At 71.4% G+C, this 115343-nt stretch carries 94 protein-coding genes and 2 pseudogenes (2 of these 96 only partly in view); 52 read left to right on the top strand and 44 right to left on the bottom strand.

Annotated elements, in window-relative coordinates:
* Positions 1–176: pseudogene (locus OIE47_RS24775) on the top strand (MFS transporter); its annotated part reaches 1081 nt to the left of the window's first position; the annotation flags it as partial.
* 99 nt (positions 177–275) lie between these two features.
* Here OIE47_RS24775 and OIE47_RS24780 read toward each other — a convergent pair.
* Complete coding sequence (locus OIE47_RS24780) at positions 276–1385, bottom strand: NAD(P)/FAD-dependent oxidoreductase (RefSeq protein ID WP_326556915.1); 1110 nt, start codon at positions 1383–1385, stop codon at positions 276–278.
* Between the two features lie 188 nt (positions 1386–1573).
* Between OIE47_RS24780 and OIE47_RS24785 the strand changes: the two genes are divergently transcribed.
* The gene (locus tag OIE47_RS24785) at positions 1574–2215 is read left to right on the top strand and encodes a DedA family protein (RefSeq protein ID WP_326556916.1); all 642 of its coding nucleotides are present in this window, start codon (positions 1574–1576) and stop codon (positions 2213–2215) included.
* Here OIE47_RS24785 and OIE47_RS24790 read toward each other — a convergent pair.
* Complete coding sequence (locus OIE47_RS24790; protein WP_326556917.1) at positions 2166–2369, bottom strand: cold-shock protein; 204 nt, start codon at positions 2367–2369, stop codon at positions 2166–2168. The genes OIE47_RS24785 and OIE47_RS24790 overlap by 50 nt on opposite strands.
* A gap of 164 nt (positions 2370–2533) precedes the next feature.
* Between OIE47_RS24790 and OIE47_RS24795 the strand changes: the two genes are divergently transcribed.
* Complete coding sequence (locus OIE47_RS24795) at positions 2534–3211, top strand: class I SAM-dependent methyltransferase (protein ID WP_326563233.1); 678 nt, start codon at positions 2534–2536, stop codon at positions 3209–3211.
* On the opposite strand, the gene OIE47_RS24800 is transcribed toward OIE47_RS24795, so the two are convergent.
* On the bottom strand, positions 3177–3830 hold the full coding sequence (locus OIE47_RS24800) for a YgjV family protein (protein WP_326556918.1): 654 nt from the start codon (positions 3828–3830) through the stop codon (positions 3177–3179). The two genes, OIE47_RS24795 and OIE47_RS24800, sit on opposite strands and share 35 nt — an antisense overlap.
* 172 nt (positions 3831–4002) lie before the next feature.
* Here OIE47_RS24800 and OIE47_RS24805 point away from each other — a divergent pair, with 172 nt between their 5' ends.
* On the top strand, positions 4003–4254 hold the full coding sequence (locus OIE47_RS24805; protein WP_326556919.1) for a hypothetical protein: 252 nt from the start codon (positions 4003–4005) through the stop codon (positions 4252–4254).
* On the top strand, positions 4251–4565 hold the full coding sequence (locus tag OIE47_RS24810) for a type II toxin-antitoxin system PemK/MazF family toxin (protein WP_326556920.1): 315 nt from the start codon (positions 4251–4253) through the stop codon (positions 4563–4565). Before OIE47_RS24805 ends, OIE47_RS24810 begins: the two co-directional genes overlap by 4 nt.
* Positions 4566–4811: 246 nt before the next feature.
* On the opposite strand, the gene OIE47_RS24815 is transcribed toward OIE47_RS24810, so the two are convergent.
* Both OIE47_RS24815 and OIE47_RS24820 read right to left on the bottom strand, forming a co-directional pair.
* Positions 4812–5462: an MBL fold metallo-hydrolase gene (locus OIE47_RS24815; protein ID WP_326556921.1), complete on the bottom strand. Its 651-nt coding sequence runs from the start codon at positions 5460–5462 to the stop codon at positions 4812–4814.
* Positions 5463–5471: 9 nt separating this feature from the next.
* Entirely contained in the window at positions 5472–6188 is a 717-nt protein-coding gene (locus OIE47_RS24820) for a maleylpyruvate isomerase family mycothiol-dependent enzyme (RefSeq protein ID WP_326556922.1), read from the bottom strand.
* A gap of 195 nt (positions 6189–6383) precedes the next feature.
* Between OIE47_RS24820 and rsgA the strand changes: the two genes are divergently transcribed.
* The 7 genes and pseudogenes from rsgA (at position 6384) to OIE47_RS24855 (ending at position 16653) form a co-directional block, all read left to right on the top strand.
* Entirely contained in the window at positions 6384–7439 is a 1056-nt protein-coding gene (gene rsgA / locus OIE47_RS24825; protein WP_326556923.1) for a ribosome small subunit-dependent GTPase A, read from the top strand.
* Positions 7440–7709: 270 nt separating this feature from the next.
* Positions 7710–10694: pseudogene (gene uvrA, locus OIE47_RS24830) on the top strand (excinuclease ABC subunit UvrA); the annotation flags it as partial.
* Between the two features lie 201 nt (positions 10695–10895).
* On the top strand, positions 10896–11381 hold the full coding sequence (locus tag OIE47_RS24835; protein WP_326556924.1) for a Rieske (2Fe-2S) protein: 486 nt from the start codon (positions 10896–10898) through the stop codon (positions 11379–11381).
* A 63-nt stretch (positions 11382–11444) separates the two neighbouring features.
* On the top strand, positions 11445–12188 hold the full coding sequence (locus OIE47_RS24840) for an MBL fold metallo-hydrolase (RefSeq protein WP_326556925.1): 744 nt from the start codon (positions 11445–11447) through the stop codon (positions 12186–12188).
* A 63-nt stretch (positions 12189–12251) separates the two neighbouring features.
* The gene (gene uvrC, locus OIE47_RS24845; RefSeq protein WP_326556926.1) at positions 12252–14192 is read left to right on the top strand and encodes an excinuclease ABC subunit UvrC; all 1941 of its coding nucleotides are present in this window, start codon (positions 12252–12254) and stop codon (positions 14190–14192) included.
* Between the two features lie 230 nt (positions 14193–14422).
* Positions 14423–16267, top strand: a complete 1845-nt coding sequence (locus OIE47_RS24850) for a carbohydrate binding domain-containing protein (RefSeq protein ID WP_326556927.1) — start codon at positions 14423–14425, stop codon at positions 16265–16267.
* Positions 16268–16467: 200 nt separating this feature from the next.
* Positions 16468–16653 (top strand): hypothetical protein, encoded by a 186-nt coding sequence (locus tag OIE47_RS24855; RefSeq protein WP_326556928.1) that lies wholly within the window; start codon positions 16468–16470, stop codon positions 16651–16653.
* A 62-nt stretch (positions 16654–16715) separates the two neighbouring features.
* On the opposite strand, the gene OIE47_RS24860 is transcribed toward OIE47_RS24855, so the two are convergent.
* Complete coding sequence (locus OIE47_RS24860; protein WP_326556929.1) at positions 16716–17315, bottom strand: YdeI/OmpD-associated family protein; 600 nt, start codon at positions 17313–17315, stop codon at positions 16716–16718.
* Complete coding sequence (locus OIE47_RS24865; protein WP_326556930.1) at positions 17305–17832, bottom strand: MarR family winged helix-turn-helix transcriptional regulator; 528 nt, start codon at positions 17830–17832, stop codon at positions 17305–17307. Before OIE47_RS24865 ends, OIE47_RS24860 begins: the two co-directional genes overlap by 11 nt.
* Positions 17833–17901: 69 nt before the next feature.
* On the opposite strand from OIE47_RS24865, the gene OIE47_RS24870 reads away from it, so the two are divergent.
* Entirely contained in the window at positions 17902–19170 is a 1269-nt protein-coding gene (locus OIE47_RS24870; RefSeq protein WP_326556931.1) for an MFS transporter, read from the top strand.
* 148 nt (positions 19171–19318) lie between these two features.
* Here OIE47_RS24870 and OIE47_RS24875 read toward each other — a convergent pair whose 3' ends face one another.
* Together OIE47_RS24875 and OIE47_RS24880 are read right to left on the bottom strand one after the other, a co-directional pair.
* Complete coding sequence (locus tag OIE47_RS24875) at positions 19319–20026, bottom strand: class I SAM-dependent methyltransferase (RefSeq protein ID WP_326556932.1); 708 nt, start codon at positions 20024–20026, stop codon at positions 19319–19321.
* A gap of 30 nt (positions 20027–20056) precedes the next feature.
* Positions 20057–20578 (bottom strand): GNAT family N-acetyltransferase, encoded by a 522-nt coding sequence (locus OIE47_RS24880; protein ID WP_326556933.1) that lies wholly within the window; start codon positions 20576–20578, stop codon positions 20057–20059.
* Between the two features lie 58 nt (positions 20579–20636).
* Here OIE47_RS24880 and OIE47_RS24885 point away from each other — a divergent pair, with 58 nt between their 5' ends.
* Entirely contained in the window at positions 20637–21140 is a 504-nt protein-coding gene (locus tag OIE47_RS24885; RefSeq protein ID WP_326556934.1) for a GNAT family N-acetyltransferase, read from the top strand.
* 44 nt (positions 21141–21184) lie between these two features.
* Positions 21185–21778 (top strand): GNAT family N-acetyltransferase, encoded by a 594-nt coding sequence (locus tag OIE47_RS24890; RefSeq protein WP_326556935.1) that lies wholly within the window; start codon positions 21185–21187, stop codon positions 21776–21778.
* On the opposite strand, the gene OIE47_RS24895 is transcribed toward OIE47_RS24890, so the two are convergent.
* The 9 genes from OIE47_RS24895 to OIE47_RS24935 form a co-directional block, all read right to left on the bottom strand.
* Positions 21779–22831: a methyltransferase gene (locus tag OIE47_RS24895; RefSeq protein WP_326556936.1), complete on the bottom strand. Its 1053-nt coding sequence runs from the start codon at positions 22829–22831 to the stop codon at positions 21779–21781.
* Positions 22832–22874: 43 nt separating this feature from the next.
* Positions 22875–24215: an MFS transporter gene (locus tag OIE47_RS24900; RefSeq protein ID WP_326556937.1), complete on the bottom strand. Its 1341-nt coding sequence runs from the start codon at positions 24213–24215 to the stop codon at positions 22875–22877.
* Positions 24208–28665, bottom strand: coding sequence for a non-ribosomal peptide synthetase (locus OIE47_RS24905; protein ID WP_326556938.1), 4458 nt, complete (start codon positions 28663–28665; stop codon positions 24208–24210). The genes OIE47_RS24900 and OIE47_RS24905 overlap by 8 nt, the downstream gene beginning before the upstream one ends.
* Positions 28662–31976, bottom strand: a complete 3315-nt coding sequence (locus OIE47_RS24910; RefSeq protein ID WP_326556939.1) for an amino acid adenylation domain-containing protein — start codon at positions 31974–31976, stop codon at positions 28662–28664. Before OIE47_RS24910 ends, OIE47_RS24905 begins: the two co-directional genes overlap by 4 nt.
* Complete coding sequence (locus tag OIE47_RS24915) at positions 31973–32722, bottom strand: DUF6875 domain-containing protein (protein ID WP_326556940.1); 750 nt, start codon at positions 32720–32722, stop codon at positions 31973–31975. The genes OIE47_RS24910 and OIE47_RS24915 overlap by 4 nt, the downstream gene beginning before the upstream one ends.
* 7 nt (positions 32723–32729) lie before the next feature.
* On the bottom strand, positions 32730–34112 hold the full coding sequence (locus OIE47_RS24920; RefSeq protein ID WP_326556941.1) for an FAD-dependent oxidoreductase: 1383 nt from the start codon (positions 34110–34112) through the stop codon (positions 32730–32732).
* The gene (locus OIE47_RS24925) at positions 34109–37396 is read right to left on the bottom strand and encodes an amino acid adenylation domain-containing protein (protein ID WP_326556942.1); all 3288 of its coding nucleotides are present in this window, start codon (positions 37394–37396) and stop codon (positions 34109–34111) included. Before OIE47_RS24925 ends, OIE47_RS24920 begins: the two co-directional genes overlap by 4 nt.
* A gap of 48 nt (positions 37397–37444) precedes the next feature.
* Positions 37445–43435: a non-ribosomal peptide synthetase gene (locus tag OIE47_RS24930; RefSeq protein ID WP_326556943.1), complete on the bottom strand. Its 5991-nt coding sequence runs from the start codon at positions 43433–43435 to the stop codon at positions 37445–37447.
* Positions 43436–43946: 511 nt separating this feature from the next.
* Positions 43947–44156, bottom strand: coding sequence for an MbtH family protein (locus tag OIE47_RS24935; RefSeq protein WP_326556944.1), 210 nt, complete (start codon positions 44154–44156; stop codon positions 43947–43949).
* A 184-nt stretch (positions 44157–44340) separates the two neighbouring features.
* Here OIE47_RS24935 and rapZ point away from each other — a divergent pair, with 184 nt between their 5' ends.
* The 8 genes from rapZ to OIE47_RS24975 all read left to right on the top strand — a co-directional run bounded on the left by rapZ (position 44341) and on the right by OIE47_RS24975 (position 51295).
* Positions 44341–45213 carry an RNase adapter RapZ gene (gene rapZ / locus OIE47_RS24940; protein ID WP_326563234.1) on the top strand — a complete coding sequence of 291 codons (873 nt, stop codon included), beginning with the start codon at positions 44341–44343 and terminating at the stop codon, positions 45211–45213.
* Complete coding sequence (locus tag OIE47_RS24945) at positions 45210–46187, top strand: gluconeogenesis factor YvcK family protein (protein ID WP_326556945.1); 978 nt, start codon at positions 45210–45212, stop codon at positions 46185–46187. Before rapZ ends, OIE47_RS24945 begins: the two co-directional genes overlap by 4 nt.
* A 51-nt stretch (positions 46188–46238) precedes the next feature.
* Positions 46239–47219, top strand: a complete 981-nt coding sequence (gene whiA, locus OIE47_RS24950; protein WP_326556946.1) for a DNA-binding protein WhiA — start codon at positions 46239–46241, stop codon at positions 47217–47219.
* 304 nt (positions 47220–47523) lie between these two features.
* Entirely contained in the window at positions 47524–48528 is a 1005-nt protein-coding gene (gene gap, locus OIE47_RS24955) for a type I glyceraldehyde-3-phosphate dehydrogenase (protein WP_326556947.1), read from the top strand.
* Positions 48525–49724 (top strand): phosphoglycerate kinase, encoded by a 1200-nt coding sequence (locus OIE47_RS24960; RefSeq protein WP_326556948.1) that lies wholly within the window; start codon positions 48525–48527, stop codon positions 49722–49724. The genes gap and OIE47_RS24960 overlap by 4 nt, the downstream gene beginning before the upstream one ends.
* The gene (gene tpiA, locus OIE47_RS24965; RefSeq protein WP_326556949.1) at positions 49724–50515 is read left to right on the top strand and encodes a triose-phosphate isomerase; all 792 of its coding nucleotides are present in this window, start codon (positions 49724–49726) and stop codon (positions 50513–50515) included. The genes OIE47_RS24960 and tpiA overlap by 1 nt, the downstream gene beginning before the upstream one ends.
* 48 nt (positions 50516–50563) lie before the next feature.
* Positions 50564–50821: a preprotein translocase subunit SecG gene (gene secG / locus OIE47_RS24970; protein ID WP_326556950.1), complete on the top strand. Its 258-nt coding sequence runs from the start codon at positions 50564–50566 to the stop codon at positions 50819–50821.
* A 135-nt stretch (positions 50822–50956) separates the two neighbouring features.
* Positions 50957–51295 (top strand): RNA polymerase-binding protein RbpA, encoded by a 339-nt coding sequence (locus OIE47_RS24975; RefSeq protein WP_326556951.1) that lies wholly within the window; start codon positions 50957–50959, stop codon positions 51293–51295.
* 52 nt (positions 51296–51347) lie between these two features.
* On the opposite strand, the gene pgl is transcribed toward OIE47_RS24975, so the two are convergent.
* From pgl to tkt, 6 genes are read right to left on the bottom strand one after another with little or no spacing between them, the layout of a single operon-like run.
* Positions 51348–52118 (bottom strand): 6-phosphogluconolactonase, encoded by a 771-nt coding sequence (gene pgl, locus OIE47_RS24980; RefSeq protein WP_326556952.1) that lies wholly within the window; start codon positions 52116–52118, stop codon positions 51348–51350.
* On the bottom strand, positions 52115–53152 hold the full coding sequence (locus tag OIE47_RS24985; protein WP_326556953.1) for a glucose-6-phosphate dehydrogenase assembly protein OpcA: 1038 nt from the start codon (positions 53150–53152) through the stop codon (positions 52115–52117). The genes pgl and OIE47_RS24985 overlap by 4 nt, the downstream gene beginning before the upstream one ends.
* Positions 53153–53195: 43 nt before the next feature.
* Positions 53196–54743, bottom strand: a complete 1548-nt coding sequence (gene zwf, locus OIE47_RS24990; RefSeq protein WP_326556954.1) for a glucose-6-phosphate dehydrogenase — start codon at positions 54741–54743, stop codon at positions 53196–53198.
* 1 nt (position 54744) lies between these two features.
* Positions 54745–56391, bottom strand: a complete 1647-nt coding sequence (locus OIE47_RS24995) for a glucose-6-phosphate isomerase (RefSeq protein WP_326563235.1) — start codon at positions 56389–56391, stop codon at positions 54745–54747.
* Positions 56392–56393: 2 nt separating this feature from the next.
* Positions 56394–57572 carry a transaldolase gene (gene tal, locus OIE47_RS25000; protein ID WP_326556955.1) on the bottom strand — a complete coding sequence of 393 codons (1179 nt, stop codon included), beginning with the start codon at positions 57570–57572 and terminating at the stop codon, positions 56394–56396.
* Positions 57573–57586: 14 nt separating this feature from the next.
* Complete coding sequence (gene tkt, locus OIE47_RS25005; protein WP_326556956.1) at positions 57587–59725, bottom strand: transketolase; 2139 nt, start codon at positions 59723–59725, stop codon at positions 57587–57589.
* Between the two features lie 269 nt (positions 59726–59994).
* On the opposite strand from tkt, the gene OIE47_RS25010 reads away from it, so the two are divergent.
* From OIE47_RS25010 to OIE47_RS25020, 3 genes are all read left to right on the top strand, one after another.
* Positions 59995–60960, top strand: a complete 966-nt coding sequence (locus tag OIE47_RS25010) for a heme o synthase (protein ID WP_326556957.1) — start codon at positions 59995–59997, stop codon at positions 60958–60960.
* A gap of 298 nt (positions 60961–61258) precedes the next feature.
* Positions 61259–61594, top strand: a complete 336-nt coding sequence (locus tag OIE47_RS25015; RefSeq protein WP_326556958.1) for a hypothetical protein — start codon at positions 61259–61261, stop codon at positions 61592–61594.
* Between the two features lie 5 nt (positions 61595–61599).
* Entirely contained in the window at positions 61600–62508 is a 909-nt protein-coding gene (locus OIE47_RS25020; RefSeq protein WP_326556959.1) for an ATP-grasp domain-containing protein, read from the top strand.
* A 192-nt stretch (positions 62509–62700) separates the two neighbouring features.
* Here the strand turns inward: OIE47_RS25020 and OIE47_RS25025 are convergent, their stop codons facing one another.
* A complete protein-coding gene (locus OIE47_RS25025) occupies positions 62701–63660 on the bottom strand; it encodes a COX15/CtaA family protein (RefSeq protein ID WP_326556960.1) in 960 nt (319 codons plus the stop codon).
* A gap of 201 nt (positions 63661–63861) precedes the next feature.
* On the opposite strand from OIE47_RS25025, the gene OIE47_RS25030 reads away from it, so the two are divergent.
* The 8 genes from OIE47_RS25030 to OIE47_RS25065 are packed head-to-tail and all read left to right on the top strand — an operon-like array spanning position 63862 to position 70531.
* Complete coding sequence (locus OIE47_RS25030) at positions 63862–64551, top strand: helix-turn-helix transcriptional regulator (protein ID WP_442791988.1); 690 nt, start codon at positions 63862–63864, stop codon at positions 64549–64551.
* Entirely contained in the window at positions 64548–65978 is a 1431-nt protein-coding gene (gene sufB, locus OIE47_RS25035) for a Fe-S cluster assembly protein SufB (protein ID WP_326556961.1), read from the top strand. The genes OIE47_RS25030 and sufB overlap by 4 nt, the downstream gene beginning before the upstream one ends.
* A gap of 52 nt (positions 65979–66030) precedes the next feature.
* Positions 66031–67173, top strand: coding sequence for a Fe-S cluster assembly protein SufD (gene sufD / locus OIE47_RS25040; protein WP_326556962.1), 1143 nt, complete (start codon positions 66031–66033; stop codon positions 67171–67173).
* On the top strand, positions 67173–67499 hold the full coding sequence (locus OIE47_RS25045; RefSeq protein WP_326556963.1) for a non-heme iron oxygenase ferredoxin subunit: 327 nt from the start codon (positions 67173–67175) through the stop codon (positions 67497–67499). Before sufD ends, OIE47_RS25045 begins: the two co-directional genes overlap by 1 nt.
* Positions 67496–68269 carry a Fe-S cluster assembly ATPase SufC gene (gene sufC / locus OIE47_RS25050; RefSeq protein ID WP_326556964.1) on the top strand — a complete coding sequence of 258 codons (774 nt, stop codon included), beginning with the start codon at positions 67496–67498 and terminating at the stop codon, positions 68267–68269. The genes OIE47_RS25045 and sufC overlap by 4 nt, the downstream gene beginning before the upstream one ends.
* Before the next feature lie 20 nt (positions 68270–68289).
* The gene (locus OIE47_RS25055) at positions 68290–69594 is read left to right on the top strand and encodes a cysteine desulfurase (RefSeq protein WP_326556965.1); all 1305 of its coding nucleotides are present in this window, start codon (positions 68290–68292) and stop codon (positions 69592–69594) included.
* The gene (sufU, locus tag OIE47_RS25060) at positions 69594–70067 is read left to right on the top strand and encodes a Fe-S cluster assembly sulfur transfer protein SufU (RefSeq protein ID WP_326556966.1); all 474 of its coding nucleotides are present in this window, start codon (positions 69594–69596) and stop codon (positions 70065–70067) included. Before OIE47_RS25055 ends, sufU begins: the two co-directional genes overlap by 1 nt.
* 23 nt (positions 70068–70090) lie before the next feature.
* On the top strand, positions 70091–70531 hold the full coding sequence (locus OIE47_RS25065) for a metal-sulfur cluster assembly factor (protein ID WP_326563237.1): 441 nt from the start codon (positions 70091–70093) through the stop codon (positions 70529–70531).
* Positions 70532–70616: 85 nt separating this feature from the next.
* Here the strand turns inward: OIE47_RS25065 and OIE47_RS25070 are convergent, their stop codons facing one another.
* Entirely contained in the window at positions 70617–73877 is a 3261-nt protein-coding gene (locus tag OIE47_RS25070) for a penicillin acylase family protein (protein ID WP_326556967.1), read from the bottom strand.
* A gap of 251 nt (positions 73878–74128) precedes the next feature.
* Positions 74129–77440, bottom strand: a complete 3312-nt coding sequence (locus OIE47_RS25075) for a S8 family serine peptidase (protein ID WP_326556968.1) — start codon at positions 77438–77440, stop codon at positions 74129–74131.
* Between the two features lie 134 nt (positions 77441–77574).
* Between OIE47_RS25075 and OIE47_RS25080 the strand changes: the two genes are divergently transcribed.
* From OIE47_RS25080 to OIE47_RS25110, 7 genes are all read left to right on the top strand, one after another.
* Positions 77575–78213, top strand: a complete 639-nt coding sequence (locus OIE47_RS25080; RefSeq protein WP_326556969.1) for a LysE family transporter — start codon at positions 77575–77577, stop codon at positions 78211–78213.
* A gap of 129 nt (positions 78214–78342) precedes the next feature.
* The gene (locus tag OIE47_RS25085) at positions 78343–79008 is read left to right on the top strand and encodes an acVLRF1 family peptidyl-tRNA hydrolase (protein ID WP_326556970.1); all 666 of its coding nucleotides are present in this window, start codon (positions 78343–78345) and stop codon (positions 79006–79008) included.
* Positions 79009–79164: 156 nt separating this feature from the next.
* A complete protein-coding gene (locus tag OIE47_RS25090) occupies positions 79165–79635 on the top strand; it encodes an Rv0361 family membrane protein (protein WP_326556971.1) in 471 nt (156 codons plus the stop codon).
* A gap of 185 nt (positions 79636–79820) precedes the next feature.
* Positions 79821–81425 carry an ABC-F family ATP-binding cassette domain-containing protein gene (locus tag OIE47_RS25095; protein ID WP_326556972.1) on the top strand — a complete coding sequence of 535 codons (1605 nt, stop codon included), beginning with the start codon at positions 79821–79823 and terminating at the stop codon, positions 81423–81425.
* Positions 81426–82108: 683 nt separating this feature from the next.
* Positions 82109–82336 carry a helix-turn-helix domain-containing protein gene (locus OIE47_RS25100; RefSeq protein ID WP_007462679.1) on the top strand — a complete coding sequence of 76 codons (228 nt, stop codon included), beginning with the start codon at positions 82109–82111 and terminating at the stop codon, positions 82334–82336.
* A gap of 45 nt (positions 82337–82381) precedes the next feature.
* Positions 82382–83146, top strand: a complete 765-nt coding sequence (locus OIE47_RS25105; protein ID WP_326556973.1) for an enoyl-CoA hydratase/isomerase family protein — start codon at positions 82382–82384, stop codon at positions 83144–83146.
* 127 nt (positions 83147–83273) lie between these two features.
* Positions 83274–85226: an ABC transporter ATP-binding protein gene (locus OIE47_RS25110; RefSeq protein WP_326563238.1), complete on the top strand. Its 1953-nt coding sequence runs from the start codon at positions 83274–83276 to the stop codon at positions 85224–85226.
* Here the strand turns inward: OIE47_RS25110 and mug are convergent.
* From mug to OIE47_RS25145, 7 genes are read right to left on the bottom strand one after another with little or no spacing between them, the layout of a single operon-like run.
* Positions 85160–85822 carry a G/U mismatch-specific DNA glycosylase gene (gene mug / locus OIE47_RS25115; protein WP_326556974.1) on the bottom strand — a complete coding sequence of 221 codons (663 nt, stop codon included), beginning with the start codon at positions 85820–85822 and terminating at the stop codon, positions 85160–85162. The two genes, OIE47_RS25110 and mug, sit on opposite strands and share 67 nt — an antisense overlap.
* A 2-nt stretch (positions 85823–85824) precedes the next feature.
* The gene (locus OIE47_RS25120; RefSeq protein WP_326556975.1) at positions 85825–86586 is read right to left on the bottom strand and encodes an SDR family oxidoreductase; all 762 of its coding nucleotides are present in this window, start codon (positions 86584–86586) and stop codon (positions 85825–85827) included.
* Between the two features lie 32 nt (positions 86587–86618).
* On the bottom strand, positions 86619–87086 hold the full coding sequence (locus OIE47_RS25125; RefSeq protein ID WP_326556976.1) for a hypothetical protein: 468 nt from the start codon (positions 87084–87086) through the stop codon (positions 86619–86621).
* Entirely contained in the window at positions 87083–87904 is an 822-nt protein-coding gene (locus tag OIE47_RS25130) for a DUF692 domain-containing protein (RefSeq protein ID WP_326556977.1), read from the bottom strand. The genes OIE47_RS25125 and OIE47_RS25130 overlap by 4 nt, the downstream gene beginning before the upstream one ends.
* Positions 87901–88827 (bottom strand): TIGR04222 domain-containing membrane protein, encoded by a 927-nt coding sequence (locus OIE47_RS25135; RefSeq protein ID WP_326556978.1) that lies wholly within the window; start codon positions 88825–88827, stop codon positions 87901–87903. The genes OIE47_RS25130 and OIE47_RS25135 overlap by 4 nt, the downstream gene beginning before the upstream one ends.
* Positions 88828–88869: 42 nt before the next feature.
* Entirely contained in the window at positions 88870–89757 is an 888-nt protein-coding gene (locus OIE47_RS25140) for a TIGR04222 domain-containing membrane protein (protein WP_326556979.1), read from the bottom strand.
* A gap of 39 nt (positions 89758–89796) precedes the next feature.
* Positions 89797–90390 carry a TetR/AcrR family transcriptional regulator gene (locus tag OIE47_RS25145; protein ID WP_326556980.1) on the bottom strand — a complete coding sequence of 198 codons (594 nt, stop codon included), beginning with the start codon at positions 90388–90390 and terminating at the stop codon, positions 89797–89799.
* A gap of 82 nt (positions 90391–90472) precedes the next feature.
* Here OIE47_RS25145 and OIE47_RS25150 point away from each other — a divergent pair, with 82 nt between their 5' ends.
* The 3 genes from OIE47_RS25150 to OIE47_RS25160 all read left to right on the top strand — a co-directional run bounded on the left by OIE47_RS25150 (position 90473) and on the right by OIE47_RS25160 (position 93173).
* Positions 90473–91321, top strand: coding sequence for a carbon-nitrogen hydrolase family protein (locus OIE47_RS25150; RefSeq protein ID WP_326556981.1), 849 nt, complete (start codon positions 90473–90475; stop codon positions 91319–91321).
* Positions 91322–91399: 78 nt separating this feature from the next.
* Positions 91400–92044, top strand: a complete 645-nt coding sequence (locus tag OIE47_RS25155; RefSeq protein WP_326556982.1) for an HAD family hydrolase — start codon at positions 91400–91402, stop codon at positions 92042–92044.
* 190 nt (positions 92045–92234) lie between these two features.
* The gene (locus OIE47_RS25160) at positions 92235–93173 is read left to right on the top strand and encodes a serine protein kinase RIO (RefSeq protein WP_326556983.1); all 939 of its coding nucleotides are present in this window, start codon (positions 92235–92237) and stop codon (positions 93171–93173) included.
* 97 nt (positions 93174–93270) lie between these two features.
* On the opposite strand, the gene OIE47_RS25165 is transcribed toward OIE47_RS25160, so the two are convergent.
* Complete coding sequence (locus tag OIE47_RS25165; RefSeq protein ID WP_326556984.1) at positions 93271–93516, bottom strand: DUF2630 family protein; 246 nt, start codon at positions 93514–93516, stop codon at positions 93271–93273.
* A gap of 181 nt (positions 93517–93697) precedes the next feature.
* Between OIE47_RS25165 and OIE47_RS25170 the strand changes: the two genes are divergently transcribed.
* The 5 genes from OIE47_RS25170 to OIE47_RS25190 all read left to right on the top strand — a co-directional run bounded on the left by OIE47_RS25170 (position 93698) and on the right by OIE47_RS25190 (position 101976).
* A complete protein-coding gene (locus tag OIE47_RS25170) occupies positions 93698–95926 on the top strand; it encodes a transglycosylase domain-containing protein (RefSeq protein WP_326556985.1) in 2229 nt (742 codons plus the stop codon).
* A 405-nt stretch (positions 95927–96331) separates the two neighbouring features.
* A complete protein-coding gene (locus OIE47_RS25175) occupies positions 96332–98026 on the top strand; it encodes a pectate lyase family protein (RefSeq protein WP_326556986.1) in 1695 nt (564 codons plus the stop codon).
* A gap of 4 nt (positions 98027–98030) precedes the next feature.
* On the top strand, positions 98031–99677 hold the full coding sequence (locus tag OIE47_RS25180) for a pectate lyase family protein (RefSeq protein WP_326556987.1): 1647 nt from the start codon (positions 98031–98033) through the stop codon (positions 99675–99677).
* A gap of 124 nt (positions 99678–99801) precedes the next feature.
* On the top strand, positions 99802–101019 hold the full coding sequence (locus OIE47_RS25185) for a cytochrome P450 family protein (RefSeq protein ID WP_326556988.1): 1218 nt from the start codon (positions 99802–99804) through the stop codon (positions 101017–101019).
* A gap of 90 nt (positions 101020–101109) precedes the next feature.
* On the top strand, positions 101110–101976 hold the full coding sequence (locus OIE47_RS25190; RefSeq protein ID WP_326556989.1) for a S1 family peptidase: 867 nt from the start codon (positions 101110–101112) through the stop codon (positions 101974–101976).
* Between the two features lie 109 nt (positions 101977–102085).
* On the opposite strand, the gene OIE47_RS25195 is transcribed toward OIE47_RS25190, so the two are convergent.
* Positions 102086–104890, bottom strand: coding sequence for an aconitate hydratase (locus OIE47_RS25195; protein WP_326556990.1), 2805 nt, complete (start codon positions 104888–104890; stop codon positions 102086–102088).
* Positions 104891–105137: 247 nt separating this feature from the next.
* Between OIE47_RS25195 and OIE47_RS25200 the strand changes: the two genes are divergently transcribed.
* Positions 105138–105704: a hypothetical protein gene (locus tag OIE47_RS25200; protein ID WP_326556991.1), complete on the top strand. Its 567-nt coding sequence runs from the start codon at positions 105138–105140 to the stop codon at positions 105702–105704.
* Between the two features lie 99 nt (positions 105705–105803).
* Here OIE47_RS25200 and OIE47_RS25205 read toward each other — a convergent pair whose 3' ends face one another.
* Positions 105804–106583 carry a C39 family peptidase gene (locus tag OIE47_RS25205; RefSeq protein WP_326556992.1) on the bottom strand — a complete coding sequence of 260 codons (780 nt, stop codon included), beginning with the start codon at positions 106581–106583 and terminating at the stop codon, positions 105804–105806.
* 410 nt (positions 106584–106993) lie between these two features.
* Positions 106994–107164 (bottom strand): hypothetical protein, encoded by a 171-nt coding sequence (locus tag OIE47_RS25210; protein ID WP_326556993.1) that lies wholly within the window; start codon positions 107162–107164, stop codon positions 106994–106996.
* A gap of 17 nt (positions 107165–107181) precedes the next feature.
* Between OIE47_RS25210 and OIE47_RS25215 the strand changes: the two genes are divergently transcribed.
* Complete coding sequence (locus OIE47_RS25215; RefSeq protein ID WP_326556994.1) at positions 107182–107892, top strand: hypothetical protein; 711 nt, start codon at positions 107182–107184, stop codon at positions 107890–107892.
* Positions 107893–107909: 17 nt separating this feature from the next.
* Here OIE47_RS25215 and OIE47_RS25220 read toward each other — a convergent pair whose 3' ends face one another.
* From OIE47_RS25220 to OIE47_RS25240, 5 genes are all read right to left on the bottom strand, one after another.
* Complete coding sequence (locus tag OIE47_RS25220; RefSeq protein WP_326556995.1) at positions 107910–108572, bottom strand: hypothetical protein; 663 nt, start codon at positions 108570–108572, stop codon at positions 107910–107912.
* 4 nt (positions 108573–108576) lie between these two features.
* Positions 108577–108954, bottom strand: a complete 378-nt coding sequence (locus OIE47_RS25225; protein ID WP_326556996.1) for a PadR family transcriptional regulator — start codon at positions 108952–108954, stop codon at positions 108577–108579.
* Between the two features lie 82 nt (positions 108955–109036).
* Positions 109037–109519 (bottom strand): hypothetical protein, encoded by a 483-nt coding sequence (locus OIE47_RS25230; protein WP_326556997.1) that lies wholly within the window; start codon positions 109517–109519, stop codon positions 109037–109039.
* A 20-nt stretch (positions 109520–109539) separates the two neighbouring features.
* The gene (locus OIE47_RS25235) at positions 109540–111267 is read right to left on the bottom strand and encodes a RyR domain-containing protein (RefSeq protein ID WP_326556998.1); all 1728 of its coding nucleotides are present in this window, start codon (positions 111265–111267) and stop codon (positions 109540–109542) included.
* Between the two features lie 91 nt (positions 111268–111358).
* Positions 111359–112858, bottom strand: a complete 1500-nt coding sequence (locus OIE47_RS25240; RefSeq protein ID WP_326556999.1) for an aminopeptidase P family protein — start codon at positions 112856–112858, stop codon at positions 111359–111361.
* 111 nt (positions 112859–112969) lie between these two features.
* Here OIE47_RS25240 and asnB point away from each other — a divergent pair, with 111 nt between their 5' ends.
* Positions 112970–114931 carry an asparagine synthase (glutamine-hydrolyzing) gene (gene asnB / locus OIE47_RS25245; protein ID WP_326557000.1) on the top strand — a complete coding sequence of 654 codons (1962 nt, stop codon included), beginning with the start codon at positions 112970–112972 and terminating at the stop codon, positions 114929–114931.
* Positions 114932–115047: 116 nt separating this feature from the next.
* On the opposite strand, the gene OIE47_RS25250 is transcribed toward asnB, so the two are convergent.
* Positions 115048–115343 carry the 3' portion of a lytic polysaccharide monooxygenase auxiliary activity family 9 protein gene (locus tag OIE47_RS25250; protein ID WP_326563239.1) on the bottom strand. It continues 796 nt past the right edge of the window, so only the last 296 of its 1092 coding nucleotides appear in the window; its start codon lies beyond the right edge, outside the window; it ends in the stop codon at positions 115048–115050.

Genomic DNA, 115343 nt, shown 5'->3' on the forward strand with positions numbered 1-115343 from the left:
CCGTCAGCATGCAGTTGCTCAACTTCGGCTCGATCCCGTTCGGTGCGCTGCTCGCCGGTGCGCTCGGCAGCACAATGGGGATCCGGCCGACGATGTGGATCATGACGGCGCTCCTGCCGCTGAGCAGCCTGATCCTGCTCCTCGGCCCGCTGCGGCAACGCCGCGACCTGCCGACCCGCCCGGCGGGTGACGACCGCGACCAAGCGGTGGGCGAGGTCGGGTCAGTGGAAGCGGCCGGGCCAGTGGAAGCGGCCGGGGCGGTGAGAGCGGTCGCTTCAGTGGAAGCGGTCGGGGGTGACGTGGGCGGGGTCGATCCCCGGCTCGGGCGGCGTGACCCCGGTGACCAGCGTCGCCAGCAGACGACCGAGACTCGGCGCGACCTGCATGCCGTACCCGCTCAGGCCGGCCAGCCAGAGAAAACCCTCCGCGTCCGCGGACCGGCCGACCACCGGCACGTCGTCGGCGGCCGAGGTCCGCAGCCCGGCCCAGGCGTGGTGCACCCGGCGGATGGTGAGGGTGGTGGCCTCCTCGACCCGGGCGGCCCCGATCGCGATGTCGAGGTCGTCGGGGCGTACGTCACCGGGCGGGGTCGGGGTGGCGTCGGCGGGTGAGATCAGCAGTCGCCCCGACTCGGGTTTGAAGTAGAACGTCTCCGCCACGTCCGACACCATCGGCCACCGCTCCGCGCTGACCCCGTCCGGCAGGTCCACCAGGAACGCGGTACGCCGCAGCGGGGTCAGGCCGACCGGCCGTACCCCGGCGAGTTCCGCCACCTCGTCGGCCCAGGCACCCGCGGCGTTGACCACCAGCCCACCGGTGAAGTGCCCGGCGTCGGTCTCCGCCCGCCAACCGCCGACGACCCGGGTCAACGACCGGACCCGGGCGGACCGGACCACCCGACCACCGCCCGCCCGGATGCCCCGCAGGAACCCCTGGTGCAACGCGTCCACGTCGATGTCCTGCGCCGCCGGGCGGACCATCGCCCGGTGGTAGCGGCCCGGACGGACGATCGGGCAGTAGCGCTGCACCTCGTCCAGGTCGATCTCGCGGGCGGGGGTCGGGGCGGCGAGTTCGTCGGCCAGCGCCGCGTCGAAGCTCGCGTCCTCACCGGCCGGGGAGAGCGCCAGCACCCCCCTCGGGGTGAGCAGAGGCGCGGCGCTGAAACCCGGCGGCGGGTCATCCAGAAAGGCGCGGCTGGCCGACGTCAACGCCCGCACCACCGGCCCGCCGTAATACTCCGAGAACAGTGCGGCCGAACGGCCGGTGGCGTGGTAGCCGGCGACCTTCTCCATCTCCAGCAGGACCACCCGCCCGTACGCGGCCAGGTGGTAGCCCGCGCTGGCGCCGGCTATCCCACCGCCGATGATGAGGAAGTCAGCGTCCACGGCCGCTGACCGTAGTCGGTCAAGGCGGAGACGGCAATCAATGGCGAGACAGTTTCGGGTCCAAACGGGAAATCGGGGACGACCCTGAGTGGGATCAGGGGTTTCGGACCCGATCGAGGGGACTGTCCCGGAGGGAAAAGTTGGCCGGCCCGCCTACGGTGTAGCCATGGGGCAGCGGGGGTGTGGGCGTGGCTGACTGGCTGGCGCAACTGGGGGAGCTCCCGAGCGCCCTGTACCTGGCGGGGCTCGGCGTGGTCATGCTGCTCGACGCGATCCCGTTGGTAGGCGTGCTGGTACCCGGCGACATCGCGGTGCTTGCCGTGGTGGGCACCGGCCGACCGGGCGGACCCGCCGGTGCCTACCTCAGCGTGATAGCCGGTTGCGTGGTCGGCTGGTCGTTGAGCTTCCTCGCCGGTCGGCTTTTCGGCGACCGGATCCGGCAGGGTCGGATCGGAGCCTGGATCGGCGAGGCCCGGTGGGCCGCCGCCGAGGGCATCCTGAACCGCGGTGGCGGCCGGATGGTGATGGTGGCCCCGTTCCTGCCCGTGTTCAACGCGTTGCTACCACTGGCCGCCGGCGGCCTACGAATGTCCTACCGCCGCTTCGTCTCCTGCGCGGCACTCGGTGCCGCGCTCTGGGCCGGGCTGTACGTGCTGCTGGGCACAGCGGCGAACTCACTGGGTGGACTATTGCCCGGAGAGTCGTTCACGATGGTGGCCACGGTCGGCATCGGCCTGACCGTCGGCTGGGTCGTGCTGCTGGGTGCCCGGCGCAGCTGGCTCAGATCGGCCGGACATTCGCCGCCTGCGGGCCCTTCTGCCCCTGAGTGACCTCGAACTCGACCTTCTGGCCCTCGTTGAGCTCGCGGTAACCCTGGCTGTCGATGGCGGAGTAGTGGACGAAGACGTCCGGTCCTCCGCCGTCCTGCTCGATGAAGCCGAAGCCCTTTTCTGAGTTGAACCACTTCACGGTGCCGGTTGCCATTCAAATCTCCTTAACAGGTGTGCGACGGTGGTCGTCCCACACGTCACCGACACTAGCGTTCCGACCCGGATGATGCGCGCCGAAGTCGCGGCTCGGCGACAGTCAGGGCGATAACCGGGGCCGGAAGGGCCGTTCTACGGCATGCTTGACCCGTGACGAGACGGATGGCGGGCCCGCTAGCCGACCTCGAAACCAAGATCTCCGCGACCGACACCGGGGGACTGGACCGGCTCCGGCTCGTCGAGGTGCCGTTCGTGCCCGAGGTACGCCTGCATCTGGCCGAGGACGCCATCGTCTGGTGGGCCAGGATGGAGGCCGAGGCCGGGGCGGTGCTGGCGCCACCGTACTGGGCGTCGGCGTGGCCGGGAGGGCAGGCACTCGCCCGGTACGTGCTCGACCATCCCGAGGCGGTCGCCGGTCTGCGCGTACTCGACCTGGCCGCGGGCTCCGGGTTGGCCGCGATCGCCGCCGCGCTGGCCGGGGCGGCCACGGTGACCGCGAACGACATCGACCCGTACGCCCTGGCGGTGATCGGGATGAACGCGCGGGCGAACCGGATCGACGTACGCCAGGCCGACGGTGACCTGCTCGACGGCGACGGGCTGGACGCGGACCTGATCCTGGCCGGTGACGTCTTCTACCGCCGGGCACTGGCGGACAGGATGCTGCCGTTCCTGGAGCGGGCGGCGGCACGCGGTGCGCGGGTGCTGGTCGGCGACCCCGGGCGGGTGTTCCTACCGGCCGACCGGTTCCGGGTGGTGGCCAGTTACCACGGTTCGGCCAGCGACTCGGTCGAGGACGCGGAGATCAGTCGGATGGACGTGCTCCAGCTCCTGAGCTGACCACCGGGAGGTCGAGGACGTACGAGTCGCCCTCGCGCCGGAAACCGAGCCGGTCGTAGTACGGCGCGACCATGCCCGGTGGGGTGACCACCCGGCGGAAGCCCCGGTCGGTGAAGAGACTGCTGCGCCGGTAGACGAACTCGCCGGGGGTGAAGTCCCGGAACCGCTGGGTCACGTAGTCCAGTTCCACCCGGGCCACCTCCCCGCCGCTGCCGTCGACCAGTACCACCCCGACCACCTCGTCGGCGCGTACGACGAGGAAGGCCGTCCGGTCCGGGTCGGCGCCGTGCCACTCGAACCCCGGGTTGAACCGGGCGATGTCCGCCCCGTGTACGCGCAGCGTGTGGGCCAGGAACCCGTCGTCGGTGCCGACCTCGACGACCTCGTAGGTCCGCTCGTCGTGCCGGGTGGCGAGCATCCGGCGCAGGTACCAGACGTTGATGATCGCGATCACCACGTTCAGCCCGACCCCCGGCCAGACCCCCAGGGCGGTGTTGAAACCGATCAGGATCAGGGAGCCGACCAGGTTCAGCGCGCGCAGCCGCAGTACGCGGGTCTGCAGCAGGGACCAGACCAGTACCGCGGAGCCGATCCAACCGATGATGTCCAGCCAGTTCACCCGCCGAGGTTAGCCCCTGCCCGCTGACCTGCCCAAAATCGGACGCAGGTGGTGAAGCGCGCGGACCGGGCGTGGTTGTCGTCGCCGTGCCGGGCGCAGGGGTGACACGCGGGGGTACCGGCATGGTGTGAGACGTACCACCGGCCGTACCACCACGAGTATGGTGGCCCGTATGGCAGACAAGGTCACGTTGAGTCTGAACCCGGACACACTCGCCCGGGCGCGTGCCGCCGCCGGCCAGGCCGGCATGTCCCTGTCCGCCTGGATCGACCGGGCCGCCCGTCGGGAGGCGATGCGCGACGCCGCCCGCCGGCAGGACGAGTGGCTGGCCGCCAACCCGGACGTACGCGACGAGCTCGACGGATTCGACCGGCTCGCCGACAATCTCGAAGCGGGTTGGAATGACCTGGTCGAGGCGGCGTGAACCGCGGTGAGATCTGGACTGTCGGCGATCCCAGCAAGGTGCGTTACCGCGTCATCGTGCTCTCCGGCGACGCGCACAACGACCGGCCGAGCGCGTCGCCGTACTGCGCGCCGATCGTCCGCCAGCGCGGTAGCGCGGAACTGCCGCCGTTTGTCGTACCGCTGGCCGAGACCGACCCGATGACCGGGGTGGTGGTGGTCAACCGGATGCGCCGGGTCCCGGCCGCCGCCGGTGTGGAGCGGGTCGGCATGGCCACCGGGGCGAGCATGTCCCGGATCGTCGAGGCCCTCAAGGACCTCTTCGAACTCTGACCCGTCGCCCGTCGCCCGTCGCCCGTCGCCCGTCGCCCGTCGGCCCGCCCATCGGCGCGGGAGCCGGCCACCCGCGAAGGTGGCCGGCTCCCGTGCACCTCCGACCTGAATCAGTTCCACTCGAAGCCGCGCATCTCAACCTCCCCGTCCGGCGTCGTTGATACCGGTATTACGGGTGGGGGCGGCATTGGGTTGCAGTGATTACGGCTTTCTCTCGCCGATGATGCCCGAGCGGGTCGTGCCGTGTTACCAGCCGCGGGCCCGCCACTCTTCGAGGGAGGGGCGTTCGACACCGAGGGTGGAGTCCCGCCCGTGGCCGGGGTAGAACCAGGTCTCGTCCGGCAGCCGCCCGAAGATCTTGGTCTCCAGGTCGTTCATGATGCTGTCGAAGTGAGCGGGATCGGTCGTCTTCCCCGGGCCACCGGGGAACAGGCTGTCGCCGGTGAACAGGTGCGGGATCCCGGCCGGGTCGCTGTAGAGCAGGGCGATCGAGCCGGGGGTGTGCCCGACCAGGTGGATCACCTCCAGCGCGCAGCCGCCGACCCGTACGGTGTCCCCGTCGACCAGGGTCTCCGAGTCGATCGGCAGCCCGTCGGCGTCGGCGGTGTGGGCGAGGCTGATCGCCCCGGTGGCCGCCACCACCTCTTCCAGTGCCACCCAGTGGTCCATGTGCCGATGGGTGGTGATCACGTGGCTCAGGCCGGTCTCGCCGGCAAGTTCCAGCAGCCGGGGCGCCTCGTTGGCCGCGTCGATCAACACCTGGTCGCCGGTGGAGCGGCAGCGGACCAGGTAGGCGTTGTTCTCCATCGGCCCGACCGACACCTTGGTGATGGTCAGGTCGTCCAGGTCCCGTACGTCTGGCGCCCCGCCGGGCGAGACATCTCCGCGGTAACTCATCTCGTACCTCTAGATCCAGTCCGGTGGGGTGGGCAAGGGGCCGTTCGGGGTGACGGTGAGTCCGGTGCCGGTGGACCGACCGATCAGCCAGCCGGCGAGCAGGTGCACCGGTCCGGCGACGGTCGGTCCGGCTCCGGCCGGGCCGATGGTCAGGGTGCGGCCGGCGTCGGTCGGGCGCAGCGTCAGCGCGGGTACGTCCTCGCGGGTGGCCAGGTCACCGGCGGCCTCGTTCAGCAGCCGCTGGGCGAACCCCTCGGGCCAGTCGACCGGGTCGTAACCGGCGCCGAGGTCGACGTGGTGCACCTCGAGTTCACGCAGGCGGGTCCAGACCAGCACCGCCGCCACCCGATCGCCGCGGTGCGACCTGACCACCGCCGCCCAGGCCTCCGGCGGCATCGCGGCGCACGCCTCGGCGAACCGTTTCGCCCCGCCCCGCAGGTCGTCCAGGTGGGCGTCGAGGGGGCGGTCGGCACCGGCGGCGATGTCCGCGTCCCGGGCGGCGACGCTCGCGTACGCCGGGACGTGCTGGCCGGTCCGGGCCCCGGTGAGCAGATTGACCAGCGCGTCGGCGCTGCGCGCGAGGTGGGTCAGCACATGTCCGCGGCTCCAGCCGGGCAGTCGGGACGGTTCGGCGAGGGTGGACCGGTCGAGGGTGCCGGCGGTACGGAGCAGCCGCTCCGTGGCGCGGTCCACCTCGGCGATCAGAACCAATGGGTCAACGGTCACGTTTCGACCCTAGTCGTCCGCACCCCGCCGGTGGTCGTCGGCGGGCCGGACCCGGAAATGGCTTTCGGTGGATCGTCGGCAGCCCTTACCGTTCGAGTTGAACGCGTCACCCGGGAGTTGGAGGGAGGTGGGGATCATGCCGGTCGCCGTGCGCGTCTCCCGCATCCCGGTTCACCAATTCTGACGAGGGTTGACATGAGGTTTGATCTCGCGTCCCTGGGCTGGGACGCCGCGCTTCACAGCGCGTACTCCAGGCACGATGACCTGCGGCCGGGCCGGGTGGTTCGGGTGGACCGCGGGGTGTGCACCGTACTGTGCGCGGACGGGACGTACCGGGCGAGTCTGGCCGGGGCGGTCCTGGCCGGGGCCGTCGCCGATCCGGCCCGCCTGCCGTGCGCCGGGGACTGGCTACTGGTCCGGGTCTGGCCGGACGACCGGGTCACCGCCGAGGCGGTGCTGCCCCGGCGTACGGCGATCGTGCGTCGGACCGCAGGCAAGGCCGCGACCGGACAGGTCCTGGCCGCGAACCTCGACGCCGCGGCGGTGGTCGAGCCGATGCATCCGACGCCGGACATGGCGCGGATCGAGCGTCTGCTCGCCCTGGCCTGGGCATCCGGGGCGGAGCCGATGGTGGTGCTGACGAAGTGTGATCTGGTCCCCGATCCGGCGGCGGTGGCCGCCCAGGTGGCCGAGGTGGCGCCCGGGGTACGGGTGCTGGCGGTGAGCGCGCAGACCGGCGCCGGCCTGTCCGACCTGCGCCCGCAGGTCGCGTACGGCCGTACCCTGGCGCTGCTCGGCCCGTCCGGTGCGGGCAAGTCGACGCTGGTCAACGCGCTGGCGGGGACGACCGTGATGGTCACCCAGGGGATCCGGGGGGTGGACGGCAAGGGCCGGCACACCACCACGCACCGGGCGTTGATCCCGATTCCCGGTGGGGGAGCGGTGCTGGACACCCCGGGGATCCGGGCGGTCGGGCTGCTCGACGCGGCCGGTGGCCTGGACCACGCCTTCGCCGATGTGGCGGAGTTGGCCGCGGCCTGCCGGTTCGACGACTGCGCGCACCAGGTGGAGCCCGGTTGCGCGGTCCGGGCCGCGCTGGAGGACGGCGGGCTCACCCCGCGCCGGTGGGAGAGTTGGTGCAAGCTGCAACGTGAGGTGGCGTTCGAGACCCGACGCCGGGACGCCCGGCTGGCGGCCGAGGCGCGGGCCGGGCGGCGGCGGGCCCGGTCGGACCGGCGGATCCGTCCTTAGGCTGGGGAACCGTTCGGCGGTGCCACGGCGTTGACCAGGGGGAACGTACGGGTGGGAGAAAGTGTCGTACCTCGGGGCTAAAGTTGCCGAGGCGCATTCTTGGCGTCTGCAAGACCAGTGACTTCGGTGGCAAGATCACCGAAACGGGGCGAAACCCGGAAGCTGGACATAACCGCAGAAGCTCGACCTAACCGCAGAACGTCTTTCAAGCCGCAGTAGCTTGTCCGAACGGACGAGTTCTCGCTTTCTTCTCCCGGGAGTACACGGACAGTGGCCGACCGCATGATCATCCGCGGCGCGCGCGAGCACAACCTGCGTGACGTCAGTCTCGACCTGCCGCGGGACGCAATGATCGTCTTCACCGGGCTTTCCGGCTCGGGCAAGTCGAGCCTGGCCTTCGATACGATCTTCGCCGAGGGCCAGCGGCGCTACGTGGAGTCGCTGTCGTCGTACGCTCGGCAGTTCCTCGGCCAGATGGACAAACCGGACGTCGACTTCATCGAGGGCCTCAGCCCGGCGGTGTCGATCGACCAGAAGTCCACCTCGCGCAACCCCCGGTCGACCGTGGGCACGATCACCGAGGTCTACGACTACCTGCGCCTGCTCTACGCCCGGGTCGGCGAGCCGCACTGCCCGGTCTGCGGCGAGCGGATCTCCAAGCAGAGCCCGCAGCAGATCGTCGACCGGGTGCTGGCGATGAAGGAGGGCACCAAGTTCATGGTGCTCGCGCCGGTGATCCGTGGCCGCAAGGGCGAGTACCTGGACCTGTTCGCCGAGCTCCAGGGCAAGGGCTACGCCCGGGCCCGGGTCGACGGCGTGGTCCAGCCGCTCACCGAGTTCATCGGCGAGGCACCGGCGACCAAGCTGAAGAAGCAGGAGAAGCACACCATCGAGGTGGTGGTCGACCGGCTCACCGTCAAGGCCTCCGCCAAGCAGCGGCTGACCGACTCGGTGGAGTCCGCGCTGACCCTCTCCGGCGGGCTGGTCCTGCTCGACTTCGTCGACCTGGCCGAGGACGACCCGGACCGGGAGCGGCGCTACTCCGAGCACCTGGCCTGCCCGAACGACCACCCCCTCGCGATCGAGGACCTGGAACCGCGGGTCTTCTCCTTCAACGCCCCGTACGGCGCCTGCCCCGAGTGCACCGGTCTGGGCACCAAGAAGGAGGTCGACCCGGAGCTGATCGTGCCGGACCCGGAGCGGACCCTGCGCGAGGGCGCGATCCAGCCCTGGTCCTCCGGACAGACCCTCGAATACTTCCTGCACCTGCTCGAGGCGCTGGGCGAGGCGGAGCACTTCGACCTCGACACCCCGTGGCGCAAGCTCCCCTCGCGGGCGCAGAAGACGATCCTGCACGGCTCCGGTGACCAGGTCCACGTGCGCTACCGCAACAAGTACGGCCGCGAGCGCTCCTACTACACCGGCTTCGAGGGCGTGGTGCAGTGGATCCAGCGCCGGCACTCCGACACCGAGTCGGACTGGTCGCGGGACAAGTACGAGGGCTACATGCGCGACGTGCCCTGTGCCGCCTGCGGTGGTGCCCGGCTCAAGCCGGAGGTGCTCGCGGTCACCCTGGGCGGCCGGAGCATCGCCGAGGTCTGCGCCCTGTCGGTGGGTGAGTGCGCCGAGCTGCTGGGCGTACTGACGTTGACGGACCGGCAGAAGATGATCGCCGAGCGGGTGCTCAAGGAGATCAACGCCCGGCTCCGCTTCCTGGTCGACGTCGGGCTGGACTACATCTCCCTGGACCGCCCGGCCGGCACCCTCTCCGGCGGCGAGGCGCAGCGCATCCGGCTCGCCACCCAGATCGGCTCCGGCCTGGTCGGGGTGCTCTACGTGCTGGACGAGCCGTCGATCGGCCTGCACCAGCGGGACAACCACCGGCTGATCGAGACCCTGGTCCGGCTCAAGAAGCTGGGCAACACCCTGATCGTGGTCGAGCACGACGAGGACACCATCCGGGTCGCCGACTGGATCGTCGACATCGGTCCGGGTGCGGGCGAGCACGGCGGCCGGATCGTGCACAGCGGTTCGGTGAAGGACCTGCTGGGCAACCAGGAGTCGGTCACCGGCGCCTACCTGTCCGGGCGGCGCAGGATCCCGACCCCGAAGCAGCGCCGGCCGCAGACGCCGGGCCGGGAACTGGTCGTACACGGTGCCCGTGAGCACAACCTGCGCAACCTGACCGTGCCGTTCCCGCTGGGCCAGTTCACCGCCGTCACCGGGGTCAGCGGCTCGGGCAAGTCGACCCTGGTCAACGACATCCTGTACGCGGTCCTGGCGAACCAGATCAACGGGGCACGGATGGTGCCGGGGCGGCACACCCGGGTCGCCGGCCTGGAGCACGTGGACAAGGTCGTCGGGGTGGACCAGTCGCCGATCGGGCGTACGCCCCGGTCGAACCCGGCGACGTACACCGGGGTCTGGGACCACGTCCGCAAGCTGTTCGCCGAGACCACCGAGGCGAAGGTGCGCGGGTACGGCCCTGGCCGGTTCTCGTTCAACGTCAAGGGCGGACGCTGCGAGGCGTGCAGCGGTGACGGCACGATCAAGATCGAGATGAACTTCCTGCCCGACGTGTACGTGCCGTGCGAGGTCTGCAAGGGCGCCCGGTACAACCGGGAGACCCTGGACGTGCACTACAAGGGACGTACGGTCGCCGACGTGCTGCAGATGCCGATCGAGGAGGCGGCCGACTTCTTCTCGGCCATCCCGGCGATCCACCGGCACCTCAGGACGCTGGTCGACGTCGGCCTCGGCTACGTCCGGCTGGGCCAGTCGGCGCCGACCCTGTCCGGTGGCGAGGCGCAGCGCGTCAAGCTCGCCTCCGAGCTGCAGAAACGCTCGACCGGCCGGACCGTTTACGTGCTCGACGAGCCGACCACGGGCCTACACTTCGAGGACATCCGCAAGCTGCTCGGTGTGCTGGAGAGCCTGGTCGACAAGGGCAACACGGTGATCGTGATCGAACACAACCTGGACGTGATCAAGACCGCCGACTGGCTCATCGACATGGGCCCGGAGGGTGGCCACCGGGGCGGCCTGGTGCTCGCCGCCGGCTCCCCCGAGGAACTGGCCGAGGTGCCGACGAGCCACACCGGGCAGTTCCTGCGGCCGGTGCTCGGGCTCAAGGGTGCGGCGAAGGGCTCCGAGGCGGCGACCGCGCGAGCGGAGAAGGCCAACGGTGCCGCCGCGAAGTCGAAGACGGCCCCGGCCAAGACCACCACGGCAGCCAAGACCACCACGGCGGCGAAGAGCACCGGGGCCAAGAGCGGTACGCCCACGGGCAAGACCGCCGCGGCCAAGTCCGCCACACCGGCGGCTCGGGGGCGGCGGGCCGCGTCCGCGGTCTGATTCGTGCCCAACTGAACCATTGCCGGCGATCTTGCGTGTCTACTGTCGTGGCCGCAGTACCAGTCCGGGCGCGGCCGCCACAGTCGAGAGGAAAGGCTAGGCATGAGTGACGACCAGATCGTGACCGGTCAGGTGCAGACCCGCCGCGCCCTGCTGTTGGGTGCGAGCGCCGTCGGCGCGACCGTGGTACTCGCCGCCTGCGGCACCGACAACTCCACCGACGGTTCCAACGACGCGGGCGCGCCCGCCGGGAGCGACCCGGCGGGCGACCCCAACGCCGGTGGGGACAACACCGGCGGCGCGGACGTCCTGACCAAGACCGCCGAGGTGCCGGTCGGTGGCGGGTTGATCTTCGCGGCCAAGGACGTCGTGGTGACCCAGCCGACCAAGGGCGAGTTCAAGGCGTTCAGCGCGATCTGCACCCACCAGAACTGCCCGGTGACCAACGTCGACGGGGGCACGATCAACTGCTCCTGCCACGGTAGCAAGTTCTCGATCACGGACGGTTCGGTGAAGAACGGACCGGCCACCCGGCCGCTGGGGGCCAAGGACGTCAAGGTCGACGGCGAGAACATCACCCTCGCCTGATCCACGGGCCGGCCTGGCGCGGAGAACCCCGCGCCAGGCCCGGGTCCGGCTTAGGATCCGGGGATGCGGCTGACCGTACTCGGGGCGTGCGGCGCGTGGCCGGAGCCGGGGCAGGCGTGCAGCGGTTACCTGGTCGAACACGACGGGTTCCGCCTCCTGCTCGACCTCGGGTACGCGACCCTGCCGCGCCTGCTGGAGCGGATCGGCCCCGAGCAGGTCGACGCGGTTTTCGTCACGCACGGCCACCCGGACCACTGCGCCGACCTCAACCCGCTGCTGCGCGCCCGCCATCTCCGGGCCGACAAACCCCCACCCCTTCCCGTGTACGCCCTGCCCGGCGCCCTCGACCCGGTGCTCGCCCTGGACCGGCCCGGCATGCTGGACGACGCGTACGTGCTGCACGAGTTCACCGCCGGTGACCGGCTGCGGATCGGCCCGTACGAGGCGCGGACGCGGCTGCTGCCGCACTGGGTGCCGAACGCCGGGGTACGCCTGACCGCCGGCGGGCGGGTGCTCGCGTACACGGGTGACACCGGGCCGAGTCCGGAGGTGGTGGAGTTGGCCCGCGATGCCGACCTGCTGGTGGCCGAGGCGAGTCACGTCGACGAGGTGCCGCAGGACTCCGTACGCGACCTGACCAGCGCCCGCCACGCCGGACGGCAGGCGGCCGAGGCGGGCGTCGGGATGCTCCTGCTGACCCACTTCTGGCCCGGCACCGACCGGACCGCCGCCCAGGTCGCGGCCGGTGACGCGTACGCCGGGGAGGTTGCCGCCGCCGTGCCCGGCCTGGTCGTGGATCTCGGGTGACCCCCGTCCCGGCCCGGACGGGCTCGGCCGGGAATGACAGGGGTGCGGACTAGGCTTGCTGACGTGGCTGACCCCTCGACCTACCGTCCCGCCCCGGGCACGATCCCGGAGGCTCCGGGGGTTTACCGCTTCCGCGACCCGACCGGCCGGGTGATCTACGTCGGCAAGGCGAAGAACCTGCGCAGCCGGCTCAACTCCTACTTCGGCGACACCTGGAACCTGCACCAGCGCACCCAGCAGATGGTCACCACCGCCGCCTCGGTGGACTGGGTCACCGTCGGCACCGAGGTCGAGGCGCTCCAGCTCGAATACTCCTGGATCAAGCAGTACGACCCCCGGTTCAACGTCCGCTACCGGGACGACAAGTCGTACCCGTACCTGGCGGTGACGCTGGACGAGGAGTACCCGAGGTTGCAGGTGATGCGGGGGGCCAAGCGCAAGGGGGTGCGCTACTTCGGCCCGTACTCGCACGCCTGGGCGATCCGCGAGACGCTCGACCTGCTGCTGCGCGTCTTCCCGTCGCGTACGTGTTCCTCCGGGGTGTTCAAACGGGCCGGGCAGATCGGGCGGCCGTGCCTGCTCGGCGACATCGGCAAATGCTCCGCGCCCTGCGTCGGCCGGGTCTCCGCCGACGAGCACCGGCAGATCGTGGACAACTTCTGCGACTTCATGGCCGGCAAGACCGACGGCATGGTCCGCCGGCTCGAACGGGAGATGCTCGACGCCAGCGAGCAGCTCGAGTTCGAGCTGGCCGCGCGGCTGCGCGACGACGTCGCCGCCCTGCGCCGGGCGATGGAGAAGCAGACCGTGGTGCTCGGCGACGGCACCGACGCCGACGTGGTCGCGTTCTCCGAGGACCCCCTGGAGGCGGCGGTCCAGGTCTTCCACGTCCGCGACGGCCGGGTACGCGGCCAGCGTGGCTGGGTGGTGGAGAAGGTCGAGGACCTGACCACCGGCGACCTGGTGCACCACTTCTGCACCCAGGTCTACGGCGGTGAGCAGGGGGAGTCCGACGTGCCCCGCGAGCTGCTGGTGCCGGCCCTCCCGCCGGACGCGGACGCGCTCGCCGACTGGCTCTCCGACAAGCGGGGGAGCCGGGTCAGCCTGCGGGTGCCGCAGCGCGGCGACAAGCGGTCGCTGCTGGAGACGGTCGGGCGTAACGCCGGTGAGGCGTTGACCCGGCACAAGCTGCGCCGCTCCGGTGACCTGACCACCCGGAGCAAGGCCCTCGACGAGATCACCGAGTCGCTCGGACTGCGTACGTCACCGCTGCGGATCGAGTGTTACGACATCTCCCAGATCCAGGGCACCGACGTGGTCGCCAGCATGGTCGTCTTCGAGGACGGGCTGCCGCGCAAGAGCGAATACCGCCGGTTCATCGTGCGCGGCGCCACCGACGACCTCTCCGCCATGTCCGAGGTGCTGCGCCGACGGTTCGCCCGCTACCTGGAGACCCGGGCGGAAACCGGTGAGCTGGGCGAGGAGACCACCACCGACCCGGACCGGCCGGGCATCGACCCGACCACCGGGCGCCCGCGCAAGTTCGCGTACCCGCCGCAGTTGGTGGTGGTCGACGGTGGTCAGCCCCAGGTGGCGGCGGCGTCGGCGGCACTGGCCGAGTTGGGCATCGACGACATCGCGCTCTGCAGCCTGGCCAAGCGGCTGGAGGAGGTGTGGCTGCCCGACGACGAGTTCCCGGTCATCCTGCCGCGTACGTCGGAGGGGCTCTACCTGCTGCAACGCGTACGGGACGAGGCGCACCGGTTCGCCATCACCTTCCACCGGGAACGGCGGTCGAAGCGGATGACCGTCTCCGGCCTGGACAACGTCCCCGGCCTCGGTGAGGTACGCCGCAAGGCTCTGCTGCGGCACTTCGGTTCGGTCAAGCGGCTCGCCGCCGCCGAGGTGGACGAGATCGTGGAGGTGCCCGGCATCGGCCGCCGTACCGCCGAGGCGATCATCTCCGCCCTCAACCCGGACCGGGCCGCGGCCCCGCCCGCCTAGCCTGAGCCGGACGCGGCGCCGCTGGGCCGAAGCCCGGCGGCGCTGTGGCATCTGCGCGCTGACCTGCCGATTCCAGATGTCCACAAGGTTTGCTTAGGGATCGACACCCACAGTGGGCACCACGGCACCCTAGGTGGTTGCCGGATTCCCGCGACCACCCGTCCGCCACTGCCGTCGGACGTCGGGTGGTACGCGTCGTGTCGCCTTCAGCACTGTGGAAAGGGCCAGGCATGGACCAACCGATCGGCGTACCCATTCGCCGACCTGTCATCCGCCACCGTTTCGGTGGCCTGCTACGAGCGTTGCTCGCGACGGTGGTCGCGGCCACCCCGCTGGTCGTGGCGGTGGGGCCGCAACCGGCCTCGGCCGCGCCGGCGAACGGCAACCTGATCATCAACGGGACCTTCGACAACGGCAGTACCCAGCCCTGGTGGACCCGGCTCAGCGAGACCAGGACCGACGTCCAGGCCGGACAGTTGCGGATCAGGACCCTCGGCGAGCGGCCGAACACCTGGGACGACCTGGTCGGCCACTTCGAGTTCGGGGTCGAGGCCGGGCGTCGCTACCGGTTGCAGTTCGACGCGAACACCGACGTCGGCCGCACCCTGCGGGTGTCGGTGTCCCGGGCGAACACCCCGTTCACCTCGGCGTTCGACCGGAACATCACGCTGGGCAGCGCGATGACCCGTTTCACCTTCGACTTCACCTCCCCGTTCGCCGACGCGCAGGCGGTGCTCTTCTTCCACCTCGGCGACAGCGTGGCCTCGACCGTACGGCTGGACAACATCAGCCTCACCCCGCTGCCCGCCGACGCGGCGACCGACCCGGTGCTCTTCTGGAACGACCAACTCCTCGCGGCGTACCGGGTCGCCCGCGACGGTGTACCTCCGACCAGCGGTTCCCGGATCGGCGCCATCATGCACGCGGCGATGTGGGACGCGGCGGTTTCGGTGACCGGCACCGGGCAGCCGTACCGGGCACGGGTTCCGGTGCACTATCCGGGCACCCTGGACGACGTGGTCGCCCCCTCGCTGGAGGCGGCGATCAACCAGGCGGCACGCGACACCCTGGTCGCGCTGTTCGCCAACAACGCCCACCCGGGTGTGGATCCGGCCCGGTTCGACGCCGCGTTGACCCAGGCCAACGCGCAGCTCCCGGCCGGGGTCAACGGATCCGAGGTCGCCCGTGGCACCTCGGTCGGTGCCCAGGCCGCCACCGCGATCCTCCAGGCCCGCGCAGGAGACGGCTCGGGTGTCAACACGCCGTACACGCTGGACGGGGTGCGGGGCTCGTGGCGGCCGACCGAGCCCGGCACGTCGGCGGTCACCCCGAACTGGGGTCGGGTCACCCCGTTCGCGATGACCCGGAGCAACCAGTTCCGCCCGGGTCCGCCGGCCGGTGCGGCCAACTACGCCGACCTGCTGGGCAAGCAGGAGTACCTGGACCGGGTGGACGAGGTCCGGCGGCTCGGCGGGCGGCAGAGTACCGAGCGGACCGCCGACCAGACGCAGATCGCGTTCTTCTGGGCCAATGACGTACCCGGCACGTACAAGCCGCCGGGGCAGTTGTACGCGCACACCCGCATCGTGGCCGAGCCGCGGGGGCTCGGCATACTCGGGAACGCGCGGCTGTTCGGGCTGGTCTCGCTGGCCATGGCGGACGCGGCCATCGCCGCCTGGGACGCCAAGTACGAGACCGGGATCGACCTGTGGCGACCGGAGACCGCGATCCAGGAGATCGAGCCGGGCTGGAAACCGCTGTCGCAGCGCCCGAACGGGGTCTCGTTCTCCCCGGCCTTCCCGGCGTACATCTCCGGGCACGCCACCTTCGCCGGGGCGTGGGCCGGGGTGATGCGGGCCTACTTCGGCACGGACGCGATCCCGTTCACCGGCACCACGGAGGACCCGAGCGCGATCGGGGTCCGACGCTCGTTCGCCACCTTCACCCAGGCGGCACAGGAGAACGCGCGGAGCCGGATCTATCTCGGCGTGCACTACCAGTGGGACGCGGACGCCGGTATCGCCACCGGCACCTCCGTCGCCGCCCGGGTGTTCAGCACCCAGCTTCGACCGTGACCGGCCGGCCCGCGTACGGATCGACCGTGGGATGACCCGTACGCGGGACCGGAGGGTCGGATAGTACGGTCCGGCGGTAGGCCGGTCGCCTGCGCGGCGACCGGCCGATCCGGCCGTGCCGGCGCTCCTCTGTGGCTGGGCCGGCATCGGCCGCCGTGCCGGTGCGGTTGGTGACGAGGTCGACGGGGCAGGAGAAGCTCATGGATGACTTCAAGCGACCGACGATCGCGGCGGCGATCGCACTCCTGCCGGTGTCCCTGGTCCTGGTGGCCGCCAACGACGGGCCGCTGTGGGCCGGGATCGTGGGCTGGGCAGTCGGTGCCGCGGTGATAGTGGTGCTCGGGCTCGGACTCGGTTGGCTGCGCTCGCGCACCGGCTCCCGCTGACGGCGGCCCACGCCCGGCGTCGAGGCCCACTCCGCGGTGCCGGCCGGCTTCCGGCGCCGCGTTCAGTCTTCGAGGCGGCGTTTCTGCGGGTAGACCGTTTCGCCACGGGCGAGCATCTCGACGAACTGGGCGATCCGGCGAGCCCGCGTCTCGGCCCGTTTGGCGCTGTCGACCCGGTAGATCACGGAGAACCGGTTCTGCTTGGTGAGGATGTCGAACATCGCCCGCGCCCGGGGCTCGGCGTCCAGCGCGGCGGCCAGGTCGGCCGGGACCTCGGCGGTGGCCGGTCCGGCGTACGCGGCGTCCCAGCGACCGTCGGCCTTGGCCCGCTCGATCTCGGCGTGTCCGCCCGGACGCATCCGGCCCGTCGCGATTAGGTCGGCGACGAGGGTGACGTTCCGGGCCGACCAGGGGCTGGTCGACCGGCGCGGAGTGAAGCGCTGCCGGTACGTGGTCTCGTCGCGGCTGCGTGCCTGGCTGTCGATCCAGCCGTGGCAGAGCGCCTCCTCCAGCGCCTGGGCGTAGGTGAGGCTGGTGGGGTCGGTGCTGCCCTGCTTGGCCAGCAGCAGCCAGACCCCGTCCGAGTCGCCGTGGTGCGCGTCGAGCCATTCCCGCCACGCGTCCTGGTCGGCGACGGTCAGTTCGGGCTGGTCAGCGCTCATGGTCGGCTCCTCGGTCAGGGGTCGGGTGAGGTTGTTCGGCGACGATCATGACTCGGCGCAGCAGGTCCGCCAGGGTCCGGCGCTCGGCCGGGTCGAGGGCGTCGAGCAGCCGGTGGTCCTCGTGGCCGAGCACCTCCATCGCTTCGAGCCAGGCGGCGTTGCCGGCTTCGGTGAGTTCGATGTCGACCCGGCGGCGGTCGGTGGTGGACGGGATGCGGCGGACGAAACCGCGTCGCTCCAGCGCGTCGAGGCGGGCGGTCACCGAGGGCGGTGCCATGTCGAGGTCGGCGGCGAGTTCGGTGGGGGTGGCCCGGCCCCGGCGGCCGGCGAGCACGTGCAGGGTGTCGAACTCGTGCCGCTGGAAGTCGAAGGCGACCAGGTAACGCTCCTTCATCCGGAGCAGGTGCCGGGCCAACCGCGCCGCGCGGGTGACCACACCCTCGACGTCCGGATCGAGGCCGGGCAGGACCGGTAGCCACCGGTCCACATGGTCGTCGGTCCCGTCGCGCTGCTCCACAGCACTACTCTACGTCACCGTCGAATTATTCGTTGACGAAAGGTTCGACATCGAACTAAATTCTGGTCCATGGACCATCCCCTCCGGCTCCGTGCCTTCCGGCTGCTCTTCGTCGGCCGTACGCTCTCCGCGCTCGGCGACGCCGTCGTGCCCGCGGCGCTCGCGCTCGCCGTACTCCGGGTCACCGGCTCGACCTCGGCGCTGGCCCTCGTCCTCGGCTGCGCCCTGGTCCCCAAGCTGCTGTTCCTGCCGCTCGGCGGCGTGGTCGCCGACCGGTTCGACGCCCGCCGGGTCGCGCTCGTCACCGACCTGATCCGTGGCGCCGCCCAGGTCTTCGTCGGCGTCGAACTGCTCGGCGCGGACCCGACGCTGACCCACGTCGCCGCCGCCTCGGCGGTCACCGGCGCCGCGTCCGCGTTCGCCATGCCGACCGCCTCACCGCTGGTCGCCGGCACCGTCGACGGTCCCGCCCGGCAGCAGGCCAACGCCCTGATGGGAGTCGCCTCCAGCGCCACCCGTCTCGGCGGGCCGGCGCTCGCCGGGCTGCTGATCTGGACCGCCGGACCGGGCTGGGCGTTCATCCTCGACGGCGCGTCGTTCGCCGCCAGCGCCGCGATGCTGGCGATCATCCGGGTACGCCGCACCCCGATCGAACGCCGGTCACTCCGCGCCGACCTGGTGGAGGGCTGGACCGAGGTACGCACCCGCGACTGGTACTGGACCAGCCTGCTCGCCCACGCGGCATGGAACGGCGGTGCCGCGGTCCTGGTCACCCTCGGCCCTGCGGTGGCGGTCGACCGACTCGGCGGCGAGGGTGTCTGGGTGCTGATGCTCCAGGCCGGAGCGGTCGGGCTGCTGCTCGGCTCGCTACTGGCCGGACGCGCCCGCCTGCGCCGGCCGATCCTGGTGGGAAACCTCGGCCTGGCGACGTACGCGGTCCCGCTGGTGCTGCTCGGGGTCGCCGCGCCCGCCCCAGCCGTGATCGTTTCGTACGGCCTCGCGCTGACCGCGCTCGGCTTCCTCAACCCGGTCTGGGAGACGGTTGTCCAGACCGAGATTCCGCCGCACGCCCTGGCCCGCGTCACCTCCTACGACTGGCTGCTCTCGCTGGCCGCCACACCGATCGGTTACGCCCTCGCCCCCCTGGGAGCGAGCCTCGGGTCGGCGAAGACGCCCCTGCTCGCCGCTGCTGTCATCGTCGCGCTCGCCTGCCTCGGCACCGCCGCCGTCCCCGGCGTACGCCGCATCGGCACCCCACCCGCCCACGCGGTCAGCGCGCCAACCGAAGCGGTCCCGGCTGACCAACGACCTCGGTCAGCGACCGCCGGAGGCGTATGACGCGTCGAGGTCTTACATCAAATTCGATGTACGTACGCGCCTGGGTATGTACGACCTGACGAAGTCACCGCCGGTCCACGTACCGTCTTGATCCACGGCTGTTCAGACCTGTAACGCGCCGTCCAGGACAGGGCTCAGCAGCCGGCGATCAAGCACCGACCACCGGCGGGAGGCGCCTTGCGGTGAACCACTGGCGGCCGTCGTCGAGCCACTGGTGCTGATCGAGGCCGGCGCTGCTGAGTTCCTCGGTGAGCTGGCGGTCGGTGAGCCGGCGTGCGGTGAACCGCTGGATCCACACGTCTTCGCGGATCTGGTACGAGGTCTCGGCGGTGAGCAGCCCGTCGGCCATGTCCAGGACGTCCAGGCAGCCGACGACGGGGCCGAGAACGCCCTCGCGGCTGGTCCCGACCCGAAGGCTGTCGAACCATTCCGGCGGGTGCCACTGCGCCACCAGTTGGCCACCCGGTCCGAGGTGGCGCCGACAGGTTCGCAGGAACAGTCGACGTTGCTCGTCGCTCGCAGTATTGATCAAGTGGCTGGCCAGCAGGACGACGTCGAACTGCTCGTTCAGTCGCAGATCTTCGATCCGGGCCGCCACTGGCTCGACACCACGGAGGTGAGCGAGCATGGTTGCCGACTCGTCAACACCAACCACCCGGTGGCCGAGTTCGGCGAGCGGGTTGCTCAGCCGTCCGGTTCCGCAGCCGAGTTCCAGGATCCGCGCACCGGGCGGTACCGCGCGGTGAATGATTTCGGGTTCACCGTTCGGCGGCAGTTGAGCGTAGACGTCGACGGCGCAGCCATCAGGAGTGATCGGCCCAGGCCCGGCCCCGTAGCTGGTCCGTTCGGTCGGCATCAGCGAAATGCTGCCAGAACCTGTCGAGGATCAGGCGGGGGAGGAAGTCAGCAACTGGTAGATCGCGTGGTCCTGCCACTGTCCGGCGATCTTCAGGTAGTTCGGGGCGACGCCGAAGCGGACGAATCCACTGCGCTCCAGCACGCGCTGAGAGGCGGCGTTGTGCAGCAGGACGGAGGCCTCGATCCGGTGCAGCCCCAACTCCTCGAACGCCACCGCGATGATGGCGCGTACGGCGGCGCTCGCGACGCCCCGACCGTTGTCGTCGGCGTTCACCCAGTAGCCGAGGCTGCACGACTGGAACGGGCCACGCACGATCGTCTGGAGGTTGATCCGGCCGACCACCCGTCCCGAGTCGAGGATCACGTGCGGGTGCCCGGTGCCTCGCTGATGTTGTTCGAGCGCGGTCTCGACAACAACCCGGTGGCCCTCGACCGTGAAGTAGTTCTCGTCCCGGACCGGCTCCCACGGGGCGAGGAAGTCACGGTTGACCCGCGCCAGTTCGGCCAGGACCGGAACATCGTCGAGCTGGAGCAGCCGGGTGGTGATCATCCAAAGATGATCTCAGACCGGCCCGGTGCTCGGCGGCCCCACCGGTAGGCTGCGCCGCGTGGCACTGAATGTGACGCTGGACGAGTTGACCGCGCAGAACCGCGACGCCGTACTCGCGTTGCGGGTCGGACCGGGGCAGGGACGGTTCGTCGGGACCGTACGGGAAGCGCTGGCGGAGGCGGCGGAGTACCCGTACGCGAAGCCCTGGTACCGGGCGGTGTACGCGGGTGCCGAACCAGTCGGCTTCGTGATGCTGAGCTGGGACGCGGAGCCGCAACCGCCGGAGATCATCGGACCGTGGTTCCTGTGGAAGCTGCTCATCGACGAGCGACACCAGGGCCTCGGCTACGGGCGTGAGGTGGTCCGGCAGGTCGCGGACCTGGTACGGGCCGAGGGCGCCACCGAACTGCTGACCAGCTACGTCCCGGAGGACGGCGGCCCGGCCGGCTTCTACCGACGACTCGGCTTCGAGCCCTCCGGTGACCTGGACGCCAGCGGCGAGGTGATCGTGCGCCTCACCCTGGCCCCGCCGCCGAGCGCTGACCGGACGTCGACCGCCTGACGCGGACGCAGGCCGGCTCAACCGTGAACTGGCAGGATGGCTGGGTGCCGACCCCCTCGCAGTCCGCCCTGCACCCCGCCTATCCCGTCCGCACCCCACGATTGTTGCTGCGTCCGCTCACCACGAGCGACGTTGACGCGCTGCTCGCGTACCGGAGCCTGCCCGACGTCTGCCGTTACGTGCCGTTCGAGCCGATGACCCGCGAGGTGATCAACGACCGGCTCGCCTCGGTCTGGGCGAACCACGGGCTCACCCACGAGGGCCAGGCACTCACCCTCGGCATCGAACTGGCCGGCACCAATCAACTCATCGGCGACGCGGTGCTCTTCTGGCACAGCCGAGAGCACGGTGGCGGCGAGATCGGGTACGTCCTGCACCCCGACCACGCCGGCCACGGTTACGCCACCGAGGCGGCGTACGCACTGCTGCGCCTGGGCTTCGACGACCTCGGCCTGCACCGCATCGTCGCCCGGGTCGACGAACGCAACGAACCATCGGCCCGGGTCGCCCGACGGTTGGGGATGCGCCAGGAGGCGCGACTCGTACAGAACGAGTTTTTCAAGGGCGAGTGGAGCAGCGAACTCGACTTCGCGATGCTCGCCGACGAGTGGCCCGCGCACCGGACCGTCCAAAACTGATCAGGTACGGGTGGCGATGACGAGGTGGTCGGCGTCGGAGCGGGTCAGCATCCGCTCCTCCGGTTCGCCGAAACCGGCCGCGGTGAGCAGCTTCGCCAGTTCGTCGAAGGCGTACGCCCTGCCCCCCTGGGTGTGGAACAGGTTGAGGCTGAAGGCGCGTACGAACGCGTCGGCGACGCCCGGCGGGCGCTCGGGGACCTCGGCGAGCGGCTCCAGCAGGACCACCCGGCCACCGGGGTTGAGCGCTGCGGCGACCCGGTCGAGCAGTGCGGCGACCTGGCTGTCGTCGTACCCGTGGACGATGTTGAAGAGCAGGACCAGGTCGTAGCCGGCGCCGAGGTCGGCGGTGAGCAGGTCGCCGGGTCGCAGCTCGACCCGGTCGGTGAGCCCGGCGGACTCGACCACCGCCCGGCCCTGGGACAGGGCGCCGGGCAGGTCCACCACCGTGGCGCGCAGTTCCGGGTACGCCTGGCAGAACGCGGCGGTGTAGCCGGCGTGCCCGCCACCGAGGTCCAGCAGTCGACCACCGGACGGGGGAGCGGGGACCAGGGTGATGACCTCTTCGGACAGCCAACCGGCGAGCCGGCGGAGCATGGTCTGGAAGTCGGCCAGCGTCTCCGGGCGCCGCTCCAGCCAGGCGTAGAAGTCACCGGTCGGCCCGCCCTGGCGGACCGAGGTCTCCAGGTCGCCCCAGAGTTCGGTCACCACGGTCGTCCAGAACGACAGTACCGGGGCGAAACTGTCCGGGGTGGACCGCAGCAGCCAGCGGCTGGTGTTCTCGCTGTTCGCGTACGCGTCGCCGGGCTGGACCAGGTAGCCGAACCCGACCAGGGCGTCGAGCAGCAGGCGCAGCCCGAGCGGGTCCGCGCCGATCCGTTCGGCCAGTGACGCGACCGGTAGCGGCCCGTTGGCCAGTTCCTCGAAGACCCCGAGCCGCAGACCGGCTCCGGCGGTACGGAACGAGATCGCGTTCAGCATGTCGAGGTGGGCCGAGGGGGCTTCGTCGGTCTCCATGAACGCGCGGGCGACCTCGGGCGGCAACGGCACCGGCATGCTGTTTCTCCTTGTACTCGGTGGGCTACGACGGGGGAGGGAGTCAGCCGCGTACGGGCTCGGCCGTGGCGGTCGGTGCCGGAGCGGCCGGCTCCAGGGCGTCGGGCAGGTCGTCGACGTCCCGCAGTGAGCGGCGGGACCAGGCGAACGCCACCAGCAGCACCATGAGGGTGCCGACCACCGCGAAGACCAGGGCGGTTCCCCGGCCGTCGCCGGTGCCGACGATCGTGCCGACGCTGCCGGCCAGCGCACCGTCGGGGCGCATCAGGGGTTCGAAGACCTGGTCGGCCAGGGGACCGGCGAGCAGGTACGACACCGGGATGCTGGCGTCACCGACGACCCGCGCGGCGGCGAGCACCCGGCCCAGGACCTTCGGCTCGGTCTTGGTCTGGATCAGGGTCATGGTGGAGCTGTTCACGATCGGCAGGGTGAACAGGAACAGCGGCGCCACCACGGCGATCAGCCAGGCCGACGGGCTCAGCGAGTGCAGCACCAGGGCGACCCCGCCGAGGGCCAGCCCGCCGAAGACGGCGTGGATCCGCCGGGTCGGTCCGCCCCAGGCGGTCATCACCAGGCTCCCGGCGAAGAGTCCGGCGCCACCGGCGAACATCAGCACCCCGAGGGTGTCCGGCGAGGCGAACGACAGGATCAGCGGCTGGACCAGCACACCGGCGAACCCGAACAGGAAGTTGTACGCCCCGAAGAGCACCATGAGCTGCCACAACCCCGTGTGGGCGCGCAGGTAGTGCCAGCCGGCGGCGGCCTCCCGCAGCACCGGTTCGCGGGTACGTTCGGCGGCCGGGCGGGTCGCCTCGACCGGCAGCCGGACCAGCAGCAGGGTCAGCGACGCGACCGCGAAGGTGACCAGGTCGATGGTGAGGACCCCGTCGATTCCGATGCTCACCACCAGGACCCCGGCGATCAGCGGGGCGGCGATCTGGGCCGCCCTGGTCACCTGCATCAGCCCGTTGAACCGGGCCAGGTGCGCCTTGCCGACCAGGGCCGGTGTCATCGCCTGGTAGCTGACCTGGTGCACGGTGGACGAGGCGGCGCTGAGTGCGCTGGCCAGGTAGATGTGCCAGACCTCGAGACTGTCGGTCGCCACCAGCAGGGCGAGCGCGGCCGTGCCGATCGCCGCGCCGAGGTCGCTGAGCAGCATCACCCTGCGGCGGTCGAACCGGTCGGCGATCACCCCGGCGAACGGGGCGACCAGGACCGCCGGCAGGCTGCTGGCCAGGAAGATCAGCGAGAACTGGGTGACCGAGCCGGTCTGCTGGTACACCCAGACGCCGAGCACGAAACCGGTCAGGCTGGAGCCGACCAGGGAGACGAGCTGACCGACCCAGACCGCGATCAGCAGGCGGGCGCGGACTCGTTCAGCCATGCGTACTCCCGGAATCGGTGGAGCCTGGCGGCGGGGCGAGGAACCCGGTGCGGACGTACCAGGCCAGGTAGGTGTGGACCAGCGCCGGGTCCGCGGGCGGGCAGGTGATGCCGGCCGGCGCCAGCGCCGTCTCGGTCCGGGTGCAGTCGAAATTCGGCTGGGTACGCCGGGGCGCCTGCTCGCCGAAGAGCGGGGTGAACGGTGCCAGGGCCACGTCCGGCCGGGCCAGCAGAGCGGCCCGCCACCGGTCGTACGGCACCAGGTCGACCGGGTAGCCGAAACCGCTCAGCGCACCGGCCAGGTCGGCGAAGGAGATGGTGTGGTTGTTGTAGTAGTGGAAGTCGTCGTTCCGGCTGCCCGGCTGCCGGGACAGGTGCCCGATCGCCCGCCCCACGTAGTCGACCGGGGCCAGGTCGGCGTGGTCGTCGGGGATCTCCGGCACCGCGCCGAGCTGCACGAACGTCTTCAACAACCGGCTGAAGTAGTCGTCGGCGTTGCCGACCCCGGTCCCGGCGTGGCCGGTGATCCTGGCCGGCCGGTGCACGCTCACCGACAGTCCACGCGCCCGCGCCGCCCGGACCAGCGCGTCCGCCGCCCACTTGGTGGAGTTGTAACCGTCGCCGAGCCCGGTGCAGTCGTCCGGTGCGTCCCGCTCGTCGACCACCCCACCGACCCGGTCCGGGGTGAGGAACACCCCGAGGGTCGAGACGAGCTGCACGGCGGTCGGGCGCCCGGCGGCGGCCAGCCGGAGCACCTCCAGGGTGCCGTTCACGTTCGCCGGCCGGAGCCGCTCGTACGGCATCAGGAAGTTGACCAGCCCACCGTTGTGCAGGACCAGGTCGGTACGGTCGGCCAGGGCGTCGAAGTCCCCCCGGTCCAGCCCGAGCCCCGGTTCACCGAGATCCCCCGGTACGCCGACCAGACGACCGTGGTACTCGTCGCGCCAGAGGCCGTAGCGGAGCAGGTTGTCGCGTACCCGGTCGGTGGCGGCCTGTGGGGTGCCGGCCCGGACCAGACAGTGCAGCTCCGCCCGGCTGTGGTCGAGCCAGTCCGCGAGCAGGTGCGCGCCGAGGAATCCGGTGGCCCCGGTGACCAGGACCGTCTCCGGTACCGCCGCCGGTTGTCCTCCCGGCAGGCGGTCGGCGACGTCGTCGGGGAGGACGGCGTCTCGGCGTACCCGATCGGGGTCGAGCCGGTGGCCGGCGTGCCCGGCGCGGGCCCGGTCGATCCGCTCGGCGAGACCGGCCAGGTCGGCGGTTTCGAACAGTGCCCGCAGCGGTAGGTCCACGCCGAGGTCGGCGGTGATCCGGGCGGCCAGGGGGCCGGCGAGCAGCGAGTGTCCACCGAGGTCGAAGAAGTTGTCCCGGGCGCCGACCCGGTTCCGGTCGAGCAGCCCGGCCCAGATGCCGGCGAGGGCGCGTTCGGTCGGGGTCCGGGGCGGCACGTGGTCATCGTCGAGCGGCTGGTCGGCCGGGGCGGGCAGGGCCGCCAGGTCGAGTTTGCCGTGCGAGTTCAGCGGCAGCTCGGGCAGGAACACCACGTGCGCGGGCACCAGGTAGTCGGGCAGCCGTTCCCGCAACCCGGCCCGGATCACGGCCGTCGTCGGCGCCGGCACGCCCGCCGGCACCAGGTACGCGACCAGGCGCGGCCCGGTCCCGTCGTCGCGGACCGTCACCGCCGCCCGCGCCACCCCCGGTTGCGCCGCGCAGGCGACCTCCACCTCGCCCAGGTCGATCCGGTGCCCACGGATCTTCACCTGCCGGTCGGTGCGGCCGAGGAACTCCAGCGTCCCGTCCGGCCGGTGCCGGGCCAGGTCACCGGTCCGGTAGAGCCGCGCACCAGGGGGCCCGTACGGGTCGGCGACAAAACGCAGCGCGGTGAGCCCCGGCGCGCCGAGGTAACCACGGGCCGGTGCGGTGCCGCCGACGTACACCTCGCCGGTGAAGCCGATCGGCACCGGGCGCAGCCGGGCGTCGAGCAGGTGCACCCGGACCCCGGCCAGCGGGCGCCCGATCGGCAACTGGCCGAGACCGGGCAGCTCGGCGGCGTCCACGGTCTCGTACGTGGTGGCGCAGACGGTCGCCTCGGTCGGGCCGTAGTGGTTGTGGATCCGTACGGTGCCGCCGGTGGCTTCCGCCCAGCCGCGTACCGCCCCGGTCTGGGCCGCCTCGCCGCCGATCATCAGCGCCCGCAACCCGGTGTCCGTACGCGGAGCCGCGCCGGCCAGGTCCGCCACCCACCGGGCCCAGAGCGGGGCGGCGGTGTCGACCAGGGTGATGCCCCGCTCGGCGCAGAGGCGGAGCAGGTCCGGCCCGGTCAGTTCCGCCGGTCGCCGGTGCACGACCAGGGCCGCCCCGGCGACCAGGGCCGGGAACAGGTCGCCGACCGAGGCGTCGAAGCTGAGCGGCGGCAGCATCAACAGCCGGTCGCCGGGTCCGATCGCGTGCAGGTCGACGAAGGCGCGGGTCAGGTTGACCGCGGTCCGGTGGGTGACCATCACGCCCTTGGGCGTACCGGTGGAACCGGAGGTGTAGATGACGTACGCGAGCTGGTCCGGCCGGGTCACCGGCAACGGCGTGGTGTCGTCGCCCGCGTCGGGGTCGTCCACGGACAGGACCGGGCCGGGGTGGGCGGCGAAGCGGTGCGCGTCGGCCGGGTCGGCCAGGAGCACCGGTGCCTGCGCGTCGGCGAGCAGCCCGAGCAGCCGCGCGGGCGGGTGACCCGGATCCAGCGGCAGGTACGCCCCGCCGGCCCGGAGGATGCCGAGGATGCCGACGACCGCCGCCGTACCGGCGGGCAGGACCAGTCCGACCGGGACCTCCGGGCCCACCCCGGCGCGGCGCAGCCGCCGGGCCAGCCGGTCGGCCCGCCGGTCGAGTTCGCCGTAGCTGAGCACCCGGTCGCCGTCGACCACCGCCGGTGCGTCCGGCGCCGCTACCGCCCGCGCACGGATCAGCTCCGCCAACCCGTGCGGTGGTTCCGCCGCGTCCCCGGTGTCGTTCCACCCGGTCAGGGTCTGCCGGTCGTCGGGGCCGAGCAGATCCAGTTCGGACAGTCGCCGGTCCGGGTCGCCGACGAGCGCCCGGAGTACGAGTTGCAGCCGGTCGGCGAACCGGCCGATGGTCGAGGGGTCGAACAGGTCGGTGTTGTAGTCGAGCACCCCGGACAGGGTCGGGTGGGTCTCGTAGAACAGCACGGTGAGGTCCATCCGCGAGGTCTCCCGGCCGAAGCCCACCGGCCGCACCTCGAGTCCCGGCGACTGCCGCCCCTCGACCGGGGGGTTGACCACGCACATCACCTGGAACAGCGGGTTGCGACTCGGGTCGCGGGGCAGGTCGGCCAGCTCCACCACCTGGTTCAGCGGAAGGTCGGCGTGGTCGAGCGAGTCGACGCAGGTACGCCGTACCCGCTGCAACGCGTCGCCGAGGCTCGGATCCCCCGACAGGTCGGTACGCAGCGCCAGGCTGTTCACCATCAGCCCGACCACGGACTGCAGTTCCGGGGTGGACCGGGTGGAGACCGGTGAGCCGACGCAGATGTCCTCCTCGCCGGTCCACCGGTGCAGCAGCACCTGCAACGCGGTCAGGACCAGCATGAACCGGGTACACCCGGTGGACCGGGCCAGCCCGTCGAGGGCACCGGTCAGTTCCGCCGGCACCTCGAACCGGTGGGTCGCCCCGGCGAACGTCTGCACCGGCGGACGCGACCGGTCGGTGGGCAACTCCAACGCGCCCGACGCCCCCGCGAGCTGCCCGGCCCAGAAGTCCCGCTGTCGCTGCGTCAGCCCCGCGTCGAGCGCCTGCTGCCGCCAGAGCACGTAGTCCGGGTACTGCACCGAAGGCGGTGGCGCGGTGGTGCCGCCGAGCAGCCCGTCCAGTACCTCGCCGAAGACCGTCGACAGCGACCGCTCGTCGGCGATGATGTGGTGCAGGCTCAGGACGAGCAGGTGCTCGTCCGGCTCGATCCGGGTCAGCTGGATCCGTACCAGCGGCCCTTGTTCCAGGTCGAAGCCGGTCTCGATGCAGGCGCGGGCGAGCCGGTCGGCGTGCGCCTCCCGGTCACCCGGTTCGTCGCGGAGATCGTTGACCTCGATCGGAATCCGGATCCGCGGATCACCGGGCGCCAGCACCACCTGCTCGGTCCGGCCGTCGTCGAGGTGGAACACCGTACGCAGGGCCTCGTGCCGGTCCTGGACGGCGTCGACCGCCGAACGCAGGGCGGCGGGGTCCAGGGTGCCGGTGACCGTCACCGCGACGGACAGCGCGTACGCGCCGTTGCCGGGGTCGAGCCGGTCGAGGAACCAGAGCCCCTCCTGTAGTGGGGAGAGCGGGATCCGGGTGCCGGGTGCCCGTACCGGGACGCTGGTCGAACGGCGGGCGGAGGTCACCCCCCGCCGGGCGAGCAGCTCCCGGATGAGCTGCTCGCGGGCGGCGGAGTCGACCTCGGTCACGACGGCTCACCCAGCAGGCTGCGGAGCTGCTCGGTCGACATCCCGTCCAGGTCCCGGCGAAGCTCCGCGACGGTCACCACATGCCCCGGTACGGGTTCCCGGGCAACCAGCGCGTCGGTCATCGTGGCCACGGTCGGCGCCTCGAACAGCACCCGGATCGGCACGTCCATCTCGAACGCGGTCCCGATCCGGCTCAACGCCTGCGCGGCGAGCAGGGAGTGGCCGCCGAGTTGGAAGAAGTCGTCGTGTACGCCGACCCGCTCCACCCCCAGCACCTGCTGCCAGATGTCCGCCAGGGTCTGCTCGACCGGGTTGCGCGGGGCGACCCGCTCGACGGTCACCGCGTCCCGCCAGTCCGGCTGCGGGAGTGCGCCCCGGTCGGTCTTGCCGTTCGCGTTGACCGGCAACGCGGACAGGGTGACCAGGGTCGCCGGCACCATGTAACCGGGCAGCCGGGTGGCCAGCCACGGGCGCAGCACCGACCAGAGGTCCGCGGTGCCGGCCGCGGACGGCACCACGTACGCGACCAGCCGGGTGTCGTCCGAGCCGGCCGCCCAGGTGGTGACCACCGCGTCGGTGACCAGGTCGTGGGCCCGCAACTGCTCCTCGATTTCCCCCAGCTCGATCCGGAAACCACGGATCTTCACCTGGTGGTCGGTCCGGCCGAGGAACTCGAGCCGCCCGTCGGCGCGCTGCCGGGCCAGGTCACCGGTGGCGTAGAGCCTGGCGCCCGGCCGATTGGTGAACGGGTCCGGGACGAACCGGGACGCGGTCAGCCCCGGCCGGCCCGGGTAACCCCGGACCACTCCCAGGCCGCCGATGTGCACCTCGCCGACCACGCCGACCGGGACCGGCTGGCCGATCCGGTCCAGCACGTACAGCTCGGTGTTGGCGATCGGCGTACCCAGGTCGATGGCGGCCGGCGACGGCGCCACCGGTGTCGCGGCCGACCAGACCGTGGTCTCGGTCGGGCCGTAGCAGTTCCAGAGCGTCGCCCCGTCCGCGATCAGCGCGTCCGCGAGGTCCCGGGGCAGGGCCTCCCCGCCGCAGAGCCGCAGCCGGAGCCGTTCCGGCACCCCACCGGTGGCCAGGAGCAGCCGCCAGGTCGCCGGGGTCGCCTGCATCGCGGTGATCCCGTCCGCGACCAGCCGTTGCCGCAGGGCGGTGCCGTCACCGGTGACGGCGGTGTCCACGATGGTCAGCGGGGTGCCGCTGAGCAGCGGGACCAGCAGTTCGAGCACGGAGATGTCGAAGGAGAGGGTGGTGACGGCCGCGAACCGGTCGGCCGGGGTGAGTCCGAGGTCGTCGTGGAACGAGGCGACCAGGTTCAGCACCGCCCGGTGCGGGACCGCGACGCCCTTCGGCCTGCCGGTCGAACCCGAGGTGTAGATCAGGTAGGCGAGCCCGTCCGGGTGCGCCGGGACCGGGTCCGCGTCGGCCGGGGCCGCCGCCAGCTCGGCGGCATCGTCGTCCAGGCAGATCACCACGGGTACGTCAGCCAGCAGGTCGGCCAGCTTCTCCCGGACCGACCGCTGGGTCACCACCACCGTGGCCCCGGAGTCGTCGAGCAGGTAACGCAACCGGTCGGCGGGCAGGCTCGGGTCCAGCGGCAGGTAACCCGCACCGGCCTGCCAGGCACCGAGCACCCCGACCAGCATCCCGACCCCGCGTTCGAGGCAGATCCCGACCGGGCTGTCCGGCGCCACCCCACGGGCCCGCAGCACGTACGCCAACCTGGCCGCCCGCTGGTGCAGCTCGGCCGGGTCGACCGCGCCGTCCGGGCCGCTGACCGCCGGAACCCCGCCCGCCTCCGAGTCGTCGGTCGGCAGCAGCTCCAGCACCGAGGCGACCGGTGGCAGGCCCCGGGCGGTGTTGTTCCAGTCGACCACCGAACGCCAACGCTCCACCCCGGCGAGCAGCGGGATCTCCGCCACCGACCGGTCCGGGTCGGCGAGCGCCACGTCGAGCAGGGTGGTGAGCTGGCGGGCCAGCCGGGCCACCGTGTCGGCGTCGAACAGGGCGGTGTCGTACTCGACGGCCATGTGCATGACCCCGTCCGGGGTCATCTCGCCGACCAGGGAGAGGTCGAACTTGGCGGTGCCGCTGTCGACCAGCAGCGAGGTGGCGGTCACCTCGCCCAACGCGAGGATGGCCGGCGGGGTGTTCTGCACGATCAGCTGGGTCTGGAAGACCGGGGCGTGGCCCAGGCTGCGTTCCGGCGCCAACTCCTCGACCAGCTTCTCGAACGGGACGTCGCCGTTGGCCAACCCGCCGAGGGTGGCCTCGCGGACCCGGTCGACCAGCTCCCGGAAGCTCGGTAGACCGGCAACCGACACCCGCAGCGGCAGCGTGTTGACGAAGAAGCCGATCAGCGGTTCCAGGTCGGCGTGGTTGCGCCCGGCGACCGGGGTGCCGACGACCAGCTCGTCCTGCCCGCTGGACCGGGACAGCAGCGCGGTGAAGGCGGCCATCAGGGTCATGAACATGGTGGCGCCGCTGGACTGGTTGAACTCCTGGATCCGGCGCAGCAGCGGGGCGGAGAAGTCCCAGTAGTGCACCGCGCCCCGGTAGGACTGGGCCGCCGGGCGGGGCCGGTCCGTGGGGAGGGTGAGCAGGGCCGGTGCGCCGCGCAACTGGTCCAGCCAGTAGTCGAGCTGGTCCCGCAGTGCCGGGCCGGCGAGCTTCTCCCGCTGCCAGAGCGCGTAGTCGGCGTACTGGGCCGGGAGGTCGGGCAGCTGTGGCGACCGCCCGGCGCACAGGGCCCCGTACGCGGTGTTCAGCTCGGTGAACAGCACCCCCAGCGACCAGGCGTCGGAGACGATGTGGTGCAGGCAGAGCGACAGGTGGTGGTCGTCGTCGGCGGTCCGGACCAGCCGGGCCCGGAACAGGGGTCCGTGGGCCAGGTCGAACGGGCGACGGGCCTCCTGCCAGAGCAGCCGTGCGGCGTCGTCGGCCGACGCCCCGGTCAGGTCGGTGATCTCCAGCACCGGGCCGGCGTCGGCGCGTACGACCTGCACCGGTTCGCCGCCCGAGTCGGCGAAGGTGGTACGCAGGGCGCCGTGCCGCCGGACGATCAGCTCCAGGGCGGCCCGCAGCGCGTCGACGTCGATCAGGCCGCGCAGCCGGAACGCGACCGGGATGTTGTAGACCGGGTCGCCGGGCTGGAACCGGTCGAGGAACCACAGCCGCTGCTGCCCGAACGACACCGGGTACGTGCGGGGGGCGTTCGCCCGCTCGGTCAGCATGCGTGCCAGCAGGGCCCGCTTGTTCGGCGTGGTACCGGTGTGACCCGTCCCGTTTCCTTCGCTCATGATGCTGCTGCTCCTTGCTGGTCGGCCAGTTGGGGCACCGGCGGTCGCGGGATCACCGGTGCCGGATGGGGCGCAGGGAGGCCGAACTCGTTCGCCGCGGCGGTGACCCGGCTGCGCAGGGCCGGCGGCGTGTTGGCGCCGAACAGGCGCAGGTACGTGGCGACCGAGCCGGGATCGTCGGCCAGGAACGGGAAGTCCGACGAGACCATGTGCCGGATCGCGAGCAGCGGCACCGGGCTGTACAGCGGCCGGAAGTCGAGGTTCCACAGCCCCGCCTTGTCCGGCGGACCACTGTGGAACTCGCCGATCATCAGGCCCTCGGCGACGTACTGCGGTTTCAGGCGTTCCTGGGTGGCGTCGACGATGGCGTTCGCCTCGGCCTGCGGCACGTCCGGCAGGGTCAGCAGGATGGTCTTGAACTGGGCGGCCGGGCCGGTGGTGGGCGGTAGCTGGCGGAACCAGTCGCGGTAGGTCATCAGCAGCTCGTCGAGGGCACCCGGTTCGACCGTCTCGCCCCGGTGCACCGCCAGGTAGAACATGCCCCGGTCCAGGGACGCCTGCGCGAACGGGCAGACCGGTCCCTTGCGTCCCAGCTCCGGATGGGGTCGGCAGAGGTACTCGCGGGCCCACCGGAGCACGCTGAGGAGTTTGTCCTCGACGCCCGCCAGCAGCGGGTGGACCGCCTCGGTGGTCAGGTCGAACTGTTCCACCAGCACGCAGGCCGGTTGTTCGGGATGGATCAGCACTTTTTCCTCACCGCCCCGGGGTCCGGCGGGCGCGTACCGACCGGGTCACGGCGTGCAGCAGCCCGGCGCCGAGTGCCAGGGCACCGCCGGTCGCGGCGGCGCGGAGCAGCCGGTCCTGCCGGCCGGACCGGGCCAGTGCCTCGGCGTACGGAGTGGTGGTGTGCGCGACCATCGTGTAAAGCGGCGTCCAGTACGCCGGCAGCAGGCGGCTGAGCACCCGGTCCGCGCCGGCCCGCAGCGCGTACGCCGGGCGGTGCACCCGGTCGCGCAGCTCGACGAAGTTGCGGGTGGACAGCTCGGCGAGCACGTCGGTGTGCGGCCGGCGGGCCGCCTCGTACGCGGCCAGTGCCGCCCCCCGGTCGGCGTGCCGGTCCAGACACTGGTCGAGCACCAGGCAGTCCTCGAAGGAGGCGTTCATGCCCTGCCCGTAGAACGGGTAGACGGCGTGCGCGGCGTCACCGACCAGGACCACCCGGTCGCCGTGCCGCCACGGGCTGGTCCGTACGGTCACCATCTGACCGGTCGGGTGTTCGAGCACCTCCTCGACCAGGCGGGGCATCAACTCCTGCGCGTCGGGGAAGTTCTGCCGGAAGAAGGCGCGGACGGTGTCCGGGGTGGTGAGGGTGGCGAAGCTTCGGGGGCCCTCGAAGGGGAGGAACAGGGTGCAGGTCAGCGAGCCGTCCACGTTGGGGTGGGCCACCATCAGGCCGTGCTCGCCGGGCCAGACGTGCAGCGCCTCCAGGCGTACCCGGGGTTGGCCGTTGTCGTCGGCCGGGATGGTCAGCTCCTTGTAGCCCCAGTCCAGGAACTCCTGGCTGTGGTTGGCCCGCTGACCGTGGTGCAGTTGCTGGCGTACGGCGGAGAACGCCCCGTCGGCGCCGACCACCAGGTCCGCGGTCACCTCCTCGGTGGTGCCGTCGGCGAGCCGGGTCACGGCGACGGTCGACACCTCCCGGTCCAGCCCGTGCAGCCGCCAGCCGAAGTGGAAACGCACACCGGGCTGGGCCTCGGCCGCGTCGACCAGTACGGCGATCAGCTCGTCGCGCAGCACCGAGTGCAGGATCTGGTGGCCGTGCACCCCGTACGGCTGGAAGCTCACCGTCCCGTCGGGTGAGTGGACCACCCGCCCGCGCATCGGCACGCTCCGTTTGAGTACGTCGGCGAGCAGCCCCACCTCCTGCAGGGCGCGCATGCCACGGGCGGAGAGCCCCAGGTTGATCGAGCGTCCGGCGGCACCGGCCGGGGTCAGCCGGGGGTCGTCGCGCCGTTCGTAGACGTCCACCGCCCAGCCCCGTCGGGCCAGGTAGACGGCGGCGAGTGAGCCGGCCAGGCCGGCACCGATGATCACGGCACGGTCCCGGCGGTCGGTCGGGGACGGCGTGGCCGTCATGAGCCCTCCTCGGCGATAAGCGTGTCCAACAGCTCGTCGATCTCCCGGTCGGAGAGGTCGTCGAGCGAGGCGAGCAGGTCCTGGGCGCTCGGCCCACCGGCCGCGACCCGGTCGGCCGTACCGGTCGCTTCGCCCTCGGCGGTGGCCGGGTCGGCGACCAGCGGCGCGAGTTCGGCGATGGTCGGTGCGGCGAAGAGCAGGCGCAGCGGCAGGTCGACCCCGAAGGTGGCGCGGATCCGGGCGATCAGCCGGGTCGCGGTGAGCGAGTGCCCACCGAGGGCGAAGAAGTTGTCGTGCACCCCGACGTCGGCCAGCCCGAGGACCTCGCGCCAGAGCACCGCCAACCCCTCCTCGGCCGGGGTACGCGGTGCCACCTGCCCGGCGCCGCTGGTCTCCCGCCACACCGGCTCCGGCAGGGCCCGACGGTCGATCTTGCCGCTGCCGGTACGCGGGAACCGGTCCACCGGAACCAGCGTCGCCGGCAGCATGTACTCGGGGAGCTGGCCGGCGAGCGCGGGGCGCAGCCGGGACCAGAGCGCCGCCGGGTCGGCTTCGGCTTCGGTCGGCACCACGTACCCGACCAGCCGGACGTCCTCGGCGCTGGCCCGCCAGGTGACCACGACCGCGTCCCGGATCGCGTCCTGGGCCCGCAGGGCGGCCTCGATCTCACCGAGTTCGATCCGGTAGCCACGGAGTTTGACCTGCTGGTCGGCCCGGCCGAGGTACTCCAGCCGGCCGCCCGGCAACCAGCGGGCGAGGTCGCCGGTGGCGTAGAGGCGGGCACCGGGTCGGCCGCCCCACGGGTCGGGGCGGAAGCTGGTGGCGGTGCGGGCGGCGCTGCCGTGGTAGCCCCGGGCCACCCCGAGCCCGCCCAGGTGCAGTTCGCCGACCGCACCGACCGGCACCGGAAGACCGGCCGGGTCGAGCAGGTAGAGGCGGGTGTTGGCGACCGGGTCGCCGAGGTCGACCGGGCCGTGCGTACCGACCGGACCGGCGGTGGAGTAGATGCTCGTCTCCGACGGGCCGTACCCGTTGACCAGGGTGGCGCCGTCGGTCAGCAGGGCGTCGGCGAGGTCGCGGGTGAGTGCCTCGCCGCCGCTGATCCGCAGCCGTACGCCGGACGGCACCCCGCCGGCGGCGAGCAGCATCCGCCAGCTCGCCGGGGTGGCCTGTACGACGGTGACGGCCCGGTTGGCGATCTCGGTGCGGAGCGCGGCGGCGTCGACCGCGAGCCGGCTGTCGAACAGTTCGATCCGGGCGCCGGCGAGCAGCGGCAGGATCAGCTCGACGACGGAGATGTCGAAGGCGATGGTGGTGATCGCGGCGACCCGGTCGTCGGGGGTGAGCCGGAGCAGCCGTTCGAAGCCGACCAGCAGGTTGACCACCGAGCCGTGGGTGACCGCCACGCCCTTCGGGACACCGGTCGAGCCGGAGGTGTAGAGCAGGTAGGCGAGGCTGTCCGGGTGCCCGGTCTGCTCCGGCGCGGTCGACGGCAGGGTCCGCAGCCGGGCGGTCACCTCGTGGTCGTCGAGCTGGATCACCCGGGTCCCGGCCGGCCAGCACTTACCGGTACGCGCGACGCTGGCCCGGTCGGTGAGCACCACCGGGGTGCCGGCGGCGGTCGCCATTCCGATCAGCCGGGCGACCGGGAGTTCCGGGTCCAGTGGCAGGTAACCGCCGCCGGCCTGCCAGACCGCGAGCATCGCGGTGAGCACGCCGGTGCCCCGGGACAGGCAGAGGCCGACCGGTACGTCGGTGCCGACGCCGTACTCGCGCAGCAGGTGGGCGAGGCGGTTGCGGTCGGTGGTGAGCTGCCGGTACGTCAACGTGGCGTCCAGCGCGGCCACCGCGACCGTGTCCGGGTCGGCCGGCGGGTGCTGGGCGAACAGTTCCGCGACCGAGGCGTACGGCGGCGCCACCGCCTCCTGTGCCCGCCACCCGGCGACGATCTCGTCCCGGGCCTCCGGGCCGAGCAGCGGCAGCTCGGCGATCGGGGTCGCGGGTTGGGCGACCGCCGCCTCCAGCAGTGCCAGGTACGCGCTCGCGAACCGGTCGATCCTGTCCGGATCGAACAGCTCGGTCCGGTACGTCAGCCGCCCCCGCAGCCGGTCCGGCCGCTGCTCGATGGTGAGCGTGAGGTCGAACTTGACGTTTCCGTTCTCGTGCAGTTCCGGGGCGATCCGCAGCCCCGCCACCTCGACCGGCGCGGGTGTCTCCTCCAGCGCGAACATCACCTGCACGACGGGGGAGAAGGCCAGGCTGCGCTGCGGGGAGAGCAGGTCGACCAGTTCCTCGAACGGCACGTCCTGGTGGGACTGGGCGGCGATCGCGCTGCTCCGGGCGCCGCGCAGCAGCTCGGTGAAGGTGGTCCGTTCCTCGAACCGGCCGCGCAGCGCCAGGGTGTTGGCGAAGAACCCGACGACCCCCTGCGTCTCCGGCCTGCTCCGCCCCGCGACCGGTACGGCGACCAGTAGGTCCTGCTGGCCGCTGAGCCGGTGCAGGAGTGCCTGGAACCCGCCGAGCAGGACCGCGAACTCGGTGGCGTCGGCGTCCCGGGCGAGTCCGCGTACGCCGGTGGACAGGGTTGCCGGGATCTCGAACGTGACCAGGCCACCGGCCGGTGACTGCTCCGGCGGGCGGGGCCGGTCGGCGGGCAGGTCGAGCAGGGTCGGCGCACCGGCCAGCTCGTCGTGCCAGAAGGCGAGGTCGTCGGCGAACGCGGAGCTTCCGGCCTGTTCGCGTTGCCAGACGGCGAAGTCGGCGTACTGGATCGGTGGTGGTGGCAGGTCCGGTTCCACCCCGGCGACCGCGGCCCGGTAGCCGTGCGCCAGCTCGGCGAAGACGGTCTCGAACGACCAGCCGTCGGCGATGATGTGGTGCACCACCAGCACGAGCAGGTGGTCGTCCGGAGCCAGCCGGACCACCCGGGCCCGCAGCAGCGGGCCCTCGGTCAGGTCGAACGGTTCCCGGCTCTCCGCGTCGAGCACCTCGGCCGCCCCGGTCGGGGCGTCGCCGGCCGGTTCGGTGACCGGCAGCCGTACCGGCCACGGTGGGCTGACGAGCTGCGCCGGTTCGCCGTCGACCGAGGTGAAGGTCGTACGCAGCACCTCGTGCCGTTCGACCAGCCAGCTCAGCGCCGATTCCAGCGCGTCCACCCGCAGCTCGCCGGTCAGCCGTACGGACCAGGCGATGTTGTACTCCGCCGAGCCCGGATTCAGCTGGTCCAGCATCCACAGCCGACGCTGGGTCGACGAGGCGGGCAGGACGAAGGTCTCACCGGTCATCAGCTCTCCTTGGTGCCTGTGGTCGGGAGGTGGTCACCCGTGCTCACGTCACGCTCCCGGTCCGGGTTCCGTCGCATCGGGCCGGCGGGTGTCGACCGCGACCAGCCGGAACTCGGCGGTCCGGCGACCGCCGGTCGGGTCGGTCAGCCAGAGCTGCTCGGGTGTCGGCAGCATCTCGCTCAGCCGCAGGGACGCGTCCGGGCCGGCGCCCTCGACGGTGCGGCGCACCGCGCGGGCGAAGCCGTCGACCGAGGCGAGGCTGGCGAAGTCGAGGAAGAACGGCTTCTTCTCCACCGGGGTCTTGACGAAGACGTACCGGGGCAGGCCGCGGTCGCGCTGCCAGCGGCGTACCTCGCGGAACCGCTCAGCCTCGTCGGCAGTACGGGCGAAGTCGAGTCCGGCGGCGGCGAAGCGCCAGTTCTCCCGGGCGATCACCACCCGGTCGACGGTGATCCGGGGCCGGTGGTCGGCCGGCGGGAGCAGGTCGAAACGCTGGATCAGTTGCAGCATCAGGGCTTCGCCGACAACCTCGGTGAGCGGGAGGGCGTACTTGCCGTCCCGGGTCCGTACGGTCAGCGTCCCGTCCCGCGACTCCAGTACGCAGTCCGCCACCGCGACCGCCGTACGCGGATCCAGTCCGCAGCTGTCGTGCCCGAAGACCAGGCGCAGGTCCCGGTCGGTGATCAGCTTGTCGGTCAGCCGGGACGGTGCCCCGCCCTCCTCGCCGGTCGCGGCCAGCACGACCCGGGCGCCGGGCAGGTCCGCCCGCATCGCGGCGACCAGCTCCTCCGGCTGCGGGTGCTGGGCCATGAACAGGGCGGAGCGCAGTGTGTTCACCCCGGGGTGGACCTCGCCCACCACCCACTGGAAGTCGCCCCGGCCGATCGCCTCGGTGCCGTCGGCGACCAGCATCACGTCCGGCGAGTGCTGGTACGCGCCGATCCAGCCCGGTCGGGGTGCGGCGAACGCGGCGGCCACCCGGTCGGCGATGCTCGCCGAGTCGAGCTGGATCCGCCGTTGCCCGTCGAGGTCCGGCAGCAGCCGGCTCCACCGGTCCTGCAACCCCCGGATCACCGGTGCGATCAGCCGTTCCGGCAGGTCGAACAGGAGGTCGTTGGCCCAGAGCCAGAAGTCGGCGAACGGCACCGTGGTCTGCGCGGTCCGGCCGACCAGTTCGGTGTACCGCTCCCGGCAGGCGCGGCCGAACAGGGCGGTCCCGGCGAAGGTGAACCAGCGGGCACTCTCCAGCAGCAGGCTCAGCGCCGGCCAGAGGGTGCCCATCAGGTCGGTGGAGAGGGTCACCCGGTCCCCGGCCCGGCAGTCCTCGTAGACGAGGGTGCGGCCGGCGTACACCCTGCCGGCCCGGCGGGTCGCGGCGGCGCCGGTCAGCTCGGTGAACGTGGTGTCGAGTCCGGCCAGGGCGGCGCCGAGCCGGTCGGCGTCGCCGGCCGCCGCGGCGACCGCGTCCCGGGCCCGGACCAGGTCGTCGAGGGCGTGCAGCGCCGGTTCGCGTACGGCGGGGTCGGTGACCGCGTCGAGCCGTTTCCGGACCGCCCGCTCGGGGAAGAGGTCCTCCTTCGGCACCTCCAGCGACCAGGTCACCCGGTGTGCGTCGCGCAGCTCGGCCAGCAGCCGGTACACCTCGTCCGGCGAGGTCAGCCCGGTGCTCGGGTCGGCGACCAGCTCGGCCGCGATCTCCAACGCGGTACGCGTCCCGTCGGCGGCGGCGAGCAGCCGGGCGGTCACCGGGGGCAGCGGTGCCGGTGGGGTGAGCGGCAGCAGCAGGTGGTCGTCGAGCACGCTCAGGAACGGCAGCCGGCGCGGGATCAGCCACGGGGCGAGCCGTGGGTCGCGTTCGGTGAGCGCGTCCGCGAGCCCGCTCATCGCCCAGTTCTCGAAGTAGACCGTACGGGCGGCCAGCGGCTTCGGGCCGTGTTCGATCCGCAGCCCGGTCCCGCCCGGAGCGACGGTGGCCCAGCCGACCGGGCCGAAGAAGCCGATGGTGTCGTTCTTGACGCAGTACCGCTGGAGGTAGGTGGCGACCAGTGCCTCGTGCTGCCGGTGCTTGGAGTCCCGGGCGGCCGGTGGTTCGCCGTCGACCGGCCCGGTCCGGTGCAGCAGCGGGTCCAGGCCGGTACGCAGGGCGTGCCGGTTCTGCCAGGTGACTGCCTCGCGCAGGAGCGGGTCGGCGGCGGCGGCGCGCAGTCCGGCGCTCCGCCGGGCACTGGCCCGCTCATGTGACCGGGCGAAGGCCAGCCGGTCGGTGCGTACCCGGTCGACGGCGTCGGCGAGCGCGGCCCGGTTCTCGGCCAGCAGGGCGGCCAGCGCCGGATCGGCCACCGGTGGCAGCTCGTCCGGGACCACCCCCTGGCGGACCTGCCGATCGGCCCGGTTCCAGCGGGACCGTTGCTCGGTCGGGGCGGCCCGGCGGGCCCGGTGCAGGTTGTCGGCGAGGGCCCGGCGCACTTCCGCCAACCGGTCCTCGCCGGCCAGTACGGCATCGGTCTGCTGTACGTGTTCGGGGTCGCCGAGTCCGGTGAGCGGCCCGACCGGGAAGCCGGCGGCGCGCAGCCCGACCCACCGCCACATCGCCCACGGCCCGGCGCCGGGCCGGACCAGGTGCGCCGGACCGGGGACGGTTTCCGCGACCGGCTCGGTCACCGGCGCCGGTTGTCCGTCGCCGGTCGACGCCGGCAGCGGATCGTTGACCGGTGCCGGTCGCGGGGTGGTGAGGGTGGCGGTGCCGGTGCGGTAGGCGCCCCGGTCGCGGGCGGTGATGCGTACCGGCGGGGGTTCGGGGGTGGCCCGCCGGCGGTCGATCTCGGCGGCGAGCGAGGCCAGGTTGTGCTGGTCGTACACGGCGCGCACCGGCAGGTCGACACCGAAGCGCTCGGCGGCGAGGAAGGCCAGCCGGGTGGCGAGCAGCGAGTTCCCGCCGAGGGCGAAGAAGTCGTCCTCGGCCCGGCCCACCTCGGCCCCGAGCAGGTCGCCCCAGAGGGCGGCGAGCAGGACCTGGGTCGGGTCGGTCAACGGCCGCTCCGGAGCCGGCCGAGCAGTCAGGGTCGGGGCGGGCAGCGCGTTCCGGTCCACCTTGCCGTTGCGGTTGAGCGGCAGCTTCGGCAGCAGGACGTACCCGGCCGGGCGGAGGTAGACGGGCAGGTGCGCGACCGCGTACGCGTCGAGTTGCGGTTCGTCCAGCGTCGCCGTACCGACCGAGCCGGGGCTGACGTACGCGACCAGCCGGCGGCGCTCGCCGTCACCGTGCACCACCACGGCGACCTCACCGACTAGCGGGTGGGCCCGCAGGACCGCCTCCGCCTCGGCCGGCTCCACCCGGAAGCCTCTGATCTTGACCTGGCGGTCGATCCGGCCGAGGAACTCCAGCGTGCCGTCCGGACTCCACCGGACCCGGTCCCCGGTGCGGTACATCCTGGCGCCGGGGCGGGGGTCGAACGGGTCGGGCAGGAACCGCTCGGCGGTACGGCCGGGTTCGCCCAGGTAACCCCGGGCCAGGCCGTCGCCGCCCGTGTACAGCTCACCGGGCACCCCGACCGGGACCGGCCGGAGCAGTCCGTCGAGGACGTAGACCGTGCTGCGGGGCACCGGCCGCCCGATCGGCACCGGTGCCGGTACGGCGGCCGGGTCGGTCATCGGGTGGCAGCAGGTGAAGGTGGTGTTCTCGGTCGGCCCGTACCCGTTGACCAGGGGTCGACCGGCGCGGACCCGCAGTGCGGCGCGGACCGCGCCGGGGTCGAGCACGTCGCCGCCGGCCAGCAGTTGGTCCACTCCGGCCAGCGCGCCGGGGTCCTGCTCGACGACCTGGTGGAACAGCCCGGCGGTCAGCCAGAGCACGCTGATCCGCTCGGCCCGCAGCAGCCGGGCGATCTCCGCCGGCCCGAGCGGGTCGGGCGGGGCGACCACCAGACGACCGCCGTTGAGCAGGCTGCCCCAGAGTTCCAGGGTGGCGGCGTCGAAGGCGGCCGAGGCGAGGTGCAGGACCGTCTGGTCGGGGCCGAGGCGCAGGTAGCCCGGCTCGTGCACCAGGCGCAGCACGGCCCGGTGCGGCACGCCCACACCCTTGGGTGTCCCGGTGGAGCCCGAGGTGTAGTTGACGTAGGCCAGGCTCTCCGGCCGGGTGGGGCGCTCGGGGGCGGTGGTCGGAAGTCCGGCCAGTTCGGCGTCGATCCGGTCGAGGTCGATCGTCCGGGCGCCGTCGGGCAGCGGGGGAGCGCCCCCGATCGCGGCCGGGCCGACGCCGGTCGCGGTCAGCACCACCGGGTCGCCGGCCGCGGCCAGCAGATCCCCGGTCCGGGCCGGCGGGTTCGCCGGGTCGAGCGGCAGGTACGCCGCGCCGGCCCTGACCACGGCCAGCAGGGTGAGGACCAGCCGTACGGACCGGGGCAGGGCGACCGCCACCTGCTGGTCCGGGGTGACCCCGCGCCGGATCAGCAGGTGGGCGAGCTGGTTGGCGCGTGCGTCGAGTTCGGCATAGGTGAGGGTGCCGTCCACTCCGGTCACCGCGACCGCGTCGGGTCGTTCCCGCACCCGTTCGGCGAAGCGGTCACCGATGGTGCCGGTCGCCTCGGTGGCGGTGTCGGCGAGCCGGTCGTGGCCGGCCCATTCGCGGGTGAGCCGGTGTTCCTCGGTCGGGTCGAACAGCGGCAGCGCGGCCACCGGTGTGTCCAGCCCGGAGGCGAGGCCGACCAGCAGGTTGGTGAAGTGGCGCAGCATCGCGTCGGCGGCGGCGTCGGTGCACCGGCGCCGGTCGTGGTAGAGCAGCACCCGCAGTACCGGTTCGCCGAAGACGCAGACGGTCACCGGCGGACCGGGGTGCCGGAGCACCCGGGCGGTACGCCCGTTCCAGTCCGGGACCGAGCCGCGCAGCGCGGTCTGCAGGTCGCGGTGCTCGTACATGAGCAGGCTCTCGAAGAGCGGTTCGCTCGGCGGCAGTTCGCTCCAGCGCTGTACGGCGGTGAGCGGGGCGACCTGGTGGGACCGGACGGCGTCGATCTGGGCCCGTACCTCGACCAGCCAGTCCCGTACCGTCCGCCGGGGGTGCACGTCGATCCGCAGCGGCACCGTGTTGATCAACATGCCGATGATCGTGTCGGCCTGTTCGATGCTGCCCCGGCGGCAGCTCCGGACCGCGCCGAACACCACGTCCTGCTCGCCGCTGTACCGGTGCAGCAGCACCGCCCAGGCGGCGTTCACCAGGGTGCTCAGCGGTACGCCGACCGCCTGCGCGGTCCGCTCCAGGGCGGCGCTGTCGGCGGGGTCGAGCGTACGGGTGAGTTCCCGTACCGAGTCCGGTTCGCGCGGCGGGATGTCGGCGGCCGGTCGCAGTGGCAGCGGTGTCGGCACCGTGACCCCGCTCAGCCGGGTACGCCAGAACCGCTGGTCGGCGGCGAGCGGCCGTTCTCCGGCCCAGACCGCGAAGTCCTGGAACGGCCGGCGGGCCACGGGTACGGGGGTGTTCCCGGCGACGATCGCGGCGTACTCGTTGAACACCTCGGTCAGCAGCAGGTGCACCGAGCGGCCGTCGAGGATCACATGGTGCAGGCTGAAGACGATGGTGTGCCGGTCGGCCGCGTGCTCGATCAGGCCGACCCGGACCAGGGGGGCGGTCGCCGGGTCGAACTCGCGGGACCGGTCGACGGCGAGGAACCGGTCCAGTCGCGCCTGCCGGTCCGGAGGGCCGTCGGTGCTCTCGTCGCGCCAGTCGTACCGGTGCACCGGAATGGTGACCTCGGGGTGCACCCGCTGGGTGGCCCGGTCCTGGGCGAGCCAACTGAACGTGGTCCGCAGGGCCGGGTGACGCCGGGTCGCGGCCTGCCAGGCGGCGGTCATGACGACCTGGTCGAGCGGTTCCGGCCAGTCGATCACGACCTGGAGGATGTCGACGCCCGAGCCGGGCTCGAAGCGGTTGTGGAACAGCAGTCCCTGCTGCAAAGCCAGTACGTCGTAGCACTCACCGTCTGGTTGCGCGGCGTTCGGTTGGTCGTCATCGACCTCGGTTGCGCTACTGCTGGTCGACCGCACGGTCTGCTTTCCTCCTTTAGTGATGCGGCCTGCTTTGTCGGCGCACCATGAAATGTCGCCGGTTAATGCACGCCGGTGCTCGGTCGGGCACACGAGGGCATCGCGAGGCGGTCGGAAAGGTGGAAGATTTCGCGCTGGTATCGGGGGTGCCCAAAAAAATACGAGAGCCATTCAGATCTGTCAACACTGGGGCGCGACCGGGCCAGCGTGGCGTCAGGTAGGGAGATAGGAGCCGATTTGACCACATTCTCTATGACAAAAAGCCACGAAGTTGTCGTTACCCGGCCCTGTCCGTGTTGGGGGTACCCATTCAAGAATGCCGGACCCGGTGGGGTCCATCGTGGTTGCCGGTCGGCCCGGGTGGCCGCCATTCGTTGCAAAAAACAAAAGAAGATTAATGATTCCGTACGGATCCAAGGTGCATTCGCGGGCGCGCTGCTCATTCCCGTCTTGGCATACAAAAACGGGCGCCTCGAACAATCGAGACGCCCGCTCGCGGTTGCGAACCGGATCACACCCTGGCGGTCAGCCACTCCCGCAGGCCCCGCGGACGCAGATCGGTCCACACCTCGTCTATGTGGGCCAGGCAGGTCGCCCGGTCACCCTCGACCCCGGCCCGCTGCCAACCCGGTGGCGGCTCGGACCCGACCGGCCAGATAGAGTACTGCTCTTCGTCGTTGACAACTACGTGGTAGCGACGCTGATCCTCGGCTTCTTCCACGGGCACACTCCACACATGGGGGGCTCGGCGGCCTGGGACAGTGACTGGTGACTATACATCGATCCCGCGAGCACGGTGCCGATCGACGATCGGCGTTCGTCGTACGCGCGCGGCTTGGGGGTAACAGGTGAGCGAGCGCGGCGGCGCGCACGGATCACGCTCGGAGGACACCGCGGCCGACGCGGTGCCGAGCCGGTCCGAGACCGATCTCGTCGTGGTCACCGGGGTCTCCGGCGGCGGTCGCAGCACGGTGGCCCGGGCCCTGGAGAACGTCGGCTTCTACGTGGTGGACAACCTGCCGCAGGCGCTGATGCTGGACATGGCCGAGCTGGCCTTCCAGGCCGGCGGGACCACCCGGCAGACGGCGATGGTGCTGGACGTACGCAGTCGCGCCTTCTCCACCGACCTGTCCGGGGCCATCCGGGCGCTCAAGGAGCGCGGCTTCCAGCCCCGGGTGGTCTTCGTCGACGCCGACGACGAGGTGCTGATCCGCCGCTTCGAGAGCGTCCGGCGCTCGCACCCGCTCCAGGGTGACGGGCGGCTCGCCGACGGCATCGCGGTCGAGCGCGGCCTGCTCGAGGAGGCCCGCGAGCAGGCCGACGTGATCATCGACACCAGCCATCTCAACGTCAACCAGCTCCGCAGCCGGATCGAGGAGCTCTTCGGCGGTGAGGACGCCCGGCGGCTCAAGGTCACCGTGCTCTCCTTCGGCTTCAAGTACGGGCTGCCCCCGGACGCCGACTTCGTGCTCGACGCCCGGTTCCTGCCGAACCCGTACTGGGTACCGGAGCTGCGCGAGCACAACGGGCGGGAGGAAGCGGTGAGCCGGTACGTGCTGGGCCAGCATGGTGCGACGACCTTCGTCGAGACGTACGCCCGCCTGATCAACGCGACCGCGCCCGGCTTCGAGCGTGAGGGCAAGCGGTACCTGACCGTCGCGGTCGGCTGCACCGGCGGCAAGCACCGCAGCGTGGCGATCGCGGAGGAACTCGCCAGCCGGCTGCGCCAGGCCCGGCTGGCCGCCAACGCCCAGCACCGCGACCTGGGCCGCGAGTGACGGCGATCAAGGTCGTCGCGTTCGGTGGCGGCCACGGCCTGTCGGCGTCCCTGCGGGCCCTGCGCCGGTGCGCGCCCGACCTCGAACTGGACATCACCGCGGTGGTGACCGTCGGTGACGACGGCGGCTCCAGTGGCCGGCTGCGCGCCGAGCGGGGCGCGCTCCCCCCGGGTGACCTGCGCCAGGCGCTGGTCGCCCTGGCCGCCGAGCACCCGGCCACCCGGCGCAGCGCGGAGCTGTTCCAGCACCGGTTCACCGCCGGGGGCAACCGGCCGCCCGACGAGGACCCGCTGGCCGGGCACGCCGTCGGCAACCTGGTCCTGCTCGGCCTGATGGAGCAGCTCGGCGACCCGGTCGCCGCGCTCGACCACGCCGGGGCGATGCTCGGCGCGATCGGGCGGGTGCTGCCCATGTCCTGCCAGCAGATCGGGATCGAGGCGCGGGTACGCGGCACCGACCCGACCCGGCCGGAGGCGGTGCAGACCGTACGCGGCCAGCACGCGGTGGCGGTGACCCCGGGACGGGTGGAGTCGGTGCGGCTGACCCCGTCCGGACCGAGGGCCTGCCGGGAGGCGGTCGTCGCGGTCGGCGAGGCGGACTGGTTGATCTTCGGTCCGGGTAGCTGGTACACCAGCGTGATCCCGCACCTGCTGGTGCCGGAGCTGGCCGCCGCGATCGTGGCGAGCCCGGCCCGCCGGCTGGTCACCCTGAACCTGGCGAGCGAGCAGGAGACGCTCGGCCTGTCGGTGGCGGACCACCTGGCCGCGCTGCGCTGGTACCTGCCGGAACTGCGGGTCGATCTGGTTCTTGCCGACGGGAAAGCCGTAGGTGACCCCGAACCGGTCGATCGTGCGGCAGAATCGCTGGGTGCGCGGCTGGTGCTCGCTCCGGTGGCTGTCCAGGACGGCAGCCCACGACACGATCCCGATGCATTGGGAGCCGCGCTGGTGCCTGTCCTGGGCGCCGATCGTTAAGCACGTACGAATCACCGGCATCATGCCGGAACCGGCCACGAGGTGACGACAATGGCGATGACAGCTGCGGTCAAGGACGAGCTGAGCCGGGTCGACGTGCCCAAACCCTGCTGCCGCAGAGCGGAGATGGCCGCCCTGCTGCGGTTCGCGGGCGGCCTGCACATCGTCTCCGGGCGGGTGGTGGTGGAGGCGGAACTGGACACCGGCTCGGTCGCCCGGCGACTGCGCCGCGAGGTGGCCGAGGTGTACGGCTACCCGAGCGAGATTCACGTACTCGCCTCCGGTGGGCTGCGCAAGGGCAGCCACTACATCGTCCGGGTGGTCAAGGACGGGGAGGCGCTGGCCCGGCAGACCGGGCTGCTCGACGTCCGGGGTCGGCCCGTACGCGGTCTGCCGCCGCACGTGGTGGCGGCGAACGTCTGCTGCGCGGTCGCGGCCTGGCGGGGTGCGTTCATGGCGCACGGCTCGCTGACCGAGCCTGGCCGCTCCTGCGCGCTCGAGATCACCTGCCCCGGCCCGGAGTCGGCGCTGGCCCTGGTCGGCGCGGCCCGCCGGATCGGGATCACCGCCAAGGCCCGCGAGGTACGCGGCGTCGACCGGGTGGTGGTCAAGGACGGTGACGCGATCGCCGCCCTGCTGACCCGGATCGGTGCCCACGCCAGCGTGCTCGCCTGGGAGGAACGCCGGGTCCGGCGCGAGGTACGGGCCACCGCCAACCGGTTGGCCAACTTCGACGACGCGAACCTGCGCCGCTCGGCGCGGGCCGCGGTGGCCGCCGCCGCCCGGGTGACCAGGGCGCTGGAGATCCTCGCCGAGGAGGCGCCCAACCACCTGACCTCGGCCGGGCAGTTGCGGCTGGAGCACCGTCAGGCGTCGTTGGAGGAGCTGGGCGCGCTGGCCGACCCGCCGCTGACCAAGGACGCGATCGCGGGGCGGATCCGGCGGCTGCTGGCGTTGGCCGACAAGCGGGCGCGGGACCTGGGCATCCCGGACACCGAGGCGGCGGTCACGCCGGACATGTTGGCCGTCTGAGGGTTCGGCCGCGGGTGGGTCGGCGCAGGCCGTCCCACCTCGACAGTGCCCGAAAAATCCCCCGACGGGGGTGGGTTTACGCCCCGACGCAACGAGGCGACCCCCGCTCCGATAAGGTACCGAGCGTACGGCGACGGGGCCGGAACCGGTTACTCGCGCCGTATTCACCGCCTCGGGCGGTCAGGTCCTCGGACCGCGGCGGGGTGGCCGATTACTATCGGCGGCCGACTCCTGCGGTCGGCGCGCACACTTCCGACGGCGATCGGGCTGAACGCCGTCGGACCAGACTGCGAGGAGATGGCCTGTGACCATCCGGGTTGGCATCAACGGCTTTGGCCGAATCGGCCGTAACTTCTTCCGTGCGGTGCTCGCCTCGGGCGCCGACATCGAGCTGGTCGGCGCGAACGACCTGACCGACAACGCCACGCTGGCGCACCTGCTGAAGTACGACAGCATCCTCGGCCGCCTGCCGCACGAGGCGAAGGCGACCGCCGACGAGATCACCGTCGGTGGCCAGACCTTCAAGGCGTTCGCCGAGAAGGACCCGAGCAAGCTGCCGTGGGGCGACCTGGGCGCGGACGTCGTGATCGAGTCGACCGGCTTCTTCACCGACGCCACCAAGGCGAAGGCGCACATCGACGGCGGCGCCAAGAAGGTCATCATCTCCGCTCCGGCGAAGAACGAGGACTTCACGGTCGTCATGGGCGTCAACCACGACCTGTACGACCCGGCGAAGCACAACATCATCTCGAACGCGTCGTGCACCACGAACTGCCTCGCGCCGATGGCGAAGGTGCTCAACGACACGGTGGGCATCGAAAAGGGTCTGATGACCACGATCCACGCCTACACCCAGGACCAGAACCTCCAGGACGGTCCGCACAAGGACCTCCGCCGGGCCCGCGCCGCCGCGCTGAACATCGTGCCGACCTCGACCGGTGCCGCGAAGGCCATCGGCCTGGTCCTGCCGGAGCTGAAGGGCAAGCTCGACGGCTTCGCCCTGCGGGTGCCGATCCCGACCGGCTCGGCCACCGACCTGACCATCACCGCCCGCCGCGAGACCTCGGTCGAAGAGGTCAACGCCGCGCTCAAGGCCGCCGCCGAGGGCCCGCTCAAGGGCATCCTGGTCTACACCGAGGACGAGATCGTCTCCAGCGACATCGTCACCGACCCGGCCTCCTGCATCTTCGACGCCGGCCTCACCAAGGTGATCGGCAACCAGGTGAAGGTCGTCGGCTGGTACGACAACGAGTGGGGTTACTCGAACCGGCTCGTCGACCTGGTCAAGCTGGTGGGTTCCTCGCTGTGAGCATCGGTACCCTCGACGATCTGCTGGCCGAGGGGGTGTCGGGTCGGCGGGTGCTCGTACGCGCCGACCTGAACGTCCCCCTCGACAAGGCCAGCGGGGCGATCACCGACGACGGGCGGATCAGGGCGGTACTGCCGACCCTGACCGCCCTGCGGGACGCGGGCGCGGCGATCATCGTCTGTTCGCACCTGGGGCGGCCGAAGGGCGCGCCGGACCCGCAGTACAGCCTCGCCCCGGTCGGTGACCGCCTGGCCGAGCTGCTCGGTTCGCCGGTGACCTTCGCGACCGACACCGTGGGCGAGTCGGCCCGCGCCGCCGTCGACACGATCGCCTCCGGTGAACTGGTGCTGCTGGAGAACCTGCGGTTCAACCCGGGCGAGACCAGCAAGGACGAGGCCGAACGGGGTGCCTTCGCCGACCAGCTCGCCGGGTTCGCCGAGGCGTACGTCGACGACGCGTTCGGCGCGGTCCACCGCAAGCACGCCAGCGTGTTCGACGTACCGGCGCGGTTGCCGCACGTCGCCGGCCGGCTGGTGCTGCGCGAGGTGGAGGTGCTCTCCCGGTTGACCGGTGAGCCCGACCGCCCGTACGTGGTCGTGCTCGGTGGGTCGAAGGTCTCCGACAAGCTGGCGGTGATCGAGGCGTTGCTGCCGACGGTCGACCGGCTGCTCATCGGTGGCGGGATGTGCTTCACCTTCCTCAAGGCCCAGGGCCACGGGGTCGGCACCTCGCTGCTGGAGGAGGAGATGGTCGGCACCTGCCGGGACCTGCTGGCCCGCGCCGACGGCAAGATCGTGTTGCCGCTGGACGTGGTGGCCGCGACGGCGTTCGCGCCGGACGCAGAGCACGAGACGGTGCCGGCGGAGTCGATCCCGCAGAACCGGCTCGGGCTGGACGTCGGCCCGCGTACGGTGGCCGCCTTCGCCGAGGTGATCAGCGGCGCCAAGACGGTCTTCTGGAACGGCCCGATGGGCGTGTTCGAGATGCCGGCGTTCGCGGCCGGCACCCGGGGCGTCGCCGAGGCGATCACCGCGGTGAACGGGTTCACGGTGGTCGGTGGCGGCGACTCGGCCGCCGCGGTACGCGCACTCGGCCTGGACGAGTCGTCGTTCGGTCACATCTCGACCGGCGGGGGTGCCTCGCTGGAGTACCTGGAGGGCAAGACCCTCCCCGGTATCGCCGCCCTGGAGCAATGATGGCTACTCCCGTACGCCGGCCGCTGATGGCCGGCAACTGGAAGATGAACCTGAACCACTTCGAGGCCAACAAGCTGGTCCAGGACCTGGCGTTCCGGCTGAACGCCCAGCAGCTCACCGACGTCGAGGCGGTGGTCCTGCCGCCGTTCACCTCGCTGCGCAGCGTGCAGACCGCGATCGAGGGCGACAAGCTGCTGATCGGGTACGGCGCGCAGGACCTGTCGCCGTACCCGCCGGGGGCCTACACCGGGGACATCTCCGGACCGATGCTGAGCAAGCTCGGCTGCCAGTACGTGGTGGTCGGGCACTCCGAGCGTCGGGCGTACCACCACGAGGACGACGTCGTGGTGAACGCCAAGGTCGTGGCGGCGCTCGGCAGCGAGATCACGCCGATCCTCTGCATCGGGGAGGGGCTGGACGTCCGCGAGGAGTCCCGCCACGTGGTGCACTGCTGCGACCAGCTCGACGCCGCCCTGCGGGGGCTCACCCCGGAGCAGGTGGCGCAGGTCGTGGTCGCGTACGAGCCGGTCTGGGCGATCGGCACGGGCAAGACGGCGACCCCGGAGAACGCCCAGGAGGTCTGTGGGGCCGTCCGCGAGCGGATCGCGGAGTCGTTCGGCCGGGCCACCGCGGACCAGGTTCGGGTCCTCTACGGGGGCTCGGTGAAGTCCTCCAACATCGCGTCGATCATGGCTCAGCCGGACGTCGACGGCGCTCTGATCGGCGGCGCGAGCCTGGACGCCGAGGAGTTCGCGAAAATCTGCCGGTTCCCGGAGCACATCACCGCATAGCCGGCCGCTATTGTTGACGGGCCCGTCACGAGAGGACTGACCCTTACCATGCTTCCGATCCAGTTCGCATACACGTTGATCGTGTTGCTGGTCATCACGAGCGTGCTGCTCACCATGCTCATCCTGCTGCACCGCGGCAAGGGTGGCGGGTTGTCGAGCATGTTCGGCGGCGGGGTGAGCTCCAGCCTGGCCGGTTCGTCGGTGGCGGAGAAGAACCTCGACCGTTACACGGTTCTGGTGGGCGTTGTCTGGTTTGCCTGTATTGTCGGCCTGGGCCTCTGGCTCAAGCTCGCCATGTCCAGCTGACTGCCTGCCGCAACTCGCAACAACTGCGCGCGGTCCGTACCAACGGGCCGCGCGCAGCCGTTTTGTCGCACCGCGTCGCAACACGCCGCCACCGGCACCGGTGGTGGTCCCCCTCCGACGACAGGAGCGAGCAGCGTGAGCAGCGCAATCCGTGGTACCAGGGTCGGCGCCGGGCCCGCCCGTCCGACCGGCCGGTCCGAACCGGCACCCCGCCGCCCGGTCACCTACTGGTGTGCCAACGAGCACATGGTGGAAATCCTGCTGGCGGCCGAGGTGGCACCGCCCGAGACCTGGGACTGCCCGCACTGCGGCCAGCCGGCCGGGCAGGACGTGCACAACCCGCCGGGTCGGCTCCGCGCCGAGCCGCACAAGTCACACCTGGCCTACGTGAAGGAACGACGCAGCGACGCCGACGGCGCGGCCCTGCTCGACGAGGCGCTCGCCGCGCTGCGTCGCCGCCGCGGCGAGCACTGACCCATCACGGCCGGGCCCCCGGTCACACCGTCGGGCCCGGCCGCGGGTCGGCTCAGCGCAGGCTGCGGAAGGTCGGCTTGACCTCGGTCGCCGCCGCCCGGTCCAGCAGCCACCGGGTGCGCTCCACCCCGTGTACGCCGGCCGCCGGCAACTGCAGCGCGCCGGCGCCGGCCAGAGCCATTCCGACCGCCCGTGCCTTGTCGGCGCCGCCCGCCACCAACCAGACCTCCTCGGCCGTGTTGATCGCCGGCAGGGTCAGCGTGATCCGGATCGGGGGCGGCTTCGGGCTGCCCCGTACGGCGCTGACCGGGCGGGTCTCGTAACCCACCGGGTGCTCCGGGAACACCGAGGCCACATGGCCGTCCTCGCCCACCCCGAGCATCAGTACGTCGAAGTGGGGCAGGGAGGCCGTACCGGGCCGTGCCGCGGCCTCCAGGGTCGCCGCGTACCGGGCCGCCGCCGCCTCCGGATCGGGCCCGTCCGGCCCGTCCGACGGTGGCATCGCGTGCACCCGGTTCGGATCCAGCGGCAGTACGTCGAGCAACGCGGCCCGTGCCTGGGTCTCGTTGCGCTCCGGGTGACCGGACGGCAGGAACCGCTCGTCACCCCACCAGACGTCGACCCGCGACCAGTCGATGGCGTCCCGGGCCGGCAGGTCCCGTACCGCGAGGAGAACCGCGGCGGCGACCCGACCACCGGTCAGCACCACCCCGGCCTCGCCCCGGTCCGCCTGCGCGTCGATCAGCTTGACCACCAACCGGGCCGCCACCACCTGGGCGAGTACGGCCGCGTCGGCATGTACCTCAACACTGGTCTCGCTCACGTCGCGGATCCACCGGGTCCGGCCGGTGCCGCAGTGCTGCCCTGCGCACCCGCGGGTACGGCGGGCCGACGCGGCGGCGTCGGGTCCTTCCAGATGTGCACCCGCTGCCCCGGTCGCGCGTCCAGGCCGGTCAGGCCCGTGCTCGCGCTGAGCGCCTCGGCGTAGATCTGGTCGGCGTCGAGGCGCCGCAGCTCCTCGGCCAGCTCGTCACCGAGCGGGCGACGGGTCAGCGGCAGGTGACGGTCCGCCTGCCCGGTCCGCTCGAAGGTCGCGGTGTTGTTCTCCCGGGTGAGTACCAGCCGGTCGCCGTTGGCGCAGTCGAGCTCGACCGAGCGCATCCGGGCGTACTCGTTGGTGTCCTGCCACTGCGGCGCGACGCCGAGCCGGGCGGTCAGCCAGCCGATCATCAGGGCCGCCGTCGGGTCGGTGCTCGGCGCCACCACGGTGGCGTCGGTGACCCTGGCCGCGGTGGTGTCGAACGCGCCGGCCACCAGGGTGCGCCACGGGGTGATCCGGGTCCAGGCCAGGTCGGTGTCACCGGGGGCGTAGTCGACCGCCCGCTGACGCAGCGCGTCGACCGGGTTGATCGCCTGTGCCGCGTCGGTGATCCGCCGGTCGGCGACCACACCGAGGAAGTCGTTCGCGATCTGCGGCGGCGGCTCGCTGTGCCACCAGGTGACCACCGGTACGTCCGGGACCAGCAGCGGCATCACCACCGACTCGGCGTGCAGCGCGAGCCGGCCGTACATCCGCATCACGACGGCCTCGCACGGACCGAGCCGGCCGCCCACGACGATCTCCGCGTCCAGCCGGCTCTGCTCCCGCTCGACGTCCGAGCGGACCACGACCAGCAGCCGGCACGGGTGCGCCGCCGCGGCGATGGTGGCCGCCGCCTCGGCCTCGCGGACCCGCTTCTCGTCCACCACCACGATGAGCGTGAGCGCCATCCCGCTGGCCACCCCGCCCGCGCTGCGCCGCTCCGCGGCCAACGCCTTCACCACCTCGTTGCCGGTGGTGTCCCATAGGCCGATCAAAGGAGCCTCCTGGTCTGCTCGCCGAGCCCGGCGGTACGCACGCTCACGCCCGCCGCCATGCCCGGCCCTCTCGTGCCAGCAGCTCGTCGGCGGCCCGGGGCCCCCACTCGCCGGCCCGGTACGGCTCCGGCCGGGTGCCCCGCCAGGCGGCTTCGAGCGGGTCGATGACCTGCCAGCTCTGTTCCACCTCGGCCGCGTCCGGAAAGAGCGTCCGGTCCCCGATGAGCACGTCGAGCACCAGCCGCTCGTACGCCTCGGGGCTGGACTCGGTGAACGCCTCGCCGTACTGGAAGTCCATCGCGATGTCGCGGACCTCCATGGTGGTGCCGGGCACCTTCGCGCCGAACTTCAGCACCACGCCCTCGTCCGGCTGCACCCGCACGACGAGCTGGTTGTTGCCCAGCATCTCCATGTCGGTGGCGTTGAACGGCAGGTGCGGTGCCCGCTTGAAGATGATTGCCACCTCGGTGACCCGGCGGGGCAGCCGCTTGCCGGCCCGGATGTAGAACGGCACCTCGGCCCACCGCCGGTTCTGGATGCCCAGCCGGACCGCGACGTACGACTCGGTGGTCGAGTCCGGCGGGATGTCCTTCTCCTCCAGGTAACCGACCGCCCGTTGTCCGGCCACCCACCCGGGCAGGTACTGCCCGCGTACGGTCCCGGTGGCGACGTCCTTGGGGATGGTGATCGCCCGCAGCACCTTGAGCTTCTCGGCCCGGATCTCGGCGGCGTCGAAGCTGGTCGGCTCCTCCATCGCCACCAGGGCGAGCAACTGCAACAGGTGGTTCTGGAGTACGTCGCGGGCGGCGCCGGCCGAGTCGTAGAAACCGGCCCGGGAGCCGATCCCGACGTCCTCGGCCATGGTGATCTGGACCGAGTCGACGTACTTGGAGTTCCAGAGCGGCTCGAACAGGTTGTTCGCGAACCGCAGCGCCATGATGTTCTGGACGGTTTCCTTGCCCAGGTAGTGGTCGATGCGGAACACGTCCTCGCGGGTGAAGACGTCGTCGACCAGGTCGTTGAGCGCCTTCGCCGACGGCAGGTCGGAGCCGAACGGCTTCTCGACCACGACCCGCCGCCAGCCGCCGGACTTGGCGTTGTCCGCCATCCCGGTCCGGGCGAGCTGCTTGAGCACGATCGGGAACGCGGCCGGCGGGATGGAGAAGTAGAACGCCGCGTTGCCGGCGATCCCGTGCGTGGTGCGCAAGTCGTCCAGGGTCTCGGCGAGGTGGTCGAACGCCTCGTCGTCGTCGAACGAGCCGCCGACAAACTTGATGTTGCCGGCCAGCCGAGCCCAGACCTCGTCCCGCCAGGGCGTACGGGCACCCTTGCGCGCGGCCTGGTAGGCCAGCGACTCGAAGTCGCCGTCCCCCCAGTCCCGCCGGGCGAACCCGAGCACCACGAAGCCCGGGGGCAGCAGCCCCCGGTTCGCCAGGTCGTACACGGCCGGCAGCAGCTTCTTCTGGGCCAGGTCACCCGTCACGCCGAAAATCACCAGAGCCACCGGCTCCGGGATGCGAGGTAGCCGCCGGTCCTGCGGATCGCGTAGCGGGTTCACGGCGTCTCCTTCCTTGCTCAGCCCTGGGCTCATCTCAGCTCCGCAGCTCTCGTACCGCGTCGAGGAGTTGGCTCACGCCCGCCGCCCGGTCGGTCAGGTGCAGGTGCAGCACCGGACGGTTGCGGCCGGCCAGCGCCTGCCGGTCGCCGGCCGCCTGCGCCGCCTGCAGCTCACCGAAGGTGTACGGCTTGCCCGGCACCGGCAGGTCCTCGGCGACCGCCCCGGTGATCTGCAGGTACGAGCCGACCTGCGGGCCACCCTTGTGGTACTGGCCGGTCGAGTGCAGGAACCGAGGTCCCCAGCCGAAGGTCACCGGGCGACCGCTCGCACCGGCGAGCAGTGGGCGTACCTGACCCGCGTCGGCGTCGCCGAACCGGTCGAGGTACGCCATCACGGCCAGGTAGCCGTCCGAGCCGAGGCCGTCGAGCAGCCAGCGGAGCACACCGGGCAGGTCGCCCGGGGCACCGGCGGGGGCGTACACCTCGATCGCACCGGCGGTGAACGACGGCGTCTCGGCCGGCAGTCCGCCGTCCAGGATCCGGTTGGTGTTCTCCTTGGACTCGGTGACGTTCGGCTGGTCGAACGGGTCGATGCCGAGCACCACCCCGGCCAGCGCGGTGGCGTACTCCCAGGCGAGGAACTGGGCCCCGAGCGGGCCGTTCACGGCCAGGTCGGGGGAGATTCCGGCGCCCGGCGAGGTGCCCGGGGTGAGCGCACCGCCGTAGGTGACGGTGAGTACGTCCGACCCGGTCGCGCCGGGTACCTGCGGCGACTCCACCACCACCGGCAGGATGCCCACGCCGCCCTTGCCGGTCGATTCGGCGATGAGCTGCTCGGCCCAGTCGCCGAGCCCCTCGATGCCGGTGCCGTCCGAGATCAGGGCGATCTTGTCCCGGCCCACGGTGGCGGCGGTGCCGAGCGCGGCGCCGAGTGCGAGGCCGGGGTTGTCCTTGTCCCCGGCGAGCGACCCGGCCAGTTCCTCGGCCTGGTCCAGCAGTTCGACCACCTCGACCCCGGCCAGTGCCGAGGGGACCAGGCCGAACGCGGTCAGCGCCGAGTACCGGCCGCCCACGTTCGGGTCGGCGAGGACAACGAAGGCCCCCATCTGGGCGGCGGTGTCGGCCAGCGGGGAGCCGGGGTCGGTGACGATCACGAAGTGCCGTCCGGCCTCGGCCTCGGTCAGCCCGGCGTCCAGGAACGCCTGCCAGTACGCCCGCCGGTGGCTGTCGGTCTCCACCGTGGAGCCGGACTTGCTGGCGACCACCACGACGGTGTTCAGCAGCCGGTCCCCGAGGGCGGCCCGGACCTGGCCCGGGTCGGTGGTGTCGAGCACGGTCAGCGGTCGGCCCAGGGTGCGGGCGATGACCTCGGGGGCGAGCGACGAGCCACCCATCCCGGCCAGTACGACGTGGTCGAGGTCGGCCAGTTCGGCCTTGAGTTCGGCGAGCTGGGGGAGGAGTTCGCGGCTGCGCTGGTGGGTGTCCACCCAGCCGAGCCGCTTCGACGCCTCGGCCTGCGCGTCCGGCCCCCAGAGGGTGGCGTCCTTGGTCGCGAGCCGGCGCGGGGCGTCGTCGGCGACCAGGGCGGCGCGGGTGGAGCCGGGCGCGGAGGCGTCGATCGCCTCCGCGCCGTGGACCGTCAGTCCGGCCGCCGCCTCCGCGCTCCCCAGGTCCTGGGTCACGGTCACGCGTTGCCCCCCGCCTGCTGGGCTGCCTGGGCGTTGTCCTGGGCCGCCGCGTTGGGCTGGCTGGCACCCTTGGCCGCTGCCTCGAGCGACTTGCGTACGCCGTCGAGCAGTTCCTCCCAGCTCGCCTCGAACTTCTCCACGCCCTCGCGCTCCAGCGTTTCGATCACGTCGTCGAAGTCGATGCCGACCTTGCCGAGGTCGGCGAAGACCTTGCGGGCGGCGTCGAACGAGCCGGTGATGGTGTCACCCCGGGTCTCGCCGTGGTCGGCGTACGCGTGGATGACCGCTTCCGGCATGGTGTTGACCGTACCGGGCGCGACCAGTTCCTCGACGTAGATCACGTCGCGGTAGTCCGGGTTCTTCGTGGAGGTGGAGGCCCAGAGCGGGCGCTGCGGGTGCGCACCGGCGTCGGCGAGCGCCTGCCAGCGGTCGGAGGAGAAGACCTCGGTGTAGCGCTCGTAGGCGAGCTGGGCGTTGGCGACAGCGGCCTTGCCCTTGAGTGCCTTCGCCTCGGCCGAGCCGATCTTCTCCAGCCGCTTGTCGACCTCGGAGTCGACGCGGGAGACGAAGAACGAGGCGACCGAACCGATCTTGGTCAGGTCGTGCCCGTTCGCCTTCGCCTGCTCCAGGCCGGCCAGGAAGGCCTCCATCACCTGCGAGTAGCGGTCCAGCCCGAAGATCAGCGTGACGTTGACGCTGATCCCCTCGGCCAGGGTCGCGGTGATCGCCGGCAGGCCGGCCTCGGTCGCCGGGATCTTGATGTAGAGGTTCGGCCGGTCGACCAGCCACCAGAGCGACTTCGCCTCGGCGACGGTCTTCTCGGTCTCGTACGCGAGCCGCGGGTCGACCTCGATCGACACCCGCCCGTCCACCCCGGCCGAGCTGTCGTACGCCGGGCGCATCACGTCGGTGGCCCACCGGACGTCGTACGTGGTCAGCATGCGTACGGCCTCTTCCACGGAAACACCGCGGACGGCCAGGTCACGCAACTGCCAGTTGTACTCGTCGGCGTCGCTGAGCGCCTTGGCGAAGATCGTCGGGTTCGTGGTGACCCCGACCATGTGCTTCTCGCGTCGCAGCTGATCCAGCCCGCCGGAGCTGAGCCGCACCCTTGAAAGATCATCGAGCCAGACCGCGACACCCGCCGCGCTGAGCTCACCCAACCTGTCCGTCATGTGCTGACCTTCTCTCAGTTACCGGTGGTGGAACCAGTGATCTCGCCGACCTTCGCCAGCGACGCGTGTGCGGCGGCGACGATGTGGTCGGGAGTGAAGCCGAACTGCTCGAACAGGACCGTGTGCGGTGCGCTCGCACCGTAGTGTTCCAGGCTCACGCTCTCGCCGAGGTCGCCGACCAGGTGACGCCAGGACATGGCGATGCCGGCCTCGACGCTGACCCGGGCCTTGACGGCGCGCGGGAGGACCGACTCGCGGTACGCCGAGTCCTGCTCCTGGAACCACTCCTGGCACGGCATCGACACGACCCGGGTCGGGGTGCCGGCCGCCTCCAGGCGGTCCCGGGCGGTGAGGCAGAGCTGCACCTCGGAGCCGGTCCCGATGAGGATCACGTCGGGCTGCGCGGTGGACGCCTCGGCCAGCACGTAACCGCCCTTGGCCGTGCCCTCGGCGGGGGCGAGGGTCTCCCGGTCGAGGGTCGGCAACGGCTGCCGGCTCAGCGCCAGCGCGGCCGGACGGTCGGTGTTGGTCAGCGCCTGCCGCCAGGCCCACGCGGTCTCGTTGGCGTCGGCCGGCCGGATCACGTCCAGGCCGGGGATGGCGCGCAGCGTGGAGAGGTGCTCGACCGGCTGGTGGGTCGGGCCGTCCTCGCCGAGGCCGATCGAGTCGTGCGTCCAGACGTAGGCGACCGGCAGCTTCATCAGCGCGGCGAGCCGTACCGATGGGCGCATGTAGTCGCTGAAGACCAGGAACGTGCCGCCGTAGGGGCGGGTGCCGCCGTGCAGCGCGATGCCGTTGAGGATCGCGCCCATGGCGTGCTCACGGATGCCGAAGTGCAGGGTGCGGCCGTACTCGTGACCGGGGAAGTCCTTGGTCGCGTACTCGGCCGGGATGAACGACGGCTCGCCCTTCATCGTGGTGTTGTTGCTCTCGGCCAGGTCGGCCGAGCCGCCCCAGAGTTCGGGCAGCACCGGGGCGAGCGCCTCCAGTACCTTGCCCGAGGCGGCCCGGGTGGCGACGCCCTTGGCGTCCGCCGGCCACGTCGGCAGCGCGTCGGTCCAGCCGTCGGGCAGCGTACGGGTGGAGAGGCGGTCGTGCAGCGCCTTGCGCTCGGGGTTCGCCTTCGCCCACGCCTCGTACGCCTTGTTCCACTCGGCGTGCTCGGCCTGGCCCCGCTCGACGGTGCCCCGGGCGTGCGCGAGCACCTCGTCGGCGACGGCGAAGTTCTGCGCCGGGTCGAAGCCGAGGATCTTCTTGGTGGCGGCGACCTCGTCGGCACCGAGCGCCGAACCGTGGATCTTGCCGGTGTTCTGCTTGTTCGGCGCGGGCCACCCGATGATGGTGCGCAGCGCGATGAACGAGGGCCGGTCGGTGTTCTCCTTGGCGGCGTTCAGCGCGGCGTAGAGCGCCTCGACGTCCTCGTGGTAGTCGCCCTTGTCGGCGTCACCGGCGCGCCAGTCGACGGTCTGCACGTGCCAGCCGTACGCGGCGTACCGCGCGGTGACGTCCTCGCTCTTGGCGATCCGGGTGTCGTCCTCGATCGAGATCTCGTTGTCGTCGTAGATCAGTACGAGGTTGCCGAGCTTCTGGTGCGCGGCGAGGGAGCTGGCCTCGTGGCTGATGCCCTCCTCGATGTCGCCGTCCGAGGCGATGCACCAGATGTGGTGGTCGAAGACGGACTGGCCGGGCTCGGCATCCGGGTCCAGCAGGCCGCGTTCGCGGCGGGCCGCCATCGCCATCCCGACCGCGTTGCCGATTCCCTGGCCGAGCGGGCCGGTGGTGGTCTCGACGCCGACGGTGTGACCGTGCTCGGGGTGGGCCGGGGTGAGCGAACCCCACTGGCGCAACGACTTCAGGTCATCCAGGCCGAGCCCGTACCCGCTCAGATAGAGCTGGATGTAGAGGGTGAGGCTGGAGTGGCCGGCGGAGAGGACGAACCGGTCCCGACCCGGCCAGGCCGCGTCGGTGGGGTCGTGCTTCAGCAGCCGGTTGAAAATCAGGTACGCGGCCGGCGCCAGGCTCATCGCCGTGCCGGGGTGGCCGTTGCCGGCTTTCTCCACGGCATCCATGGCCAGCACACGAACGGTATCGACGGCCCGACGATCGAGGTCGGACCAGTTCAGCGGAGATTGCGCGGGTCGTTTGGCAGCCACGATCGTTTGTGCTCCTAGGCAGTGGTCGGAACCCTCTGGGATGACCCTAGCGACCCGGGCTAAACGTGCGCCCGGGGATCCAGATGCCGATACTCTCGACCCGGCCGATTCGCTTGCGCGGGCGCGTCGCGAGATGTGACCGCCCGCACCCTTGACGGGTCGCCCGGTCAGCCAAAAGGGCGACGCGTAGGCTGTCGCTCGGCGTGCTGACCTTGCCAGGTCGCCGTCGAAATCCGATCTCCCGCCTCGATGCCGGAAGGTGGCAATCCGTGAGCACGATCACCGAGCGACCGGTCGCCACCAGCCCTGCGGGGGAGCCGGAGGCCGAAACGCCGGCCGGCTCGGTCACCGGGGGTCGTGACCTCGGCGCGGTGGTCCGGTCGTACGTCTCGCTCACCAAGCCCCGGATCGTCGAGCTGCTGCTGGTGACGACGGTGCCGGCGATGATGCTGGCGGCGCGCGGGCTGGGGTCGATCTGGCTGATCGTGGTGGTGCTGGTCGGCGGGTCGCTGGCCGCGGGTGCCGCCAACGCGTTGAACTGCTACATCGACCGTGACATCGACCAGTTGATGCGGCGTACCAAGCGGCGTCCGCTGCCGACGCACACGGTGGCGCCGCGCAGCGCGCTGATTTTCGGTCTGACCCTGGCCGTGGTGTCGGTGGTCCTGATGGCGGTCTTCACCAACTGGCTCGCCACCGCGCTGACCCTGGGCGCGATCGTCTACTACGACCTCGTCTACACCATGTGGCTCAAGCGCACCACGCCGCAGAACACGTTCTGGGGCGGGATCTGCGGTGCGGCACCGGTGCTGATCGGCTGGGCCGCGGTGACCGGTTCGCTGTCGCCGGCCGCATGGGCGCTGTTCGCGCTGGTCTTCTTCTGGCAGATGCCGCACTTCTACGCCCTGGCCATCAAGTACAAGGACGACTACGCGCGGGCGGGCATCCCGATGCTGCCTGTGGTGGCGTCGATCCGGCGGGTCGGCATCGAGATCGTCGCCTTCTCCTGGCTGACCGTGGCCGCCTCGCTGGCGGCCTGGCCGGTGAGCCCGGAGCTGGGCCCGATCTACGGCGGTACGGCCGTGGTGGTCGGGGCGATCTTCCTGCTGGAGGCGCACCGGTTGCAGAGCCGGGGCCGCCGGGGTGAGCCGCTCAAGCCGATGCGGCTGTTCCACTGGTCGACCACGTACCTGACGATCCTGTTCGTCGCGGTCGCGCTCGACGCCCTCGTCTGAGCGCGCCCACGGCGCCCGGATTCTTCGGCGCAACTGATCGACCATGATAAATCGCGCTGATCGACCTGATTAAATCTGATCCGCCCGGTATGCCGAGAGCCGCCCTATTGGCGAGCTGAGTCGAGTCGACTCAAGGGCGACAGTGATTTGCCCTGGTTCATCCCATAATGATGAACCCCTATAACGGATAAATGGGCATAAACCACCTGTGCTTCTCCTTAAACTGATAGGTAATTGGCATCACATATTCCTGACAACCGACCAGCATGTGAGGCGACCTCTGCTTAGGCTTCGGCTCATGGCAGATGGTTCCGATACGACGCTGACGAGTGAAGAGACCGTCGCGACCCCGGCTCCGAGCGGTCTGGTAGCCGGCATCAAGACGTTCGCCGCCGGACACGGCGGCGCGAAGGCGGTCATCGAATACGTCGGCAAGCGGGGAGCGCGCATCGTCCTGGTCGGCGAGGACGGCGTGTGGGCGGACCAGTTCGCGGACGGCACCGATGTCGCCCGACTGGCCTGCGAGAAGGCGGGCGTGACGGTGGAGAACGAATGGGAGCGGGAACTGATGGACCAGATGCGGCCGAGCAACGACCTGTGGCGGTCGATGGCCCGGCGCGTGATGGCCCGTTGACAACCTTGTCCGATATCCACGGCGCGACCCGGGGGGAGCCCCGGGTCGCTCTTGTTACCTGTGCCGAGCTGGGCGACCTGGATCCGGACGACCGGCTGGTGCTCGGGCCGCTGACCGCCCGGGGCGTACGGGCGCAACCGGCGGTCTGGGACGACCCCGGTGTCGACTGGGCCGCGTACGACCTCGTGGTGCTCCGCTCGCCCTGGGACTACGCCCCACGCCGGGACGAGTTCGTCGGCTGGGCGGCCACCGTGCCGCACCTGGCCAACCCGGCCGAGGTGGTCCGCTGGAACACCGACAAGCGGTACCTGTCCGAGCTGAGCGACGCGGGCGTCCCGGTGGTGCCGACCGTCTGGGTCGAGCCGGGCGGGCCCTGGGAGCCGCCGTCGACCGGCGAGTACGTGATCAAACCCGCGATCAGCGCCGGCAGCCTGGACACCGGCCGTTACGACCTGTCCGACCCCGGCGTACGCGACCTGGCTCGGCGGCACGTCGACCGGCTCGGGGCGGCCGGGCGGCTGACCATGGTGCAGCCGTACCTGAGCGCGGTGGACACGGTCGGGGAGACGGCGCTGCTGTTCCTCGCCGGCCCGGACGGGCTCTCGTTCAGCCACGCGATCTGCAAGGGCGCGATGCTGACCGGGCCGGACCTGGACACCCCCGAGCTGTTCCGGCCAGAGAAGATCACTCCCCGCACCCCCGGCGCGGCCGAGCGGGCCGTGGCGGACCGGGTCCTGGCTGCCCTGCCCGGCGGCACCGATCGGCTGCTCTACGCCCGGGTGGACCTGATTCCCGGCCCGGACGGCGCCCCGGTGCTGGTCGAGGTCGAGCTGACCGAGCCGTCGCTGTTCCTGGGCCACGACCCCGGCGCCGCCGACCGCCTCGCCGACGCGATCCTCACCCGCCTCACCTGACCCACCACGCGCGCCCTGCGCGCCCCGCGCCACGGTCGAACGAGTGCCCGTCCGGAGTACGGACGGGCACTCATTTACGTGAAAGCGGGGCAACGGGCGCGACCGGTACGGAAGTGTGGGCGCCAGGAGTGCGAGCGACCACCGGCGCCCCGACCGATCGGGCGGGCGACCGGGGTCGCCGGACGGCCGGAGTCAGCGGGACAGGGCGGGGGCGGGCGTGGCGGAGGCGACGGTGTGGTCGACGGCGACGGCCGGGACGGCGGGCAGCCGTTCCCTGGTCGCCCAGAGCACCGACAGCGTCGCCAGCCAGACCAGGCACGCCCCGAGCATGTGCGCGCCGACCAGCAGCGCGGGCAGGTTCGTCAGGTACTGCACGACGCCGATCAGCCCCTGGCCCAGCTCCACCGCGAGCAGGACCGCCGCGGCGCGTACCGCGATCGGCCGGGCGCCGGCCGCGCGCAGCGCGAGCAGCAGGCCCACGGTGAGGCCGACGAGCAGGAAGACCACGTCGGCGTGGAACTGGGAGATGGCCTGGGAGTCGAGCCCGTTGCGGGCGGCGGCGGCGTCACCGGCGTGCGGTCCGCTGCCGGTGACCAGCACACCGACCACGATCACCGCGCCACTGACCGCCGTGGTGAGCCAGGCCAGCGTCCGGGCCGGTCGGGGCACGGTCAGCCGGGCCGGGCCGTCCTCCTCGCCCACCCGACGCCAGAACGCGTACGTGGAGAGCAGCAGGAGCATCGAGACGATGAAGTGGACGCCGACCACACCCGGGTTCAGGTGCATCCGTACGGTGATCCCGCCGATCACCGCCTGCGCCGCGATGCCGAGCAGGACCGCCCCGGCGAGCAGCACCAGGGACCGGCGGCGGGGCCGGTACAGCAGTGCCGCGATCAGCCCGGCGAGGGCGATCAGCCCGACCACGCCGGTGAGCGTACGGTTGCCGAACTCGATCGCCCCGTTGATGCCCAGCGCCGGTGTGGTGGTGTACGACTCGTCGGTGCAGCGGGGCCAGGTGGGGCAGCCGAGCCCGGACCCGGTGAGCCGTACGGCGCCCCCGGTGACCACGATGCCGACGTTGGCGACCACCGAGGCGAGCGCGAGGCGGCGCAGGAGCGGAAGGCTGACCGTAGGGCGGCCGAATCGGTTCACGGCGGCAATCCTACGTAGCGTAGTGGTGGGCCCCGACGGCGACCGGCGCAAACCGGTGGTCCGGATCACTCGCGGTACGGTTTGCGGTCGTCTCGGGAAATACGTAACGTTGGCGTAGTGAAAAACATGGCGGCGCTCTCTGAGCACGATCCGGTGGCCGATCCGGCCGCTGGTGCCACCATGTCTCCGCAGAACCCTTCCATGATCGCTGATCGCACCCGCGACCGGGTCACCCACCTGTTGCTCGCGCACGGCGCGTCCACCGCCGCCGAACTCGGCACGGCGCTCGGGCTCAGCCCGGCGGCGATCCGCCGGCACCTGGACGCGATGCTGGCCGACGGCGACGTGACCTCCCGTGAGCAGCCCCTGCGCGGCCACCGTGGCCGGGGCCGCCCGGCGCGGGTGTTCATGCTCACGGATTCGGCGAAGGTCCGTTGCGGCACCCACACCTACGACGGCATGGCCACCGCCGCGCTGCGCTGGATCGCCCGGCAGGGCGGGCCGAGGGCGGTCGACGCCTTCGCCGCCGAGCAGGTGTCGGGCCTGGAGGCCCGCTGCCGGGCCGCCCTGGAGGGCGCCGGCGACGACCCGATGGCCCGCGCCGAGGCGCTTGCGGGCGCGCTCACCGACGAGGGCTACGCTGCCAACGCGTCCACGATCGCCACCGGTGGCCAGCTGTGCCAGCACCACTGCCCGGTGGCCCACGTGGCCGCGGAGTTTCCCCAGCTGTGCGAGGCCGAGACGGCGGTCATCTCCCGTCTGATCGGCACCCACGTGCAGCGTCTGGCCACCATCGCGCACGGCGACGGGGTGTGCACCACGCACATCCCGGCTCAGTCGAGGCGCGCCCAACCCGGTAATCCCGTCACCACTGTGAGGACAGATAGATGACCGAGCAGATCGTTGCGCCCATCTCCCAGGAAGAGCACCTCGCCGCCCTGGGCCGGTACGAATACGGCTGGGCCGACACCGACACCGCCGGGGCGACAGCCCAGCGTGGTCTGTCCGAGGCCGTGGTGCGCAACATCTCCGCGCTCAAGAGCGAGCCCGAGTGGATGCTCGACCTCCGGCTCAAGGGCCTGCGCCTGTTCGGTCGCAAGCCGATGCCGTCCTGGGGCGCCGACCTCACCGGGATCAACTTCGACAACATCAAGTACTTCGTCCGCTCGACGGAGAAGCAGGCCGCGAGCTGGGACGACCTGCCCGCGGACATCAAGAACACCTACGACAAGCTGGGCATCCCGGAGGCCGAGAAGCAGCGGCTGATCTCCGGCGTGGCCGCCCAGTACGAGTCCGAGGTCGTGTACCACAAGATCCGTGAGGACCTGGAGGAGCAGGGTGTGCTCTTCCTCGACACCGACACCGCGCTGCGCGAGCACGAGGAACTCTTCAAGGAGTACTTCGGCACCGTGATCCCGGTCGGCGACAACAAGTTCGCCGCGCTGAACACCTCGGTGTGGTCCGGCGGCTCGTTCATCTACGTGCCCAAGGGCGTACGGGTGGACATCCCGCTGCAGGCGTACTTCCGGATCAACACCGAGAACATGGGCCAGTTCGAGCGGACCCTGATCATCGTCGACGAGGGCGCGTACGTGCACTACGTCGAGGGCTGCACCGCGCCGATCTACTCCTCCGACTCGCTGCACAGCGCGGTCGTCGAGATCGTCGTGAAGAAGAACGCGCGCTGCCGCTACACGACCATCCAGAACTGGTCGAACAACGTCTACAACCTGGTCACCAAGCGCGCCGTCTGCCACGAGGGCGCGACCATGGAGTGGATCGACGGCAACATCGGTTCCAAGGTCACCATGAAGTACCCGGCCGTCTGGATGGTCGGCGAGCACGCCAAGGGTGAGGTGCTCTCGGTGGCCATGGCCGGCGAGGGCCAGCACCAGGACGCCGGCGCCAAGATGGTGCACGCCGCGCCGCACACCTCCAGCACGATCATCTCCAAGTCGATCGCCCGTGGCGGCGGCCGTACCTCGTACCGGGGCCTGGTCCAGGTCCTGGAGGGCTCGCACCACAGCCGGTCCACGGTCAAGTGCGACGCCCTCCTGGTCGACACCATCTCCCGGTCGGACACCTACCCGTACGTCGACATCCGCGAGGACGACGTGTCGATGGGGCACGAGGCGACCGTCTCCAAGGTCAGCGAGGACCAGCTCTTCTACCTGATGAGCCGGGGGATGAGCGAGGACGAGGCGATGGCGATGATCGTCCGCGGCTTCATCGAGCCGATCGCCAAGGAACTGCCGATGGAGTACGCCCTGGAGCTCAACCGCCTGATCGAGCTGCAGATGGAGGGCGCGGTCGGCTGACGCCGCCCGCGTACCCCCAGCCGGACCTCGCCAGAGAAGACTCAAGGAAGAGATGACTACCGAGGCTTTCGCGCCGCCCACGACCAAGTCGCAGGCGCTCCGCTCGTACGACGTCGCCGACTTCCCGGCCCTCACCGGCCTGGAGGAGGAATGGCGGTTCACGCCGCTCAAGCGCCTCCGGGCGCTCGCCGGTGACCCGGCGGGTACGCCCGCCCCGCTCGGCCACGAGGTCGGGGAGCTGCCGGCCGGCGTCACCACCGCCACCATCGGCCACGACGACCCTCGGGTCGGCAGTGTGCTCACCCCGTTCGACCGGGTGAGCGCGCTCGCGCACGGTGGGGCCGCCGAGGCGTTCCTGATCTCGGTCGCCCCGGAGGCGCTGGTCACCGAGCCGGCGCTGATCCGGGTGGTCGGTCCCGGTGCGGCGCAGGTGTCCTACGGGCACACCTTCGTCGAGGTGGGCCGGTTCGCCGAGGTCACCCTGGTGCTGGAGCACACCGGCAGCGCGACCCTGGCCGACAACGTCGAGGTGGCGGTCGCCGACGGGGCGAAGCTGACCCTGGTGACGGTGACCGACTGGGCGCCGGACGCGGTCCACGCCCAGCACCTGAAGGTCCGGCTCGGCCGGGACGCGAAGGTGGTGCACGTGCAGGTCTCCCTCGGTGGTGACCTGGTACGGCAGTTCACCAGCGTGGAGTACACCGGCCGGGGAGGCGAGGCTGAGCTGTACGGGCTCTACTTCGCCGACGCCGGGCAGCACCTGGAGCACCGTCAGCTCGTCGACCACACCGAGCCGGACTGCCGCAGCTACGTGGGTTACCGCGGGGCGTTGCAGGGCGAGGGCGCGCACACGGTCTGGGTCGGTGACGTGCTGATCCGGGCCGCCGCGACCGGCACCGACACGTACGAGATCAACCGGAACCTGGTCCTGTCGGACGGGGCGCGGGCGGACTCCGTACCGAATCTCGAAATCGAGACCGGCGAGGTGGCCGGCGCCGGCCACGCCAGCGCGACCGGCCGCTTCGACGACGAGCAGCTCTTCTACCTGATGGCTCGGGGCATCCCCGAGTCGGAGGCGCGCAAGCTGGTCGTCCGTGGCTTCTTCGCCGAGCTGATCAACAAGATCCCGGTCCCGGAACTGCGCGAGCGGCTCGGCGACGCGATCGAGTCCCGGCTCGTCAAGGCGGGCTCCTGATGGTCCGGATCTGTGCGGTCGACGAGGTGCCGAAGGGCGCCGTCGTCCGGGCAGAGGTCGACGGCACCGCGATCGCCCTGGTGCACGCCGACGACGACGCCTTCTACGCCATCCGGGACGAGTGTTCACACGCCGCGGTCGCCCTCTCCGAGGGTGAGCTCGACGGCTGCACGCTCGAGTGCTGGCTGCACGGCTCCCGGTTCGACCTGCGGACCGGTGAGCCGAGCGGCCTGCCCGCCACCGAACCCGTGCCCGTTTATCCCGTCGAGGTCCGCGACGGCGATGTATTCGTCAGTCTTACGCCAAGCAATGGAGTTACCCCGTGAGCGTTCTGGAGATCCGTGACCTGCAGGTGTCGGTCAAGCTGCCCGAGGGCGAGCTCAAGCCGATCCTGGCCGGCGTCGACCTGACCGTGCGGGCGGGGGAGACCCACGCCATCATGGGACCGAACGGGTCGGGCAAGTCGACCCTGGCCTACTCGATCGCCGGTCACCCGAAGTACCAGATCACCGGTGGCTCGGTGACCCTCGACGGCGTCGACGTGCTGTCGCTGACCGTGGACGAGCGGGCCCGCGCCGGGCTCTTCCTGGCCATGCAGTACCCGGTCGAGGTCCCCGGCGTGTCGGTGGCCAACTTCCTGCGTACCGCCAAGGGCGCGATCGACGGTCAGGCGCCGAAGCTGCGCACCTGGGCCGGCGAGCTGCGCAGCGCGATGGAGCGGCTGCAGATGGACCCGGCGTTCGCCCAGCGCAACGTCAACGAGGGCTTCTCCGGCGGTGAGAAGAAGCGGCACGAGATCGTGCAGCTCGAACTGCTCAAGCCGAAGGTGGCGATCCTCGACGAGACCGACTCCGGTCTCGACATCGACGCCCTGCGGGTGGTCAGCGAGGGCGTCAACCGGGTCCGCGAGACCGGCGAGACCGGCCTGCTGCTGATCACCCACTACACCCGGATCCTGCGCTACATCAAGCCGGACTTCGTGCACGTCTTCGTCGGCGGCAAGATCGTCGAGCAGGGCGGCCCGGAACTGTCCGAGAAGCTCGAGGCCGAGGGCTACGAGCGGTACGTGGCCGGAGCCGGCGCGGCTCGGGCCTGAACGAGAGAAAGCTGCCGGAGATGACCACGATCGCGATCCCGCCGGGTATGCCGCAGTACGACGACGTGCCCCGCTTCGACGTGTCGAAGGTGCGCGCCGACTTCCCGATCCTCGATCGGCAGGTCAACGGGCACCCGCTGGTCTATCTGGACAGCGCCAACACCTCGCAGAAACCGCGGCAGGTGCTCGACGTCCTGCGGGAGCACTACGAGCGGCACAACGGCAACGTGTCCCGCTCGGTGCACACCCTGGGCACCGAGGCGACCGAGGCGTACGAGGGGGCGCGGGCGAAGGTGGCTGCCTTCATCAACGCCCCGAGCCGGGACGAGGTGGTGTTCACCAAGAACTCCACCGAGGCGATCAACCTGGTCGCGTACGCCTTCTCGAACGCCTCCGTCGGCACCCACGGTGACCCGAGGTTCCGCCTCGGCCCCGGCGACGAGGTGGTGATCTCCGAGATGGAGCACCACTCGAACATCGTCCCGTGGCAGTTGCTCTGCGAGCGGACCGGCGCCACCCTGCGCTGGTTCCCGCTCACCGAGGGCGGCAGGTTGGACGAGTCCGGGGTGGACGACCTGATCAACGAGCGGACCAAGCTGGTCTCGCTGGTGCACGTCTCCAACATCCTCGGCACGGTCAACGCCACCGCCCGGATCACCGCCCGGGTCCGCGAGGTCGGTGCCCTGCTGATGCTCGACTGCTCGCAGTCGGTGCCGCACATCCCGGTCGACGTGGTCGACCTGGACGTCGACTTCATCGCGTTCACCGGGCACAAGATGTGCGCGCCGACCGGCATCGGGGTGCTCTGGGGCCGGGCGGAGCTGCTCGCGGCGATGCCCCCGTTCCTGGGCGGCGGCTCGATGATCGAGACCGTCTCCATGGGTGGGTCCACGTTCGCCCCGCCGCCGGCCCGGTTCGAGGCGGGCACCCCGCCGATCGCCGAGGCGGTGGCGCTCGGCGCGGCGGTCGACTACCTCACCGGTATCGGCATGCGGGCGATCCAGTGGCACGAGAAGGAGATCACCGCGTACGCGTTGGACGCGCTCGGGACCGTACCCGGGTTGCGGATCTTCGGGCCGGTGGTGCCGATCGGCCGGGGCGGCACGATCTCGTTCGCGCTCGACGGCGTGCACCCGCACGACGTCGGGCAGGTGCTGGACGACCAGGGTGTGCAGGTACGGGTCGGGCACCACTGCGCCCGCCCGGTGTGCGTCCGGTACGGCGTACCGGCGACGACCCGCGCCTCGTTCTACCTCTACACCACCACCGCGGAGATCGATTCGATGGTGGCTGCTCTCGAGCAGGTGCGAAAGGTTTTCGGCTGATGCAACTCGACCAGCTCTACCAGGAGATCATCCTGGATCATTACAAGCACCCGCACGGTCGCGGGCTGCGCGACCCGGCCGACAAGTCCGGTCAGGTCGCGGAGGCCCACCACGTCAACCCGACCTGTGGTGACGAGGTGACCATGCGGGTGGCGGTGGCGCGGGACGTGCTGTCCGACATCTCGTACGACGGCATGGGCTGTTCGATCAGCCAGGCCTCGGCGAGCGTGCTGCACGAACTGCTCAACGGTCGTGGTGCCGACGAGGCGTTCGCCGTGCACGCGGCGTTCGTCGAGCTGGTCTCCGGTCGCGGGCTGGTGACTCCGGACGAGGAGGTGCTGGGTGACGGGGTGGCTTTCGCCGGTGTCGCCCGCTACCCGGGCCGGGTGAAATGTGCGCTGCTGCCGTGGATGGCGTTCAAGGACGCCGCGGTACGCGCCGGTGTGGGCGTGAGCCCGGAGGTGAAGGCATGAGCGAGCGCAGCGAGGTGCTGGACATGAGTTCCGAGGAGAGCGTCGGCGCGACCGGTGCGGCCGAGGTCGCCGCCACCGGCGCGGATGACACCGCCGCGACCGGCACGGGCGACACCCTTGCCGCCGCGCCGGCCGTCAGCAAGGCCGCGATCGGTGAGATCGAAGAGGCGATGAAGGACGTCGTCGACCCCGAACTGGGCATCAACGTGGTCGACCTCGGGTTGGTCTACGGGGTGCACGTCGGTGACGACAACGTCGCCACCCTGGACATGACGCTGACCTCGGCGGCCTGCCCGCTGACCGACGTCATCGAGGACCAGACCCGCCAGGCGCTGACCACCGGCCCCGGTGGCGGCCTGGTCGCCGACTTCCGGATCAACTGGGTCTGGCTCCCGCCGTGGGGCCCCGACAAGATCACCGACGAGGGCCGCGACCAACTCCGCGCCCTCGGCTTCAACGTCTGACGGTCTCCCGGCAAGACGCAGTTGTAGAGAAAGAGTGGCTGTCCCGGTGCGGATAGCCACTCTTTCTCTGTTCGAGGGCGTCGCGTCAGTGGGTGTAGAGCTCGAACTCCCAGAGGGAGAAGCCGTAGGTGGTGGCTCGGGTTTGGCCGTGCATGCGGATGTGGCGGGTTGGGGTGGCGGGGAAGTCGACGTTGTCCGTGCCGCCGTCGCCGGTGGTGGTGGACCAGACCGGCTGCCAGGTGTTGCCGTCGGTCGAGACCTCGATCCGGTAGGACCGGGCGTACGCCGATTCCCAGCTCAGGACCGCCCGGCTGACCGGCCGGACCGAACCCAGGTCGACCGTGATCGACTGGTTGTCCGACCAGGAACTCGCCCAGCGGGTGCCGGGATCACCGTCGACCGCGCGGGCGGCACCGTTACCGAGTTGGCTGCTCGACGCGGTCACCGTACGCCCGGCGGCCAGGTTGCCCACGTTGTCGCCGCGCCGGGCCGGGAACGACACCACCTGCTGGTACGTCGGCCGGTTCTGCCAGGCGATGGTGGCGTGCTTGATCCCGCCGAGCGGTGACTGGATGATCGAGTCGGCGCACCACTGGTCACCGGCCGAGCAGCTCTCGTCGCCCGGGTAGACGGTGTTCGCCGGCTGGGCGGCGGCGGTGCGCAGCGTGTCCAGCAGGATCTGCCGGCAGGAGGCCAGGTTGCCGCCGCCGCAGTAGGTGCGGCCGAGCCCACCCTGCACCGGGTCGCCGAGCACCGCGCGGAGGTCCTTGTCGACCCAGCCCCACCAGCCGTACTGGAACGACGAGCCCTTGTGTGCCTGGGCCTCGTTCGCCGACGTCGGCAGGTCGGAGACGTCGCCGCGCTGGTGACCGGACGGCGACTCGTTGACCTGCATCGCGTTCACCAGGGACTGGTAGAGGTCGGCCCCGAGCGGCGCCTTGAACTGGCCGTTGACCAGCAGCGGCCACCACGCGTCGAAGACCCGGATCGCCTCGGCGTGCTGGTACACCTTCGACCCGCTGGCGGTCTCCACCCGCAGGGCCCCGGCCTGCCGCCAGCTCTTCAACCGGCCGATCACGGTGGCCAGGTTGGTGTCGGTCACCGGCTGGCTCTCCAGCACCCGGATCAACTCGTCGAGTACCTCGATGCCGCGCAGGTCGGTCAGCCCGGCCCGTTCCACCAGGGTGGTGAGCGACGCCCGGTCGAACTTCTGTCCGGCGGCCAGCGCGGCCCGTACCGGCTTGTCGAGCAGGTCGCCCCGGTGCACCGCACCGAAGCTGAAGTTGCCGTCGGCCGCACCGAAGTCCTTCGCCTGCTTGTTGTTCCAGCTCACGTAGTAGTCCTGGTTGACCGAGTTCGGGTGCGCGGCGACCGGGGTGTAGGTGGCGGTGTTGGTCACCGGGTCGAAACCGGGCCACTCGTACGCCGGTTCGGCCTTCTGCGGCAGGTTCGGGTTCGACCCGGCGGCGCGTACCGGGTTGAGGCCGGAGTTGAAGTACGCCGACTCGGTGGAGTTGACGTAGAACCAGTTGAACGCGTACCCGATGGTGGCGGCGGATTCCTTGAACGCGGCGGCGCTGCCCATCGCGGCCGGGTCGTTGAACATCTGGAACCCGATCGCCGAGTCCGCCTCGTGCCGGTACGTCGACCGCAACGACGTGAACGCGTACGGCTGACCGCCTACGTTCCCGCGCCAGGAGACCAGCCCGAGCGCGGTACGCCAGGCGATGATCCGGTACGACCCGGCCGGTGTGCCGTCGGCGACGCTCGGGGTCCAGGAGTTGACGTGCGACAGCTCCTCCATCGCCAGGCACTGCCCCCGGAAGCGGTAGCGGTTGCTGGCCAGGGTGGGCGCGCTGCCGTCGGTGGTGCAGAGCGGGACCGCGTACGTGTCGGTGATGTCCTGGTTGGACGAGGTGGCGCTCCACGCGTAGTCCTGACCACGGCCGAGCAGGACGTAGAGGTTGATCCCGGCGAACGCCGCGCCCCGGGCGCTGATCCCCGGACCCTGCAGCTCCTGCACCATCAGTAGCTGCGGGGAGAAGTAGCCGGTCTGGGGGCCGAAGACGGCGACCGGGTGTCCGGTGCTGGAGTGCTCGGCGGAGATCACCGCCGCGTTCGACATGCCCCGGCTGGCCGGGGTGATGGTCAGCCCGGACAGCGCGGCGGCGAGTTCGGACGGGCCGCCGGTGTTGCTGGTCGCCGAACCGGTCTGGCCGGTGACCACCGGTTCCACCCGGCTGGTGCCGGCGTCGGGCAGCACCACGCTGGGCGCGTCCGGCGAGGCACCACCGTAGGGGAAGCTCTGCCCGTCGTGCAGGGTCAGCACCGCCTCCGGGTCGTTCTCGGCCCGGAACGCGGCCCACACCCTGTCCCCCTCGACCGGGCCGTACTTCGCCCGCGCGGCGATCCGGACCAGGGCCGACTGCATCTCGGTGCCGCCACCGCCGCCGAACAGCCCGCCGACGACACCGGCGATGGCGATCAGGTCGGTCATCTCGAACCGGACCGGGCCACCCGCGTTGGTGATCGCGTCCAGGTGCCCGGTGAGCACGTACTCGCCGGGGCAGTTGCGGTTGGCCATGCAGACACCGATGTACGCGTTGATCCCGTCGATGTACTCGCGTACGTCGGCGTAGAGCTGCTCGCCGCGCGGGCCGCGCTGGCGCAGCGCCTCGACCTGGGCCTGGAGGTCCGCCTCGGTGTACGGCGAGTTGCGCCAGACGCTCTGCTCGAGCGCCCGGTTGCCGGGGGCGCCCCCCGCGAACGGGGTGAGCGTGCCGCGCCCGACGTGCCGGAGCAGGTCCATGGTGAACAGCCGGTCCTCGGCACCGGCGAAGCCCGCCCCGTACATGGTGCCGCCACGGGTGGTGCCGGTGATGTGCGGTACGCCGGTGGACCGGTCCCGGACGATGGTCACGTCGGCGCGCGGGGAGTAGGTCCGCTCGGCCTGGCCCGGCGGGACTCCGAAGGAGGCGTCGTTGAAGAAGTTCCCGAGCTGGTCCTCGCGCAGGCCGGCGTAGCCGTAGACCAGGTTGGCGTACTTGCCGAGCTGGTCGCCGGAGTGTCGGGGCAGGGTGCCGAAGGCCTGGTTGCCGAGGACCTCGACCAGGGTGGCGTTGCCGTTCTGACCGGGCGGCAGGATGTCGGCGCACTCGCCGAGGCAGTAGTCGGTGGCGGCGAAGGAGGTGGTGCCGACCCCGTCCGGTGCGGCGGCGCTGGCACCCACCCGGTCCGGTGCGGGGGCGGCCTGCGCGGGTGCGGGTCCGGCGACGAGCGTGGTCGCGGTGGTGACCAGGACGGCGAGGGCCGCCGTCACCCGTCGATTCAGGACATGTCGGGGCATGGCTGATCCTCCTGCCGGTGGGATCATTACATGAAGAAACCTCGGGTACCGGATGGTAACCGTTCGTGAAGAACGTTGGAAAGACCTAACACCATCGATACCTCACCGACATCCGGTCCTGCTCCGCGTCCCCATGGGACGGTCGGTATCGGGTCGCCACGACAAACGGCGACCCGACCGCCGGAGCCGGCAGCCGGGTCGCCGTCGTGCCACGGTGGCGCGCCCCGAGGGGACGCGCCACCGGGTGATCGTCAGCCGGCGTGGTACGCCCGGATGATCGTCTGTTCGATCCCGCTCCCGCCGCTCCCGCCGGCCTTCACCTTCAGCGATACGGCCTGTCCCGTCTTGACCGTCGGCAGGTCGGCACGGTAGCCATCACCGTCCCGGCCGACCCGGGCCGAGCGCCAGGTGGCCCCGTCGTCGGTCGACGTCCAGAGCTGGAACGACTCCACCCGCTGGGCCGGTACGCCGTTCGCCTGCCGGACCCGGAAGCTGGCCGCTCCGCCCGTCGGGTGGTTGGCGGCGTCCAACGGCAGCGCGTAGTCGACCGAGAGCAGCGGCAGGGCAACACTGCGGGTGCCGCTCGGACCGGCCGACCGGAACGTCCACGCCGTGCTGACCCGGGTCGAGACCGGCAGGATCAGGCTCGTGTCGACGTCGAAGGTCAACCGGTAGTCCGCCGCCGCGCTGGGCACGGTGAAGTCGGCCAGCGACGCCGCCCGTTCCTCGACCAGCTTCCCGTCGCGGTACAGGGCGAGCTTGCGGGTGACCCCGATCGTCCCGCCCGCGAGGCAGTCGGCCCGCTGGTGCGCGTCGGTGAGCAGGACCAGGTCGACGTGCAGGTTGCCGCTGGTCCGCGACGGTGCGGTGGCGCAGCTGAACTCCGCGCCGGACGGGTCGTCGTACCAGTCCGAGTGCAGCGGCTGCCGGGCCCAGATCGTCGACTGGCGGCTGCCCGCCCGGTAGACGCGGTCGCCCTGGGAGGCGTTCAGTCCACCGTAGATTCCCTCGTCCTTCCAGGTGTAGCCGGGCGTGACGTAGTCGGTCCGGTGCACCGGCAGGTCGTACGTCCGGTTCTGCAGCAGCGGCATGGACCCGTCCGGGGTGAAGCCGGAACGTCGCAGAGAGGTGAACATCTCCGGGGAGTCGATCTGGTTGAACCGCTGGTCGATCCGGGCGAGGCGGGCGCGTTCCGCCGTACTCACCCGGTAGGTCGGATCGGCCGGCACACCCCGGTCGTACGCGTGGACCAGGTCGTAGTGCTCCGGGGTGCCCGTGGTGGCGGTGGTGTCCATGGCGAAGCCCGCGTAGGCCCGGAGGGTCCCGATCCCGGGACGCTCCATCGGCTCCACCGACACCCTCGCCGAGGGACCGAAACCGGTGACGCTCTGGAACCAGGTCAGACCGGTGCGGGAGGTGTGGACGTTGGTGAACTGGACCGTGCCGGTCTTCGTGGCGACCCGGTCGATCGTCGCGGTCACCTGCTTCGCCCGCGCCGGGTCCAGTGTCATGGTCCGGTCGGCGGTGACGGCGATGTCCGGGACGCCGACGATGGCGCCCTGCTGGTTGTCGGTCTCCGGGTCATAGACGGTGTACGCCCCGGTGATCGCGTACCGGCCGGCGGGGACCCGGAGGGTGACGGTCCTACCGGCGACGGTGAAGTCGCCCCCGCCGTAGACGGTCGGGTCGTCCAGGTTGGTCACCGACACACCTACCCAGTTGTCCGCGCTCGGCGGCAGGTCCTTCGTCGCCACCGTGTTGATGGTCAGGTCGTGGCTCGGCGCCTCCACGTAGAAGGTCACCGGCGTACGCGACACGACCCTGTCCCGGACGCGGGCGGTCACCACGGCGCCGTAGAGGCCGGGCTTTCCGGCCACCGCCGCACGGTCGATCCGCAGCGTGGTGCCGGCGGACGCGCCGGGCTTGAGGCGTACCCGGGTTTCGGAGAGCGACGCGGTGCGCCGCGGCGCGGCCGTCCCCGCGTGGTCGGTGACCGTGACGTCGAGGTCGAGGTCGACCGTCGTGGCCTTCGGGTCACCGGTCCAGCTCAGCGATGCCGTGCCGGACCCCTGCTGCGGGTACGGGAACGTGCCGAGGGCAACCACCGGCTGGTTGCTGACCGGGCCGGACAGGGACCGGACCGCGTTGAGCCGACCGGCACCGACGGCGTACGGGTCCGCGCCGGGCAGGGCGTCGGCGGCACCGACGAGTCCGGCCTTGAGCCGGGCGGCGGTCCAGTCCGGGTAACGCTGGGCGAGCAGTGCCGCGGCACCGGCGGCGTGGGGTGTTGCCATCGAGGTGCCGTCGGCGCCGGTGTAGTACTGGTCGACCGGCGCACCCAGCTGGGTGCCGGCAGCCCGGCCGGCGACGATGCCGACGCCCGGTGCCACCAGTTCCGGCTTGGCCGCGCGGCTGTTGACCATCGGCCCCCGGCTGGAGAAGTCCGCCAGGTTGTCGGCGTCGTCGACCGCGCCGACGGTCAGCGCGGTGCTGGCGGCGGCGGGCGAGGAGATCGCGCCGCCGCTGTTGCCGGCGGCGATGACAAACAGCGCGCCGGTCTGCTTCGACAGGGCGTCGACGGCGAGGGAGAGCGGGTCGGTCCCGTCGCTCGGGTCGGTGCCACCGAGGCTCATGTTGATCACGTCGGCGCGGGCGGCGGCCCACTCCATACCGGCGATGATCTGCGAGTCCTCGCCGTAACCGGTGTCGTCGAGGACCTTGCCGACGACGAGTCGGGCACCGGGTGCGACACCACGGCGCTGGCCGTGCGACGCCGCGCCGGTGCCGGCGATGGTCGTGGCCACGTGCGTACCGTGTCCGTGGTGGTCGACGGCGTCGCCGCCCGCAACGGTGAAGTCGGCCCGGTCGACGATCTGACCGGCCAGGTCCGGGTGACCGAAGTCGGCCCCGGTGTCGAGCACGGCGACCCGGGCGCCCTTGCCGGTGTACCCGGCGTCCCAGGCCTCGGGGGCGGAGACCTGGCGCAGGTTGCGGTCGAGGTTGCTGCCGGACGTGGTGGTGGCCCGGACCCTGCGGTCCAGCCAGACCTTCGCCGCCCCACCGAGCAGGCCGTCGGTGGCCTGCTTCGCGGCGACGGGTGACTTCTTGGGTACGTGACCGGCCACCGCGCCGATGCTCGGCAGTTGCCGTACGTCGCCGAGGGTCGCCATCCGCGCGTTCGCCCGGGGCTGCACGATCACCGGGAGCTCGGGGGTGCTGGCGTCGTCGTACCCGTCCTCGATCAGCGCGGTGACGTCGAAGAGGGTCGGGTCGAAGACGGGTCCGACCTGCGCCGCGATGCTCGCCGGGATGACCCGTACGTGGCCGTCGGGACCGCAGCTCTGCTGGATCACCCCGTTCGGGTCGACCGGATCGACCCGGACCCTCGGGCATCCGGTACCGGTCGTCTCGACGGTCACCACGTCCCCGGTCAACAGGGTGACGGTGTACGTCTTCCCCGTGGGGGCGGCACTCTCGCCGGCCAGGACCGGGCTACCCGGTACGAAGCCGACCATGGTGGCGACCAGTGTCATCGCGGGCAGCCAGCGCAAACTCCTGTGCATTCTGCTCCCTTGTGTACGATCAGCCGCTTTCGTGCGGCGCGGCCATGATCATATGCACGCGAACCGTTGCAAGATCGCGACAGGGGCGTTAAATCCGATCGCCCGAAGTCGGGTTCGAACGACACAATGCGCAGGTGAACGCCTCAGTCGACGCCCTGGTTGCCGGACTGCTCGCCGGCTACGGAGTGGCCATCCCGTTCGGTGCGATCTCCGTACTGGTTGTCGCCCTCACCGCCCGTACCTCGTTCCGGGTCGGCGCCGGCGCCGGTCTCGGGGTGGCCGTGGCGGACGGCCTCTACGCCGGTGTCGCCGTGGTCGGCGGCACCGCGCTGGCCACGGTGATCGAGCCGGCCGCCGGCCCGCTGCGGCTGCTCGCCGTGGCGATCCTCCTGCTGCTGGCCACCGGGACCGTGGTCCGGGCGATCCGCCAGCACCGCGGACGGTCGGGCCCGGCCCGCGACGACCGGGGCCTGACCACACCCGGTCGGGCGTTCGGCGCGGTGCTGGCGCTCACCCTGCTCAACCCGACCACGATCCTCTACTTCGGCGCGCTCATCCTCGGCCGGCAGGCATCCGCCCCGTTCACCCCCACCGACGCGGGCATCTTCGTGGCGGCGGTGCTCGCCGCCTCGGCGAGCTGGCAGCTCGTCGTCGCGGGCAGCGGGTCGCTGCTCGGCCGGGTGCTGGCCAGCCCCCGGGGACGCCTCGGCACCGCCCTCGTGTCCAGCGCGCTGATCGTCCTGCTCGCCCTGCGGCTGCTGCTCGCGGACTGAGCCCCCCGCTCGTGTTCCCGGACCGGGCCCGGCACCCACCCCGGTTGTCGTCCACCCACCGGGTCGGTGGCGGTACCCGACCGCGCCGCCGGCCGCACCGTCCGCGACGTTCTGGCGTACGGTCGGGGCATGAGCAGCCGACCCGCCGCAGGCGGTGGCCGTTGGGTCGACGTCGAACCGGCCCGCGTGGCCCGCTGGATCGACGGTTTCACCGCCCGGCACGGTTCACCCGAGGTCGCCCCCACGCCGTACGGGCTGCTGCTCACCGCCCCGGACGGCGCCACCGCCGAACTGCACCACCCACCCGGCACCCCGGCCGCGCCGGATCTGCCCGGCTTCCTGGACAGGGTGACCGCCGCCCGCCGACTGGGGCTGCTGCTGGCCCGCAAGGGTGCGGTGGCGGTCGGCGTCGCCGAGGGTCCCGACCTGGTGACCTCCAAGGTGGACACCCGGTACGTGCAGGGGCGTACCGCCGCCGGTGGCTGGTCTCAGCAGCGTTTCGCCCGACGTCGGGACAACCAGGCCAAGGCGGCGATGGGGGATGCCGCCGAGCTGGCCCTGCGGTTGCTGGTTCCGGTGGCCGGCAGCCTCGACGCGGTGGTGGCGGGTGGCGACCGCCGGGCGATCGACAGCATCCTGGCCGACAGACGGCTCGCTCCGCTCGCCGCCCTGCGCGCGGACCGGCTGCTCGACGTTCCGGAACCACGGCACGCGGTGCTGGTCGACGCGATCGCCGCCGCGCGGGCGGTACGCGTCCTGGTCCGCGACCCCGACCCCGCACCACCCCCGGCCTGACTCCCTCCCGAACCCCGCTCTGCCCCGGCCTGACGACCGTCCCGGGCGTCGCCGTGGGCGTCACGCTCGGCGGTGCCGGGGTGACGGAGGCGGGTTCCCGCGACCGCCGGGTGATCCCGGATGGCGTCGGCGCGGGGCACTGGCTACCCTCCCGCCATGGCTTCGCGCGCCCGAAACCGTCGTCGTTCCGCATCCGCGTGGCCGCGGCTGGACCGGGACCTCCACCGACCGCTGCTGTTCGTCGGCGGGCTGGCGCTCCTGCTCTGCCTGACCGGCCTGGGCATCGGCGGGTTCTTCTGGTTCCGGCCGGACCAGGAGCCGGAGGCGGCGGCCCGGATCGCCATCGACTCCTTCGTCCAGCGCCTGATCACCGGCAACTACGGCGGGGCGTACGACCAGCTCTGTACGGACACCCGGCAGCGGTTCGACCGGGAGCAGTTCACCGCCGACGTGGGAGGTCGGCCGGCGGTTCGGTCGTACCAGATCGACACGATGGAGCGGTCCGGCCCTGCGTTCTCGGTCGGGGTGACCCTGGTCGACCCGAGCGGGGCCAGTGAGGCGCACGTGTACCGGGTGGTCGAGGACCGGGGGAGCTGGCGGATCTGCGGCGACCCGCTACCGGCCTGACCTGGCACCGGTCCGTTGCGCTGATCATGCGTGGTAATCCCACCGGGGGTCGGGCCGGTCGCCCGGTACACTTGGAGCCGTGCTGCTCTGCGAAGGCTGATCCGCCCCGCACCGGGGGGACATCGTTCCCGCCGGTGCATCCGTGTGCCTGAGTCAGCCTTCGACCCCGAGAGTGAGTCCACGACATGATCACAGTTACCGGCCTGGAACTGCGCGCCGGCGCTCGGATCCTGCTCTCCGACACCACGCTGCGGGTGCAGCCGGGTGACCGGATCGGCCTGGTCGGTCGCAACGGTGCGGGCAAGACCACCACGCTCAAGGTGCTCGCCGGTGAGGGCCAGCCCTACTCCGGCGAGATCGACCGTCGGGGCGCGGTGGGTTACCTGCCGCAGGACCCGCGTACCGGCGACCTGGAGGTCACGGCACGCGACCGGGTGCTCTCCGCCCGTGGGTTGGACGTGCTGATGGCCCAGATGGCCGAGGTCGAGGCGCAGCTCGCCGACAACCCCGAAGACCGTCTGGTACGCCGCTACGGCGCCCTGGAGGACCAGTTCGCCTCGCTCGGCGGGTACGCCGCCGAGGCCGAGGCGGCCAGGATCTGTGCCAACCTCGGGCTGCCCGACCGGGTGCTCGCCCAGACCATCGGCACGCTCTCCGGCGGCCAGCGGCGGCGCATCGAGCTGGCCCGGATCCTGTTCCGGGACGCGGCCGAGAACGGCGGCGGGATCCTGCTGCTCGACGAGCCGACCAACCACCTCGACGCCGACTCGATCACCTGGCTGCGCGGTTTCCTCGCCGGGCACAAGGGCGGACTGATCGTTATCAGTCACGATGCCTCGCTGCTGGAGGCCGTGGTCAACAAGGTGTGGTTCCTGGACGCCACCCGCTCGGTGGTCGACCTGTACAACGTCGGCTGGAAGACGTACCAGGAGCAGCGCGAGACCGACGAGCGGCGCCGCCGCCGGGAGCGGGCCAACGCGGAGAAGAAGGCCGGCGCGCTGATGGCGCAGGCCGACAAGATGCGGGCCAAGGCCACCAAGACCGTCGCCGCGCAGAACATGGCCCGCCGGGCGGAGAAGCTGCTGTCCGGGCTCGAGGACTCGCGGGTCGCGGACAAGGTGGCGAAGGTCCGGTTCCCCAGCCCCGCCCCGTGCGGCAAGACCCCGTTGACCGCGGCCGGCCTCTCCAAGTCGTACGGGTCGCTGGAGATCTTCACCGACGTCAACGTGGCGGTCGACCGGGGTTCCCGGGTGGCCATCCTCGGCCTCAACGGTGCCGGTAAGACGACCCTGCTGCGGATGCTCGGCGGTCTACTGAAACCGGACACCGGGGAGATCCGGCCGGGACACGGACTCCGGCTCGGCTACTACGCCCAGGAGCACGAGACGCTCGACGTCGAGCGGAGCGTCCTGGAACACATGCGCAGTGCCGCGTTCGAGCAGTCGGACACCGACCTGCGCAAGATCCTCGGCGCCTTCCTCTTCTCCGGCGACGACGTGGACAAGCCGGCCGGGGTGCTCTCCGGTGGGGAGAAGACCAGGCTGGCGCTGGCCACCCTGGTCTGTTCCGGTGCGAACGTGCTGCTGCTCGACGAGCCCACCAACAACCTCGACCCGGTCAGTCGGGAACAGGTGCTGGACGCGATCGCCCGCTATCCCGGCGCGATCGTCCTGGTCACCCACGACCCGGGCGCGGTGCTGGCACTCAAGCCGGACAGGGCGATCCTGCTGCCCGACGGCGACGAGGACGCCTGGAGCGACGACCTGCTGGAACTGGTCGAACTCGCCTGAGCCGGCGATCAGCGTCGCCTCGGGCGGACCACCGTCGGGTCGAGCGGTCATCCGTCCGATCGGGCGGACCGGGTCGGGTCGAGCGCTCCTGCGTTCGGTCCGGCGGGCGGCGGTCGGGCCGAGGGCTCCTGAGTGCGGTCGGGTCGGGCGGCACCCCTGCGTCCGGTCGGGCTTCCGCTCGTCGGGTCGACTTACTGTCCCTCGTCGGTGCAGGCGTGTCCCGGCAGGCCCTGAGTGAGCCGAGTGGACCGCGGCGAGGGCTCGCGACCCGCCGAGGGTCGGCGACGAGCCGCCCGACGAGTACCGGGCCGGCCGGTGCCCGCGAGCGGTCACAAACGGTCGGTCACGAAGAGTGCGGTTACGAACAGTCGGTCACGGACGGTTGGTGGGAACGGCCGGGGCGGGACGAAGGATCTTGTCGATGCCCGTGTCCCCGAGCGCGCCCACCGGGGCGGTGGTGGCGAGACTCTCGGTCACGGAGTGCATCGGTACGGACAGACGCCGAGAACGCCCGCCCCGGTCCGTACGTGGCCTTTCCCGTTGGGCGCAATCGCTGAATCGGGAAATTGACACTGCTGTGCGTGTCGGTTGGCGAAGAGTTGATATCTGGCGCATGATCGTTCGAGGCGGTCTAATAGGTGGGACCGTATCGAACCGCACAGTCTGGGACGTGAGGAATCAACATGGCAGCCACCGGCACAGCCACCAGCACTGAGAAGGGTCGCCGGATCGTCGGAGCCGAGCGCCAGACGCTCGCCAAGGACCTGGTCAAGCGGTACACGTCCGGCGAGAGCATTCGTGCCCTGGCGGCCTCGACCGGCCGTTCCTATGGGTTCATCCACCGGGTGCTCACCGAGTCCGGCGTTCAGTTGCGCCAGCGCGGCGGCGCTCGCCGTCGCAAGAAGGCGTGAGTCGCTTCTCAGCCTGGTCCGCGCCCCGCGCAGTGGGGACCCACGGTGACCGCTGACGGCGGGGTGCGGCTGGAATGCGACGGGCCGGTGGCGACGGTGACGTTGTGCCGGCCCGACGTGCTCAACGCGCAGACTCCCGCGATGTGGCGGGCGATGCGCGCATTCGACCGCGACCTGCCCGGGAACGTGCGGGTCGTGGTGGTACGCGGCGAGGGCAGGGCGTTCTCCGCCGGCCTGGACCGGTCCGTCGCCGGTGCCACCGGCCCGGACTCGTTCGCCGCGCTGTCCGCGCTGCCTCCGGCGGAGGCGGCCGATCGCATCGCCGGGTTCCAGGCCGCCTTCACCTGGCTGCACCGCCCCGATCTCATCTCGATCGCCGCGGTGCAGGGGCACGCGATCGGCGCGGGCTTCCAACTCGCGCTCGCCTGCGACCTGCGGGTGCTGGCCGACAACGCCAGCCTCGCCATGGCCGAGGTGACGCTCGGCCTGGTGCCCGACCTGGCCGGCACGAAGCGCCTGGTCGACCTGGTCGGTTACGCGCGGGCGCTGGAGATCTGTGTGACCGGCCGCCGGTTGGACGCGGTCGAGGCGCAACGGATGGGGCTGGCCACGGTGGTGGTGCCCGTGGCCGAGCTGGACGGGGCGGTGGCCGACCTCACCGCGGCCGTACTGGCGGGGGACCGCAACGCGGTGGTCGAGATCAAGGCGCTGCTGGCCGGTGCGTCCGGGCGGTCGCCCAGCGATCAACAACGGGCCGAACGCGAGGCTCAGATGCGACGTTTAGGCGATCTCGCGGGCCACGGCGAATAAATAAGCAAATGGTAAGGACCAAGCGGGAAGAGATTACTTACCTCTCGGGTTAGCTTAAGCGTCGGTGGAATCGGATCGGTAAGGTCCGCGACAATTAGCGACACGGAGGTGACGGGTGTCCAACCCGATGGCGGGCGGCGGCATGGGCGGATGGAGCACGCTGCGTTCGATGCGCAGCCGGGACGAGGTTCGCAGCCACCAGCTCAGTCGGGGAGCCACCCGTCGGATCGTCGCCTTCGCGCGGCCGTACCGGCGGGACATCGTGGTCTTCCTGGTCACCGTCGTACTCTCCGCCGTGATCGGCGTGGCGACCCCGGTACTCGCCGGTGACGTCATCAACACCATCACCAAGGGTGGTGGTGAGGCGGGCGCCATCGTCGTCCGGCTGGCCCTGTTCATCGCCGGGCTTGCCGTGGTGGACGCGCTCCTGTCACTGGCCCAACGCTGGTACTCGGCCCGGATCGGCGAGGGCATCATCCTCGACCTGCGCACCAGGGTCTACGACCACGTCCAGCGGATGCCGTTGCAGTTCTTCACCCGTACCCAGACCGGTGCGCTGGTCAGCCGGCTCAACAACGACGTGACGGGGGCGCAGCGCGCGTTCACCTCGACCCTGTCCGGCGTGGTCAGCAACATCATCCAGCTGGTCCTCACCGCCCTGGTGATGTTCACCCTCTCCTGGCAGATCACCGTCATCTCGCTGCTGCTACTGCCGATCTTCGTCGTACCGGCCCGCCGGGTGGGCAAGCGGCTGGCCGAGATCACGCGGGAGGCGTACAACCTCGACGCGAAGATGAACGCCACCATGACCGAGCGGTTCGGGGTGGCGGGCGCACTGCTGGTCAAGCTCTTCGGCAAGCCCGAGGAGGAGGCCCGCCGGTTCGCCGAACGGGCCGACCGGGTACGCGACATCGGCGTGCAGACCGCCATGTACTCCCGTACGTTCTTCGTGGCCATGCTGCTCGTCGCGTCACTGGCCCAGGCGCTCACGTACGGCCTCGGTGGCTGGCTCGCCGTCAACGGCTCCGTCAGCGCCGGTACGGTCGTCACCCTCGCCCTGCTGCTCACCCGGCTGTACGGGCCGCTGACCGCGCTGTCCAACGTCCGGGTCGACGTGATGAGCGCCCTGGTCTCCTTCGACCGGGTCTTCGAGGTGCTCGACCTGAAGCCGTCGATCGCGGAGAAGCCGGACGCCGTCACCATCCCACGCGGTCAGGGCCGGCTGGAGTTCCGTGACGTGCGGTTCCGTTACCCGAGCGCGTCCGAGGTGTCGCTCGCCTCGCTGGAGGACGTCGCCGCGCTCGACCGGACCGTCTCCGAACCGGTGCTGCGCGGGGTCTCCTTCACCGTCGAACCCGGACAGATGGTCGCCCTGGTCGGCCCGTCCGGTGCCGGCAAGTCGACCACCTCGATGCTGGTCTCCCGGGTCTACGACGTGACCGACGGCGAGGTACGCGTCGGCGGGGTCGACGTCCGCGACGCCACCTTCGACTCCCTGCGGGACGAGATCGGAGTGGTCACCCAGGACTCCCACCTGTTCCACGAGACCATCGCCGAGAACCTCCGGTACGCCAAGCCGGACGCGACCGACGACGAACTCTGGGCGGCGCTGCGCGGTGCCCAGGTCGAGGAACTCGTCCGGGCGCTGCCCGAGGGGCTCGAAACCATGGTCGGGGAACGCGGCTACCGGTTCTCCGGCGGGGAGAAGCAACGGATCGCGATCGCCCGCCTGCTGCTCAAGGCGCCGTCCATCGTCATCCTCGACGAGGCGACCGCACACCTCGACTCGGAGTCCGAGGCGGCCGTACAGCGGGCCCTGGCGGTGGCCCTGACCGGGCGTACCGCGCTGGTCATCGCGCACCGGTTCTCCACCGTCCGGGACGCCGACCAGATCCTGGTGCTCGACCACGGCAAGATCGTCGAGCGGGGCCGGCACGAGGAGCTGGTCGCGGTCGGCGGCCTGTACGCCGAGCTGTACCGGACCCAGTTCTCGGTGGCCGACTCCCCGAAGCCCTACACCGACGCGGTCGGCCCCGAGCCGGTGACCACCGTCGCCCGACGCGAGTACGACCCGGAGTGATCCGGGGCGGACCGGCCGTCCCGTACCGCCGCCCGTAGCTCGGCGAAGGTGCCGGCCAGCCGGTCCGGGGTGTAGTGCGCGTTGAGCCCGCTCGGGTTCGGCAGCACCCAGAGTCCCGCCCCGGCGAGCCCCTCCGGTTGGTGCCCGAGTGCCGCCCCGCGCCGACCGAACGCCACCCGGTACGCGGTCACCCCGACCACCGCCACCCACGCCGGCCGGTACCGCCGTACCTTCTCCGCCAACCGGCGCCCGCCGAGCGCGAGTTCGGCCGGGTCGAGTTCGTCGGCGCGGGCGGTGGCCCGCTCCACCAGGTCGGTGATGCCGAGGCCGCAGCCGAGCAGCTCCTCCTGGTCGGTCGGGCCGAGCAGCCGGGGGGTGAACCCACCGCGGTGCAGCGCCGGCCAGAACCGGTTGCCGGGTCGGCCGAAGTGCCGGCCGATCGCCGCCGAGTAGAGCCCCGGGTTGATGCCGCAGAACAGCACGTCGAGTCCGGGTGCGACCAGGTCGGGGATCGTCCGCCCGTACGCCGCCGCCAGCTCCTCCCGGCTCGGCCGGGCGACCCTGCCCGACGGCGTGCCGTTCCCGGGACTCGGCACGGTCAGATGCCCCGCAGCGCGCCGCCGTCGACCGGGAGGGTGATCCCGGTCAGGTAGCTCGCGGCGGGGGAGAGCACGAACGCCGCCACCCGCCCGAACTCGGCCGGGTCACCGAGGCGGCGCATCGGGATCGCCGCCTCCACGTCGAGGCGGGTCCGCTCCGGGTCGCCGCTGGCGGCGAAGATCTGGCGGTTGCGGTCGGTCATGATCCGCCCGGGGAGCAGGCTGACGAACCGTACGCCGCGCGGGCCGTACTCGTCGGACAGTTCCTTGGCCACCGCGGCCATGCCGGGGCGCAGACCGTTCGAGATGCCGAGGTTGGGGATCGGTACCCGGACCGAGCTGGACAGGACCAGGCCGATCGCACCGCCCTCGGGCAGCACCCCGGCGAGCGTACGGATGGCTCGGATGGTGCCGAGGAAGACGGTTTCGAACGACTCCCGCCACTGCTCGTCGGTCACCTGTCCGGCCGGGGCGACGGGTGGTCCGCCGACCGAGACGAGTGCCCCGTCGAGCCGACCGAAGTGCTCACCGGCGGCGTCGATCAGGCGCTGCGGGGTGTCAGGGTCGCCCAGCGTGGTGGCCAGCCCGGTCGCGTGTTCCGCACCGCCCAGCCGCTCGACCGCCGCCGCCACCCGGCCGGGGTCACGGGCGGCGATCACCACCCGGGCACCCTCGGCCACCAGTTGTTCGGCGGTGGCGAAGCCGAGCCCGTTCGAGGCACCGGTCAGCACGTACACCCGGTCTGCGAGTCCCAGATCCATGCGACGATCCTGCCGTACGCCGGAGGCGGGTGCTACCCGAGCCCGCCGCGCAGAACCCGTACCCGGCCCGCGACCCGGATCACCAGGGTGCGACCGGCCCGACCGAGCGCCGGAGCCCGCCGCGGCCGGGGGTTGGAGTCGCCGTCGTAGCGCCAGGTGGCCTCCCGTACGGCCAGCTCCTCGGCCGCCGGCTCCGGCAGCCGACCACCGGTCGCCAACTCCCGGGCCAGGTCCCAGCCGTCGCGCAGCGAGCCGTTGGTCGGTCGGGTGCCGGCGAACGTCCGGAACGTGGGCAGCCAGTCGGCGCCCAGCCCGGCGGCGAGCATCGGCCAGTGCCGGCCGACGTCACCAGCCCGCTTGCGCAGCAGGGCGTCGCGGGCCGCCCCGACCAGCCGGGTGTCGAAGCCAGTGGGCACCGGCGCACCGGACACCAGGGCCGCGACCAGCTCCGCCTGTCGGGCGGCGAGCCGGTCGCGGCCGGGGCGCTCGACCTCGCTCACGTGATCGCCGGGTAACCGGCGGCGGCGGCGATCGCGTCGAGTTCGTCGCGCAGTGCCCGCGCCGGTGGGTAGCGCCCGTCCCGTTCGAGCAGCAGCGCCGGTGGCCGGTGCCGGGCGCAGAGCTCGCCGACCAGTTCGAGTACGGGCGCGGGGGTCGGATCGGTGTGCGTGTCGTGGTAGATCCCGTCGTGCTCGGCGCCCCCGGCGACGTGCACGTACGCGACCCGGTCCAGCGGCAGCCGGTCGAGCAGGTCGACCGGATCGGTGCCCCGGTTGCGTGCGTTGCCGTACACGTTGGCGATGTCGAGCAGGAGCAACGCCCCGGTCCGGTCGAGGATCTCGGTGAGGAACTCCGCCTCGCCCAGCTCGTCGTCCGGCCAGTCGAAGAGCGCGGCGATCGGCTCCAGCGCCAGTGGGACCGGCAACTCCGCCTGGGTCCGGGTGACGTTCTCCACCAGCGCGTCGACCGCGTCGCGGGTACGCGGCACCGGCAGCAGGTGACCGGCCTCGACCCCGCCGGCCCGGACGAACGCGATGTGCTCGCTGACCAGCGGGGCGTCCAGCAGTTCGGCGACTCGGGCCAGGTGGGTGACCCGGTCCGGCTCGACCGGCTCGGCGCCGCCGAGCGACAGCCGCACCCCGTGCGGTACGACCACGGTCCCGCGCTCGCGCAGGGCGGTCAGTGCCGCCGGTGGTGGCCCACCGGCGGCGACGCTCTCGGCGACCACCTCGACGAAACGGAGTCCGGGCAGTTCGGCGACAAAACCGGAGATCTCCGGTCGCCACCCGATCCCGACCCCGTACGCGGGCAGGTTCATCCGCCGCAGCCCCCGCCTCCGCCGCAGCCTCCGCCACCTCCGCAGCTGCTACCGCCACCGCCGTCACCGCTGCTGCTACCCCCGTCGCCGGAGTAGCCGCTGCCGCCGCTGCCGCTGGCAAGGTTGCGCTGGACCTCCGCCTCGGCGGCGAAGCTCGGGTCGAGGGCGTAGAACGCGGCACCGCCGAACAGCGCCACACCCATGGCGGCACTGGTCGAGCCGTAGGTGTCGTACGACGGGTGGGAGCTGGGGGACAGGTGCTCGTGCTGCCCCTTCATCGTCCGTACGGCCCGGCGGGCGGCGCGGGTCTGCCTCGGCACCGAGCGGAGCAGGATCAGGGTGGTCAGCGCGAGTGCGACGAGCACGATGAGCAGGAAGATCACCGGCTTGCCTCCGGTGACCCCGGCGATGAACCGGACCACCCCGACCGCCAGCAGGCCGAGCAGTAGCAGCGGGAAGAGACGTGCCGCCCGGCGCTGTTCCGTGGTCGGTGCGAGTCCGGTGTGTTCGAGCTGTCGCCGGATGCCGTGCAGGGCGGCCCGTACCCGATCGTCGGTGCCCAGGTCGCGGGGCCGGATCCGTCGCCCGGCCGCGTTGTAGACGGCCTGGTCGAGCTGGGTGGCGCCGGTCGGCATCGGACCGGCGGTGGTGAGGGCGCGGCCCTGGGCGGTGGTGTCGACCGAGCCGGCGGCTCGCAGGCCGCCGAGCGAGGCGTACACGGCGAGCCGTTCCCCGCCGTTGAGGTAGGCGGCCTGTTCCGGGATCAGTTGGCTCGTCGCCAGTTCCTGCCGGCCGGCGAAGACGATGGAGCGTTGTACGACGGCAGCGAGGATCAACAGGCCGGCTGCGGCCACGTACAGGAACAGGAAGGTGGGCCCGGAGATGCCCCAGGTGTCCGCCGGGGCCGCGGCGTCGATCAGCATGGCGTCATTGTGGAACAGGGCCGCCACTGCCGCCACAGCCGTTCAGCCGCCGCCGCTCCCACATCCACCATCGGACCCGGAGCCACCGGATCCGTAGTCGGGGGATCCGCCGCCGTCGCTGCCGATGGCACCGCTCGGTGCGTGGGGTGTCGAACCGGCGGACGCCGAGCCGTGCTCGTCCTGCGCCTCCTGCGCCATCTCCGGGTCCAGAGTGGACATGACCGACATGCCGAACAGTGCGACGGTCATCGCGACCGTGTGGGTGTCCTGCCCGCCGAGGTCCGGGTTCGCCGACGTGACGAGGTGCCGGTGGCCGCGCCGGAGCTGGACGAGCATGGCCTCGGCGGCGCGGCTGCGGCGCGGGATCTGGGAGACCAGCAGCAGGTACGCGAGCATGACCAGGAGGAGCGCCACCCAGAGATGGTCGGCCGGTACGTCCCGGACGAGCCCGATGGCGAGCCGGGCGACGCCGAGGGCGAGCAGCCCGAGCAGGAGCCACGAGCCCCGGCGGGCGGATTGTCGCACGTCGCGGCCGAGCAGCAGGTTGGCCTGCTCCAGGCTGCGTTTCACCTCGGCGACGGCGGCCAGCACCTCCGGATCGGCCCGCAGCCACTGCTGGGACAACCCGCTCCCGGCCGCCGCGTAGACCGCCCGGTCCAGCCGGCTCGCGTCGGGCGGGAGGGGGCCGGTGACGGTCAGCCGTCGGTCCGTGGTCACGCCGACGGCGTCCAACCGGCGCAGCGCGGCCAGGGAGGAGTAGACCGTCAGCCGTTCCCCGCTGTCGAGGTAGGCGGCCTGGGCCGGGGTGATGTCGGTCAGCCGTAGGCCGGGAGGCTGGCTGAGGGCCCGGCGCCGGTGCAGCAGCGCGCCGACGAGGATGATCGCCGCCGCGGCGAGGTAGTACCAGGTGAAGAGGGGGACTTGCCACATCGGTGAGCTACTCCTCGTCGTCCGGGGAGGTGAGGGCTCTCAGTGTGCGCCTCCGCCGCCCGCTGGTCGACGTACCGCCTCCTCGACGAGGTCGAGGACCGGGCCGAGGTCGCCGGCGGGGCGTCCCATGGCCAGGTGCAGCACCAGCCCGTCGTAGGCGAGTTCGAGGAACTGGGCCAGGACGTCGATCGGTACGTCGTCGCGCAGCACCCCGGCGTCGCGCTGCCGGATCAGCCGGTCCCGGGTGGCTCCGGCGATCGCCGCCGAGCGTTCGGCCCACCGCTTGGCGAACTCGGGGTCGGTACGCAGCCGCCGGGACACCTCCAGTTGGCTGCCGAGCCAGCCGGCGGTCTCCGGGGAGCTGGCGCTGGTGAGCAGGTCCCGCATCACCTGGACCAGGCCGTTGCGGGCGACGGTGGAGACCATCGCCACCGCGTCGTCCTCGGCGACGGCGAGGAAGAGGGAGTCCTTGTCCCGGAAGTGGTGGAAGATCGCGCCGCGGGAGAGGCCGGTCGCTTCTTCCAGCCGGCGGACTGTGGCACCCTCGTATCCGTACCGGGCGAAACAGGCCCGCGCCGCCGCGAGGATCTCGTGGCGGCGAGCGTCGAGCTGGTCCTGGCTCACTCTGGGCACCCGTCGATCGTGTCAGGTGGCGGTGCGCGATGCAAACCGTACGTACGGCTTGGTTTCGGCGGTTCGGGGTAGGGTGCCGCCCATGACCCCACCCGACGCGCTGACGGTCGCCGCGATCCAGGCCCAACCGGTCCCCGGGGACCTGGCCGGCAACGCCGGGACCGCCGCCCGACTGGTGCACCGGGCCGCCGACGAGGGCGCGGGGTTGGTCGTACTGCCTGAGTTGTTCCTCCCCGCGTACCATCCGCCGACCCTGCGGGCCGACCCGGCCGGAACCGATCTGGCCGCGGTCGACGGCGGCCGGATCGACGACCCCCGGCTCGACCCGCTCCGGGAAGCCGCCCGCGACCGCCGGGCCGTGGTGGTCGTCGGCGCCGCCATCCGGTACGCCGACACCCGTCGCACCTGCGCGTCCGTGGTCGTCGACCGCTCCGGTACGGCCCGCGCCGGCTACGACAAGCAGCACCTGTGGGGGCCCGACGAGCGGGAGTTGTTCGTCCCCGGCGGACGCGGAGCCACGCTGACGGTCGACGGATGGCGGCTCGGCCTCGGTGTCTGTTACGACGGCTGCTTCCCGGAGCACGCCCGCGCCGCCGCCGGTGACCGGGCCCACGGCTACCTCTGCCCGAGCGGTTACGTCACCGGTTCGGCCCACCGCCGCGACCTCTACTACGCCGCCCGCGCCCTGGACAACACCATGTACGTCGCCTTCGCCAACTCCGTCGGCGGCGACCGGCCGTGGCGGTTCAACGGCGGTGCCGCCCTGTACGACCCGGAGGGTCGGGTACTCGGCCGTGGCGCCGACGACGGGGAGGCGGTGATCGTCGGTGTGTTCGACCCGGCGGAGTTGGTCCGGGTCCGGTCCACCCACCGGATGCTCGCCGACCGGCGGGCCGAACTCGGCGGCGAACGTGCCCTGCTCATCGGCTGATTCACCAGTCACCTACCGGGAAACCTGTTAACACATGGGGTCTGTTGTCGGACACCCCGATTCCCGTAGGGTGCGCGAGTGCCACTGCTGCTCCTCGACCTGGACAACACCCTGCTCGACCGGGCAGGACCGTTCCGTGCCTGGGGGCAGCGTTTTCTGGCCGAGATCGGGGCACCCGACACGGACATCGACTGGCTGCTCTCGATCGACGCCGACGGGCTGACCGACCGGTGGGACGTGGCGGACGCGATCCGGGACCGCTACCGGCTGCGTACCTCGTCGATCGACCTGGTCGAGGCGCTGCACGACGGGGTGGTGGAGCACATCCGGCTCGATCCGCTGATCGCCTGCGCGCTGCGGATCGCCGACGACGCGGGCTGGGTCCCGGTGGTGGTCAGCAACGGCAGCGTGCGCCAGCAGGACGCGATCATCCGGAAGACCGGACTCGACCGGTACGTGGCGGACTGGGTCATCTCCGAGGAGGCCGGGGTCAGCAAACCGAACCCCCGGATCTTCGTGCTCGCCGCACAGCGGGTACGGATGCAGCTGCGCGGCGCCTGGGTGGTCGGCGACAGTCCCGAGGCCGACATCGGCGGGGCGGCGGCGGTCGGCCTGCCCAGCGTGTGGCTGCACCGTGGCCGAAGCTGGATGGAGTCCCGGTTCGCGCCGACCCGTACGGCCGACGGCCTCATCCCCGCCGTCTCCGCCGTACTCGCCGGCTGAACCGGATCACCTCCCGGTCGAGCCGGATTTAAATCGTTTGACGGCAGGCTCGGTCGCCGGTGAACATGTTCCCGTCACGCCCGCAGGTGCCCGGTGGATCCGGGTCGAGGAGAGAAGGAGGTCGCGTAATGGCTGTCGTTGTGGCGCGCCCGTACCCGCCTTCTTTCACCTCGATCAAGGGATTCCTACCTTGCGTGAGCACGACCATGTCCCATCGGCGCGGGAGCGCCGTACCCGTCGCTTCGACGACGACGAACCGCAGTTCCTGAAGCGGTCCCGGCACCCAGTGCCGGGTGCCGGCTTCGACACCAACACCGACACCGACACACCCGAGGTCGGTGACCGCTGGTCGAGCTGGGACCAGGCGGTACAGGGCCCCGAGCCGTACCCGGAGTGGCTGGTCACCGAGCTGGCCGCGGTCGACAGCGAGCTGGGCGTACTCAAGACCGGCAAGGAAGCCGACGTACACCTCGTACGGCGGTACGTACCCGACACCGACCGGTCCTGCCTGCTGGCCGCCAAGCGCTACCGGGACGCCGACCACCGGCTCTTCCACCGCGACGCCGGTTACCTGGAGGGGCGCCGGGTCCGCCGCTCCCGGGAGAACCGGGCGATGGAGGGACGGACCGCGTTCGGTCGGCAGGTGATCGCCGGTCAGTGGGCCGCCGCCGAGTTCGGCGCGCTGGTCCGGCTCTGGGAGGTCAGCCAGGAGTTGGGCAGCATCGCGGTGCCGTACCCGGTCCAGTTGCTCGGCACCGAGCTGATGCTGGAGTTCGTCGGCGACGCCGAGGAGGGGCAGGCCGCACCCCGGCTCGCCCAGACCCGGCCGGAACCGGCCGAACTGCGCAGCCTCTGGGAGCAGCTCCTGGACGCACTCATGGTGCTGGCCCGAGCGGGACTGGCCCACGGGGACCTGTCGGCGTACAACCTGCTGGTGCACGACGGCCGGTTGGTGCTGATCGACCTGCCCCAGGTCGTGGACGTGGTCGCGAACCCGCAGGGCCGGGACTTCCTGGCCCGCGATGTGCGGGTGGTGTCGAACTGGTTCGGGTCGCGGGGGCTGCCCGGCGACCTGATCGACCCGGTCGGCCTGACCACCCGGTTGCTCGGGGAGGCGGGGATACGGTGACCGGTCCCGGCCCGGCGCCGGACGGCCAGGTGGCCGGTCCGGCGCTCGGCCGTCGGATCGTCGGGGGAGTGGTTACCGGCGGTAGCCGCTCCGCCCGTTACTGGAGGTAGCTCTCCACCTCGTTCTTGCTCCGGTCGCCGACCGTCTCCGGGTCGCTGCCGGCGCTGCGGGCGGCCCGCCGGCGACGGAGCAGGTCCCAGCACTGGTCGAGGGACTCTTCCAGGGCACGCAGCCGTGCGCGCTCCTCGTCGGTGGTCTTGTGGTTGGCCTGTTCCTGGCTGCGGAGCTTGTGCTCCTCGTCGACCAGTTCGTTGATCCGGCTCAGGATCGTGCTGTCGTCCATGCGGAGAGCCTGTCACAGGCCCGGCGGCGGCGTCCGTATTCCCCGGCCCGGGTGTGCTTTGCCACCGGCCGCGCGGGCCGTCCGGTTCCCCGCTGTACGTAACCTTGGCGCCGGCCGTGACTTTGCTAACGATCCCGGCCCGGTCGGTGATGGTTCGTGACCTCGCAGGCACTGTTGACCGGTGACGGAGAAGACCCGGTTCGGCAAGGCAGCGAAGCTCCTGTTCTACGGCGTACTGGCCGGTGCGGTGCTTGCCGCGTCGGCACTGCCGGCCAGCGCGCTCGCCGGTGTGGTGCTCAAGGCGGCCAGCGACTCGTACGAGGATCTGCCGACGGATCTGAAGGTGCCGGCGACCGCGCAGCGCTCGTACCTCTACGCCAACGACGGCAAGACGCTGCTGACCACCTTCTACGACGAGAACCGGGTCGACGTACCGATCACCGAGATCGCGACGAGCATGCAGCAGGCGATCGTCGCGGCCGAGGACACCCGCTTCTACGAGCACGGCGGCGTCGACCTGCGCGGTGTGGTCCGGGCGTTCGTGGCGAACCAGAACAGCGGTGAGGTCGAGCAGGGCGCCTCCACGCTGACCATGCAGTACGTCCGCAACGTGCTCAAGTCCGACCCGAACCTGACCCCGGAGCAGCGGGCGGCGGCCACCGCCGAGACCAAGGGTCGCAAGATCCAGGAGATGCGGTACGCGGTCGCCCTGGAGAAGAAGATCTCCAAGCAGGAGATCCTGGACCGCTACCTGAACATCGCCTACTTCGGCGCCGGTGCGTACGGGATCGCCGCCGCGAGCCAGCGCTACTTCGGCAAGGCCGCCTCGGCGTTGACGCTGTCCGAGTCGGCGTTGCTGGCCGGTCTGGTGCAGTCGCCGGACTCGGACAACCCGATCAGCGGGGACAAGCAGGCGGCGCTGGACCGGCGGTCGTACGTCCTGGGTGCGATGGCGAAGATGAACGTCATCACGGACGCCGACGCGAAGACCGCCGACGCCGAGGAGCTGGTCCTGCACCCGACCCAGGCGCCGAACGACTGCGGCGGCATGCCGGCCGGGCACGACGACTGGGGTTTCTTCTGCGACTACTTCCGGCAGTGGTGGAACGCCCAGCCGGCGTTCGGTGCCACGGTCGACGAGCGGCAGCAGGCGCTGCGTCGCGGTGGCTACACGATCGTCACGTCGCTCGACCCGAAGGTCCAGGCCGCCGCGTTGCAGCAGACCCTGACCGTCTACGGCTACGGCAACAAGCGGGCCACCCCGATCGCGGCGGTCCAGCCGGGCACCGGACGGGTGCTGGCGCTGGCGGTCAACCGGCACTACAGCCTCGACCCGAACCCCAACGGGCAGCAGAACTATCCCAACACGGTGAACCAGCTCGTCGCCGGTGGCGGTGCGATCGAGGGCTACCAGGCCGGTTCGACGTTCAAGATGTTCACCATGCTGGCCGCGCTCGAGTCCGGTCGGAGCCTCGACACCGGTTTCGTCTCCCCGGCGAAGTTCCCCAGCAAGTATCCGGACGGCGGGCCGAACAGCTGTAACGGCGTCTGGTGCCCGGAGAACGCGAACCCGGACTGGATGGACGGTTACCGCAACATGTGGACCGGCTTCGGCCGGTCGGTGAACACCTACTTCGTCTGGCTGGAGCAGCAGGTCGGTGCGGAGAAGGCGGTGGAGATGGCGCAGCGGCTCGGGATCCAGTTCCGGGCCAAGTCCGACGCCGACCTGGCCAAGGACGGTGCCGACGGGTGGGGCGCGTTCACCCTTGGCGTCGCCTCCACCACCCCGTTGGACCTGGCCAACGCGTACGCGACGATCGGTGCGGACGGGGTCTACTGCAAGCCGTTGCCGGTCAACTCGGTCACCGGCCCGGACGGCGCCAAGGTCGACGGGATCGGGCCGTCGTGCAACCGGGTGGTGAGCGCGGACGTGGCGCGGGCGGCGGCCGACGCGGCCCGTTGCCCGGTCGGCGACCAGTCCAGCCTCAACACCTGTGACGGTGGCACCGCCAACCAGGTCTCCGACATCCTGGGCGGCCGTCCGGTCGCCGGCAAGACCGGTAGCTCGGAGGAGAACGCGACGGAGACCTTCGTCGGCTTCACCCCGCAGCTCGCGGTGGCGGGGATCGCGGCCAACCCCGACGACCCAGGCGACCACGTGGGTTCGGCGGTCCAGTCGAAGGTTGTCGACGCGGTCGCCCGGACCATGGCCGCCGCGTTGCAGGGCAAGCCGAAGACGGACTTCACCGCGCCGAGCAGGGAGATCGCGTACGGCAGCGACGGCCCGAACCAGCCGCCGAAGCAGGACCCGGACCCGAACCCGAACCCGGACGGCGCCACCACGAACGGGAACGACACCCCGCCGGCCGACACGAACCAGCCCGGCAACCCGGGGCGCCGCGACCGCTGACCCGTCGATCGTCGGCAGAGCTGCCCGGAGCCTCCCGCTCCGGGCAGCTTACTGTGGTGCCACGTCCACCGCCGGACGGGCTGCGCGGACGCCTCGCCACGGCCGGTACGTGGATCTTCGCCGGTGGGGGCGGTTGTCGTATCGACATCTCTCGTTGACACGGCGGAAATTTGTTTCTATGGTGGGCGACAGGAAAGCGCTTTCCTAAGGATCTTTCCTCGGATCAGCCACTCGCGCAGCCCGTACCGCATCAGTCGTGACCCGCCCGGCGCGGACCCGCCGCCGACCCCGCGGCCGGCTCCGGCCTGCCGTGCAGCGCGCCCGACGGCCCCCACGGCCGCGTCCACGGGCGGGCCGATGGTTGGCGCCCGTCGCCGGGCGGTCCACCACCCGGAAGGCGGAACCGTGACCGCACCCACCCCCACCCCGAACACCCGGCGGCGAACGTCGCGCTGGTCTGCCCTGGCCGCGGCCGGGCTGGCAGCCGCGCTCGCCACCGCCCTGGTCGTCACCACCGGCACCGCCCAGGCGGCACCGCTGTTCGGCGACAACTTCGACGACGGCAACCACAACGGCTGGAGCAGTTCCGGCGGCTCCTGGAGCGTCATCACCGACGGCACCGGCGCGCTGCGCCAGGCCAGCACCGGCGCCGACGCCCGGGTCCGGGCCGGCACCGCGAGCTGGACCAACTACACGGTCACCGCGCGGGTCAAACCCACCGCCTTCGGCACCGGCGACCGGCTGGCCGGGGTCGCGGCCCGCGCCCAGGGCAGCGGAAGCTACTACTACCTCGGCGTCCGCGCCGACGGTGCGGCCATCCTCGGCAAGCTCGCCGCCGGCACCCACACGACCCTGGCCAGCGCGCCGCTGCCGGTCACCGTCGGCACCTGGTACGCGCTGAGCCTGGCCGTCAACGGCAGCACCCTGACCGGGCGGGTCAACGGCGGCAGCCCGCTGACCGTCACCGACACCCAGTTCGCCAGCGGCCAGATCGGCCTGTTCGGCCGGTACGCCGCAGCCAACTTCGACGACGTGAGCGTCGAGTCCGGCCCGCCGGGCCCGACCCCGTCCACCCCCGCACCGACCACCCCCGGACCGACACCCACCACCCCGACCCCCACCACCCCGGCGCCGACCACACCGGTACCGACCGGTACCCCGACCGCCCCGGTCACCGGGCGGGCCGACGGGTTCGCCAGCGTCAACGCGCTCGGCCAGAACGGCACCACCGGTGGCGCCGGTGGTCCGGTGGTCACCGCCTCCACCACCGCGCAGTTCCTGGACTACATCGCCCGCCCCGGCCCGTACGTGATCCAGGTCGTCGGCACGATCACCCTGCCCACCGGCACCAGCGACGGCATGCACGACGTCACCTCGGACAAGACCATCGTCGGGGTGGGCGCCAACGCGGTCCTGTCCGGCGGCGGGCTCAACATCGGGCTGCCGGTCAGCGACACCATCACCTCCCCGCCGGCGGACGCGGTCCACAACGTCATCATCCGCAACCTGCACCTCACCGGGGCGACCGACGACCTGCTCAACGTGCAGATGTTCAGCCACCACATCTGGATCGACCACAACGAGTTCTCCAACGGCGACGACGGCGCGGTGGACATCAAGCGCGGGTCGGACTTCGTCACGGTCTCCTGGAACAACTTCCACGACCACGACAAGACCCTGCTGCTCTCGCACGACGAGGACGCCGGGGCGCAGGACATCGGCCGGCTGCACGTCACGTACCACCACAACTACTTCAACCGCTCCGACCAGCGGCATCCACGGGTGCGGTTCTCCGACCTCACCCACGTCTACAACAACTACTACTTCGACAACAGCTACGGGGTCGCGTCCACGTACGACGCCGGGGTGCTGGTCGAGGGGAACTACTTCTACAGCGTGAACAACCCGGGCCGGGTCGAGTTCAGCGGCGACCTCGGCCGGATCGTCGAACGCGGAAACATCCTCGTGGACTGCAACCACCCGATCGAGACCCGGGGCGCGGTCACCGAGCCGAGCACGTACTACAGCTATCGGCTGGACAACGCCGCCGACATCCCGACCATCGTCCCGGCCGGTGCCGGGGTGGGAAAGCTGGGCTGAGCCGATGAACCTCCACCACGGCACCAGACGGACGACACCGCTCACCACCGCCCTGGGCGGCGCCCTGCTCGCCCTCCTGCTGGTGGTCACCGCACTCGCGGTCACCACCGGCTCCGCGCGGGCGGCGACCCTGTTCACCGACAACTTCGACGACGGCAACTCGACCGGGTGGACCGCCTCCGGCGGAAGCTGGAGCGTGGCCACCGACGGCAGCCCGGTGCTGCGCCAGTCCGGCACCAGCGCCGACGCCCGGTCCCGGGCCGGTGCGACGAACTGGACCGACTACACCGTCCGGGCCCGGGTCAAGCCGACCGCCTTCAACGGGGCCAACCGGTTCGTCGCGCTCACCGCCCGGGCCCAGTCCGCAACCAGCTACTACTACCTCGCCCTGCGCAGCAACAACACGCTCGAACTGAAGAAGCTCAGCAACGGTACGTCGACCACTCTGGCCAGCGCCTCGGTCACCGTGACGGCCGGCACCTGGTACGCGCTGAGCCTCCAGGTCAGCGGCTCGACCCTGACCGGTCGGGTGGACAACGGCCCGGCACTGACCGCCACCGACGACCAGTACCCGACCGGGCAGGTCGGGGTGGCCACCTTCTACGCCAGCGCCCACTTCGACGACGTGCTGGTGGAGACCGCCTCCGGCCCCACGCCGACGCCCACCACCGCCGGACCGACCCCGACCACGCCCGGTCCGATCCCGTCCACTCCCGTACCCACCACTCCCGCGCCGACCACGCCGCCGCCGACCGGTAACCCGGTGCCGGGCCAGCCGGACGGTTTTGCCGGCGTCAACGCGCTCGGCCTGAACGGCACCACCGGTGGGGCGGGCGGCCCGGTGGTGACGGCCACCAACGCCACCGACTTCCTGAACTACATCGACACCATCGGACCGCTGGTGATCCGGGTCCAGGGTGTGATCCGGATCAGCAGCAAGCAGGGCGTACGCCCGAACAAAACGATCATCGGGGTCGGCGGGAACGCCGAGATCACCGGCGGTGGGCTGGACATGTACCGGTCGTACAACGTGATCATCCGCAACATCAACTTCACCGACGCCGAGGACGACGCGGTCAACGTCGGGCAGGAGTCGCACCACGTCTGGATCGACCACAACCGGTTCGCCGGTGCCGTCGACGGGTCGGTCGACATCGTCCGGGGAGCCGACTACGTCACCGTCTCCTGGAACCACTTCGACCACTCCGACAAGAGCATGCTGATCAGCCACTCCGACGGGGCCGGGTCCACCGACATCGGGCACCTGAAGGTCAGCATCCACCACAACTTCTTCGACCACTCCCGGCAGCGCCACCCCCGGGTCCGGTTCGGTGAACCGGTGCACGTCTACAACAACTACTTCCTCGGCAACGACCTGTACGCCGTCGCGTCGACGGAGAACGCGGGTGTGCTGGTGGAGGGGAACTACTTCGAGAACGTGCCCTTCCCGATCTACTCCGCCAGCGGTTACGCCGACAGCGGTCCCGGTCGTGCGGTGCAACGGAACAACATCTTCGTCAACTCCGGCGTGCCGGAGACGTCCGGGACGGTGGTCGAGCCGAGCACCTTCTACGCGTACCAGTTGAGTCCGGCGGCGGGTGTGCCGGCCTCGGTCACCGCGGGCGCGGGGGTGGGGCGGATAAGCGGCTGACCCGGTCCGGCTCCGGCGTACGGGAGGTCCCCCCGTACGCCGGAGCCGGAGTCACCGGTGGTGGACGTCTCCGGCCCGGCGGGCGCGGGCAGCGTCGGTCCGTACGGCGGGTTAGCCTCGTGCGGTGACCGGACAAGCCACCTCGAACCCGCCGTCCTCGCCGTTCACCGCGGCCTTCGTCGCCGACCCGTACCCGACCTACGCGGCGCTGCGGGAGGCCGGGCCGGTGCACCGGATCCCACTGCCGGACGGGACGACCGCCTGGCTGGTGACCCGCTACGCGGAGGTACGCGCGGCGCTCGCCGACCCGGCGCTCTCCCTGGACAAGGCGAACTCGGACGGTACGTGGCGCGGCTTCTCCCTGCCCCCGGCGCTGGACGCGAACCTGCTCAACATGGACCCGCCCAACCACACCCGGATCCGCCGCCTGATCAGGGCGGCCTTCGGCCCGCAGCGGATCGCCGACCTGCGCCCGAGGGTGGAGGCGGCGGCGGAGGAACTGCTCGACCGGATCGCCGCCGACGGCCGGGCCGACCTGGTTGCCGACTACGCCGGCCCGCTGCCGGTGACGGTCATCTGCGACCTGCTCGGGGTGCCGGCGCAGGACCGGGCCGCGCTGCGCGGGTGGACCGACGTGATGCTCACTCCACCGGCGGACGACCCCCGGGCCGCCGGCCGGGTGGTGGTGCAGTTGCAGGAGTTCATGGTCCGGCTGATCGCCGAGAAGCGCCGTGAGCCCGGCGACGACCTGCTCTCCGCGATGATCGCCGCGCGGGACACCGGTTCGGACGGCGGCACCGACCGGCTCAGCGAGGACGAGCTGACCTCGCTCGCCTTCCTGGTCCTCTTCGCCGGCTACGAGAACTCCGTACACCTGATCGGCACCGGCATCCTCGCCCTGCTGCGCCACCCGAAGCAGCTCGACGGCCTGCGCGAGGCACCCGAGGTGCCCGCCGCCGTGGTCGAGGAACTGCTGCGGTACGAGCCGCCGTCGCCGGTGGCGCTGCGCCGGTTCCCGGTCACCGAGGTGGAGATCGGCGGGGTGACCATCCCGGCCGGGGCGACTGTGCTGCTCGGGGTGGCCGCCGCGAACCGCGATCCGCGCCGGTTCGACAACCCGGAACTGCTGGACGTGTCCCGGCCCGACAACGGGCAGTTGACCCTGGGCCACGGCATCCACTACTGCGTCGGCGCTCCGCTCGCCCGGCTCGAACTCCAGGTCGCCGTCGGTGCCGTGCTGCGGCGCTTCCCGAAGCTGGCACTCGCGGTCGACCCGGCCGAACTGGCCTGGCGGCCCAACTTCCGTACCCGTGGTCTGCGTAGCCTGCCGGTCACTTTCTGAAGGATGCCGGGACGGCCGGGCGATTGAAACTCGATCGAGCACCGTGGATGCTGTAACGGCGTCTATCGATGTCGATCAGCGGAGGTCCGCATGCGCCGTTCCCCGTTCCTCGTCCTGCTCGCGGTGGTGCTCCTGCTCGCCGCACCGACAGCCGCCCAGGCCCGACCCGCCGCACCCGAAGCCGTCGACCCGGCCCGGGCGGCGGCGATCCTCGCCGACGTACGCACCGCCGGCACGGTCTGGGGACTCGATCCGGCCACCGGCCGGATGACCCTCACCGTCGACGACACGGTCGGCGCCGAGCGGGTGGCCGCGCTCCGGGCGACCGCCGACCGCGCCGGTGCGGTGGTACGCCACGAGCCGGGCCGGTTGACCACCCTGATCGCCGGGGGGCAGGGCATCCAGGTCAACAGCGCGGGGCGGTGCTCACTGGGTGCGAACGTGCGCAGCGGCAGCACCCACTTCTTCATCACCGCCGGGCACTGCACCATCCTCGGCGGCACCTGGTACGCCCAGGGAAACCAGGCGCCCGTACTCGGCACCCGGGTCGGGACCAGCTTCCCGGGCAACGACTACGGCCTGGTCCGGTACACCAACGGCGCGATCCCGCACCCCAGCGCCGTCTACACCTATCCCGGCCTGCTGCCGTCGAACGGGATCGCCAACGCCTACGTCGGCCAGCGGGTCTGCCGCAGCGGCTCCACCACCGGGGTCCGGTGCGGGACGGTGGTCGCGCTCAACCAGACCGTGAACTACTCCCAGGGTTCGGTCCACGGGCTGATCCGTACCAACATCTGCGCCGAGCCGGGCGACAGCGGCGGGCCGCTCTACGACCCGGCCAACGGAAACGTACTCGGCATCCTCTCCGGCGGCAGTGGCAACTGCACCAGTGGCGGCACCACCTACTACCAGCCGATCGCCGAGATCCTCGCCGCGTACGGCGTGACCCTGCCCTGACCGGCGGTTCCTACGGAACCGGGCCCGCACCCATCACGACGGATGGGGCGGGCCCGGTCACTCGGTGCCTCGAACGCCGCCGGCTGGACCGGCCGCGCCTGCGGTACGGCTAGCTGGCGATCATCCGGCGCAGGACGTACTGCAGGATGCCGCCGTGGCGGTAGTAGTCGGCCTCGCCCGGGGTGTCGATCCGTACCACCGCGTCGAACTCGACCCCGGTGTCGGTGCTGACCCGGACCGTACGCGGGACCTCGCCGCTGTTGAGCGCGGTCACCCCGGTGATGGTGAACGTCTCGGTGCCGGTGAGCCCCAGGGTCTCGGCGGTCACGTCGACCGGGTACTGCAACGGGAGCACGCCCATGCCGATCAGGTTCGACCGGTGGATCCGCTCGTACGACTCGGCGATGACCGCCCGTACGCCGAGCAGCATGGTGCCCTTCGCCGCCCAGTCACGCGACGAGCCGGAGCCGTACTCCTTGCCGGAGAGGATGACCAGCGGTACGCCCGCCTCCTGGTAGGCGACCGAGGCGTCGAAGATCGAGCTCTGGTCACCGGTCAGGTGGTTGACCGTGAAGCCGCCCTCGACGCCCGGCACGAGCTGGTTGCGCAGCCGGATGTTGGCGAAGGTGCCCCGGATCATCACCTCGTGGTTGCCCCGGCGGGAACCGTACGAGTTGAACTCGTGCCGGGCCACGCCGTGGTCGGCCAGGTACCTACCGGCCGGGGAGTCGGCCTTGATCGAGCCGGCCGGCGAGATGTGGTCGGTGGTGACCGAGTCGCCGAGCTTGGCCAGTACCCGCGCGTTGGTGATGTCCACGACCGGCTGCGGCTCGCGGGCCATGCCCTCGAAGTACGGGGGCTTGCGTACGTAGGTCGAGTCACCGGCCCAGGCGAAGGTGTCACCGGTCGGGGTGGGCAGGCCCTGCCAGCGCTCGTCACCGGCGAAGACGTCGGCGTAGTCGGCGGTGAACATCTCGCTGCGCACCGCGCTCGCGATGACCTCCTCGATCTCGGTCGAGTTCGGCCAGATGTCGCGCAGGTAGACCGGCTGACCGTCGGAGCCGAGCCCGATCGGCTCGTTGGCCAGGTCGATGTCCATCGTGCCGGCCAGCGCGTACGCCACCACCAGCGGCGGCGAGGCGAGGTAGTTCATCTTGATGTCCGGGTTGATCCGGCCCTCGAAGTTCCGGTTGCCGGACAGCACGGAGACCACCGACAGGTCACGCTCGTTGACCGCGTGGGAGACCGCCTCGGGCAGCGGGCCGGAGTTGCCGATGCAGGTGGTGCAGCCGTATCCGACCAGGTGGAAGCCGAGCTTCTCCAGGTACGGGGTGAGCCCGGCGCGCTCGTAGTAGTCCATGACCACCTTGGAGCCCGGGGCGAGGGTGGTCTTCACCCACGGCTTGCGGTTCAGACCGCGCTCGACGGCGTTGCGGGCGAGCAGGGCCGCACCGATCATCACCTGCGGGTTCGAGGTGTTGGTGCAGGAGGTGATCGCGGCGATCACGACCGCGCCGTGGTCGAGTTCGAACTCGGTGCCGTCGTCGCCGGTGACCGTGATCGGGGCGCTGGCCCGTCCCTTCGCGCCGGTCGCGGCCGAGATCAGGTCGCGGGGCGCGTCGTCGGGGTCGTTGATCCCGTTGGCCGGCGGGTCGCTGGCCGGGAACGACTCCTCGCTCGCCTCGTCGGCCGGGCCGTGGGCGACCGGGTTGTCGTCGCCGACGTAGTTGATCAGGGCCGAGCGGAACATCGTCTTGGCGTTGCCCAGCGGCACCCGGTCCTGCGGGCGCTTCGGTCCGGCCAGCGACGGCTCGATGGTCGACAGGTCGAGTTCGAGTCGCTCGGAGTAGTTCGGCTCGGCGGCCGGGTCGTGCCAGAGGCCCTGCTCCCTGGCGTACGCCTCGACCAGCGCGACCTGCTGCTCGCTGCGGCCGGTGAGCTGCAGGTAGCGGATGGTCTCGGCGTCGATCGGGAAGATGGCGACGGTGGAGCCGTACTCGGGCGACATGTTGCCGATGGTGGCCCGGTTGGCCAGCGGCACCGCGCCGACGCCGGGGCCGTAGAACTCGACGAACTTGCCGACCACACCGTGCTTGCGCAGCATCTCGGTGATGGTGAGCACCAGGTCGGTGGCGGTGGTGCCGGTCGGGGCCTCGCCGGAGAGCTTGAAGCCGACGACCCGGGGGATCAGCATGCTGACCGGCTGGCCGAGCATGGCGGCCTCGGCCTCGATGCCGCCGACGCCCCAGCCGAGCACGCCGAGGCCGTTGACCATCGTGGTGTGCGAGTCGGTGCCGACCACGGTGTCCGGGTAGGCCTGGCCGTTCCGCTCCATGATGGTGCGGGCCAGGTACTCGATGTTCACCTGGTGCACGATGCCGGTGCCCGGCGGTACGACCTTGAACTCGTTGAACGCGGTCTGGCCCCAGCGCAGGAACTGGTAACGCTCGCGGTTGCGCTCGTACTCCAGCTCGACGTTGCGGGCGAAGGCGTCCGCACGGCCGAACAGGTCGGCGATGACCGAGTGGTCGATGACCAGTTCGGCCGGGGCGAGCGGGTTGACCCGGGTCGGGTCGCCACCGAGGTCGCGTACGGCCTCGCGCATGGTGGCCAGGTCGACGACGCAGGGGACCCCGGTGAAGTCCTGCATCAGCACCCGGGACGGGGTGAACTGGATCTCCACGCTCGGGTCCGCGTCCGGGTCCCATCCGCCCAGCTCACGGATGTGGTCGGCGGTGATGTTCGCGCCGTCCTCGGTGCGGAGCAGGTTCTCCAGCAGGATCTTCAGGCTGTACGGCAGGCGGTCCTGACCGGCCACCTTGCTGATCTTGAAAATCTCGTAGCTCGCGTCTCCGACGCGTAGCTGGCTCTTCGCACCGAAGGTGTCGAGGCTCGCCACGTCGTACTCCTTCACGCTGTGTTCGTTCCGGCCGATGCCTTCCGGCCGAAGGGCGACCGTGAATAGTCCTGAGCAGTCTTTCGTATGTGTTACCGCCACGCGCGGCTTAGGTAACACTTACCAACCGGCTCCTCCGGCTATTCAAACCGTACGTCCGTCTTGCTACTGACGCAAGCCGGCCCGTACCGAGTGGCGGGCTCCGGACACCGGAGGGCGGCGGAGGGTCGGACCCGGTACAGGCGTCGGTGCTAGGGTGCCGCGAGTGACCGACGCAACCGTCCAGCTCGCCGCCCAGCCACGCATCGACACCGTGGCGACCGGATTCTTCACCGACGCCCGGCGACTGCGCAGTGACTACGCCGGCATCGCCTGGATCGGCGGTCAGCCCGACGCCGACACCGGGCTGATGGGGCCGGAGTACAAGCGCCGCCAGGTCGACTCCCGGCTCTTCCTGCCGGACACCCACTGGTACGACCTGGACGCCCTCGAAGACGTCGAGGTGCAGCTCAGCGTCGGCCTGCTCCAGATCCCCGGCACCGCCCAGGGCACCCAGGGCCTGGTCGGGGCGATCGCCGACCCGGTGGTGGAGTTCTACGAGCACCCGGACGGCGGCACCGGTGTGGGCCTCTGCCTGTGGGTGCACGGCGACATCTGGTCCAACGTCGGCCTCTCCTACCGGGTCACCGTGCTCTGCGCCCCGGACGCCGTACGCGAGCCCGGTGCCGAGAGCGACGGGCTCGTCACCGCCAACCCTGCGGTCGGTGGCGCTGACGGCGACGGCGGCGGCTATGGCGGTGGCGACGGTGGCGGTGGTGGTGGCGGCTACTAGCGCCGAACGCCACCCCCGCGTCGTAGCGGACACGCCGAGGGGCCAGCTCGATGAGCTGGCCCCTCGGTCCTACCGTCCTGCTATTCGGTTGTCACCTCGTCAGGCCGAGTAACCGCGGGTGGCGATCCAGTTGGCCATGTCGATGGTGCTCATCCAGTACGACGAGTTGTTCGGGTTGGCCGAGTCGGAGATCTTCACGGCCCGACCGTCATCGCGGTAACCGACCACGGCCAGGTAGTGGCCGCCCTCGTAGGAGTGCGAGACCCCGTCGGTGTCGGTCCCGGTACCGATGATGTTGGCCACCACGGCACGGTTGTCGTCGACCGCGCGCTTGACGTCAGCCTGGAGCTTGTCCATCTGCTCCGGCTTGGCCTTGCTGTCCGGGATCGCGGTGGTCTTGTACTTGTCGCCGCCGACAACCTCGTTCAGCACCCGGGTGGTGTCCTCGGCCGAGGGGGTGCCCTCGACGGTGGTACCGAGCTTCTTGGCCAGCTCGTCCTGGGTCAGGTGGTGCCCGTCGGCGCTCAGCGCGTTCCGGGTCGCGGCCGGACCACACCAGTAGAAGTTCGGCTGCGCCTGGTAGTCGTTCTTGAGTTCCTTGGCCGACATGGTGCGACCGGCGTCCTTGCCGTGACCCTTGTCCTTGTCACGGTCGGCGTCCTTGCCGTGACCGTTGTCGTCGTGACCGCGGTCCGAGGTCACGTGGGCGACGGTGGTCATGGCCGGGGCCGGCTGGGCGGCCGGAGCCGCTTGCGCGGTGGCACCCAGGGGGCCGGCGATGGCGCCGCCGACGAACGCGAGGCTTGCGGCGGTCAGTGCGCCCTTACGAACTGCGGAGGTCTTTGCGATGGCCGGTAGCCACTGACTAAAGGTAGTCATGATGGTTGCCTTCCAGTGGGGGTGTCCCGTAGCTGGGGGAGAAGCACGGGGCTGAGCCACACGCCCGGCCGGTGGGGGCTGGTCGGACGTGCTCGGGGATGTAACCGGTCCGGCCCGTCGTGCATTCCGGGGATGCGTCACCCGGGGGCCGGTCACGGAGGCGACCCGCTCGGGGTGCTCCGGTGTTCAGGGGGATGTAACCGGTCCGGCCCGTCAATCATTCCCGGGGGCTGGCCACCGGGGGGCCGGTCCAGGAGATCACCCGGTCGGGGTGCTCCGGCGTACGTGTGTATAACCGATCCGGGGGCCCCGGCATTCCGGGAGATGGCCGCCCCGGCCAGTTGATCAAGCAATCCGTGTCCCGGGCCGGGGAGGGTCTGGGACATACCCGACATTGGGTCGGATACCGCTCAGTCTTCCTTGGCTCCCAGGGCGTTCGCCTCCGCGTGCCGGTCACGCAGCCGGGTACGGATCTGGTCCGGCGTGTACGCCCGGCGACGCCGCTCCGCCCGGGCGATCACCACCCCGGTGGCCGCCACACCCACGACACTTGCCAGGCCAACTATCTTCCACCAGCGCATCCGCCTAGGGTAGTCGAGTGGTCGATACGAGCATCAGCCTCGATGAGGCCGTCGACGTGACCCGTACCGGGGATCTGTGGGTGTTCCGTGGACGGAGCATGCCGGACCGGGCCATCCAGCTCACCACGAACAGTCCCGTCAACCACGTCGGCATGGCCGTCGTGCTGGACGACCTGCCTCCGCTGATGTGGCACGCCGAGCTGGGCCGGTCGTTACCGGACATGTGGTCGGGCACCCACCAACGCGGCGTCCAACTGCACAACCTCCGCGACGCCGTCTGCGTCTGGGCGAACCGGTACGGACAACGCGCCTGGCTGCGCCAACTGGAGCCGCCCGCCGGTCGCGAACTGGAGGACGCTGTCCTGCGTACGATCGCCCGGCTCGACGGCACCCCCTTCCCCTCCACCGCCCGGATGGCCTGGCGGTGGCTGCGCGGCCGGGTGCCGGACGTACGCCGGACCGGGCTGTTCGGTGCCGGTGCGCGCGATGGGGCGCCCGTGCCGATCGAGCCGGACGGACCGGCCGAGGCGCGTCGCCGGGAAAGTGAGCTGGAGACCGCCTACTGCGCCGAAGTGGTGGCCGTGACGTACGAGGAAATGGGTCTGCTGCCGACCGGCCGGCGGCCGAACTGGTACGACCCCGGCCGTTTCTGGAGTGGGGACGACCTCGTCCTCGCCAACGGCTCCCGGCTCGGTACGGAGATCACCGTCGAGATACCGCCCCGCTGACGATCCGGCGGTTGCCGTCAGGAGACGGCCGGCACGGTGTGGTCCCGCAGCGACAGTCGGCGGGCCAGCAGGGTGGCGCCGACCAGCGCGGCCACGACCAGTGCGATCTCGGTCGCCACGACCGGCAGCGCGAAGCTGTAGTCGGTGAGCCGGGCGAACCCCATGGTGATCGGGGTGACCGCCGCGCCAGCCACCGGCAACAGCAGGCCCATCAGCGCGATCGTCCGCCCGATCCTCGGTACGTCGCGAAGGTGCACGCGGACGGCGACCAGGGCGCCCCCGACCACTATCGCGGCCGGTACGCCGTAGTAGACGCCGATCGCGAGGGCGAGCGGCACCTCGAAGCCGGACGGCAGGTCGAACAGGGAGACGAAGGTCGAGTAGACCGAGGACATGACGAGGTAGCCGAGCGTCGCACCCAGCACGGCACCGGTCAGCATGGTGAGCAGCAGGCGCGGGTACTCACGCGGGACGCGGGCGACGCCCGACTCGTCGGCGAGCCGCCGGGCGAACCCGCGAATGTCGCCCCCGAGTAGTTGCTCGGGTGTGACGCCGTCCGCGGCGGCCGCCTCCAGGTCGAGCCGGAGGTCGGCGACGAGCGCGGCGCGGTCGCGATGCTGGATGCCGAGGAGGCGCCATTCGTTGTCGGCGATCGTGAGCGCGGTGTCGATGGGGTCCACGGGGTCAGCTCCTCGGGCCGGACGGGGTGGAATCGGTGAGGGTCGCGTTGACGATGCCGACGAAGTTGGTCCACTGCCGACTCCAGGTACGCAGCCTGGTACGGCCCGCGTCGGTGAGCGCGTACACCTTGCGTGGTGGCCCGCTCGGGCTGGCCTGCAACTCGTCGGCGACCAGGCCGAGACGGCGCATCCGGGTCAGCAGCGGGTAGATCGTGCCGTAGCCGACCGCGTCGAAGCCGGCGGCCTCGACCCGACGGACCAGTTCGTAGCCGTGGGCCGGCTCCTTGGCGAGCAGGGCGAGCAGGCACATGTCCAGGGCGCCGCGCAGCAGTTGGGTCTGCCGCTCGTTGTCCTGCCCGGTGTCCTGCTCGTTCACTACCATGCGAGACATAGTAGCGTCCGCTATTAGGTCTCGTCCAATAGTTCGGCGGAATCGTGGCGCCGGATCTGTTCGGGCGGAACGGTCAGCCGCGCCGGGCGCCGTCGGGCCAGAGGACGGTCACCGGCAGCCCGCGTTCCCGGGCGGCGCGTACCACGTCGGCGGTGTCACCGACGTGGACCGAGGGTCGGCCGTCCCAGACCGCGAACAGCAGCTCGCACCGGTTCAGCAGCTCCACGCTCGCGGCCATGTACGCCTGCCGGTCCGACCGGTCGTACGGCATGTAGTCCACCCGTACCGCCCGTTCCAGCAGCTCGTCGAAGGTGGCCCGGTTGTCCCGCTCGACCGCGCACTGCCGGTAGTCGGCGGCCGGGATCACCGCCTCGTAGGTCCCGTGAAGCGCCAGGATCTCCCGAGCGAAGAGCTGGTCGGCACCGTTGGCCAGGCAGGTTATCCCGTGCAACCCCGGCCCGGCGTACGGCAGCAGATGCTCGGCGAGACACGCGGCGACCAGTTCGGCGGTGCCGTTGGCGAGGATCACGTGACCGGTGACCCCGATCCGCGGCATGGCACACCGTCCGTTCGTCGTCACGCCTCACGCAGCCGTACGATCCGGAACCCGGCGTCGGCCAGGATCGTGGGCATCGCCCGGATGACGTCGTGATTGCGCTCGCGCATCTCCGTACTGAGCTTCTCCCAGGCGACCAGCGCCGGATGCAGCCGTCGGTCGTCGTCGCGCGGTTCACCGTAGCGCCAGCCGGCGGCGGTCCGCTCCGCCATCCAGCGCCGGTGTTCCAGCACCGCCAGCCGGATCACGTCCGGCTCGGTCAGGGTGTACTCCTCGCCCGGCCCGACCCGTGGCGACAGGACACAGCCCAACTCGCGCAGCTTGCTGCCGAAGTCCTCCGCCTGGGCCCGGTTGGCGATCCGCAGCGACTCCGTCAGCGACTCCCACGCCACCAGCGTCGGGGTGTTCTCGGGGCGCTCGCCGCGCCGCAGCCGCGCGGCGACGTAACTCTCGTGGATCACCCGGGCGAGGTCGTCCCCGATCAGCTCCGGGTCGCACGCCGCCCGGACCACGCCGTACAGGCGCAGGGTGCCGGACAGGTCGTCGAGCAGCCGCTCACCCGAACCGCCGAACGCCTCCCGGAGACTGGCCAGCCGGTCCAGCCGGACCACCACCGAGCCGGGTGCGCCGTGCCACAACTGCTCCGCGGTCAGCGCCGTCTTGAGCGCCCGTTGCTCGTCGTCGTAGCAGATGAACACCCGGTCGGGTGGCATCGGGAACCCTCCGGCGGCGAGGAGTTCGGTCAGCCCCCCGTCGTACGCGGTGATCCGGCAGATCCGGGACAGGAAGGGAAAACGTTCGACGAGCTGGTCGTGTGCCCGACCGGCCGCCTCGTCGACCAGGGCGACCGGCACCGGCCGCTCGTCGCCCGGATCCCGCAGCCGCCACCGTCGAGCCAGTTCGACCAGTACGGAGCGGCCGAAGTTGGTCGCGCCGATGACCACCACCCGTGGTGGTTCACCGTTGACCGGCACCGGCGGCTCCTGGCTCAGCAGCTTGCGCGCGGCCAGGTCGTCGATGTGGAAGAAGTCCACCCGGGCGCCGGGCTGCCCGGCCAGACCGAGGTGCCGGGCCTGTAGGGCGAGGCAGAGTTCCGGGTCGGCGACCTCCGCGTAGACGGAGAGCGGGCTGCGCCGGCCGTACCGCCCGTGCCGGGCGGCGGCGAGCGCGATCGCGGTGTTGGCCGCGCTGTCGTCGGTGCAGGCGTACAGGGCACGGGCCCGTCCGACCCCGGCCGCCCCCAGCACGTCGGGGTCCCGGGCCGCCCTCGCGATGCGGCGGGTGTCCGGTTCGGCGGCCACCGCACCCGAGGGGACCGACACCACCCGGTCGCCGCCCGCCCGCAGGCGCCGGGCGAGGGTGTTGGCGATCAGGCCGTCACCGCAGACGATCACGTGGTTGCGGGCCTGGCGGACCCGCAGCCGTCGCAGTTCGGTCTGGAAGACCAGACGGCCGGCCTCGATGAACGCGTAGACGGTGACGGCGGGGGCACTGAACCGGGCGATGTTCAGCAGCAGTGGGAACGGCCCGCCGTCGTCCAGTGGCGGTGAGCCGAGCACGAACAGTTGCAGGTCGTAGTAGAGCAGGTCGGACGGGTGCGCGCGTACGGGCGGCTCGAGGTTGAGGAAGTACTCCTGTAGACCCAGGTAGCCGCAGACGAAGGAGGCCACCCCGATCAGGGCGAAGAGCACCCGCAGCACGTCCATGGTCGGGGCGCGCGGGGGTTCGCCGAGGCTCCTGCCGGGCACGACGCCTCCCGTGGGGGATCAGGCATGAACGCAGCGTCATCGTACCGTTGCGGCTCGACCCCACGGAAGATCGTCAAGCGGCGGGAACCCGTCAGCCGGGCAGCCGGTGACCCGCCTCGCGCTGGGCGGCCAGCCAGGACTCCACCTCGTCGGCCCGCCGGGGCAGACCGGCCGACAGGTTGACCGCGCCGGCCGGGGTCACCAGTACGTCGTCCTCGATCCGGATGCCGATCCCGCGCAACTCCGCCGGGACCAGTTCGTCCTCGGGCTGGAAGTAGAGGCCCGGCTCGACGGTCAGCACGTAGCCCTCGCCGAGGTTCCCGTCGCGGTACGTCTGCTTGCGGGCGTTCGAGCAGTCGTGCACGTCGATACCGAGCATGTGCCCGAACCCGTGCAGCGTCCAGCGCCGGTAGACCGTCGAGGTCTCGTCCATCGCCTCGTCCACGCTCACCGGCAGCAGCCCCAGGTCGGACAGACCCTCGGCGAGGACCCGCATGCAGGTGCGGTGTACGTCCTTGAAGCTCACGCCGGGCCGGATGAACTCGATCCCGGCCTGCTGGGAGGCGTACACGATGTCGTAGACCTGGCGCTGGAGCGGGGTGAAGGTGCCCGAGACCGGCAGCACCCGGGTGACGTCGGCGGTGTAGAGGCTGCGCCCCTCCACCCCCATGTCCATCAGGAGCAGCTTGCCCGGCTGGGTCACGCCGGTGTTGCGGACCCAGTGCAGGATCGTCGCGTGCTCGGCCGACCCGACGATCGAGCTGTAACCCACGTCGTTGCCGTCGTGCCGGGCCCGGAGCGCGAAGATCCCCTCCAGCAGCCGTTCGGTCACCGGCCGGTCCGCCGGCAGCACCCGGGCGACGTCCTCGAACCCGCGTACGGTGGCGTCGATGGCGTCCTGGAGCTGGGCGATCTCCCACTCGTCCTTGACCAGCTTCAGCTCACCGATCACCGCCGCCAGTTCCCGGTCCCGGCCGAGTTGCGCCGTCGCCTGGTCGCCGGTGGCCGACGGCGGGTCGTACGGGCGGACGGCGGCATCGACCGAGGCGTCCAGTCCACGCAGCACCCGGGTACGCCCCGGCGCGCAGTCGGCCAGCGCGGCGGCCAGGTCGGTCAGCGGTGCCGTCTCGACCCCCAGCTCGGTCGACTTCTCGGCCAGGGTGTGCCGGCGACCCACCCACAGCTCGCCGTTGCGGCTGCGGAAGAACTCGTCGGTCTCCTTCGAGTTGCGCGGCTGGGTGTAGAGGATCGCGTCGTGGCCGGACCCGTTCGGGCGCAGCACCAGCACGTCGTCCGGGTCGTGGTCACCGGTCAGGTACGCGAAGTCGCTGCCCGGCCGGAACGGGTGGTCGGTGTCGTTGGCCCGTACCTTCTCGGTCCCGGTCGGGATGACCAGCGTCTCGCCAGCGAACGCGGCAGACAGGGCGGCCCGGCGCTTGGCGTGGTTGGGCACCTCGGGACGGGGGCTCACGGACAGGGCGGAGTCCCGCCAGCCCTCCCGCATGAACGCGAGGAACTTCTCCGGGTAGTCGGGATCGTGCGACTCGATCCGCGCGGTCTCCGCCGTGTCCTCGGTGCGCTCGTCGCTCATGTCCCGCTCCTCCCAGGCCGATCCATCTCCAAGACGGTACCGCGCAAGCGCGGTCCAGATCTCCCAGCGGTGCCGGCACGCGCGCCCGAGCCGCGTGGAAAGATGACCGCCATGTGCGGACTCCTGGCCTTTTTCAGCGCGCGCGGCGACGCCAGCGCGCACCGAGACGCCCTTGCCGGCGCATTGGAATGCCTGCACCACCGGGGACCGGACGAGACCGGGGTGGAAGTCATCGGCGACCCGTCCGGTACCCGGGCGGACGCGGTCTTCGCGCACAAGCGGCTGTCGATCATCGACGTGGCGCTCAGCCACGAACCGCTGCCCTACGCCGACGGCCGCTACCTGCTGACCTTCAACGGCGAGATCTACAACTACCTGGAGCTGCGCGAGGAGCTGGCCCGGGACTTCGGCGCCCAGTTCGCCACCCAGGGCGACGGCGAGGTGATCGTCGCCGGCTTCCACTACTGGGGCGAGCAGGTGCTCACCCGGTTGCGGGGGATGTTCGCCTTCGTGATCTGGGACCGGCAGGAGCGGCGGGCGTTCGGCGCCCGGGACTACTTCGGCATCAAGCCGATGCACTACCTGGAGACCAACGACGGGGTCTACCTCGCCTCGGAGAAGAAGGCGCTGCTCCCGTTCGCGCCGGCGGCGCACGCCGGTGACGCCGGGGTGGACGCGGCGAACCTGTCGCACTACCTGACCCTGCAGTACGTGCCCGAGCCGGGCACCCTGCACCACGGGATCCGCCGGATCGGGTCGGGGGAGTACCTGACCTGGGTGCCGGGGGGCCGGATCGACGTACGTCGGTGGTACCGGCCGGTGTTCCGGCCCGCCCCGGTCGACGACCAGCAGCGGCTCTACGACCAGATCCGGGAGACGCTGCGCGAGAGCGTACGGATGCACATGCGGGCCGACGTGCCGGTCGGGTCGTTCCTGTCCAGCGGGATCGACTCGACCGCGGTGGTCGCCCTGGCGCGGGAGTTCAACCCGAACATCCTGACCTTCACCGTCGGCTACGACGTTCCCGGCTACTCCGAGATCGACGTGGCCCAGGAGTCGGCCCGGCACCTCGAGGTGACCACCATCCCGACCAAGATCGGGCCGCAGGACATGATCGACGCCCTGCCGAAGATCATCTGGCACCTGGACGACCCGGTCGCCGACCCGGCCCTGGTCCCGCTCTACTTCGTCGCCAAGAAGGCCGCCGAGCACGTCACGGTGGTGCTCTCCGGCGAGGGCGCGGACGAGTTCTTCGGCGGATACACGATCTACCGCGAGCCGCTCTCGCTCGGCGCGGTCAACGGCCTGCCCGGCGGCATGCAGAAGGGCCTGCGGGCGGTCTCCAAGGCGATCCCCCAGGGGGTCAAGGGCAAGAGCTTCCTGGAGCGCGGCACCACCCCGATCGAGGAGCGCTACTACGGCAACGCGCGGATGTTCACCGAGGAGGAGAAGCAGAAGCTGATGCGCCGCTACGACCCGAGCGTGCGCTACACCGACGTGACCGCCCCGATCTACGCCGAGGCCACCGAGCTCGACGACGTGACCAAGATGCAGTACATCGACCTCTACACCTGGCTGCGCGGCGACATCCTGGTCAAGGCCGACCGGATCTCGATGGCGCACTCGCTGGAGGTACGGGTGCCGTTCCTGGACCGGGAGGTGTTCGAGGTCGCCGCCGGCATCCCGGTCGACCTGAAACTGCCGCCCCGCTCCGACGCCACCAAGTACGCCATGCGCCAGGCCCTGCGCAACGTGGTGCCGCCGGCCATCGTCAACCGGCGCAAGCTCGGCTTCCCGACCCCGACCCGGGTCTGGCTGCGGGGCGAGATGTACGAGTGGGCCCGGCACATCCTGTCCACCTCCGGTGCGGGCGACCTGCTCGACCTGTCGTACGCGATGCGGCTGCTCGAGGAGCACAAGCGCGAGGAGGCCGACCACTCGCGCAAGGTGTGGACCGTACTGATCTTCTGCATCTGGCACGCGATCTTCGTGGAGCGCTCGCTCGACCCGGGCATCCAGCGCAACCAGTCGGCCCTGCTCACCAAGCCGGTGGTCGGCTCGATGGTGGCCTGACCCCGCGGGGGGAGCACCACGGCGGGCGGTGACGGGCGACCTCACGGCACGCGGTGACGAACACGGACCGGGCCCGGCGCAGTTCGCGCCGGGCCCGGCCGCTCCGTGGGGAGGAGTTACGGGCTGCTGCAACTCACCGTCGGTGAGGTGTTGGTGGCCCCGGTACTGCCGGTGAAACCGAACGTGGCGGTGCCGTTCGCGGCCAGGTTCCCGTTGTGCCCGGCGTTACGTACGGTCACAGCCGATCCGCTCTGGGTGTAGGTCCCGTTCCAGAGACTGCCGATCGTCTGACCGCTCGCCCAGGTCCAGCGGGTGGTCCAGCCACTCAGTGCCGAACTGCCGGTGTTGCGTACCGTCACCTCGCCCTGGAAGCCCCCGGACCAGCTCCCGGTCACCCGGTAGGTGGCCGAGC

It is taken from the genome of Micromonospora sp. NBC_01796 (assembly GCF_035917455.1).
In the GTDB taxonomy this organism is placed as follows: Bacteria; Actinomycetota; Actinomycetes; order Mycobacteriales; family Micromonosporaceae; genus Micromonospora_G.

Excerpts from the sequence above, each read along its gene's own strand:
- OIE47_RS25030 (WP_442791988.1), top strand. The coding sequence starts at position 63,862 with ATGATCGCTGATCGCACCCGCGACCGGGTCACCCACCTGTTGCTCGCG.
- OIE47_RS25190 (WP_326556989.1), top strand. The coding sequence starts at position 101,110 with ATGCGCCGTTCCCCGTTCCTCGTCCTGCTCGCGGTGGTGCTCCTGCTC.
- OIE47_RS25230 (WP_326556997.1), bottom strand. The coding sequence starts at position 109,519 with ATGCCGCGGATCGGGGTCACCGGTCACGTGATCCTCGCCAACGGCACC.
- sufU (WP_326556966.1), top strand. The coding sequence starts at position 69,594 with ATGCAACTCGACCAGCTCTACCAGGAGATCATCCTGGATCATTACAAG.
- OIE47_RS25070 (WP_326556967.1), bottom strand. The coding sequence starts at position 73,877 with ATGCCCCGACATGTCCTGAATCGACGGGTGACGGCGGCCCTCGCCGTC.
- OIE47_RS24860 (WP_326556929.1), bottom strand. The coding sequence starts at position 17,315 with ATGAGCGCTGACCAGCCCGAACTGACCGTCGCCGACCAGGACGCGTGG.
- OIE47_RS25140 (WP_326556979.1), bottom strand. The coding sequence starts at position 89,757 with ATGTGGCAAGTCCCCCTCTTCACCTGGTACTACCTCGCCGCGGCGGCG.
- OIE47_RS25150 (WP_326556981.1), top strand. The coding sequence starts at position 90,473 with ATGACCCCACCCGACGCGCTGACGGTCGCCGCGATCCAGGCCCAACCG.
- OIE47_RS24790 (WP_326556917.1), bottom strand. The coding sequence starts at position 2,369 with ATGGCAACCGGCACCGTGAAGTGGTTCAACTCAGAAAAGGGCTTCGGC.
- tpiA (WP_326556949.1), top strand. The coding sequence starts at position 49,724 with ATGGCTACTCCCGTACGCCGGCCGCTGATGGCCGGCAACTGGAAGATG.
- OIE47_RS25065 (WP_326563237.1), top strand. The coding sequence starts at position 70,091 with ATGAGTTCCGAGGAGAGCGTCGGCGCGACCGGTGCGGCCGAGGTCGCC.
- OIE47_RS24910 (WP_326556939.1), bottom strand. The coding sequence starts at position 31,976 with ATGAGCGAAGGAAACGGGACGGGTCACACCGGTACCACGCCGAACAAG.
- OIE47_RS24900 (WP_326556937.1), bottom strand. The coding sequence starts at position 24,215 with ATGGCTGAACGAGTCCGCGCCCGCCTGCTGATCGCGGTCTGGGTCGGT.
- OIE47_RS24815 (WP_326556921.1), bottom strand. The coding sequence starts at position 5,462 with ATGAGTTACCGCGGAGATGTCTCGCCCGGCGGGGCGCCAGACGTACGG.
- OIE47_RS25100 (WP_007462679.1), top strand. The coding sequence starts at position 82,109 with ATGGCAGCCACCGGCACAGCCACCAGCACTGAGAAGGGTCGCCGGATC.
- OIE47_RS25045 (WP_326556963.1), top strand. The coding sequence starts at position 67,173 with ATGGTCCGGATCTGTGCGGTCGACGAGGTGCCGAAGGGCGCCGTCGTC.
- OIE47_RS25090 (WP_326556971.1), top strand. The coding sequence starts at position 79,165 with ATGGCTTCGCGCGCCCGAAACCGTCGTCGTTCCGCATCCGCGTGGCCG.
- OIE47_RS25015 (WP_326556958.1), top strand. The coding sequence starts at position 61,259 with ATGGCAGATGGTTCCGATACGACGCTGACGAGTGAAGAGACCGTCGCG.
- OIE47_RS25180 (WP_326556987.1), top strand. The coding sequence starts at position 98,031 with ATGAACCTCCACCACGGCACCAGACGGACGACACCGCTCACCACCGCC.
- OIE47_RS24920 (WP_326556941.1), bottom strand. The coding sequence starts at position 34,112 with ATGACGGCCACGCCGTCCCCGACCGACCGCCGGGACCGTGCCGTGATC.
- OIE47_RS25240 (WP_326556999.1), bottom strand. The coding sequence starts at position 112,858 with ATGAGCGACGAGCGCACCGAGGACACGGCGGAGACCGCGCGGATCGAG.
- OIE47_RS24855 (WP_326556928.1), top strand. The coding sequence starts at position 16,468 with ATGGATGACTTCAAGCGACCGACGATCGCGGCGGCGATCGCACTCCTG.
- asnB (WP_326557000.1), top strand. The coding sequence starts at position 112,970 with ATGTGCGGACTCCTGGCCTTTTTCAGCGCGCGCGGCGACGCCAGCGCG.
- OIE47_RS24850 (WP_326556927.1), top strand. The coding sequence starts at position 14,423 with ATGGACCAACCGATCGGCGTACCCATTCGCCGACCTGTCATCCGCCAC.
- OIE47_RS25130 (WP_326556977.1), bottom strand. The coding sequence starts at position 87,904 with ATGAACCTGCCCGCGTACGGGGTCGGGATCGGGTGGCGACCGGAGATC.
- sufD (WP_326556962.1), top strand. The coding sequence starts at position 66,031 with ATGACTACCGAGGCTTTCGCGCCGCCCACGACCAAGTCGCAGGCGCTC.
- OIE47_RS25085 (WP_326556970.1), top strand. The coding sequence starts at position 78,343 with ATGAGCAGCCGACCCGCCGCAGGCGGTGGCCGTTGGGTCGACGTCGAA.
- OIE47_RS24805 (WP_326556919.1), top strand. The coding sequence starts at position 4,003 with ATGGCAGACAAGGTCACGTTGAGTCTGAACCCGGACACACTCGCCCGG.
- OIE47_RS25225 (WP_326556996.1), bottom strand. The coding sequence starts at position 108,954 with ATGGTAGTGAACGAGCAGGACACCGGGCAGGACAACGAGCGGCAGACC.
- whiA (WP_326556946.1), top strand. The coding sequence starts at position 46,239 with ATGGCGATGACAGCTGCGGTCAAGGACGAGCTGAGCCGGGTCGACGTG.
- secG (WP_326556950.1), top strand. The coding sequence starts at position 50,564 with ATGCTTCCGATCCAGTTCGCATACACGTTGATCGTGTTGCTGGTCATC.
- OIE47_RS24925 (WP_326556942.1), bottom strand. The coding sequence starts at position 37,396 with ATGACCGGTGAGACCTTCGTCCTGCCCGCCTCGTCGACCCAGCGTCGG.
- OIE47_RS24835 (WP_326556924.1), top strand. The coding sequence starts at position 10,896 with ATGAGTGACGACCAGATCGTGACCGGTCAGGTGCAGACCCGCCGCGCC.
- OIE47_RS25120 (WP_326556975.1), bottom strand. The coding sequence starts at position 86,586 with ATGGATCTGGGACTCGCAGACCGGGTGTACGTGCTGACCGGTGCCTCG.
- rsgA (WP_326556923.1), top strand. The coding sequence starts at position 6,384 with ATGAGGTTTGATCTCGCGTCCCTGGGCTGGGACGCCGCGCTTCACAGC.
- OIE47_RS24840 (WP_326556925.1), top strand. The coding sequence starts at position 11,445 with ATGCGGCTGACCGTACTCGGGGCGTGCGGCGCGTGGCCGGAGCCGGGG.
- zwf (WP_326556954.1), bottom strand. The coding sequence starts at position 54,743 with ATGAGCCCAGGGCTGAGCAAGGAAGGAGACGCCGTGAACCCGCTACGC.
- OIE47_RS24880 (WP_326556933.1), bottom strand. The coding sequence starts at position 20,578 with ATGATCACCACCCGGCTGCTCCAGCTCGACGATGTTCCGGTCCTGGCC.
- OIE47_RS25075 (WP_326556968.1), bottom strand. The coding sequence starts at position 77,440 with ATGCACAGGAGTTTGCGCTGGCTGCCCGCGATGACACTGGTCGCCACC.
- OIE47_RS24875 (WP_326556932.1), bottom strand. The coding sequence starts at position 20,026 with ATGCCGACCGAACGGACCAGCTACGGGGCCGGGCCTGGGCCGATCACT.
- OIE47_RS25095 (WP_326556972.1), top strand. The coding sequence starts at position 79,821 with ATGATCACAGTTACCGGCCTGGAACTGCGCGCCGGCGCTCGGATCCTG.
- OIE47_RS25055 (WP_326556965.1), top strand. The coding sequence starts at position 68,290 with ATGACCACGATCGCGATCCCGCCGGGTATGCCGCAGTACGACGACGTG.
- OIE47_RS25210 (WP_326556993.1), bottom strand. The coding sequence starts at position 107,164 with ATGCGCTGGTGGAAGATAGTTGGCCTGGCAAGTGTCGTGGGTGTGGCG.
- OIE47_RS25135 (WP_326556978.1), bottom strand. The coding sequence starts at position 88,827 with ATGCTGATCGACGCCGCGGCCCCGGCGGACACCTGGGGCATCTCCGGG.
- OIE47_RS25110 (WP_326563238.1), top strand. The coding sequence starts at position 83,274 with ATGGCGGGCGGCGGCATGGGCGGATGGAGCACGCTGCGTTCGATGCGC.
- OIE47_RS24870 (WP_326556931.1), top strand. The coding sequence starts at position 17,902 with ATGGACCATCCCCTCCGGCTCCGTGCCTTCCGGCTGCTCTTCGTCGGC.
- OIE47_RS24895 (WP_326556936.1), bottom strand. The coding sequence starts at position 22,831 with ATGCCGGTGCCGTTGCCGCCCGAGGTCGCCCGCGCGTTCATGGAGACC.
- sufB (WP_326556961.1), top strand. The coding sequence starts at position 64,548 with ATGACCGAGCAGATCGTTGCGCCCATCTCCCAGGAAGAGCACCTCGCC.
- OIE47_RS25165 (WP_326556984.1), bottom strand. The coding sequence starts at position 93,516 with ATGGACGACAGCACGATCCTGAGCCGGATCAACGAACTGGTCGACGAG.
- OIE47_RS25205 (WP_326556992.1), bottom strand. The coding sequence starts at position 106,583 with ATGACTACCTTTAGTCAGTGGCTACCGGCCATCGCAAAGACCTCCGCA.
- tal (WP_326556955.1), bottom strand. The coding sequence starts at position 57,572 with ATGACGGACAGGTTGGGTGAGCTCAGCGCGGCGGGTGTCGCGGTCTGG.
- OIE47_RS24795 (WP_326563233.1), top strand. The coding sequence starts at position 2,534 with ATGGCGGGCCCGCTAGCCGACCTCGAAACCAAGATCTCCGCGACCGAC.